125 protein-coding genes, 1 tRNA gene, 1 rRNA gene, 2 pseudogenes and 1 riboswitch (1 of these 130 cut by a window edge) are annotated in these 97,736 nt (G+C 70.6%); of the genes and pseudogenes, 25 read left to right on the forward strand and 104 right to left on the reverse strand.

Features of this window, described 5'->3' with window-relative positions:
• The 25 genes from CD790_RS25740 to CD790_RS25850 form a co-directional block, all read right to left on the reverse strand.
• A protein-coding gene (locus CD790_RS25740; RefSeq protein WP_144385725.1) for a hypothetical protein crosses the window boundary here: on the reverse strand, window positions 1–128 show its start. 373 nt of this gene lie to the left of the window's left edge; the window shows 128 of its 501 coding nt (coding positions 1–128); the start codon lies at window positions 126–128; its stop codon lies beyond the left edge, outside the window.
• A 2-nt stretch (window positions 129–130) separates the two neighbouring features.
• Window positions 131–649, reverse strand: coding sequence for a hypothetical protein (locus tag CD790_RS25745; protein WP_144385726.1), 519 nt, complete (start codon window positions 647–649; stop codon window positions 131–133).
• 35 nt (window positions 650–684) lie between these two features.
• A complete protein-coding gene (locus CD790_RS25750; protein ID WP_144385727.1) occupies window positions 685–1,131 on the reverse strand; it encodes a hypothetical protein in 447 nt (148 codons plus the stop codon).
• A gap of 19 nt (window positions 1,132–1,150) precedes the next feature.
• Window positions 1,151–1,588 (reverse strand): glycoside hydrolase family 16 protein, encoded by a 438-nt coding sequence (locus tag CD790_RS25755; RefSeq protein ID WP_186319232.1) that lies wholly within the window; start codon window positions 1,586–1,588, stop codon window positions 1,151–1,153.
• A 93-nt stretch (window positions 1,589–1,681) separates the two neighbouring features.
• Window positions 1,682–1,954, reverse strand: coding sequence for a hypothetical protein (locus tag CD790_RS25760; RefSeq protein WP_144385729.1), 273 nt, complete (start codon window positions 1,952–1,954; stop codon window positions 1,682–1,684).
• Between the two features lie 221 nt (window positions 1,955–2,175).
• Complete coding sequence (locus CD790_RS25765; protein WP_144385730.1) at window positions 2,176–2,421, reverse strand: hypothetical protein; 246 nt, start codon at window positions 2,419–2,421, stop codon at window positions 2,176–2,178.
• Window positions 2,422–2,545: 124 nt separating this feature from the next.
• Window positions 2,546–3,196, reverse strand: a complete 651-nt coding sequence (locus CD790_RS25770; protein ID WP_144385731.1) for a hypothetical protein — start codon at window positions 3,194–3,196, stop codon at window positions 2,546–2,548.
• Between the two features lie 391 nt (window positions 3,197–3,587).
• On the reverse strand, window positions 3,588–3,761 hold the full coding sequence (locus CD790_RS34835) for a hypothetical protein (RefSeq protein ID WP_186319233.1): 174 nt from the start codon (window positions 3,759–3,761) through the stop codon (window positions 3,588–3,590).
• Between the two features lie 20 nt (window positions 3,762–3,781).
• A complete protein-coding gene (locus CD790_RS25775) occupies window positions 3,782–3,970 on the reverse strand; it encodes a hypothetical protein (protein ID WP_144385732.1) in 189 nt (62 codons plus the stop codon).
• Between the two features lie 35 nt (window positions 3,971–4,005).
• The gene (locus CD790_RS25780) at window positions 4,006–4,311 is read right to left on the reverse strand and encodes a hypothetical protein (RefSeq protein ID WP_144385733.1); all 306 of its coding nucleotides are present in this window, start codon (window positions 4,309–4,311) and stop codon (window positions 4,006–4,008) included.
• A gap of 40 nt (window positions 4,312–4,351) precedes the next feature.
• Window positions 4,352–4,570 (reverse strand): hypothetical protein, encoded by a 219-nt coding sequence (locus CD790_RS25785; RefSeq protein WP_144385734.1) that lies wholly within the window; start codon window positions 4,568–4,570, stop codon window positions 4,352–4,354.
• 13 nt (window positions 4,571–4,583) lie between these two features.
• Window positions 4,584–4,826: a hypothetical protein gene (locus CD790_RS25790; RefSeq protein ID WP_144385735.1), complete on the reverse strand. Its 243-nt coding sequence runs from the start codon at window positions 4,824–4,826 to the stop codon at window positions 4,584–4,586.
• On the reverse strand, window positions 4,823–5,005 hold the full coding sequence (locus CD790_RS25795) for a hypothetical protein (protein ID WP_144385736.1): 183 nt from the start codon (window positions 5,003–5,005) through the stop codon (window positions 4,823–4,825). Before CD790_RS25795 ends, CD790_RS25790 begins: the two co-directional genes overlap by 4 nt.
• 15 nt (window positions 5,006–5,020) lie before the next feature.
• Complete coding sequence (locus CD790_RS25800) at window positions 5,021–5,440, reverse strand: hypothetical protein (protein WP_260867882.1); 420 nt, start codon at window positions 5,438–5,440, stop codon at window positions 5,021–5,023.
• Window positions 5,441–5,649: 209 nt separating this feature from the next.
• A complete protein-coding gene (locus CD790_RS25805) occupies window positions 5,650–5,997 on the reverse strand; it encodes a hypothetical protein (RefSeq protein WP_144385738.1) in 348 nt (115 codons plus the stop codon).
• 206 nt (window positions 5,998–6,203) lie between these two features.
• On the reverse strand, window positions 6,204–8,243 hold the full coding sequence (locus CD790_RS25810) for an FtsK/SpoIIIE domain-containing protein (RefSeq protein ID WP_144385739.1): 2,040 nt from the start codon (window positions 8,241–8,243) through the stop codon (window positions 6,204–6,206).
• A gap of 44 nt (window positions 8,244–8,287) precedes the next feature.
• A complete protein-coding gene (locus CD790_RS25815) occupies window positions 8,288–9,649 on the reverse strand; it encodes a hypothetical protein (RefSeq protein WP_144385740.1) in 1,362 nt (453 codons plus the stop codon).
• A 19-nt stretch (window positions 9,650–9,668) separates the two neighbouring features.
• Window positions 9,669–9,914, reverse strand: coding sequence for a hypothetical protein (locus CD790_RS25820; protein ID WP_144385741.1), 246 nt, complete (start codon window positions 9,912–9,914; stop codon window positions 9,669–9,671).
• A 353-nt stretch (window positions 9,915–10,267) separates the two neighbouring features.
• Window positions 10,268–10,537, reverse strand: coding sequence for a hypothetical protein (locus tag CD790_RS25825; protein ID WP_144385742.1), 270 nt, complete (start codon window positions 10,535–10,537; stop codon window positions 10,268–10,270).
• Between the two features lie 83 nt (window positions 10,538–10,620).
• Window positions 10,621–10,794: a hypothetical protein gene (locus CD790_RS34840; protein ID WP_186319234.1), complete on the reverse strand. Its 174-nt coding sequence runs from the start codon at window positions 10,792–10,794 to the stop codon at window positions 10,621–10,623.
• A 360-nt stretch (window positions 10,795–11,154) separates the two neighbouring features.
• Window positions 11,155–11,349, reverse strand: a complete 195-nt coding sequence (locus CD790_RS25830) for a hypothetical protein (protein ID WP_144385743.1) — start codon at window positions 11,347–11,349, stop codon at window positions 11,155–11,157.
• Entirely contained in the window at window positions 11,346–11,708 is a 363-nt protein-coding gene (locus tag CD790_RS25835; protein ID WP_144385744.1) for a hypothetical protein, read from the reverse strand. Before CD790_RS25835 ends, CD790_RS25830 begins: the two co-directional genes overlap by 4 nt.
• 137 nt (window positions 11,709–11,845) lie before the next feature.
• Window positions 11,846–12,115 (reverse strand): hypothetical protein, encoded by a 270-nt coding sequence (locus CD790_RS25840; protein ID WP_144385745.1) that lies wholly within the window; start codon window positions 12,113–12,115, stop codon window positions 11,846–11,848.
• A 150-nt stretch (window positions 12,116–12,265) separates the two neighbouring features.
• A complete protein-coding gene (locus CD790_RS25845) occupies window positions 12,266–12,496 on the reverse strand; it encodes a helix-turn-helix domain-containing protein (RefSeq protein ID WP_144385746.1) in 231 nt (76 codons plus the stop codon).
• A 145-nt stretch (window positions 12,497–12,641) separates the two neighbouring features.
• The gene (locus CD790_RS25850) at window positions 12,642–13,406 is read right to left on the reverse strand and encodes a GntR family transcriptional regulator (protein ID WP_260867883.1); all 765 of its coding nucleotides are present in this window, start codon (window positions 13,404–13,406) and stop codon (window positions 12,642–12,644) included.
• A gap of 183 nt (window positions 13,407–13,589) precedes the next feature.
• On the opposite strand from CD790_RS25850, the gene CD790_RS25855 reads away from it, so the two are divergent.
• Both CD790_RS25855 and CD790_RS25860 read left to right on the forward strand, forming a co-directional pair.
• A complete protein-coding gene (locus tag CD790_RS25855) occupies window positions 13,590–14,138 on the forward strand; it encodes a GIY-YIG nuclease family protein (RefSeq protein ID WP_186319235.1) in 549 nt (182 codons plus the stop codon).
• A 695-nt stretch (window positions 14,139–14,833) separates the two neighbouring features.
• The gene (locus tag CD790_RS25860) at window positions 14,834–15,106 is read left to right on the forward strand and encodes a hypothetical protein (protein ID WP_144385749.1); all 273 of its coding nucleotides are present in this window, start codon (window positions 14,834–14,836) and stop codon (window positions 15,104–15,106) included.
• A gap of 880 nt (window positions 15,107–15,986) precedes the next feature.
• Here CD790_RS25860 and CD790_RS25870 read toward each other — a convergent pair.
• The 6 genes from CD790_RS25870 to CD790_RS25895 all read right to left on the reverse strand — a co-directional run bounded on the left by CD790_RS25870 (window position 15,987) and on the right by CD790_RS25895 (window position 19,934).
• Window positions 15,987–16,376: a hypothetical protein gene (locus tag CD790_RS25870; protein WP_144385750.1), complete on the reverse strand. Its 390-nt coding sequence runs from the start codon at window positions 16,374–16,376 to the stop codon at window positions 15,987–15,989.
• 112 nt (window positions 16,377–16,488) lie between these two features.
• Complete coding sequence (locus tag CD790_RS25875; protein WP_144385751.1) at window positions 16,489–18,033, reverse strand: serine/threonine-protein kinase; 1,545 nt, start codon at window positions 18,031–18,033, stop codon at window positions 16,489–16,491.
• Window positions 18,034–18,740: 707 nt separating this feature from the next.
• Window positions 18,741–18,983, reverse strand: a complete 243-nt coding sequence (locus CD790_RS25880) for a hypothetical protein (RefSeq protein WP_144385752.1) — start codon at window positions 18,981–18,983, stop codon at window positions 18,741–18,743.
• A gap of 118 nt (window positions 18,984–19,101) precedes the next feature.
• The gene (locus CD790_RS25885; protein WP_144385753.1) at window positions 19,102–19,386 is read right to left on the reverse strand and encodes a hypothetical protein; all 285 of its coding nucleotides are present in this window, start codon (window positions 19,384–19,386) and stop codon (window positions 19,102–19,104) included.
• Between the two features lie 103 nt (window positions 19,387–19,489).
• Window positions 19,490–19,711 (reverse strand): DUF6011 domain-containing protein, encoded by a 222-nt coding sequence (locus CD790_RS35330; protein ID WP_144385754.1) that lies wholly within the window; start codon window positions 19,709–19,711, stop codon window positions 19,490–19,492.
• 28 nt (window positions 19,712–19,739) lie between these two features.
• Window positions 19,740–19,934, reverse strand: coding sequence for a hypothetical protein (locus CD790_RS25895; protein ID WP_144385755.1), 195 nt, complete (start codon window positions 19,932–19,934; stop codon window positions 19,740–19,742).
• A 196-nt stretch (window positions 19,935–20,130) separates the two neighbouring features.
• Here CD790_RS25895 and CD790_RS25900 point away from each other — a divergent pair, with 196 nt between their 5' ends.
• The 6 genes from CD790_RS25900 (at window position 20,131) to CD790_RS25925 (ending at window position 24,349) form a co-directional block, all read left to right on the forward strand.
• On the forward strand, window positions 20,131–20,547 hold the full coding sequence (locus CD790_RS25900) for a DUF732 domain-containing protein (RefSeq protein WP_144385756.1): 417 nt from the start codon (window positions 20,131–20,133) through the stop codon (window positions 20,545–20,547).
• Window positions 20,548–20,738: 191 nt separating this feature from the next.
• The gene (locus CD790_RS25905) at window positions 20,739–21,251 is read left to right on the forward strand and encodes a hypothetical protein (RefSeq protein WP_144385757.1); all 513 of its coding nucleotides are present in this window, start codon (window positions 20,739–20,741) and stop codon (window positions 21,249–21,251) included.
• Between the two features lie 39 nt (window positions 21,252–21,290).
• Entirely contained in the window at window positions 21,291–21,629 is a 339-nt protein-coding gene (locus CD790_RS25910) for a hypothetical protein (RefSeq protein ID WP_144385758.1), read from the forward strand.
• A 65-nt stretch (window positions 21,630–21,694) separates the two neighbouring features.
• On the forward strand, window positions 21,695–22,195 hold the full coding sequence (locus tag CD790_RS25915) for a hypothetical protein (RefSeq protein ID WP_144385759.1): 501 nt from the start codon (window positions 21,695–21,697) through the stop codon (window positions 22,193–22,195).
• A gap of 102 nt (window positions 22,196–22,297) precedes the next feature.
• Window positions 22,298–23,125, forward strand: coding sequence for a hypothetical protein (locus CD790_RS25920; RefSeq protein WP_144385760.1), 828 nt, complete (start codon window positions 22,298–22,300; stop codon window positions 23,123–23,125).
• Between the two features lie 312 nt (window positions 23,126–23,437).
• A complete protein-coding gene (locus tag CD790_RS25925) occupies window positions 23,438–24,349 on the forward strand; it encodes a hypothetical protein (protein ID WP_144385761.1) in 912 nt (303 codons plus the stop codon).
• A gap of 21 nt (window positions 24,350–24,370) precedes the next feature.
• Here the strand turns inward: CD790_RS25925 and CD790_RS25930 are convergent, their stop codons facing one another.
• Window positions 24,371–24,559 carry a hypothetical protein gene (locus CD790_RS25930; protein WP_144385762.1) on the reverse strand — a complete coding sequence of 63 codons (189 nt, stop codon included), beginning with the start codon at window positions 24,557–24,559 and terminating at the stop codon, window positions 24,371–24,373.
• A gap of 127 nt (window positions 24,560–24,686) precedes the next feature.
• On the opposite strand from CD790_RS25930, the gene CD790_RS25935 reads away from it, so the two are divergent.
• A complete protein-coding gene (locus CD790_RS25935; RefSeq protein WP_144385763.1) occupies window positions 24,687–24,977 on the forward strand; it encodes a hypothetical protein in 291 nt (96 codons plus the stop codon).
• Between the two features lie 83 nt (window positions 24,978–25,060).
• On the opposite strand, the gene CD790_RS25940 is transcribed toward CD790_RS25935, so the two are convergent.
• The 29 genes from CD790_RS25940 to CD790_RS26055 form a co-directional block, all read right to left on the reverse strand.
• The gene (locus CD790_RS25940; protein WP_144385764.1) at window positions 25,061–25,240 is read right to left on the reverse strand and encodes a hypothetical protein; all 180 of its coding nucleotides are present in this window, start codon (window positions 25,238–25,240) and stop codon (window positions 25,061–25,063) included.
• Window positions 25,241–25,483: 243 nt separating this feature from the next.
• Window positions 25,484–25,624 (reverse strand): hypothetical protein, encoded by a 141-nt coding sequence (locus CD790_RS34845; RefSeq protein ID WP_186319236.1) that lies wholly within the window; start codon window positions 25,622–25,624, stop codon window positions 25,484–25,486.
• Between the two features lie 39 nt (window positions 25,625–25,663).
• Complete coding sequence (locus CD790_RS25945) at window positions 25,664–26,803, reverse strand: hypothetical protein (RefSeq protein WP_144385765.1); 1,140 nt, start codon at window positions 26,801–26,803, stop codon at window positions 25,664–25,666.
• Complete coding sequence (locus tag CD790_RS25950; RefSeq protein ID WP_144385766.1) at window positions 26,800–27,219, reverse strand: hypothetical protein; 420 nt, start codon at window positions 27,217–27,219, stop codon at window positions 26,800–26,802. Before CD790_RS25950 ends, CD790_RS25945 begins: the two co-directional genes overlap by 4 nt.
• A gap of 57 nt (window positions 27,220–27,276) precedes the next feature.
• Window positions 27,277–27,350 (reverse strand) — tRNA-Leu (locus CD790_RS25955).
• A gap of 9 nt (window positions 27,351–27,359) precedes the next feature.
• Window positions 27,360–27,752 (reverse strand): hypothetical protein, encoded by a 393-nt coding sequence (locus CD790_RS25960; RefSeq protein ID WP_144385767.1) that lies wholly within the window; start codon window positions 27,750–27,752, stop codon window positions 27,360–27,362.
• Entirely contained in the window at window positions 27,752–28,633 is an 882-nt protein-coding gene (locus CD790_RS25965; RefSeq protein ID WP_144385768.1) for a hypothetical protein, read from the reverse strand. Before CD790_RS25965 ends, CD790_RS25960 begins: the two co-directional genes overlap by 1 nt.
• A gap of 61 nt (window positions 28,634–28,694) precedes the next feature.
• On the reverse strand, window positions 28,695–29,183 hold the full coding sequence (locus CD790_RS25970; RefSeq protein ID WP_186319237.1) for a hypothetical protein: 489 nt from the start codon (window positions 29,181–29,183) through the stop codon (window positions 28,695–28,697).
• A gap of 76 nt (window positions 29,184–29,259) precedes the next feature.
• Window positions 29,260–29,511: a hypothetical protein gene (locus CD790_RS25975; protein WP_144385769.1), complete on the reverse strand. Its 252-nt coding sequence runs from the start codon at window positions 29,509–29,511 to the stop codon at window positions 29,260–29,262.
• A 12-nt stretch (window positions 29,512–29,523) separates the two neighbouring features.
• On the reverse strand, window positions 29,524–29,793 hold the full coding sequence (locus CD790_RS25980; protein ID WP_144385770.1) for a hypothetical protein: 270 nt from the start codon (window positions 29,791–29,793) through the stop codon (window positions 29,524–29,526).
• Window positions 29,790–30,809: a site-specific DNA-methyltransferase gene (locus CD790_RS25985; RefSeq protein ID WP_260867884.1), complete on the reverse strand. Its 1,020-nt coding sequence runs from the start codon at window positions 30,807–30,809 to the stop codon at window positions 29,790–29,792. Before CD790_RS25985 ends, CD790_RS25980 begins: the two co-directional genes overlap by 4 nt.
• Window positions 30,806–31,051, reverse strand: a complete 246-nt coding sequence (locus tag CD790_RS36185) for a helix-turn-helix domain-containing protein (protein WP_260867885.1) — start codon at window positions 31,049–31,051, stop codon at window positions 30,806–30,808. The genes CD790_RS25985 and CD790_RS36185 overlap by 4 nt, the downstream gene beginning before the upstream one ends.
• Window positions 31,048–31,308: a hypothetical protein gene (locus CD790_RS34850; protein ID WP_186319238.1), complete on the reverse strand. Its 261-nt coding sequence runs from the start codon at window positions 31,306–31,308 to the stop codon at window positions 31,048–31,050. The genes CD790_RS36185 and CD790_RS34850 overlap by 4 nt, the downstream gene beginning before the upstream one ends.
• Window positions 31,308–31,844: a hypothetical protein gene (locus CD790_RS25990; protein ID WP_144385772.1), complete on the reverse strand. Its 537-nt coding sequence runs from the start codon at window positions 31,842–31,844 to the stop codon at window positions 31,308–31,310. The genes CD790_RS34850 and CD790_RS25990 overlap by 1 nt, the downstream gene beginning before the upstream one ends.
• 77 nt (window positions 31,845–31,921) lie before the next feature.
• Window positions 31,922–32,197 carry a hypothetical protein gene (locus CD790_RS25995; RefSeq protein WP_144385773.1) on the reverse strand — a complete coding sequence of 92 codons (276 nt, stop codon included), beginning with the start codon at window positions 32,195–32,197 and terminating at the stop codon, window positions 31,922–31,924.
• A 771-nt stretch (window positions 32,198–32,968) separates the two neighbouring features.
• Window positions 32,969–34,342 carry a replicative DNA helicase gene (locus CD790_RS26000; protein ID WP_144385774.1) on the reverse strand — a complete coding sequence of 458 codons (1,374 nt, stop codon included), beginning with the start codon at window positions 34,340–34,342 and terminating at the stop codon, window positions 32,969–32,971.
• Window positions 34,339–34,962: a DnaA ATPase domain-containing protein gene (locus CD790_RS26005; RefSeq protein WP_144385775.1), complete on the reverse strand. Its 624-nt coding sequence runs from the start codon at window positions 34,960–34,962 to the stop codon at window positions 34,339–34,341. Before CD790_RS26005 ends, CD790_RS26000 begins: the two co-directional genes overlap by 4 nt.
• Window positions 34,946–35,878 (reverse strand): helix-turn-helix domain-containing protein, encoded by a 933-nt coding sequence (locus CD790_RS26010; RefSeq protein WP_144385776.1) that lies wholly within the window; start codon window positions 35,876–35,878, stop codon window positions 34,946–34,948. The genes CD790_RS26005 and CD790_RS26010 overlap by 17 nt, the downstream gene beginning before the upstream one ends.
• A gap of 119 nt (window positions 35,879–35,997) precedes the next feature.
• Entirely contained in the window at window positions 35,998–36,120 is a 123-nt protein-coding gene (locus CD790_RS36190; RefSeq protein ID WP_260867886.1) for a hypothetical protein, read from the reverse strand.
• Window positions 36,117–36,557: an HNH endonuclease signature motif containing protein gene (locus CD790_RS26015; RefSeq protein WP_144385777.1), complete on the reverse strand. Its 441-nt coding sequence runs from the start codon at window positions 36,555–36,557 to the stop codon at window positions 36,117–36,119. The genes CD790_RS36190 and CD790_RS26015 overlap by 4 nt, the downstream gene beginning before the upstream one ends.
• Window positions 36,554–37,903: a DNA cytosine methyltransferase gene (locus CD790_RS26020; protein WP_144385778.1), complete on the reverse strand. Its 1,350-nt coding sequence runs from the start codon at window positions 37,901–37,903 to the stop codon at window positions 36,554–36,556. The genes CD790_RS26015 and CD790_RS26020 overlap by 4 nt, the downstream gene beginning before the upstream one ends.
• Entirely contained in the window at window positions 37,900–38,160 is a 261-nt protein-coding gene (locus tag CD790_RS26025) for a WhiB family transcriptional regulator (protein ID WP_186319245.1), read from the reverse strand. The genes CD790_RS26020 and CD790_RS26025 overlap by 4 nt, the downstream gene beginning before the upstream one ends.
• Complete coding sequence (locus tag CD790_RS26030; RefSeq protein WP_144385779.1) at window positions 38,157–38,978, reverse strand: hypothetical protein; 822 nt, start codon at window positions 38,976–38,978, stop codon at window positions 38,157–38,159. The genes CD790_RS26025 and CD790_RS26030 overlap by 4 nt, the downstream gene beginning before the upstream one ends.
• Entirely contained in the window at window positions 38,975–39,097 is a 123-nt protein-coding gene (locus tag CD790_RS36195) for a hypothetical protein (protein WP_260867887.1), read from the reverse strand. Before CD790_RS36195 ends, CD790_RS26030 begins: the two co-directional genes overlap by 4 nt.
• Complete coding sequence (locus CD790_RS26035) at window positions 39,097–39,465, reverse strand: hypothetical protein (RefSeq protein WP_144385780.1); 369 nt, start codon at window positions 39,463–39,465, stop codon at window positions 39,097–39,099. Before CD790_RS26035 ends, CD790_RS36195 begins: the two co-directional genes overlap by 1 nt.
• Window positions 39,462–40,181: an HNH endonuclease signature motif containing protein gene (locus CD790_RS37005; RefSeq protein ID WP_144385781.1), complete on the reverse strand. Its 720-nt coding sequence runs from the start codon at window positions 40,179–40,181 to the stop codon at window positions 39,462–39,464. Before CD790_RS37005 ends, CD790_RS26035 begins: the two co-directional genes overlap by 4 nt.
• A complete protein-coding gene (locus CD790_RS26045; RefSeq protein WP_260867888.1) occupies window positions 40,178–40,972 on the reverse strand; it encodes an ATP-binding protein in 795 nt (264 codons plus the stop codon). Before CD790_RS26045 ends, CD790_RS37005 begins: the two co-directional genes overlap by 4 nt.
• 8 nt (window positions 40,973–40,980) lie before the next feature.
• Complete coding sequence (locus CD790_RS26050) at window positions 40,981–41,808, reverse strand: PD-(D/E)XK nuclease-like domain-containing protein (RefSeq protein WP_260867889.1); 828 nt, start codon at window positions 41,806–41,808, stop codon at window positions 40,981–40,983.
• Between the two features lie 109 nt (window positions 41,809–41,917).
• Window positions 41,918–42,559, reverse strand: a complete 642-nt coding sequence (locus CD790_RS26055) for a hypothetical protein (RefSeq protein ID WP_144385783.1) — start codon at window positions 42,557–42,559, stop codon at window positions 41,918–41,920.
• A gap of 141 nt (window positions 42,560–42,700) precedes the next feature.
• Here CD790_RS26055 and CD790_RS26060 point away from each other — a divergent pair, with 141 nt between their 5' ends.
• Window positions 42,701–43,060: a hypothetical protein gene (locus CD790_RS26060; protein WP_144385784.1), complete on the forward strand. Its 360-nt coding sequence runs from the start codon at window positions 42,701–42,703 to the stop codon at window positions 43,058–43,060.
• 26 nt (window positions 43,061–43,086) lie between these two features.
• Here CD790_RS26060 and CD790_RS26065 read toward each other — a convergent pair whose 3' ends face one another.
• From CD790_RS26065 to CD790_RS26110, 11 genes are all read right to left on the reverse strand, one after another.
• Window positions 43,087–43,362, reverse strand: coding sequence for a hypothetical protein (locus tag CD790_RS26065; protein ID WP_144385785.1), 276 nt, complete (start codon window positions 43,360–43,362; stop codon window positions 43,087–43,089).
• On the reverse strand, window positions 43,359–43,832 hold the full coding sequence (locus CD790_RS26070) for a hypothetical protein (protein WP_144385786.1): 474 nt from the start codon (window positions 43,830–43,832) through the stop codon (window positions 43,359–43,361). Before CD790_RS26070 ends, CD790_RS26065 begins: the two co-directional genes overlap by 4 nt.
• A gap of 103 nt (window positions 43,833–43,935) precedes the next feature.
• Window positions 43,936–44,103 carry a hypothetical protein gene (locus CD790_RS34855; protein WP_186319239.1) on the reverse strand — a complete coding sequence of 56 codons (168 nt, stop codon included), beginning with the start codon at window positions 44,101–44,103 and terminating at the stop codon, window positions 43,936–43,938.
• Window positions 44,100–44,312: a hypothetical protein gene (locus CD790_RS26075; RefSeq protein WP_144385787.1), complete on the reverse strand. Its 213-nt coding sequence runs from the start codon at window positions 44,310–44,312 to the stop codon at window positions 44,100–44,102. The genes CD790_RS34855 and CD790_RS26075 overlap by 4 nt, the downstream gene beginning before the upstream one ends.
• On the reverse strand, window positions 44,309–44,548 hold the full coding sequence (locus CD790_RS26080; protein WP_144385788.1) for a hypothetical protein: 240 nt from the start codon (window positions 44,546–44,548) through the stop codon (window positions 44,309–44,311). The genes CD790_RS26075 and CD790_RS26080 overlap by 4 nt, the downstream gene beginning before the upstream one ends.
• Window positions 44,545–44,877 carry a hypothetical protein gene (locus tag CD790_RS26085; protein ID WP_144385789.1) on the reverse strand — a complete coding sequence of 111 codons (333 nt, stop codon included), beginning with the start codon at window positions 44,875–44,877 and terminating at the stop codon, window positions 44,545–44,547. The genes CD790_RS26080 and CD790_RS26085 overlap by 4 nt, the downstream gene beginning before the upstream one ends.
• Entirely contained in the window at window positions 44,874–45,452 is a 579-nt protein-coding gene (locus CD790_RS26090) for a hypothetical protein (protein WP_144385790.1), read from the reverse strand. The genes CD790_RS26085 and CD790_RS26090 overlap by 4 nt, the downstream gene beginning before the upstream one ends.
• A 196-nt stretch (window positions 45,453–45,648) precedes the next feature.
• Window positions 45,649–46,074, reverse strand: a complete 426-nt coding sequence (locus tag CD790_RS26095) for a hypothetical protein (protein ID WP_144385791.1) — start codon at window positions 46,072–46,074, stop codon at window positions 45,649–45,651.
• On the reverse strand, window positions 46,071–46,325 hold the full coding sequence (locus tag CD790_RS26100; protein ID WP_144385792.1) for a hypothetical protein: 255 nt from the start codon (window positions 46,323–46,325) through the stop codon (window positions 46,071–46,073). The genes CD790_RS26095 and CD790_RS26100 overlap by 4 nt, the downstream gene beginning before the upstream one ends.
• Before the next feature lie 97 nt (window positions 46,326–46,422).
• Window positions 46,423–46,716: a DNA-binding protein gene (locus CD790_RS26105; protein WP_260867890.1), complete on the reverse strand. Its 294-nt coding sequence runs from the start codon at window positions 46,714–46,716 to the stop codon at window positions 46,423–46,425.
• 1 nt (window position 46,717) lies between these two features.
• Complete coding sequence (locus CD790_RS26110) at window positions 46,718–46,981, reverse strand: helix-turn-helix transcriptional regulator (RefSeq protein ID WP_144385794.1); 264 nt, start codon at window positions 46,979–46,981, stop codon at window positions 46,718–46,720.
• Window positions 46,982–47,156: 175 nt separating this feature from the next.
• On the opposite strand from CD790_RS26110, the gene CD790_RS26115 reads away from it, so the two are divergent.
• From CD790_RS26115 to CD790_RS26125, 3 genes and pseudogenes are all read left to right on the forward strand, one after another.
• Window positions 47,157–47,570, forward strand: a complete 414-nt coding sequence (locus CD790_RS26115; protein ID WP_144385795.1) for a hypothetical protein — start codon at window positions 47,157–47,159, stop codon at window positions 47,568–47,570.
• A gap of 437 nt (window positions 47,571–48,007) precedes the next feature.
• The gene (locus tag CD790_RS26120) at window positions 48,008–49,405 is read left to right on the forward strand and encodes an integrase (protein WP_144385796.1); all 1,398 of its coding nucleotides are present in this window, start codon (window positions 48,008–48,010) and stop codon (window positions 49,403–49,405) included.
• A pseudogene (locus CD790_RS26125) lies at window positions 49,396–49,527 on the forward strand (undecaprenyl-diphosphatase); the annotation flags it as partial. The gene CD790_RS26120 and the pseudogene CD790_RS26125, both read left to right, overlap by 10 nt.
• A gap of 79 nt (window positions 49,528–49,606) precedes the next feature.
• Here CD790_RS26125 and CD790_RS26130 read toward each other — a convergent pair.
• Both CD790_RS26130 and CD790_RS26135 read right to left on the reverse strand, forming a co-directional pair.
• Entirely contained in the window at window positions 49,607–50,293 is a 687-nt protein-coding gene (locus tag CD790_RS26130) for a glycoside hydrolase family 16 protein (protein ID WP_186319240.1), read from the reverse strand.
• Window positions 50,294–50,735: 442 nt separating this feature from the next.
• Entirely contained in the window at window positions 50,736–51,356 is a 621-nt protein-coding gene (locus CD790_RS26135; RefSeq protein WP_144385799.1) for a flavin reductase family protein, read from the reverse strand.
• Window positions 51,357–51,585: 229 nt separating this feature from the next.
• Between CD790_RS26135 and lnt the strand changes: the two are divergent.
• Window positions 51,586–53,155 (forward strand): annotated as a pseudogene (gene lnt, locus CD790_RS26140) (apolipoprotein N-acyltransferase); the annotation flags it as partial.
• 78 nt (window positions 53,156–53,233) lie between these two features.
• Here lnt and CD790_RS26145 read toward each other — a convergent pair.
• Both CD790_RS26145 and CD790_RS26150 read right to left on the reverse strand, forming a co-directional pair.
• Window positions 53,234–54,139: a Gfo/Idh/MocA family protein gene (locus CD790_RS26145; protein WP_144385801.1), complete on the reverse strand. Its 906-nt coding sequence runs from the start codon at window positions 54,137–54,139 to the stop codon at window positions 53,234–53,236.
• A gap of 54 nt (window positions 54,140–54,193) precedes the next feature.
• Window positions 54,194–55,420, reverse strand: coding sequence for an FAD-dependent monooxygenase (locus CD790_RS26150; protein ID WP_144385802.1), 1,227 nt, complete (start codon window positions 55,418–55,420; stop codon window positions 54,194–54,196).
• 360 nt (window positions 55,421–55,780) lie between these two features.
• On the opposite strand from CD790_RS26150, the gene CD790_RS26155 reads away from it, so the two are divergent.
• Complete coding sequence (locus CD790_RS26155; protein WP_144385849.1) at window positions 55,781–56,335, forward strand: TetR/AcrR family transcriptional regulator; 555 nt, start codon at window positions 55,781–55,783, stop codon at window positions 56,333–56,335.
• Between the two features lie 84 nt (window positions 56,336–56,419).
• A complete protein-coding gene (locus CD790_RS26160) occupies window positions 56,420–56,929 on the forward strand; it encodes a DinB family protein (RefSeq protein ID WP_144385803.1) in 510 nt (169 codons plus the stop codon).
• Between the two features lie 115 nt (window positions 56,930–57,044).
• Here CD790_RS26160 and CD790_RS26165 read toward each other — a convergent pair whose 3' ends face one another.
• The 6 genes from CD790_RS26165 to CD790_RS26190 all read right to left on the reverse strand — a co-directional run bounded on the left by CD790_RS26165 (window position 57,045) and on the right by CD790_RS26190 (window position 61,625).
• A complete protein-coding gene (locus CD790_RS26165) occupies window positions 57,045–57,575 on the reverse strand; it encodes a hypothetical protein (protein WP_144385804.1) in 531 nt (176 codons plus the stop codon).
• Window positions 57,576–57,747: 172 nt separating this feature from the next.
• Window positions 57,748–58,428 (reverse strand): uracil-DNA glycosylase, encoded by a 681-nt coding sequence (locus CD790_RS26170; RefSeq protein WP_144385805.1) that lies wholly within the window; start codon window positions 58,426–58,428, stop codon window positions 57,748–57,750.
• Between the two features lie 79 nt (window positions 58,429–58,507).
• Window positions 58,508–59,284 carry an SDR family oxidoreductase gene (locus CD790_RS26175; protein ID WP_144385806.1) on the reverse strand — a complete coding sequence of 259 codons (777 nt, stop codon included), beginning with the start codon at window positions 59,282–59,284 and terminating at the stop codon, window positions 58,508–58,510.
• Window positions 59,285–59,321: 37 nt separating this feature from the next.
• Entirely contained in the window at window positions 59,322–60,083 is a 762-nt protein-coding gene (fabG, locus tag CD790_RS26180; protein ID WP_144385807.1) for a 3-oxoacyl-ACP reductase FabG, read from the reverse strand.
• Window positions 60,084–60,408: 325 nt separating this feature from the next.
• Window positions 60,409–60,804, reverse strand: coding sequence for a DUF3037 domain-containing protein (locus tag CD790_RS26185; RefSeq protein ID WP_144385808.1), 396 nt, complete (start codon window positions 60,802–60,804; stop codon window positions 60,409–60,411).
• Window positions 60,801–61,625, reverse strand: a complete 825-nt coding sequence (locus CD790_RS26190) for a HipA family kinase (RefSeq protein ID WP_144385809.1) — start codon at window positions 61,623–61,625, stop codon at window positions 60,801–60,803. Before CD790_RS26190 ends, CD790_RS26185 begins: the two co-directional genes overlap by 4 nt.
• Window positions 61,626–61,851: 226 nt before the next feature.
• On the opposite strand from CD790_RS26190, the gene CD790_RS26195 reads away from it, so the two are divergent.
• Window positions 61,852–62,346 (forward strand): Rieske (2Fe-2S) protein, encoded by a 495-nt coding sequence (locus tag CD790_RS26195; protein ID WP_144385810.1) that lies wholly within the window; start codon window positions 61,852–61,854, stop codon window positions 62,344–62,346.
• Window positions 62,347–62,418: 72 nt separating this feature from the next.
• Here the strand turns inward: CD790_RS26195 and CD790_RS26200 are convergent, their stop codons facing one another.
• On the reverse strand, window positions 62,419–63,096 hold the full coding sequence (locus CD790_RS26200; protein WP_144385811.1) for a cysteine hydrolase: 678 nt from the start codon (window positions 63,094–63,096) through the stop codon (window positions 62,419–62,421).
• A 155-nt stretch (window positions 63,097–63,251) separates the two neighbouring features.
• Here CD790_RS26200 and CD790_RS26205 point away from each other — a divergent pair, with 155 nt between their 5' ends.
• Window positions 63,252–63,728, forward strand: coding sequence for a pyridoxamine 5'-phosphate oxidase family protein (locus tag CD790_RS26205; protein ID WP_144385812.1), 477 nt, complete (start codon window positions 63,252–63,254; stop codon window positions 63,726–63,728).
• 157 nt (window positions 63,729–63,885) lie between these two features.
• Here the strand turns inward: CD790_RS26205 and CD790_RS26210 are convergent, their stop codons facing one another.
• Window positions 63,886–64,791, reverse strand: coding sequence for a LysR family transcriptional regulator (locus tag CD790_RS26210; RefSeq protein WP_144385813.1), 906 nt, complete (start codon window positions 64,789–64,791; stop codon window positions 63,886–63,888).
• A 74-nt stretch (window positions 64,792–64,865) separates the two neighbouring features.
• Between CD790_RS26210 and CD790_RS26215 the strand changes: the two genes are divergently transcribed.
• Window positions 64,866–65,921, forward strand: a complete 1,056-nt coding sequence (locus CD790_RS26215; RefSeq protein WP_144385814.1) for a DMT family transporter — start codon at window positions 64,866–64,868, stop codon at window positions 65,919–65,921.
• 99 nt (window positions 65,922–66,020) lie between these two features.
• Here the strand turns inward: CD790_RS26215 and CD790_RS26220 are convergent, their stop codons facing one another.
• A complete protein-coding gene (locus CD790_RS26220; RefSeq protein ID WP_144385815.1) occupies window positions 66,021–67,367 on the reverse strand; it encodes an aminotransferase class I/II-fold pyridoxal phosphate-dependent enzyme in 1,347 nt (448 codons plus the stop codon).
• A 35-nt stretch (window positions 67,368–67,402) separates the two neighbouring features.
• On the opposite strand from CD790_RS26220, the gene CD790_RS26225 reads away from it, so the two are divergent.
• The gene (locus CD790_RS26225; protein ID WP_144385816.1) at window positions 67,403–68,077 is read left to right on the forward strand and encodes a pyridoxamine 5'-phosphate oxidase family protein; all 675 of its coding nucleotides are present in this window, start codon (window positions 67,403–67,405) and stop codon (window positions 68,075–68,077) included.
• On the opposite strand, the gene CD790_RS26230 is transcribed toward CD790_RS26225, so the two are convergent.
• The 5 genes from CD790_RS26230 to CD790_RS26250 form a co-directional block, all read right to left on the reverse strand.
• A complete protein-coding gene (locus CD790_RS26230; RefSeq protein ID WP_399218240.1) occupies window positions 68,002–69,060 on the reverse strand; it encodes a DMT family transporter in 1,059 nt (352 codons plus the stop codon). The genes CD790_RS26225 and CD790_RS26230 overlap by 76 nt on opposite strands.
• A gap of 270 nt (window positions 69,061–69,330) precedes the next feature.
• A complete protein-coding gene (locus CD790_RS26235; RefSeq protein ID WP_144385817.1) occupies window positions 69,331–70,368 on the reverse strand; it encodes a DMT family transporter in 1,038 nt (345 codons plus the stop codon).
• 32 nt (window positions 70,369–70,400) lie between these two features.
• Window positions 70,401–70,946 (reverse strand): Clp protease N-terminal domain-containing protein, encoded by a 546-nt coding sequence (locus CD790_RS26240; protein WP_186319241.1) that lies wholly within the window; start codon window positions 70,944–70,946, stop codon window positions 70,401–70,403.
• Between the two features lie 143 nt (window positions 70,947–71,089).
• A complete protein-coding gene (locus CD790_RS26245; RefSeq protein WP_144385818.1) occupies window positions 71,090–73,438 on the reverse strand; it encodes a glycoside hydrolase family 3 N-terminal domain-containing protein in 2,349 nt (782 codons plus the stop codon).
• Window positions 73,439–73,708: 270 nt separating this feature from the next.
• A complete protein-coding gene (locus CD790_RS26250; protein ID WP_144385819.1) occupies window positions 73,709–74,296 on the reverse strand; it encodes a PadR family transcriptional regulator in 588 nt (195 codons plus the stop codon).
• A gap of 406 nt (window positions 74,297–74,702) precedes the next feature.
• On the opposite strand from CD790_RS26250, the gene CD790_RS26255 reads away from it, so the two are divergent.
• Together CD790_RS26255 and CD790_RS26260 are read left to right on the forward strand one after the other, a co-directional pair.
• The gene (locus tag CD790_RS26255) at window positions 74,703–77,096 is read left to right on the forward strand and encodes an excinuclease ABC subunit UvrA (RefSeq protein ID WP_144385820.1); all 2,394 of its coding nucleotides are present in this window, start codon (window positions 74,703–74,705) and stop codon (window positions 77,094–77,096) included.
• A 375-nt stretch (window positions 77,097–77,471) separates the two neighbouring features.
• Window positions 77,472–78,287, forward strand: coding sequence for a PhzF family phenazine biosynthesis protein (locus tag CD790_RS26260; protein ID WP_144385821.1), 816 nt, complete (start codon window positions 77,472–77,474; stop codon window positions 78,285–78,287).
• Window positions 78,288–78,337: 50 nt separating this feature from the next.
• On the opposite strand, the gene CD790_RS26265 is transcribed toward CD790_RS26260, so the two are convergent.
• The gene (locus tag CD790_RS26265; protein WP_260867892.1) at window positions 78,338–79,078 is read right to left on the reverse strand and encodes a CPBP family intramembrane glutamic endopeptidase; all 741 of its coding nucleotides are present in this window, start codon (window positions 79,076–79,078) and stop codon (window positions 78,338–78,340) included.
• A gap of 257 nt (window positions 79,079–79,335) precedes the next feature.
• Entirely contained in the window at window positions 79,336–80,838 is a 1,503-nt protein-coding gene (locus CD790_RS26270) for a glutamate-cysteine ligase family protein (protein WP_144385823.1), read from the reverse strand.
• A 518-nt stretch (window positions 80,839–81,356) separates the two neighbouring features.
• Here CD790_RS26270 and CD790_RS26275 point away from each other — a divergent pair.
• Both CD790_RS26275 and CD790_RS26280 read left to right on the forward strand, forming a co-directional pair.
• Complete coding sequence (locus CD790_RS26275) at window positions 81,357–81,968, forward strand: hypothetical protein (protein WP_144385824.1); 612 nt, start codon at window positions 81,357–81,359, stop codon at window positions 81,966–81,968.
• A 407-nt stretch (window positions 81,969–82,375) separates the two neighbouring features.
• Window positions 82,376–82,582, forward strand: a complete 207-nt coding sequence (locus CD790_RS26280; RefSeq protein ID WP_222108303.1) for a DUF5999 family protein — start codon at window positions 82,376–82,378, stop codon at window positions 82,580–82,582.
• A gap of 280 nt (window positions 82,583–82,862) precedes the next feature.
• Here the strand turns inward: CD790_RS26280 and gcvP are convergent, their stop codons facing one another.
• Window positions 82,863–85,757 (reverse strand): aminomethyl-transferring glycine dehydrogenase, encoded by a 2,895-nt coding sequence (gene gcvP / locus CD790_RS26285; protein ID WP_144385826.1) that lies wholly within the window; start codon window positions 85,755–85,757, stop codon window positions 82,863–82,865.
• A gap of 193 nt (window positions 85,758–85,950) precedes the next feature.
• Window positions 85,951–86,058, reverse strand: a riboswitch (glycine riboswitch).
• Window positions 86,059–86,197: 139 nt separating this feature from the next.
• Between gcvP and CD790_RS26290 the strand changes: the two genes are divergently transcribed.
• Window positions 86,198–86,557: a PRC-barrel domain-containing protein gene (locus CD790_RS26290; protein WP_144385827.1), complete on the forward strand. Its 360-nt coding sequence runs from the start codon at window positions 86,198–86,200 to the stop codon at window positions 86,555–86,557.
• A gap of 144 nt (window positions 86,558–86,701) precedes the next feature.
• Here CD790_RS26290 and CD790_RS26295 read toward each other — a convergent pair whose 3' ends face one another.
• The 11 genes from CD790_RS26295 to rrf all read right to left on the reverse strand — a co-directional run.
• Window positions 86,702–88,369, reverse strand: a complete 1,668-nt coding sequence (locus CD790_RS26295; protein ID WP_144385828.1) for a DNA polymerase IV — start codon at window positions 88,367–88,369, stop codon at window positions 86,702–86,704.
• Between the two features lie 243 nt (window positions 88,370–88,612).
• A complete protein-coding gene (locus tag CD790_RS26300; protein ID WP_144385829.1) occupies window positions 88,613–89,230 on the reverse strand; it encodes a MerR family transcriptional regulator in 618 nt (205 codons plus the stop codon).
• A 178-nt stretch (window positions 89,231–89,408) separates the two neighbouring features.
• Entirely contained in the window at window positions 89,409–89,882 is a 474-nt protein-coding gene (locus tag CD790_RS26305; protein ID WP_144385830.1) for a bifunctional nuclease family protein, read from the reverse strand.
• Window positions 89,883–89,935: 53 nt separating this feature from the next.
• Complete coding sequence (locus tag CD790_RS26310) at window positions 89,936–90,703, reverse strand: MerR family transcriptional regulator (RefSeq protein ID WP_144385831.1); 768 nt, start codon at window positions 90,701–90,703, stop codon at window positions 89,936–89,938.
• Between the two features lie 28 nt (window positions 90,704–90,731).
• A complete protein-coding gene (locus tag CD790_RS26315; protein ID WP_144385852.1) occupies window positions 90,732–91,622 on the reverse strand; it encodes an FHA domain-containing protein in 891 nt (296 codons plus the stop codon).
• Window positions 91,623–91,683: 61 nt separating this feature from the next.
• A complete protein-coding gene (locus CD790_RS26320) occupies window positions 91,684–92,721 on the reverse strand; it encodes a DUF881 domain-containing protein (protein WP_186319242.1) in 1,038 nt (345 codons plus the stop codon).
• Window positions 92,722–92,726: 5 nt separating this feature from the next.
• On the reverse strand, window positions 92,727–93,059 hold the full coding sequence (locus CD790_RS26325) for a small basic family protein (protein WP_003984969.1): 333 nt from the start codon (window positions 93,057–93,059) through the stop codon (window positions 92,727–92,729).
• Window positions 93,056–93,988: a DUF881 domain-containing protein gene (locus CD790_RS26330; protein WP_144385832.1), complete on the reverse strand. Its 933-nt coding sequence runs from the start codon at window positions 93,986–93,988 to the stop codon at window positions 93,056–93,058. The genes CD790_RS26325 and CD790_RS26330 overlap by 4 nt, the downstream gene beginning before the upstream one ends.
• 234 nt (window positions 93,989–94,222) lie before the next feature.
• Entirely contained in the window at window positions 94,223–96,718 is a 2,496-nt protein-coding gene (locus CD790_RS26335; protein WP_144385833.1) for a mannose-1-phosphate guanyltransferase, read from the reverse strand.
• Window positions 96,719–96,820: 102 nt separating this feature from the next.
• Entirely contained in the window at window positions 96,821–97,441 is a 621-nt protein-coding gene (locus CD790_RS26340; RefSeq protein WP_144385834.1) for a CDP-alcohol phosphatidyltransferase family protein, read from the reverse strand.
• A 208-nt stretch (window positions 97,442–97,649) separates the two neighbouring features.
• A 5S ribosomal RNA gene (gene rrf / locus CD790_RS26345) occupies window positions 97,650–97,736 on the reverse strand; the annotation flags it as partial.

Raw genomic sequence — 97,736 nt, forward strand, 5'->3', positions numbered from 1 at the left:
ATACGCAGAAGCACCGTGCTCGGGGTGGCGAGCTGGATGGCGCACTTGGCGCCGGTCGTGTACTGGGTACCAGCGGTGACGCCAGTGGTTGCGTCGAAGGGGGCGTTGTAGGCGATGTAGAGGGCCACGGTCACCTCCCGGCAGCGCGGTTCATGCCTTGGGGCAGCTGAAGTTGGTGCCGCCACTGGCGCTGGTAGAGGTAGACCTCATCGAGGTAGATCACGTCGCCGGTGGTCGTACCCGATGCGGAGATCAGGGCCGGTCGGGCGAACGCGGCGGTGGCTGGCGAGGAGATGGTGGTGGGCCCGGCGTGGGTCCACGTGTTCTGGACGGCGTTGATGCTGGTGCCTGTGGTGGTGCTGATGTATGCCTGGGCGGCGGTGTACCAGTCGGTGTCGATGCGGAGGACTCCGGCCGCAGCAGTGCAGTAGAGCCAGTAGTCAAGGATGTAGCTGGTCGAGGCTGCGACTGGGTAGTCAGCGTTACCGCAGACGACGAGGTAGCCGGATGCCGTCGCTGATCGTGTGATTCTCAGCGAGTTGACGCCCTCGTGCGCCTGCTCCGTCGACTGAACTGCAGCTGAGGCTTGCGGCCCGGTCGCCCAGTTTCCTGCCGAGATTTCGAAGCCGCTGACGTTGGCGGCCGACACAGAGGTGTTGGTGTACCGAGCACTGGAGGGCATGGTCAGGCGGAGGGGGTGGCGCGGAAGAAGTCCGCAACGGTGATCGTGATATCGCTGCCGTCTGGGGTCAACGAGACATCGTGCTTGGTCAGCGGCACCAAATCGGAGTCGGTGCCGCCGGTGGTGTCGGGGTCGTAGCAGATTACGAGGGCGCTGATCGCGTTGCCGGTGGCGGCGGTCCACGTGATGTCGGCGCAGTCCACGGCCACCCTGTCGTTGGTGTCGTCGACCGTCACGGTGACCGACGCGAGGGTCTTGCGGCCCATGGTGGTCTGCTCGTTGGAGGCGCCGGCGAGGAGGTCGGCGAGGGTGTCGTAGTCGCGCATCGTCGCGTCGGACACGATGCCGCTCGTCTCGATGGGCACGGCGATGAGCGCGTCGTTGGTGGCGGGGAGGGAGGCTAGATGGGCGATCTTTCCCAGGGCTGCGTTGAAGACGATGTTCGCCATTTTGATCTTCCTTCCGGGCTCAGCCCCAGGTCCAGCCCTTGACGTATGCGATGTCCATCTGAGCCCAGGAGTTCGGGGCGGCCCGGTCGCCGTTGAGGGCGGCTTCGTTTTGTAGAACCCAGGTCATGGGCCGGTCTGGGATGCCGCGTGTGGACTGCCCCACGAGCCGGCCGTCGAGGAAGTACCGCACGCACCCAGGTCTCCACTCGATCGTCGACGTGTGCCAGGAGGTCCACCGTCGGCCGGTGTCAAAGGCGTCTTGGCGGCTGCAATCCGATGGGTGCGTGAAGGCCGCGATGGTCTCGGTCCATTCGAGTTCAGGAAAGTCGATCTCGGAGCAGCCGTCGTTGACCACGGGCCAGAGGAGATGCGCGCTCTTGTAACCGACAGCCGGCTTGGAGACCCGGAAGCGCTCTTCGTACTTGCCGTAGCGCTGCCCCATGAGCTTCTTCGGCACGACCGCGGCCGAGTGCACAGGCCCGTAAGGGCCGCGCCACATGCGGATATGCATCTGGCCTCGGGAGATCCACACCGTCGATGCCGGGTCATATCAGCCCCCGACCGCAAAGCCTCGCTGCGTCGCCGTGTCGGGCCATTGCCGCGGGTAGGCCCACCAGTTGGAGCGGGTGCTGCCGGTCAGCCCCCTGCAGTAGGCGCGGGGCGTGTCGACGTTGTGGTTGCAGTCGGAGAACGCGCCGAGCGGGACCGGGGTGCTGAAGTCGTCGGCGAACTGCAGCTTCCACTGCGGCGCCGCCTGGGCCGGGGTGACGGTCGCCGCGACCAGCAGGACCGTGGAGAAGAGAACGACAGCGAGGCGGCGCACGGGCACCTCGCTTCGGGTGGCCCCCGCTCCGGCGGAGGGTGTGGTAACGCCAGAGCGGGGGCGAATGGGGCCGCCCGGCCGACGACAGCCGACCGGGCGGGTGTGGGGCGCCGTGGCATGGGGGCGTGCCGGCTACCCCTGGCCTGCCGGGCTGGCAGGCGTTGATCCTCGCGGGCGGGAGCGTCCACCACCCAGCGCGCTCGACCAGCCCGCGAGGAGCATCAGGCGGCGCGCTTCGGTGCGCGCTGCGGTGTGGGCTTGTAGCTGGCGGCCTGCGCGCGGATCTCAGGGAGGGCGTACATGGTCTTGTACTCGTGACCGTTTCCGGTGAGCCGGCCGTCACCGGGGAAGCGTTGGATCTTCCCTCGCCTGGCCCACTGGCGGATGACGGCCTGCGGCACTCCGGTCTCGGCTTCGGCTTCGTGGGCGAAGACAAGGTCTTCGCTGTAGAGCTCGCTGGGGCGCATGTTCACCCCCGTGCATACAGAAAGCCCCCGGCCGGAAGCTGGGGGCTTGAATGGGCTGCGGACACAGTGGTGTTCCGTTGAGGGCACTGTGACATATTTACACGGCGCCTGCAACCATCGGTTTCTATGCGGCGTTTCGCAGCGCGAGGGGCAGTTCGAGGACTTCGGTCCGGCCGTATTGGGCGCCGCAGGAGCAGCGGGCCCCGGGCGTGGAGATGGTCACCCGAAGCGTCGCCCCGCAGGCACACAGGACGGCGATCCGCCGCTCTGGCGGTTCCCCTGTCACCTGACGCCGACAGGCCCGGGTGAGAGCGGAGACCTCGGCACCGAATTCGGAGAATGCGGGGTGCTCAGTCGCGGCCCATTCGAGATTGTTCCGGAGCGCCTTGACGGCCTGGTCGCATTGCTGCTGGAGGTCGCCTTCCCAGCGAGGATGTCTCCAGCCGAGGGCTTCATGCCAGTCGATCAGCCATGTCTGGAGGATGGTGACGACGCCGCCGCGCGCGGACAGGTTGAGGGGTTCGAGGCGGAGAGGAAGAGGCGCGGTGCGGCTGCCGGAGACACGTCCGTCCATGGTGGCGCGGCCTGGGGCGAGTGCTCCGTGGAGTGCGGCGTACAAGCCGTGCTCGCCGGCGAGTGCGGCGAGGTGTTCGTCGGTGCGGCGTTGGCAGAGCCGACAGGCCATTCGCCCGAGTTCGTCGTAACGGAGGTCTCGACTGCATGCGGTGCAGGTGGGCCAGTCGTACTCGGCGGCGGCGGTGTCGGCCTGGTGCACGGGGGCTCCTCGGTGGCGCGGGGTGGTGCGACGGTGCGAGGGGTGGCGCTGAAGCCATTGTGCATTCGCATCCCGACAAGCCGTGTTCGGATTGATGACGCCGCAGTTCGGGTCGAATTCGACCGGATTCCCTGACGCGCGGAATCCGGTAGGGGCACACTGCGGGTATGGGTGTGGTGTTTACGGTCCAGGCGGACACTGAGATTCAAGTGGAGCGCGAGTTGGCGCGCCTGTGCCGGCTGCTGGGGGCGATGCCTCTGGGCCGGCCAGCGGAGCTACCAGGCCGGTCGCGATGGATGGCCCGCGCCCGAACCCCAGACCAGCTCCCCCTCCGCAACGAGCGCGAGTAGGCCCCGCCCGGATCCCGGGCGGGGCCGAGACGGCGGAGCACCTACCCGTCGTCCCGGAGTGCACCGGACGGCACCTCGAAAATCTGGTCTCCGGTGACGTGGACTCCGGCCCTCTTGGTGATCACGCGCGCTGTGACGCCGTTGTCGGCGAGAACGCGAACGGGGATGAGACTGCCCTTCATGCCCACGAGGTCTTTCTCCTCGACGCTGTACATGACGGTGTCCTTCCTTTCGGCTACGGGCGGATGCGGTCGAGTTCGCGGGCCTCGGCGAGCAGTTGCCCGGCTGTCGGGCGCCGGTGCTGGTTCTCGCATTCGGTGGCCCAGCACTGGTGGGTCCAGCAGGTCTCGCGGTCGTCGGCGTGCATGCCTGCCTCCTCGCGCGCATCGTCGCGGGCGAGGGCCGCAGCGAGCTTCTTGTTCACGGTTGGTCCCTTCGACTCGATGCGAGCAGCCACGGCTATCGCCATTCCCAGGGCTGCCGGCTGGCGGCGGCGCACTGTGCAGCGTTGGCGAGTTCGGCCGCGAGCTTCGCCCAGTCGGGCGGCATGAGCCGGTGACCGGCGGCCTTGCGGAGGCTGCTCGCCATGCGCCCGGCATCGCGGGGGCTGACGTCGAAATAGCAGTCGGTGCGGCGGGCGAAGAGAGGGCTCACGGTCCGCCAATCGCTGCCTTTCAGGACGCGGGCGATCTGCTGGCCGAGATAGTCGATACTGCTGTAGGAGCGGCGGATCTCGGTCGTTCCGTTGGAGATGGTCCAGCTCATGAGTAGATCCCTTCAGTCGAATTGCTCACTGGTGCCCGGTTCACTTGGTCTTGGTGGGGACGTGCCGCTGATTCGCGTCGTGCTCGGCGTGGTAGGAGGCGGCGAGGATGGCTCCTGCGGAGCTGTTGTAGGGGGTCTTCTGCAGTTCGGTGCAGCTGGAGCAGACAACCCGGAACTGGCCTGTGGCGTGGTCTGCCTGCGCGTACACGAAGGCCCCGTCGGGTGCTTCCATGACTTTGCTGATGCGCTCGAAGGTCATAACCGTCTCCTCTTCAGTAGGCGGGGCCGGCGTATCGGACAGCGACGATCTGAGCGTCGGGGTGTTCGCGCTGAGTGTTGGCAATGTCTTCTGCGATGGAGGCGACGCCGGCTGCGTCGGTGAGCACGAAGTCGGTGTGCGGGAGGCGTCCTCCGAGCGGGCCGGTGACGAGCTGTCCGGCACGGTCGGCTATCTCCTGGAGACGGGCTTTCGCCGCTTTCTGGGCGCGGCCCCGGCGGTCGATGGTGATGTTCACCGGCGGATCTCCTCGACGGTGACGTGGAGGTCGCGAGGGTCGTTCTCGGCGGCGGCGAGTCGGCGCTGCAGGTCGGCGTCGTCGTAGACGTTGATGGAGTCGGTCGGCTTGCCGGTAATCAGATTGACCGGCTTCCCGGTGCGGGAGGTGGCGGTGAGGATGTACTTCGGCTTGGGCATTCGAGGTTCCTTCCTTCAGATGCCGCGGGCGTCGGCGGCCCGAGCGGCGCGGTCGAGGACGCGGAGCGGGCGGCGCGGGTCCCGCTGCTGGTCGTTCCAGGACGGGACAGTTTCTGCGTGGGGGAAGGCGGCGCGGATCACGTCGAGGAGGAACGCGCAAGCATCGACCGCCTCCCCGGCGGTGCGGGCCTCCTTGCGGATCGCTTCGACGAGGCACACCGCGCCCTTCTCATCGCGGAGCCCGGCGCACCATCCGCCCGTCGCGAGCCGAGTGTGGGCCCGCTGGAGGCAGCCGGCGATCGGCGTCCGGTACTGGTAAGGCTGGGGCGCAGGGGCCGCGGGCAGCGGCCGGTCGGGGATGAGGGCGGGGCTGGCGGGGATGTGCGCGGTGTTGACCTCGAAGGCCAGCCCCGCCTCCTCGAGACGGACACTCATGGCTGCGCCTGTGATAGCCAGCCGCGCGTCCAAGCCGACGACGGGCTGCCGACTTGCCCTCTGCTTGATCGTTGTGGTCATCTCGTCATGCCTCCTGCCGCATGGCGGTCGGGTGGGTGGATGGGGCGCCCCCGATGGCTGCCAGGCGGGAGGGGGCGCCCCGGACTACTCGGCGCAGCTCGTGCAGCGCAGGCGGGCGTTGACGCAGTTCATCGGGCACCGGCCCGTCGGCGGCCGGCGAGGGCCCGCTGGTGCATCTCGTAGCCGCGGCCGTTGTTGTCGTGGGGGTTGTAGCCGGCGCCGGACCTGTCGTTGACACCGCGCATGCCGACGGGCTGGGTGTCGTAGAGCGGCCCGTAGTTGGCGAGGACGGCCTCGGCGGACATGTGGCCGCACACGCCGACCCACAGCCGGGACTTCTTGAACACCCACGTCTCGTAGGCCGGCTCGTTGCCCCACGGCTGGACGAGCTCGGTGATCGAGTAGTAGGTCTTGCCGGGGACGAGGTCGCGGAGGAAGTTCTTCTTACCTGCCTTGGTGCGCTCGTAGGCGGTCAACGCGGTTCTCCTTCGGGCTCTGGACTGCAATGGACGGCGGGATGGTTTGTTGCGGTTTGTCCGGCGGACGGGCGCACGGACAGGCCCCGGACAGGAGGTGGACGGAGCCCGGGTCACGTCCGGCTACCGTCCGCCCTCTGTCCGGCCTCTGACCAGGGGATATATCGGGATGAACTAGGGCAGTGTCCGGGGGTGTCCGGGCAGCATCAGTCGCCCTGGAGGTACTTCGCGGCGTCAGCGATGTCCTCGCGCCGATAGCCGTTGACGCGACCGCGGCCCTCGATAGTGACCTTGACCGTGCCGCCCGCGCCGGCCGCCCGCAGGAGCTCGCCGAGGCGCTCTGCGGACATACCGTCGATCATCGAAGCCATCTCGTCCAACTGAGCAGCACCACGGCCGAGCTGGTCCATCGCGGCCAGCGCGCCAGTCACGGCGTCGAGCTGTGCTCGGTGCTCAGGAGTCATCTGAAGCAGCTCCCGGCCCGGCTCGCCGTTGCACTTGGGGCCACCCGCGGCCGAGGACAACCCCGTGGCGTTGAGGAGGTACTGCTCGATCGGGTCGTCCCACTGGCCGACCAGTCGCCCCGCGGACTCGCGTAGGTCTGCGGCACGCTGCATCAGCTGCGTGAGCTCCCCGCGCTCGTCCTCGTCCAGGTCGAAGCTGCGGGCCTTGTCGGTGACCCCGGCGAACGGATTGACCAGCCATCCCAGGCCAGGCATCGGCGGGTCGAACTTCGACGCGTCCCGACCGCTGCTGGAGGCGCTGCCGCCGAGGATCGCGTTGGACTGGGTGGCATTGTCGACGCGCATGGCCCAACGAGTGCCGCAGTTCATCGCCAACGCCTGCGGCAGGACGTCGACCTCCGGGTACTGAGTGATCAGGACGAGGAGGATGCCGGCGCCGGCAGCCACTGCGGACAGCTTGATCAGGGCTTCGAGGATCTCGTCGCGTAGTGGCAACCCGGGCCGAGTGTAGGTGGCTACCTCATCGATCACGAGCAGTTCGATCCCGCCGAGCTGGCTGATGGACTCCGGTGTCAGCTTCGACTTGCCCAGCTGGCCGAGCAGCTTGTTACGACGGTCCATGTCGGCAATCAGGGCTTTCAGCAGAGCGAGGAGCCGCTCCGGGTTGGGCTTGAAGTACGTGGCCGCGACGCCCGCCTTGGCGTAGGCATCCCATTCCCCGTTGGTCTTGCCCGCGACGACCCGCACATTGATCCGAGGGTCCATCGCGGCGCCGGCGACGAGGTTGGCAGCGCCAACGCCCTTGCCGGAGCGGGTCATGCCGGCGATGACGAATGAGCTGTTGTTGATGACCATGTTGACGGTGATGCCGCGCTTGTTCCACGCGACGGGCACGCCGTCCTTGAAGGCGTCGAGCCCACCGGACATGGTCAGCAGCGGCGACGGGCGGGGCTTCTCGAACGGGTCGGCGTCGGTCATCCACAGTGACGGGCGGCCGGCGGCGCCCGCCTTGGTGATGTCGATCATCGACGAGTCGAGGCCAAGCGCCGCAGCCAGTGCCTCCTCCTTCCGCTTCAGAGCGGTGACTGTGACGCCGGTGGGCAGATCGAACACGATGGTCGCCGTGCGGTCCGGACCCCAGGGCGTGGCGGACAGGACACGGATCTTGCCCGAGAAGCCGATGCTGTGAATCGCCTCGGCGAGCCGCTCCTCGCTGAGGGCAACCGTGCCCGGCTCGGACGCAATGACCTCCACGTAGCCGGAGACATCCGGGTCCTGATCGCTGTCCTTGCCAGGCCGCCCGTGGCAGGCGCCGACCGCGAGCACACCGAGCCCCATGAGGATCTCAATCCAAGGGCCGCCAACGACGGCACCGGTGGTGCCACCCGCCATGCCCACCGTCCCCCACCCGCTGGTCTTGACCCAGTGCCAGCGCTTGTGAAGTCGGTAGGCGCCACGACGCTCGTCGAGAAGCTTCCTGGCGCGGCTCTCGGCATCGGTGTCACCCTTCGCGGCCTTCAGCTCGGCTCGCGCGGAGTGGATCATCTGCGGGTAGTCGTCATGCCGGGCATCCAGCCACCGCCGGCCGAGGGCACGGTAGCCGGCAGGGATCCGACCGAGGGCGCGGGCGGCGAGGCTGGCACGGGAGAGGGCCCAGTCCGGCCGGGCCACCTCACCCCCGCCGTACTCGACGACTACCCCCTCCACCGGCGCCGCCCGCTCAGGCTCGTCCTTCACCAGGCTCAGCGTCGGACGGTCAACATGGTCGGGTGCGGTCGTCATGGCAGGGCCCTCCCCAGACTCGTGCGGGCGGGCGGCCGGGATAGTCATTTCGCCTCCTTGCGCAGGCCGCTCTTGGCAGCGATGGACATCTGGTTTCGGGCCCCGCTGCTGTACTTCTGGGAATCGTTCGGACGTCGCACTCCGCGCGCCTTCGGGCCCCCTACATGACCGCGTCGCGAGCGAGGGGGCACTTGTTGATTGACCTGCGCGCTCTTGGCCTTGTTGAGGGTGTTGACAGGCTTGTTCTGGCGCGCCGCTTCGACCCTCGCCTCGGCCGCGTTCCGCATGCGGATGACGTCCGCCGACTCGCCAGGCGGCGCACCCTCGACGTCGATCTTGGCCTGCTTCCAGATGGCCTCGGTGACACCCGTCTCGCCATAGTCCGCGGCGAGCTTCACGGCGTGCTCCCACACCTTCGAGAAGAGCTTCTTGCGGTCCTCGGCAAGCTGCTTCGCCGCCTCCGCCGCAGCCTTGTCAGCGGCCGCCTTCTCCGCGGCCTCCTCGGCGGCAATCCGCTTGGCCGCCTTCTCAGCCGCCTTGCGCTCGCGGCGGGTCTGCTTCCCGTCTCGCTTCCGGATCCGTCCGTTCTCGTGGAGGTCCCACACCCCAGGGCCAGCGATGCTTGCGAACGCGGTCCCGATGGCCGTGCCGGGGTCGAACGCGTGGAGTCCGTGGTAGAGGTTGATGCCGGCCGCGATGAAAGCGAGCAGCCACACGATGGCCCGGTAGTGCCAGGTCGGCCGGCTGTTTGCTGCTGCCGCAGCGGCCCCTCGATGGACGACCCACGCGCCGCCTTCAAGCATCAGCGGGGCGGCCAGCATCCACAGGGCGTCCTTGTTGTAGAAGGCGGCCATCTGGACTGGGAGGGCCACGATGCCGCAGACGACCGCGAAGCGGATCGCGTACTGGCGCCACTTCTCGTCAGCTTCGGCAACCGACTCAGCCCTCTGCTCCTCAGCGGCTTGCTCCGCCTCGTGCGCCTTGCGGGCTTCCGCAGCCTTGCGTTCGATTTCCTCACGCTCGGCGTTCTCGGCGGCAAGCTTCGTGAGGTGGGCGGCTTCCTTCTCTTCGAGGGCCATGGCGGCCCGTCGGTTCGCGAGGCGCTGCTTCTCGGCCTCTTCTCGGGCTTTGATCAGGGTGGCTTGGGCTTCAGCCTTGGCCTGGCGGCGGCGGGCCTCCACCTCGGCCTCGGTGCGGGCCCGGATGGCGGCGGCTTCGGCCTCCGCGACCGGGTCGGGCGCGGGGGGCATGGTCTCGCTGGGGGCGGGCTCGGCCGGTGCAGCGGCCTCGACCTTGGGCTTCTCGGCCGGGGAATCGAACTCTATGGGCCGCCAGTCCCCCATGACGGGCAGGCGGCGGGGCGGCGCAGAGCCGTTCACCTGAGTCGGGCTGGCGGTCGCAGTCACGGTGTTCGTCCTTTCGAGATCAGTGGGTGGTTGCGTGGGCGGTCGGTGGTGGGCTGGCTGCGACGGGCGGAGGCTTGGTGTCGAGGACGGCTCGGGTGATCCGCTGGTCGTCGATCGCCCCATCGAAGATCAGGGAGGCGACTACGAGGGCGGCGATCATCAGCCGCAGCCACCACGGCGGATCAAGGCCGACGAACCAGGCCAGGCCCGCGACCATCACGGCGACCCGCGCCCGCCCGAGAGCAATCTGGAACGCAAGACTCACAACAGGCTCCTCAGCGAAGATGAAGATCAAGAAGTGGGGCTGGCCAGCTCTCCTCACCGCCGGTACGAGACCGGCGGATCGGGCAACCGGTCAGTCATCCAGGGCGACGCCCGTCGACCACGGGCAGAGGTCGTGAGCGCGGCGGTCCTTCGCCTTCATGGCCTTCCGACGGTCCTCTTCGCCACGCGCCTTGATCTCACGAAGGCGGCCCTAGAAGGCGGCCTCGTTGGCCGCAAGCTCTGCTGCAGCCTTTTCAGAACGGCGCTTGAACACGTTTCCTCCTGGTGTGGTGGTTGGAAGCACTGGCGCGATTCCCCTCACCGCCGGTACGAGACCGGCGGATCGGGCAACCGTCAGGTGAAGCGCCCCGGGTCGGGCACCCGACCGACAGACAACCTGGTGGCCGCCGAGGTGCCCTGAGGGGCGAGCTGCTCCAGCAGCCACGGCTGATCGAAGGGCGGCGGCGCCATGAAGTCGGCGCCGCACGGGCAGGTGACGCGCGGCTTCTTGCCGAGGTAGCCGTAGAGGGTCAGGCCCTTGTCCCGGCGGCACTTGGGGCAGCGCAAGATGTCCCTGCCGAGGACGACCTGCCCGCGGATGATGTGCTTGTGCAGCACGTTCATACAGATCCCCTTGTTTGGGTCGGCCTGCCGGACTGACAGGCTCCCCGCCCCGCCCGGGCGTCACCGGGCGGGACAGGCAGCCGTCAGTCCCCGAACAGGCGTCGGCGGGCGTCGACGACCTCGGCATCGGTCGTGCCGGTCGCCAGGGCCGCGTTCTCGACAACCCGCAGATCGTTCAGAGCGGCGACGGCCTTCGGGTGACGCGACCCGAACTCCGCAACCGCCTCCTCTACATTGCGGATAGCAGCGGCGACCATCTCAGCAGCGTGCCTCGACACGGCTCCTCCTATCGATCAGTGATGAATGGGCGACTCTCGAACGGCGGCGGGCTACAGAGACCCGCCCGGGTCCCGCCGCGGCAACGGCGGCATCTCATCCGGGTTCTGGTCACGCGCCCAGTCGTGCTGCGGCTCCGGCTCATCCACGACGCGCCCCGCCCTGCTCGTGCCGGGCCTGACCCCGACAGCGCTGCGCATGGGCTCGGGCGCCCTCGTCAGCCAGCTGCTCATCCACGGTGGGCACCCCCACCTCGCCGCAGCTGCACGACCAGTTGTGCTTGCCCCCGCCACACGGCCCGCTGTAGACGACGAACCCGCGACGAGACCTGCCGCCGAAACTCACGACCCGCTCCCCCGCTGCGCGTAAGCCGCAAGAGCACCCGGCTCATACGGCCGCCGGACGATGTCCATCAGGTCCGCAGGCCACCAGCCGAGGAACACCTCATCGGTCGCCGCGACCAGCATCGCCACCGGATCCACACCGCCCAGCGCGGCGCCGATCTCCGCCAGCAGGCCCGGGTCCGTGGCGCTCACGACCCCGCCCCCGCGCCCTCGACAGACGGCACAACCGCCTGCACCCACCAGGCCAACCGAAACCGCTCCGCCAGAACCGTCTGCACCACCTGCCGGCCCCCAGCCTCAACGAACGAGTCCCGCCCACCGAGATTCGAGAACCGCAGCCACAACACGTCGCCCTCACGGCCGGCCGACGACAGATCCAGCGCCAGCCCCATCCACACCTGGCTGCTCCGGCACCGCACCTCCTCCAGCAGATCCCCGAACTCGATCCCCAACTGCGGATCCACCGGGAACCCCCGCGCGGCATTCCTCTCAGCCGTCTCATGCCACTCCGCGAGCATCGCCCGGAGACGCACCAACCGCTCCCCGGACATGATCCGAACCACGCCCCTGCGCGGGTCATGCACAACCTCGGCCTGCTCACCCCGGCGCCGCAGACCCTGCGCGATCTCCTCCAGCCTCGGCCGACTCCGAAGGTCACCCGCAGGCAACTCACGCACCTCGGACGCCATCACGCCACCGCCCCGGCGCCGCCCTGAACGGCACGGATCTCGTCCATCAGACGCGGCTCGTCCGAGTGCTCCTCGTCGTAGGCCATCGCGGCCAGGATCGCGTCCGTCACCCCGGCGTGGTCGCCGGCCGCACGGCACGCCACGTAGGCGGTGATGATCGACGCACGAGCCACGTCGTCCGACACCACATCGACAACCCGCACACGGGAGCGACGCTGGCGAGCCAGCTCGGAGACCGCAGCCTCATCCGCGTCGGCAAGAACATTCATGAACATTTCGAGTCCTTTCGGGTTGAGTCGAACCAGGGACGAAGGTCGAGAAGAGAGCCGTGCCCGCGAGGCGGACGGGGGGCAGACCCCGCGGGCACGGCGGATCGAGGGAGTCAGGCTGGCGGCGCAGCGCGTGCCGTGGCTCTGGCGCTAGGCGGCCGGGGCCTCAGAGGACGACCCGACAGCGCGCTCGGCGAGGAACTTCACAACGGCCGCTTCCGAAACGCGAAAGCTCGGCCGCTTGCCCTTGCTGATGTCGATCGCCTCGAGGCAGCCGCCGTGAATGAGCGTGCGCACGTACTGGGCGCTGGCGCCGATCCGGGCAGCGGCCTGGCCGGTAGTCAGAAAGCCGCTCGCGGGAGCGGCAGAAGCGGACGTCACTGGGTGCTCCCCTGCGGTCGACTGGGGTGGACAATCCAATGACAGCACTGCTTTGAAGTGCCTGCAAGTACTTCAAAGCAATCTGGAGAATTCAAGCCAACGAAAAGCCCCCGCCCGGAATGGGCGGGGGCAAGATACATGCAGGTCAGGCAGGGAAGTCGTACCGGAGCAGGTAGCGGGAAGCGTCCAGAATCATTCGGTTCACCTCGACCACCCTGCCGGCCGAGTCGAAGGCGTACCGCACCATCTCGACCACTGGCGTGGACGGAAGCATCTTCAGATCTTCAACCTCGACGGCAGACGGCATCCGACACTGCAAGTCCTCCCGGAACCGGGCCGGCTTGTGTCCGACCTCGGCTAGCCGCTCATAGATGCCACCCGGACCCGTGTCGCGCTGAGTGATCCGAGTACCGCGCGCAAGGTCTTCGGGAACGAAAGACGTCGACCGGATTACCGGCACGCCCTCCACGAGGTACCGGCGATCCCTCCGGACGACCGGAGAGCCCGGCTCAATCCCGAGCACCTCAGCGATCCCCGCATCCACAGGCAACTGCTCGACCTGAACCCCGTCAACTTCGAGGCGCCGGTCATCGACATCAACCTCCCAGACGGACCTACCCTCGCCCCACTGTTCAGCAGACAGCCGCTCGAGGGCGTTGCGGACGATGCGCCGCCAGCTGCGGACGTAAACGCCGGAGCCGACGCGGGACTCGATGATGCCTTCGTCGCGGAGGACGGCGAGAGCCTGCCGGATGGTGCCCTGCGCCTTCGACGTCTCGGCGTACTGCTCGATCAGCTTCCTCTCAGCAGGAAGCTTGCCACTGGGCAGGAATTCTCCACTGTCGATGCGCCTACGCAGGTCGTCGGCAATCTGCCGGTACTTCGGCGGTGCGCCGCCCTCACGTGACACATGCCCTCCTCCGGGTCTGAATCTCTCTAGAGCAACGCTACCTGCTCCAACGCGCCGCAACGGAGACGACCAGCGCCCAACCCTGGCGCTCGATTGCTTTAAAGCGATACGGTGGCTTCGTAGTCGATGCGTGACAGCACGCATTCGATGGACCGGGCTACGCCTGCCCGAGAGGAGCCACGCATGCCCGAGCGCACCGCGCTGTACCGCCTCTACGACGCCGAGGACCGCCTGCTCTACATCGGGATCACTACCGATCCTGAGGCGCGCTGGGAGAGGCACGCCCTCCTCAAATGGTGGTGGAGCCAAGTGGACCGCAAGGACCTCACCTGGCTGAACGTCTCCTGGCGCGACGCACTAACGGCGGAGGCTGAAGCCATCCTTGAGGGCCGCCCCAAGTTCAACGGGGTCCACAACTACCGCCCCGCCCCGTTCGACGGTGCCGCTTGGCCTCAGATCCAGCCTGGGCGAGGCAAGGCGCGCGCCTTGGCAGCCCTGATCCGCGCAGAAGTCGAGACTGGTCGCTGGCAGCACGGCGACAGGCTCCCGCCCTGGAGAGGCTTGGCCACCGCCACGGGCGTTAGCAGGACCACTGTGGACCTTGCCTACCGCGAGCTTATAAACGAGGGCTTGATCGAGCGGTTGCCGGGCGTCGGGACCTTCGTCTCCGTGGGCGGGCCCGTCAAGCGCCCCAACCGTCAACTAGCCCCAGGCCGCCAGGCAGCCCGCTAGCGAGAAGGGCTCGGACCCCGCCAACGTCAAACCTGTTCAACAGCGACGTCGACGCCGGCCGGCCCAGCACCTGTTTTCGGCCAGTTTCCGGGCCTCGCCCCGCTCTCTGATCCTCGCCGAGGCTCGCTCTGACCGCCTGAAAGCCGTTGAAAGACGTGGCTGTTCACGGAGGGGTCCGCGAGGTCGAATCCCCTGGTCAGTTCAACTCTTATGTGTCACGCACGGTCTGGTGCGGGCCATTCCGGGGCTGTTCGGAGGGCGCCGGATCCGATCTACGTCGCCCCGGGTCGCGGTCTGTTCGTCTTACGATTCCGGACAGCGCAACGGCCGGGGAGTGGAGCCCCCGGTCGGGGCAGTGATCAGCGGGGTGGAGTCCGTCGATCCGCAGGTTCCAGCCATGTCGATTTCGGGCCACGTTGGCTTGCCTGGCTGGTCTGCAGGGATGTGTGAGAGGTGTTTGAGATGTGCGTCAGACGTTGATCGCTGATAGCCGGTGGCCTGCGTCTTCGCTGGTCAGCCCCACCCTAACGCGTCTATGGATGCGTTGCCTGATCCAGTTAGTGTCCGCATCAGCCTGCGGCAGACTGGCTTGGAAGCGCGAGCGGCCGGGCGGTCATCACCCGCCCGGCCGGTTCGATCAGCGAGTCATCACCTCGCTGATCGTGAAGCCCCAACTCTCACGAAAGGACTGCACGATGAGTGTAGCGATGTCCCCTGCCCGTTTACTGTCGGCACCTCTGCCGGATTTGCTGGCGGACCTGGAGGTGCAGCTCGTCGAGTCGGGGATCGCGGACGAGTCGTTCTTCGGCGCGGTGTTCCGGCTCGAGGAGCGGCTGGTCCTGGTGGCGCCGTCGGGGTGCCCTACGGACGAGTGGGACGTGCTGGCTCGCGGCTTGCTGGGTCAGGCGCTCGGGGTGAGCTTGCCGGCGTTGCCGTCGTCGGTGGCAGCGGTCGAGGTGGTGTCGTGAAGCTGTGGCGTCGGAGGTCTCCTGCGGAGCGCCTGGAGAGGCTGTTGTGGCCGGGGATGTTGGCGGCTCGGGAGCTGTTGCCGTGGGGATGCGCGGACTGCGGTGTGGATACGCGGGACGAGTATTACTCGGTGTTGGATGAGGTGTGGTCGGCGGCGGGGATGGGGCCGGAGGGGCTGTTGTGTATCGGCTGCCTGGAGCGGCGGTTGGGTCGTCGGCTTTGGGCGGCGGATTTCAAGGCGGCTCCGGTGAATGATCCGGCGTGGCGGAATCCTCCTCGGCCGAAGTCGGCTCGCCTGCTTGATCGCTTGAAGGGTTGATCGAGTTGGAGGTTGGCGGCCGGGTGGCTTTGCTGCCCGGTTGTCGGCTTGTCTGGTTGTGCCCTGGTGCGCCTCTAGCCCGTAAGGGCACTCTGTTGGCTTGTCTGCCTGGAGGGGGTCGTTGGTGGCTGTTGTGTGTCCGGGGTGTAGTCAGTCGAGTCAGGTGGTGGATTTGCCCGCGTTTTGGGATTCGTTGCCACCGGGCGCCGGTTTGAAGGGGAAGTTGGCGCAGCCGGCGGCGTATGAGGCGCGTTACGGGGTGTCGGCGCTCCTGGCTGCCGTGGCGGTGCTGTTGTTGTTGACGCGTGAGCCGTTGGGGGTGGCGGTCGGGGTGGTGCTGTTGGCTGCTGCTGTGGGCTCGGTGGTGCTGTTTCGGCAGCGGTCGGCGTCACGGGAGACTGAGCGGTCGGATTGGCTGCGGTCGAAGTACTGTCGTCACTGTCCGCGGACGATAGGCCCGTCGGAGGCGGTGGAGGCGTAGCTGCGCGCTGCGACTCCCCCCGACGCTGCGTAGCCGACGCACTCACACGGCCCCGCCTGGGTTTCGGGCGGGGACTGCGTCACGTCGTGGCCAGCTCGGCTGCTTCTGTGAGGACTTGAAGGGTGCACTCGAGGAGTTGGTCGGCTGCTTGTTCGCCGGCGATGGTGCGGATGGTGCGGTAGATGTTGTAGGCCGCGTTGCGGTCGGGGTCGTTCTCGGTTCCGTACTCTCGCATGAGGCTGCGAGAGAGGCTGTGTTCGTAGTATTGGTGACGGCCGTGTTCGCGGTGGTGGGCGTTGGCTTCTTGGCAGCAGCGGAGGAATCGGGCGAGCTCGTCGGGCCATGCCAGGGGCATGGCAACGAGGAGGTCGCGGGCGATGTTGAGGCCGTGGGGCCATTCGCTCTTACGGCCGTAGTGGTCGGTCAGGGCGACTCTGAGCTCGAAACTCAGGTCGAAGTCTCTGTGCATGCCTGATAGCTATCGATGGGCTGGCAGGCTCTGGGGAGGCTCGCCGTTGGGCTCGTGCGGATTAGCCCGTCCTGGTGCTCGGCGAGCCGGAAACTCGTTTGGGATCGGTGGTTCAGTTGCCCGTAGGGGCGCCACCAGGAGCCACGTTTTTACAATCGGGGATGTCAGTGCCATCTTCCGCCTCGGCTCGGTCATTCCCGTTGATGTAGTAGGCAGACACCCAGCCTTTCTTGCCACCTTCGTTCAATTCTATCCACAGCCACCACGAGTTGTAGACACCATTTTCGGTGACCGTCGCCCCCTGAGTTCGGCAAAAGACGTAGTGACGGCCGGCATTGAGGGTTCCGATTCGCTCGGAGTTCCGGGAGGGGCTTCTGCGGATGGGACCGTCTTTAAATGTGCTTATCCATACCTTGGTCATCTCGGCATCGGGCGATGCCTCGGGTGAGGCCGTTTCTATTAGGGAGGTGTTCGGTCTGGTAGTCGGCGGGAAGGTCGACGGTTCGCTGTCGTTCTTGGAGGCGAGAGCCCAGGCCAGCCCGGCGATTATGGCCAGCACCACCGCGAGTGCCGCTCCCGCGATCAGCGGTGTGTTGTGTCGCCTCCGCCTACCGTCGTCCGCGTCGCCTTGACGGTCATCGTGGTCGACGGAAGGCCCACGTGCAGTCGGCGGAGTGGCACGAGGCTCGTCGTGTGCTCCCCGGGCGGGCTCGGCTCGGTCGTCCAACCCATGTGATAGTGCCGGTGTGGGCGGTGTCGTCTGGGTTGGTTCCCAGGTGAGACGCTCCTTGTCGGTGCCATCCGGCGGTGGCGCGACCTGCGTGGGTGGTTGCTGCGCTGGCCCGGACGCCACATCGCTCAGCATCCGCTGGGCAAGCTCAGCACTGGGCCGCTGGTTCGGATCCTTGCGAAGCAGCGCTTCGATGACAGGGGCGAGCGGGCCCGCGTGCCGAGGCTCTGGAAGCTCGTCGGCGACTACGGCATGCAAGGTACTCATCGTTGTGGTGCGGCGGAATGGAGATTGCCCCTCTACCGCTGCGTACAACGTCACGCCGAGCGACCACAGGTCGGATTCCGGGCCTGGTCGATGGCCCATGGCACGCTCTGGTGCGAGATAGTCCGGCGAACCAATAACGTCACCGGTGCGGGTTAGGCCGCTGGAGCCCCCCATGACGGCGATGCCGAAATCGGTGAGTACCACTCGGCCGCCGCGCTCAAGTAGTACGTTGGCGGGCTTGATGTCTCGGTGGAGAACCCCCAGTTGATGTGCCCGGTCCAGCGCCGACAGCAATTGCGCTCCGAGTCGGGCCGCGTCTCGCGGCAGGAGTGTCCCCTCTGTGGCAATAACGTCGGCGAGCGATTGTCCGTCGATCAGCTCCATCACGATCCACGGTCGACCGTCTTCTTCCAGTACGTCAAATACGGTGACGACCCCGGGGTGCTTGACCCGCGCTGCGGCCCGTGCCTCGCGCTCCATGCGGGTGTGCAGCACTGCTAGCTCTTCGGGCGGGAGGCCACTGACCGTCAGCTCCTTCACCGCCACCTCTCGACCGAGCACCTGGTCCTGCGCCCGCCACACGGTGCCCATCCCGCCATGGCCGAGCTGCTCGACGAGGAGATACCGGCCAGCCAGCAGCCGTTCTTCATCGCCACTCATGGTGCTCCCGAGCCTTGATCAGAGACGCGGGCTCCGTGCAGAAGGTGTGCGTAGCTTCGTGGTTCCTCACTCCCGCGTCGGGGGCCGAAGTATCCACCTCTTTCCATATTGCGCCGATTGTTCGGCGTTGTCGTGCCGAGCCGGCGCCACACAGGGCGGGGTGAATGCGCCCTGCCCGGCATCGGTGTCGTCGAGGTCTTAGCGTTGCCCACACGTCTAGCGCCCTCTGTGGCTAGGCCGCGCACTCACGCCTCGCCCGGGTCACTCAGGTGGGGCAATTACGGCGTAGCCTCTGCCTGCGCGCTGTTGGGCGTGGAGATGATCTGCCCATGGAGGAAGCGTTCACCTTTGTCGTTCCCGTGCCTCGGCCATCGGTGGATGTGCTGTTGCCGGACAAGAGCGGCAGAGTGCGCGGGCGTCTGACGACTGTGGAGGGTAGACCGGATGGTGCGGTGTGGGTGGAGGTAGAGGTCGCGACTTGGAGTCGCTGGTCGACCCAGCTGGCTGTTGGTGAACCATCCACCGAGGGGATCGGCCCGGCCCAGATTCGAATCTGGGCCCCTTCAGAGGCCGTTCTCGGCAACGAGGAGGACGTCAGGCAGCTGAAGGCTCTGTTTCAGGCGAGCCGCTGTGCGCCTCCTGTCAGCGCGACCGCTTAGGTCGGGGACGGCGGTGGTGGTGGAGGCTGGCGGTGGCCGCGGTTGGCTTCAGCCGAGGTAGGTCACCTGTAGCACGGTGATGGTTTGGAGTACGTGGCCTATGAGGAGGACGGCGAACGCGTCGTCGCAGACGGCCATGCGCATGATCTTGTCGTCTTCGCCGTAGGGTACGGTCGCGCCGATTGGATCGTGGCATGCGGCGTGGAGTGCGAGGGTGAGTTGCTCGCTGATGTGGGCCGGCAGCGCGTCGTGGACGGCTTCTGCGGCGGGGTCGTACTTCAGACGGAACACACGCGTCCCCAGGCGTATAGGCGCATGCGGGAGCACGCGCGTTTTCAAGTCGGCGTCCCACCCCCGCCTTGGACGGCAGCGTAGTCGATCGAGAGCAGACTGTGATCTGTTTGGAGGATTACGCTGCTCCGTAGGCCCGGATGTGCTCTGCGTCCTGCTGTACGCGTTCTGTGGCGTCGATCCAGTCGCCTGGCGGGTCCTCGCCTCTGGCGTCGTACTCGGCGAGGGCCCTGCCGCGTTGGACGGCTGCGGACGTGTCTTTGGCGATGCGTTCCCACTTGGCGAACACGGTTAGCAGTTCGTGCGCCGGCGCTTTGTTGATCTCGCTGAGGAAGCGCTGGGCTAGCGCTGGGTTCCCGAGTGCGTCGCGGATTCGTTCGATCGTCCACTGGTCGCCGCTCATCGCCTCAGCCCCAAGATCGCGTAGCCCTACTGGATATCAGTGATATCACGCCCTTCTGAGGGTAGCCGCCCGGCCAGGCGGCCGGGTGGTGGCTCGTGAAAGTTCACACGCCCGGCAGTGTGTCCTGCTGTATCTCGTGGCTTGGTGGGCGGGGTGCACTGCGTGTGTGGAGCTTGTGTCTGCAGCCGGGGCCGAGGCCCCAGAGTCGGGCGTCGCGGTCGCGGAGTGGCCGGCCGCACATGCGGCAGGTGACGGGCAGGCGCCCCTTTGCCGGTGTCGGCGGGTCTTTGAAGCCGGGGAGGGGCTCGGGGTCGTGGGCGGTCATGCTGCCGGTGTATCACTCAGGCAGCGGGTCAGTGGCGGCGGCGGCTGCTCTCGACGCCGGTGGAAACGGCGCGGACTGATTCGGAGGGGGCGTCGGGCGGGACTGTGCTGGGGCCGTAGACGGCTTTGCGTCGGGCTGCTTCTCGTTTGGCTGCCATGGCCAGCGTGTTTCTGGCGATGCGCTCTCGCACCCACCACTGGTTGGGGCGCTTCTTCTTCGGCATGTCTCTCCCCCTTCGGCCGGGCCAGGCGTTTGATGGTGCTACGAACTGACGCCTGTGTGTAGCCCCTTGCGCTTTCGTGGCGTCGCGTCACCGCGGCCGGGGCGTTCGCTCGTCTGGTCACTGTTCCGTCGCAGACGCCCCGCGCCATGCCGCGCCACCCGCATGCTGCTCTCCACCACAACCACCTGGGGGACACATGCGCACCCGCACCACCGTTGCCGCGGCCACCCTCGCGGCTCTGCTGCTCACCGGCTGCTCTGACTCCAACACCCACGACAAGCCCAAGACCGAGCCGAAGCCGACCCACACCGTCAGCAAGCAGGACCGGTTCCTCAGTGCCGTTCATGACGCAGATTTCGCCAGCTGGGCCGACAAGGGTCCGACCGACGACGAGCTGCTGGACTACCCAGCCCAGTGGTGCGAGGCCCTGCACTCCGGGCACAGCGTCGATTACATCTTTAGCGGCGGCGGGGCTGGGCTCTATCCCATCGGTATGGAGTGGGGCACGAAGAGGGAAGACGCCAATGAGGTGCTGCTCTTGGCAGTCACGGCCTACTGCCCGAAGTACCGAAGCCAGGTGGCGCAGGACCTTCGCGCCAGCGGGGCGTACTGACCGTCTCACCAGACGTCCAGGCCTCCACCGCGCCAGTCCCGGCTGGTCGGGGATGGGCGCGTCGTGGGGTGCTGTGACCCTCTCCCCGAATACTATGCCCCACCCCCTAGACATTCCCTAGGGGGTGGGGCATAGTTATGGATGTGAGGCCGAGGGATTCACCCCAAAGCCACCGCACCCAGGGGGACTTGATGGACACGACCACCGCCGCCACCGAAGCCCAGGTCACCGCCTCCACCATCCGCACCTGGTGCCGCCGCGGCGCCGTCGCCGCCACCAAGATCTCCGGCCGGTGGGTCGTCGACGCCGCCTCCCTGGCCCACCGCATCGCCATCGGCGCCCGCCGCATCGCGCTGAAGGCCAAGAAGGTCGTCCTCACCATCGAGAACATGGTCGCCATCGGCGGCCGGCGCTGGCAGAAGAACGGCAAGGACCGCGTGTACTTCAACGCCATCAGCCAGTACCTCGGTCTTGAGATCGAAAGCTACAAGAGCGGCAACATCCGCTGGGCCGCTCTCGACGGCGAGCAGATCTCGAACGCGGAAGCTGTTCGTTTGCTGGGCTCCATCTACAAGGTCTACTTCGACGCCGCGGATGGCGAGCTGTACATCCAGTGGGACATCCGCACCGCCCGGTCCCTGCCCCGCGACGAGATCGCCTCCCGCATCCGCAACGGCATCCGCACCGCGGTTGCCGCCCTGTGACCTGACACGCCACTTCCTGAACCGTCTGGAGGATTCGACATGACCATGACGCACTTCACCGCCTGGCTGACCACCGACCGCACCTGCCTGGAAGACGACCAGTGCGACGTCACCGTGCTCGCCGACAAGATCGCCGGATACGAGTTCGACAGCAACGGCTTCGAGACCAACACCCCCGTGTGGACCTCCGTCGGCGACCCGCTGTGGTACGCGAAGACCAGCCACACCGCCGACGAGGACGACGACCAGAGCGCGCTGGAGGAGGCCGAGGAACTGCTGGAGAAGGCCGGCTGGCGCCTGGTCGGCGGCTGGGAGGCTGTGACCACCGGCTGCACCGCCACCGTGGAGCGCGTCGCCGACGAGCTCGCCATCGCCTGACCCGGCCCCCCGCCTTTGGCCCGGCTCACAGGGCCGGGCCTTAACTCACGACAGGAGCAGCATTGATGAGTACGTCCCGCCCCGGATGGGTGAAGGCCGTCCAGGGGTACGACCGGCGCGCGGATAACCTGCGCCACCAGCAGTCGCTGATCGCTGACGAGCGTGCCGTGACGATCGCCACCGTCGTGGCCGGCTACGGCCGCGGGGGGCGTAACCGGGCGGCCGCCGAACTGGCAGTGTCCGTCGGGCAGGTCGACGAGGCCATCAAGCGGGCCCGCTCCGTCTACGCCCGGGAGCTGGCCGAGACACCGCCGCTGACGGCCGGCTTGTGGCAGGCGTTGGTGGGCATCATGCACGGCACCCTGGTGGACGTCACCTGGCTGGATCAGCCCGGCCAGCTTCTGGCCGGTGAGGTCGAGGACGCGATCGGCGAGGACGTGGACGAGGACGAGGACGAGGCCGCGATCTTGGCGGCCGCCGCGCGGTCCTGGTCCCGGATCCAGGCCCTGGCGGTGCTGGACGCGATCGGGCGTCGGGACCTCGACGCGCTTCCTACCAAGGAGTGAGGGCCACGGGCCCGCGGGCGCGGGCCCGGCTTCTTGCTGTATGGCCCATGGGCGACGCCGAGTGTTGGGCCGCTGCAAGCCGTTTGCCAGGGGAGGGATTTCATGAGCTGGGAACTGTGTGAGGCGTCGGCGTCCACATGCGGCACCGCGTCCGGGTGGCGCATGGGTGGCCGGTGCCCGCGGTGTCGCGCGGCGCACAACGCGGAGACCAGGCAGTACAGCGGGATGAGCGCGCGGCAGCGGGAGACCGTGCTGAACCTGCTACGGGAGGGCGGGGCCGAGGAAGAGGCGGCCAAGGAGGTTGGCCGGTCGGTCAAGTCGCTGCGAGCGACGGCCCGCGCGGATGGAGAGTTGTTCGCTGCGTTGGAGGGCCGGACCGTGGCCGAGCAGGTCGTGGCGCGCCAGGGGGACTACCTGGCGATGCTGACCCGGGTGGATGGGGACCTGTCGATGGCAGCCCAGGCCCTGGGGCTGGCCGCAGACATCAGCGATGTATGGCGGGCACAGTCCCCGCAGTACGCGGCGGCGGAGGAGGCGGTGTTGAGGCTGGTTGTCTCGGGCCGACCGCCGCAATTTAAGCGCAAGATGAAGACCGACGCGGAGTTGGACGAGGCGGCCGGCCTCCTGGAGCAGGGCAAGGGGGTGACTGAGGCCGCGCGGGCGATTGGCATCAGCGCCACCGGGTTGCGGGCTGCCGGCGAACGCCACGCACGTCTCGCGCAGGCGCTGCCTCCCAAGGTTGAGCGGGATCGCGCAGGGGCGGTCTCCGGGCTGACTGAGGAGGTGGCGCAGGAACTACGGCGCCTGTGGGCCGACAAGCGGATGTCCAGGCGCTCGATTTGCGTGCGGCTGGGGGTGTCGCAGTCAACGGTGACCGCGTGGGTGAAGTCGCTGGGTCTGCCGGCACGCAAAAACCAGAGGTGGCAGTAGCCGGGCGGTCGGTAAGAGCACGCAAGGTCATGGCTGCGGGGCCGGTCGTCACGCGCTGGCTTCCGCACAGCAAGCAGCAAGCAGCAAGCAAGGGAGGGTGATCGTGAAGGTGGAGGCTCGCGGTGGCGCTGCGAGGGCCGGGGGTGGTCCGATGAGCCCGGCGGAAGGTGCGCCGGTGCGCGCCCAGAGGGGGCTGCGGTTGGGCGCGCGTGGCGGCCGCCGCGCAGTCCTGGCCCTGCACCCAGGCCCTGGCGGTGCCGGAAGCGATCGGGCGCCGGAACCTGGACGTCCTCCCGGTCAAGGAGTAGCCCGGTGACCAGCTACAGCGGCATGAGTGCCCGAGACGTCCCAGAAGCCCGGCAGGACCTGATCGAGTGGGCCGCAGGCCGGGGCGGAGACCTGGTCGCGCAGCGTGGCCGCCCCGGGCTCGGAGCCGCCCTCGCCGCCTCCGTGCGGCAGGCCGAGCTGTACTTCGTCACCGCCGACATGACCCAGCTGGCCCACACCATCGGCCAGGGCCTGGACGTGTACGCACTGGCTGCTGACGACCTTCCGGCCGAGCACGGCCTGCTGGTGTGGGACGCCCCTGCCACCGGCGAAAGGCCCGGCGCGGCGCCCACCGCGGTGGCCTGGGGAACCTCCCGCAGCCGGCTGATGGTCTCTCTGCTCGGTCCGACGGGGGCGTACCGCGAGTGGTGCGCGACCGACTCCCCGGAGGCAGTCCGCTCCGCTCCGCTGGTGACTGCCGGGCGCCTGGTGTACCGCGGCCACGGCCCCGTGCTCCCGCTGGACGGCCCCGACCTTCCTTGGGACCGGCTGGGCTTCGGCGACTACGAAGAGGGCATGCGGACGCTGCTGGCGACGCTGATCCTGATCAACCAGCCTGTCGAGGCCCGTCGGTCGCTGCACGAAACCGAGGACATGACGCCGTCCCGGGCTTCCCAAAAGCGCATCCGGCGCGCGGGCGGCGATCCGACGCGGACAGTGCGTGCGGTCACCCTTCGCCAGACCCTGCGCCCCCAGGAGAACGCCGACGGCACCGGGGACCACGCCCGCCGGATCTACCGGCACCGCTGGTTCGTCAAGGCTCACCGCGTCCAGCAGTACTATCCTTCCCGCGGCGAGCATCAGACGATCTGGCGCGGCCCCTACCTCGTGGCCCCGGCAGGTTGCGAGGACGCCCCGATTCTCGGTGGGGAACGCGTCAACGTCCTGCGGCGGTGAGCTTCACCCCGGTCGGCGAACTCACGTCTCCGCCGGTCCGCCCATCGGCTGACCGGCGTCGCCCGCAGCCTGGCAGCGGGTGCAGTTGCCGGCGGCGATGCGGCTGGCCATGATGTGGCGGGCGCACCGGTCGGTGGTGAGACTGGTCCAGGCGACGGCGGCGAGCGCGGCGTACACGGCCACAACGAGCACGATCTGGAGTGCGTACATGGGCTGCTCCTTCGACGGTCCCGGCCGCCGGGCAACCCGGCGGAACCACTGCTTCCATAGCGCCACGAGCCGGCGAGGCATTCCCGCAAGAGGCCGCCGGGCGGCCGCCGCGCGGCATAGTGCGGGGGTGACCACAACCCCGCACCGCCTGGACGCCGGCCTCATCGCCGACGCCGCCACCCCCATCGCCGCCGCGCTTGCCGCAGTCGGAGACCTGGGCGTCGCGCCCACCGCAGACGTGCTGATCTCGTATACCGCCCGCGGCTGCATCGTGCGCGTCGCCGACCGCCGGGCCGAACACCAGACCGCGGTGGAGCACGCATTCCAGGACGCGTTCACCGCTGCTGGATGGGGCGTGACCTACCGCCAGGCCGGCGGTCTCGGCCTACAGCATCCGTCGGGCCTGACCCGCATCTGACAAGCCAGACGCGATGAAGCCCCCGCCTCATGAGACGGGGGCTTCGCGCGTGCGGCTACGGCCGCCGGACGGTGCTCGGCAGGTCAGTCCTCCCAATCCATCTCGGGCACTGCGGGCAGACCCGCCGCCTCTCGGCGTTCCATCTCACGCCGGACCGCGTCAGCTGACCCGCCGTCGAGCCCTGGGGCGTGCTGGCCGAGCAGGGTGTCGCGGTGCGCATCCGGTGCTTCGCCCTCAAACGGGTCGTGGTGCAGGTTGCTCATGAGCGGTCCCTTCCGGTCTTGGGTACGTGCTGGTCTACACGGGCGGGCAATTGGTGGCAGCGGATGGGCGAAAGTGGGACTGCTGTGCCGCGGGAGGCTACAGATGAGGAGTTCTCCGAAGTCTGGGAGGCGGCGAGCCCGTGAGACAACAGCGCCGCGGCGGGCGACTGATCTGTCAGCCGAGGCCGAGAAGGACCTTGTCTGGCTGCCGGATCCAGATCTTCTGGCCGTCGGGGGTGACGGTCATGCCCTAGTCGGTGACGCAGGCTCGCCGGCCGCGGCCCATGCGTCCCAAGCCTGCTCGATTTCGTCGGCGAGGCGTCGGGGGCCGTCTTGGTAGGCGGTGGTGGTGCCGTCGTCGTGGGCGGGATCGGCGGCGGTCATGCGGTCCACGGTCTCAGGCCTGGAGCGCGCCCGCACGGGTCATGCGGTTTCCCACTCGTGGCGGCCTTCGTGCCATCGGGGGCTGCTGCACGGCGGTCCCTCGCCGTCGTCGCCGATCATCTCGGTGGCCGCGCAGGGTGGGTGCTGCCAGTCGGGAGCAGCCCAGCGCAGGCTCCAAGCGGCGGTGCGGCCCGGCTTGATGAGGATGTGGTCGGGCCAGATCATCATGTGGGTTTTGCGGGGGAACAGCGCATCGTCGATGCCGGCGTGCTGGCCGGCCTGCGCGAGTAGTCCCTCAGCGTGCCAGTCGGCCTTTACTCGTACTGGTGGCCTGTACTTCGCCGCTGTGATGAGCCGGGCCAGCTCCGCCTCGAATCGCGCCAGTTGATCAGCACTGGCTCGGTTTCGGCGGATCAACTTGTCATGGAATACGACCTCCAGCCCGTGATCCCCGACATACGGATGAGACTCGCGGAGGCGTTCCGCCCACCAGGCGGCGGCGGGGCCGGCGGCGATCGAATAGTCGGAACCGGTCTTCTCCTCGTCGGAGTCGGGCGGGTTGATGACACCTCGGCGGGGGGCTTCACTGTTGCTGCCCGCGGCTGGCGCCGTGGTGAGCTGCTGCCGCATGTGCTCGGTGGCTGCCTCGGGGCTCTCGAAGGTGCTGAGTGTGAGCATGGCGGCGATCTGGAAGCCAGCAGCCATCCCTTCGTTGATGCGCCTCACGTCTTCGTTTCGGCTGAGGGTCGCGTTGCGGAGGGCTTTGGTGCGCTCGTCGTCCAGGCGGTCCACGAGGATGCGGTGGGCAGGTTGGTCGGTCGTGATCTGCCCGGTGGGCTCTGAGGCGGTTCGGGTGTCAATGGCGGCACGGATGCGGGCGACCACCAGACGCACCTCCTCGTCGGCCTCACTGTCGCCGTCGAATTCGGCTTTGACGCCGTCCAGGAGGCAGTGCCCACGGGCGAGTGCCGCCTCTGCTCGCAACGCGCGTTGGCGTTCGGCGTGCCACTGGTCGGCGGTGGGCGAGCAGTCGCCGCGGCCACACGCGGGGCAGTAGCCGCGGTTCGTCCGGCTGTCCGGCTGTCCGCCACCGCTGACCTGCGCTGTCTGGCCTGTCTGGGTGCTGGTGGACACGCTGTCCTGGCTCGTGTCCGGGTTGTCCTGGGTGGTGTTGGTCATCGTTCGGCCTCCTCTCCGAGGATCTGACGGGCCACGGCGAGTGCGTGGCGGCCGTACTCCTCCTGGCGGCCCAGGTGGATCGATAGCTCCAGCCGGGTGGCCTCCGCGTCGAGCCACTCGGCGAGCGCGAGGCCGACCGTAGGGTCCACGGCGGCGATGTAGTCGGCATGGCGGACGTGCATGTAAGCCGGGCGTTGGGGTGAGCCGCCACGGACGAGACGCGGCCAGGGCACTCGGCGGCCGTCATCGAGGGTGAGGTAGTCGCCGCAGAGGACGGGCTCTCTGCTGTCTGCGAAGGCTGCGGTGGTCCAGTGGGCGGTGGGGGTGCCGTCGGTGTCGGTGCTGGCGGCGGTGGCGAGGGTGCGCAGCAGCTGTGCGGCGGCGCGGATCTGGTCGGCGGGGCCGGGATCGGTCATGGGGTCTCCGGTGGTTGGGGTGCCCGGCCGCGCGTCGGCGGCCGGGGTGGTGTTGGGTGCCCGAGGTGGGATTTGAACCCACACTTGATCCGCTTTTAAGGCGGCTGCGTCTGCCCTTGCGCGACTCGGGCCGGTCGTGGTCAGGCGGCTTGGTCTGGCTCGGGTAGGTGCAGGTCGACGACCGTCCGCGGCTTGGGGACGGACCGCCGCGGCGCCCGCTCTGGGTGGGGCTGAGGGTGGTCGGCGTTCGCATCGGCGCACCCCGGTATGGCGCACCAATGCAGTCCGTCGAACGTGACGCCGCCCCACGCGGTGAGCGCCGCGGCAGCAAGGCCGCGTGCCAGGGCGTTGAACGCTTCGGCGCAGTGCTTGCCGCCGAACTGCAAGGCGTCGCCGTGAGAGCCAACGATCGCCGCGCACGCCTTGGCTATCTCACACCGCTGCTCCGGTGTGAAGCCGCGGAGATCATCCATGTGCTCGGGTACCGCCAGCCGAAGCGTCTCCAGCAGTACGAACCGCTGCATCTCGTCCATCACGCGGCCACCCCCGCCCGGCGCCGCTTACGAACGTGCGCAGAGATCGAATGCAGTTGAGTCGGCTCCGTCGTGGCCCGCCGGTCCCGCCACCCGCGGCGGGGCGTCTCGCCCTCCCACCACAGAGCCAGGAACGCGTTCCGGGCATGGCGCACCTGGGCGTAGAAGGTGCAGTGCTTCAGGCCCAGCGCGTCAGCGGCAGCGTAATAGTTCTCGTGTACGGCCAAGGCGTGGAGCGCCGCCTGGTACCGCGGGTGCAGCCGCGGCCAGATCTGCGTCAGCGCCAGCCGCTCGACGACCGGCTCCTCCGGACCGGCCGTATGACGGGTGACGGTCTCCCAGTAGGCGTGCCACTTGGGCAGGTCCATGCGGCCGGTGTAGGTGTCGCCGCGGGATCGAGCGACGCCGCGCTCTTCGGCGGTGCGGGTGGTGAGGTAGTCGGCTGCCCGCCAGGCCGCGCAGTACAGATCCCGCTCGCTAGGTGGATCGAGTGCGGTGTACAGCAGCTCGACGGCGGCGTGCCATCCGGTGGCGTAGCGCTCGTCTGCGTCGCATGCCCGGTATTGGTGGGTGCGGGTGACAGCACGGCGCACGACGTCGTCGAGTTCGGCGAGGGTCCAGCCCCAGCGGATGCCGTCGTCCCGACCGGGCCCAGGAGTGCCGGCCGTCTCCTTGATGGGGTCGAGGGTGAACTCGCCGACGCACGCGGTGCCGCGGTGCACGGTGCCGGCCAGGCCATCGAGGTGCACATCGACTTGGGCGCCGAGGAGTCCGCGGGCGTGGTGGTGGACGGCCTGGGCGAGGTCGACCGGGGTGGTGCCCGTGACGGTGCGGTGGACGGGGGGCTGGCCGGGGACGGTGAGGGTGAGCTGGTAGGTCATCACGCTGCTCCTGTCCGTGTGGTGGGGCCCGGCCGTCGTGCGGGCGGCCGGGCCAGGTGGGTCAGGCATCGGCGGCGGCGCGGCACTCCGGCCGGTCGAGGTGGTAGCGGGGCGCGGTCGCCGGGTTCGTGCCGGGGGCCGGGAGCGGGCCGACCCATGTGTGGCCAGTGCCGGTGATGGGGTCACCGCAGTGCGCGCAGGTGTTGGCGGTGCGCCGGTCGATGGCGGCGATCCACGCGAAGGCGACGGCGGCGACCTGCACCAGCTCGGTGCGCAGCGCGGCCGGGTCGTCCTCGGTCAGTGCCTCGCAGACCTCTTCGGTGAGGATGTCGCGCCAAGTGACGGTGCCTGCAGCGGCGTTACGCTGGCAGATCTCGCGGGCGTCGTGAGCGGCGAGGCTGGTGGACACGAGCTCAAGCAGCTCGTGCCTGGGGCCGGTGCCGTTGGGGTGGTTCTGCTCGCCCCACTTGCGGTCTTGGGCGGCGCGTTCGGTGTCGATCTCGGCGGCGATGGGGCCGAAACCGGGGGTGGTGAACAGGCGCGGGTACATCAGAGGGGCTCCTCAGGTGGTGGTGTGGGAGGGTTGGCGGGCCCGCCCCCATAGCCGCGGGGGCGGGTGTTCGACGTCACGCGGGGGTCAGGTTGGCGGGGCAGTCGGCCCACGGGATGGGGGCGGCGTGGTCGTCCGAGCAGGCGGGGCAGTGGTCGCCCATCGGCGCGTCGAGGCAGATGAACACGCCCTGTGGGGAGCTCGTGTGCCGGTCGGCCCAGGTGTCCCAGGTGCTGCTCTGCCGGTCCGGCTCGGGCCCGTGGGGGTCGTGCTCGGAGCCTGCCTCCCAGTACCAGGGTTCGGGGCGGTGACGGCTGCGGTGGGTCATGAGCGGGTCTCCTCAGGCTCGGTAGTTGGCGATGTCGGGTAGGTCGCGGGTCGGTTGGTCGAGGCGGCGGGCCCACCGTGGCCGGGGTCGGGGCAGTGCGGGTTGGATGGGGATGGCGAGTTGGCCGGCGTCGGCGAGTGCGGCGTGGTCCAGCGGCTCACGGCCGGCCGGGCCGGGCACCGTGGTGGTGGCCGGGCGGAGTCGGCGCCGGCAGACCGGGCCCAGGCCGTCCGGGGAGGGGCGGCTCAGCGGCCGGCGGCACGCCCGGCACTCGGCGGTCACGCGGCGCCCCCGAAGTCGAGCATGCCCTGCGCGAACCGCTTCTTGGCGAGCTCGTGATAGGCGGGGTTGAGGTCGATGCCTACGTACTTCCGTCCGAGCTGCCTTGCTGCGGCGCCCGTTGTGCCGCTGCCGGAGAACGGGTCGAGGACGGTCCCACCCGGTCGGCAGCCGGCCTTGATGCAGCGCAGCGGCAGATCGATCGGCATGACCGCGAAGTGCGCGGACGGATACGGCTTGGTCGCGATCGACCACACATCGCCCGGGTTGCGGGTTTCCTTGAGCGCGCCGAGCGTCTTGCTGGGCGCACCACTCACGCCGAGGTTCTCCGTGCGAGTCTTTTCGATCCATCGAGCGTTGGCCGCTGTGCTGCGCGCGTGCGCTCCGCCGGTAGTGGGCTCACGGATGGCGTCGAGGTCGAAGTAGTACCGCGGCTGCTTGGCGAACAGGAACAAGTGCTCGTGGCGGGCGGTGAGCCGGTCACGTACCGACTCGGGCATGGCGTTCGGCTTGTGCCACACGATCTTGTTGCGGAGAGTCCAGCCGTCGTCCTGGAGCGCCATCGCCACGCGCTCGGGAACCATGAGCAGGTTCTTTGCCGGAAGGCCCGTAACAGCCCTACGAGCGGCCGCCGCCTCGGCTCCGTCGCGGCGACGGGATGGACGGCCCTTCTCCTGCTTCCGCTGGCCGCTGTTGCCCTCGCCGTGCCACCGATCGTTGAAGCCGGTGTTCAGTGCGCCCTGGCCGCTGCTGTAGGAATCGCCGAGGTTGAGCCACAGTGTGCCGTCGTCGGCCAGCACCCGGCGCGCTTCCGCGAACACGGCGCGCATCGTCTCGACGTACTCCGCGGGCGACGCTTCGAGCCCGTACTGGCCGGGCGTCCCGTAGTCGCGGAGTCCAAAGTAGGGCGGGGAGGTGACGATGCAGTCGACCGCACCATCCGGCAGGGTGCGCAGCTGCTCCAGGGCGTCGCCGAGCAGCAAGGTGACCTGCTCGTCACGGTAGTAGGGCTCCGTCACCGGTCGCTCCCCTCGGCCTTCGGCGTGGCCGGTACGGTCACGTAGGCCACGTCCAGATCCAGCCAGGCCAGCAGGGACACCAGGGTGTGCGCGTCCGGGGCGTGTCCCTTGGTGAGGCGGTGGACGGCGTTGGAGCCGACGCCGGCATCCCGGGCGACGGCGCGCCACGACAGGCCGCGTTGGCTGCGGGCGGCGTTGAGGCGGCGGTGCAGCTCGGCGACGTTGAGGCGGTAGGCGGTCACCGCCCGCTCCCCTCGGCCGCGCGGGCGTCGTGCTCGGTGGTGAAGCTGATAACGATCTCGTCGTCGTGGGCGCGGAAGCGCAGCGCGTCGTCGGCCAGCGGCGCATCGTCGGGCAAGCCGTGGGCCACCCGGTACGCGACACCTGCGGCGGCGAGAGCGCTGCGGAGGTCGCCGAGGCAGGCGCCCCGCGGGTCCGGGGCAGGGACTATCCATTCGTGGAGGGTGCTGACCACGGTGCGGCTGGTGTAGGTGGCCATCAGCGGTCGCCCCCCTCGGCCGCGCGGGCGGCAGTCAGGTCGATGAGGCGGGCGTACTTCTCCTCGGTGGTGTGACCGTCCCAGCCCGTCAAACCCTCGCTGGTCGGCCGGACGTGGCCGAACAACTCCAGGTCGCGCTCGGCGATGTGCCAGCTCATCTGTCCGGCGGGTGTCTCGACGATGACGACGGGCCAGTCCGGGGCGTCCGGGTCGGTGTGGCCGATGTGGGAGAGGTAGCGGGAGGCCAGGTAGGCCACGAGGTGGGCGCGCTCGCGGTATGCGGCATCTCGTTCGGCCTCGGCGCGCTGGAGCCGGTCCTGGAGGTCGTCGAGCTGGTCGCTGGTGATCGAGTCGACCGTGTGTCGGCCGGTCGTCTCCGGCTCCTGCCTGGCGGCGGCCGTGCCGTGCTCCTCAGCTTCGTGGGCGGCGATGTGCCGGGTGCGGGCCTCGGTGTACTTGTCGGGGATGCCGTGCACGGACCAGTAGCAATCGGGGTGGGGGCAACGGACGGGAGTGATGGGACTGAGATCGGTCATCGCGGGGTCCTTCCGGGTGTGGTGTGATCGGTGGGTGCCGCCCCGCTTGCCCCGGGGCGGCATGCCCGTGTGCGGGGTCAGAGGGTGGTGAGGCGTGCGCCGCAGAAGCGGGCGCCCCGGCCGGCCGCGAGGTCGAGCCACAGGAACTGGCCCGCCGTCCGCTTGCGGTTCATCTGGAAGATGCAGTCGGCCATCTCGGGCCGGCCCATCTCGGTGAGCACGGGCCGCAGGTACGGGATCGCGTGCTCGGTGACCGCGCGGGCGAAGGCGGTCGGGTCGTCGCAGGTGAGGGTCAGGTCGGGCACCGGGCGGGTGTCGCCGAGGTGGCCGAACTCGATGCGGTAGGTAGTCACGGGGTTCTCCTCGTTGTGGCGGTTGGCCGTTGTACGGCGCTGTGCGGGCGCGTGGCGGCTTGTCAGGCGGCGGGGCGGACTGGGCGACAGGTAGGGCCTGCGGGGCGCTCAGCGGCCCTTCTGGCGCCTCTGACGGGTCATTGCGCGGCGGGTGGCCCGGTTTGGTCCCGGCGGATCCGGTTCGTCGTCCCCCACGACCCGCTCTAGGCGGACCAGTTCGGTGACCCAGGTGACGCCGGGGCGGGGTGTGTGCTCGCCGCTCGGCGCGGACGAGGGTCCGGTCATGCCGCCCTCCCGGCCTCACGCGAGGCGACGTAGACGGCGGTGAGGCGCGCGGTGGCCCACGTGTGCCCGCAGCCGGGGCATCGGTAGCCGTGGACGATCGAACGCGGGCGGGTGCGAGTCGCGATGGGGCGTATGCCGCGGCGCAGGCAGGCCGGGCAGGTATCGGTGAGGTTCACGGCTGGCCTTTCGCTCGTCGGCACGGCAGGCATGGGCAGGTCGAGTCGCAAGGTGGCCGTCCGGCGAGGTACCAAGCCCGGTAGTCCTCCACAGCACGCTGGGCCTCGTCGTCGGGAATCTGCGGCCATGGCCCAGGTGGGCCGGTCCCGTCCGGCCATGCGCCAAGCCGCGGCCGCGGGAGAGGAGCGTCCGCCTCAGGCCGGCGCTGCTTCGGGGCCGCAGGAGTGACCCCTGCTACCTCCAGCAGGAAATCCTTGAGGTCTCCCTGCTTGCGGGCTATAGCGAAGTCCTCGGGCGTCACGTCGGTCATCACGGCACCGCCATGTCCACGAAGCGAGCAAAGTGCCCCTGGAAGGCGCATGTGATGATCGCCGTGGGCCCGCCGCGGTGCTTGCCGACGATCAGGTCGGCCTCGCCAGCCCGCGGGGATTCCTTCTCGTAGGCGTCCTCCCGGTGCAACAGGATCACGATGTCGGCGTCCTGTTCGATCGCCCCTGACTCGCGGAGGTCGGACACGACCGGCTTTTTCTCCTGTCGCTGCTCGGGCCCGCGGTTCAGCTGGGCAAGCACGACCACGGTGATGCCGAACTCCTTCGCCAGCAGCTTCAACTGGCGAGACAGCTCCGAGACGGCTACCTGCCGGGACTCGGCCTTGGGCGCCTGCATCAGCTGCAGGTAGTCGACGACGACGAGGCGGAGGCCGGCGGTGCGCGTCAGATTGCGGACGCGGCTGCGAAGGCCGGGCATCGTGAGGGTGGCGTTGTCGTTGATGTGCAGTGGCGCGGGCTTGATCTTCGCGGCGGCTTGGGCCATGCGCTGCACGGCGCGGTCGTCCTCGCAGACGATGCCCTGCTTGATGTGGTGGAGGGCGACCTGGGCCTCTGCGGCGACGATGCTGTTGCCGAGCTCAGCGTTGCCCATCTCCAGCGACTCGAACAGGGTCGGGATGCCGTTGCCAATCGCGGCGGCCCGGGCGAAGCCGAGACCGATGGTCGTCTTGCCCATGGCGGGGCGAGCTCCCACGACGACGAGCTGCCCGGGCGCGAACCCGCCGCAGAGCAGGCTGTCGAGGTCGATGAACCCTGTCGGGATGCGGTCCTCGTTCGTGGGCGGGGTGATCGCCCGCTCGAGGACATCGCCCAGCAGCTCACCCACCAGGATCGTCTCGCCTTGCTGCTCGGCACGGACGACACCGTCGAGTTCAAACTGTGCGGCGGCCACATCCTGGTCGGGGTCGAAGGCGGCGGATCGGGCGCGCAGGATGCTGGAGTGGCCGTGAGCGGCGAGGCGGGCCGCGATCGCCTTCTTCGCAATCCGCTCGGCGTACCAGTCGGCGGAGCCGAGCTGGGCATGCCCATAGAGCTCAGCAAGCTGGTCCTGGGTCAGCGGGACGCTGCCCATGCGGCCATCGGCCCGCCACGCCTGCAGCTGCCGGTCGACGGCGATGTACCGGATCTCCCCGTCGCGGAAGCTGGCGCGGAGTTCTTCGACGGCGTGCCAGACCCACCGGTAGCGGTCCTCGGTGAAGTCGGCAGGGTCGAAGCCGGCGACGGCGAGCTCGTCGACGATGTCGGGCCGGGCCATGGCGGTGGCGGCGAGGATGCGCTCCGCGTCGGGGTCCGCGGGGGTCGCAGGCATGGCGGGCTGGTCATCGAGCGGGCCGTCCCACAGGTCGCTGCTCATGCGGCGGCCCGCTTACGGCGATCGTCGCCTTCGAGGAGCAGGACGCCGCCGCGGAACATTTCCCGGAGCCTCGACTGGACCCGGTCGCCGACGATGCCGCCGGTCTCGCCGGGCAGTACGTCGCAGGTGATCAGCACCGGCCGGCGGTTGATGTACCGCTCGTCGAATAGCTCGTACAGCCGTTCCTGGGTCCAGCCGGTCGGGGAAACCCGGGCGGCGGCGAGGTCGTCGATGTACAGCAGGTCGGCGCGCTGAAGCTGGGCGGTGAGGACGCGAGCGTCATAGTCGCGGCTGTCCGGCCGGAGCGCATCGAACAGGCTGGTGGAACGCCAGGCTTCGATGGACGGTTGGCGGCCGGTCAGGGCGATACGGCAGTCGAGCCAGCGACGGGATGCCTGCCAGGCGGTGTGCGTCTTGCCGACTCCGATGGCTCCGGTCAGGAACAAGTTGCGCGGCGCGCTCGCGTCCTGCCCGGCCCACTGGGCGGCGTGTGGGTGGATGTCGATGTCGTGCCGGTAGATGGCGGGGGTGCGGTTGAGGAATGCGGTGACGGCGTCTTCGCGCCGTTCGCGGTAGACCGACTCACGTGGGTCGGGCTGGTCGTCAGAAGTTGAGGGCACGCTGCTTCTCCTCGTCTGTCATGTGGTTGAGGTCCCGCGGGGCGGTCCGGGGGCCGACGGCGCGCAGCCGGGGCGGGCCGGGTTGCGGGTCGGGCTCGTCGTCGTAGCAGCCCTTGTTGAGCCAGGTGGCGGGGAACTTCGTGTACTTGGGGTCCTGGCTGAAGCGCTCGCGGGCGTAGGCCTGCGCGGCGTTGACGATGTGCTTCGGCTCGGCGCCGCGTTTGATGGCGGCGATCCACGCCTTCTTCGCTTCCTCGCGGGCGCGCTTCTTCGGGTAGACCGTCCAGAAGGCCCCGAAGGCTTCGAGGTGCAGCTCCCCCTTGGGCTCGTCTGTCTGAGCCGCAGGCGAAGAAGAGTCTTTATGTAGTTGGTTGTCTGACGGTTGTTGGTGGTTAGGGCGGCGTTCCGTGCGTGACGGACGGACTTTAAGTGCGTGACGGCTAGGCGTTGCGTCCGTGACATCGGCGGTCACGGACTCTGTGTGCGTGACAGTCACAGCGTTTCCGTGCGTGACAGTCACGGACTCTGCGTGCGTGACGCCCTTCGAGCGGGACCGACGCTTCCTCTCGGCTGCCGCAGCCCGGAAATCGTCCTCCTCGCGCTCAAGGTCGCTCCAGTCCGTCGCCGGCCGCCGCAGTTCCATCGCCAGCTTGTAGCGAATGCGACTCTCGACCATGCCGTCCTTCGCAATCAGGCCAGCCCTCTCAAGGCGGCGCAGCGCGCGCTGAACCGTGGTCCGGTCGTAGCCGGTGCGGTATTGGATGCGGAGCACCGAGGGGTGCGCGTCCGTGCCGGACGGACTGGCGTGCTCGGCCAGCGCCTGAAGGACGTGACGGGCAGTGGTGTCCGCCTTGCCCTTCTCAGTGCGAGGCATAGGCGCCTGGTCCATGGCCCAGGCGACGGCTTCGGTGCTCACAACGTCTTCTTCCTGGCGTCTCGGGTGGGGTGACTCGAAGCCAGCTAGCGACTGGCTTCGCGGTCCAGCCGCGGCTTGTGCTGCTGGTCAGGGCCGGTTGCGCGGCCGACAGCCCGCTGTCACGCGGCAGCGGCGAAGTCGGGGCCGCGGTCTTGGTGGGTGTGGACGACGGCTCGGAGCCGGTCCCCGATCCAGGCACCGACCTGGGGAGCGAGCAGGCGGCGCGGTCGACGGTTCGTCATTTGTGCCTCCTGTTTGCACACGCCTTCGAGCAGAAGCGGGCCTTGCCGACCTGACCGCGATGTATCTGCTTCTCCTGGCCGCACTTCTCGCAGTTGATGAAGTACGGGCCGCCGTTGCGGGCTGCGGCGCGAGCCGAGATCAGCTCGTTGCGGCACTCCCACGAGCACGTCTGCTGGCGCTGCCGTTTGGTCGGGTGCGGCGTGTACTCGGTCTCGCAGATGACGCAGGTATTGACCCGAGCGTGCTTGTCGTTGTGGTGGCGGGAGTGCTCTTCGTGCGTCATCAGCTGGAGGTTCTCCAGCCGGTTGTCGTGCTTGTCGTGGTTGATGTGGTGCACGACGTACCCGACGGGCACAGGCCCGTTGGCCTGCTCCCACACCCACTTGTGCTCGCTGTGAGTGGCGCCTTGGCGCTTGACGGTCTTGTAGCGCTTCACGCGGCCACCCCCGCCCGGTCAGCGAGGAGCCGGATCGCGGCGACGGCCTGCTGGGGGACGACGCCGTTGCCGAGGGCCTTGAGCTGCTGAGTGCGGGTGAGGCCCGGGACGTCGGTGACGTGGCCGGCGGGCAGGCCCATCATCCACTCGACAAATGCGGGGCTCAGTCGGCGTCGATCGTCAGTTGCCCGGGGGGCACATCGGCCGGTGACCCCTTCCCACCGCGCGACCGCCGGGGCGTACTGCCCCCACTCCATGACGGAGGCGCCTCGTCCAGGCTCGTCAGTTCCCTCGGTACCTCGCCGTTCGCCAACTCGACTGCTTGTTCCAGGCTCGGCGACGAGCTGGAGTTCAGGACCGCCGACCGGCCCGTCCGGGCGGCTGCGACCCTGGGCGTCGGGAGTAGCTGCACGACGGCGGAAGGCAGCGCCAGGTCGCCCTTGCTGCCGCGCTGGTTCGGGCCGCCCTTCTCCCCGTCCGATGCTCTCGGCGTGGGCAGCAGGGATACGGCCGTCCTCAGGTCCGGGCCTCCCTCCCCGTGTGCTCCCGCCCCGTTCGTGTCCGAGGTCCGAGGCGTCGGCAACAGCTTCACGGCGATCGCGAGCGGAGTTCCCTGCCCGTTGCCATTGATGCCCTTGGCCAGGTTGCGCTGTCGCCGCGCTTCCCAGGACTCCAGACTCTCCCCGTCGTTCGGGTTGCTGGCCGCTGGCGTCGGCAATGTCTGCACTACGTTCGGTAGTCCGTCCTCGTACCCACGCCCCCGAGAGTCCCGGGCCCGGGGTGTCGGGAGCTGTTGCGAGGACGATGAGCCGGCGCCGCTGGTGGGGAGCGCCGACCTCGTCCGCGCGTACAACATCCCACTCAACATCGAACCCGAGGTCGGCAAGGTCGCAGAGGACAGTGTCGAAGCCGAGTCGAAGGTGATTCGCGACGTTCTCAAAGACCGCGATTCGGGGTCGAAGAACCCCAAGGGCACGGGCAATGAAGGGCCAGAGGTGCCGGTCATCATCGGTACCTTTCAGGTCGCCGGCGAGGGAGAAGGGCTGGCACGGGTAGCCGCCGATGAAGATGTCGACAGGTTCGACCTGCCGCCAGTCGAGGGTCGTGATGTCGCCGAGGTTGGGCACGCCGGGCATCCGGTGGGCGATGATCCGGCAGGCGCCTGGGTCAACGTCGGCCGCCCAGGCGAGTTGTCCGCCGAACACCTGCTGCACGGCCTCATCGAGGCCGCCGTAGCCAGTGCACACGGAGCCGATGACCAGGTCGTCGTGGCGGAATCGACGGCGCCTGGTGGCCGGCCGGTGTGTGGCGGCCCGGCTCTTGTTCTTGGACGCACGGTTGGTCATGCCGCCTCCCTCCTCTGCTTGGACATCGCCCAGCGTTCGCGGGCTGTCTTGCCGCCGCGGACGCCGTTCCTGTGCGACGACACTTTGTTGCCTTCCTCGGCGAGGGCAGCGGCGAGGCATTGGCGGCGCACCGGGCAGCCGCCGCAGATCGCCTTGGCTTCCCTGACAGCCGACCCGTGGTTGGCTTCTGTGGTGAACAGATCGGGGTCGATCTCGCGGCAGCGGGCGCTGATCTCCCAGCCAGGGACGGGGATCACGCTGCCTCCCCGTACTTGCGCCAGCCGGGGCCGCGGTCTCCTGCGAGCTGGCCGCGGACGTAGGACTCGGACCGGCCAACCCGACGGGCGATCTCGCCACTGCTCACGCCGAACGCGGCAAGGTGGTGAATCTCGGCGCTGGCTGCGGCTGCAGCCTCAGCACGTCCCCCTTCCCGAGCGGCGGGCCCCGGTTCGGGCAGGGCTGCGGGATCGTCGATGGTGTCGGTGTCCCAGGCGAGGGGGCCGTGCCAGCCCTGCCGGGCTGCATGATTGCGGGACCGTACCGAGGAGCCGGGTACCAGCACCCACTGCCGGTAGACGCGAGCGACCGACTCAGCGGTGGTCACGCAGACCCGCGGGTACGCGCCGTGAGCGAGGTGACTCAGTGCGTTCGGATGGAAGCCGATCCTCACGGCGATGCTGGCCATGGAGTGGCCCATGACGACGAGGGCGCGGAGACGGCGGACGGTTCCAGTTGCGTCGGTGTACCGGGGCGGCGGGGGCGGCCCGACGGGGAGCCCGAGGACGCGGCGCTCAGTGGCGGGGCTTACCTCGGTGACCTTGCCGCTTGCGATGCCGCTGATGCCGCGAGCGGAGCATCCAGTTGCGTCTGCGATCTGCGACCGAAGCCAGCCGGCCTCAAGGAGACCGCGGATGCGGTCCAGGGTGGGCCCAGCGGGCACGCGGCGCTTCTGTCCGCGTTCGCGGTCGAGCCGGTAGCGGCTCATGTAGCGGTAGTGAGCGTCAAGGCATTCGGGGCGGCGGCAGCCGCGGAGGTAGCAACGGCGTTCGCCGTGCTGGGGCGGTGTGCGGGTCACCTTTCTTTTTCCTTCCTGGCGTTCTCGATGACGGTGAGGTGCTGGCGGGCCCAGTCGGGGTGGGGCTGGGGTTGGAGGAAGTCGTGCTCGGGGAGGCGCTCAGCCGGGGCGGCGTCCATCAGGCGGCCCGCTCCCTGGTCTGGGGCCGGCGTGCGGCGGCGATGGCGCGGCCCTTGTCGGTGATCTGCCAGACCGCTATTCGATGGCCGTGGGTGGGGCCGCTGGTGGAGGGCACCATCTGGCCGGTGTGGCGGATGATCCCGCCGGTGCGGAGGCTGTTGATAGCGGCGCCGAGGAAGCCGTGGCCCATCTCGGGAAGGACGTCGCGCAGGCAGTTGGCGCTGAAGGTGTCATTTACGAGGCCGTAGGCGAACACAGCCTGCTCGACCAGGAAGCGGTCCCAGGTGGACTGCTTGACGATGTCGTCGAGGAGAACGTCCTTCTCTGCTGTTGCGAGGCGCTCGGCTGGGGTGAGGCTTCGGGTCATTGGGGGATCTCCTTGGACTGGGTGCGGCAGCAGCGGAAAGCAGCGGTCTTCGTGATGCCAAGTCGGTCGGCTACCTGTTGGAGACTCAGGCCCTGGTCGCGCAGCCTGCGGGCCCTGGCGACGACGTCCGGGTTGTTCCGCGCAAAGTGGTTCCTGTGCGGGTGGCCCTTCCGTGCGCCAGGAACAGGTGGCTCGCTCACGTGGGGCCAGCCCGCACCTCTGATGGCTCGGTGGGCAGTGCTGCGGGCTATCCCGAGCTCGGCTGCGAGCGATCGGATAGACCGGCCACCCCGAGCCGCCCGGCGCATTTCTGCGACGGTTTCGTCGTCGAGCACGGCGTTCGGTCGCTCTGTTCCGGTGGGCCAGGTCTTTGAGCCGCGACGGTTGCGCTCGTAGGTGTCACGGACGTTCTGCGACACGGAGCCGAGCTCCAGGTGATCCGGGCGTACACAGGGAGGCGTGTCGCAGCGGTGGCGAATCACCATCCCCTTAGGGCACGGCTCCTCGTTGGCGAGATGCCAGGAGAATCGGTGAGCTAGGAGGCGCCGCCTCTGGTGCATGAACTGTCCGTACTCTCCTGACTTGCCCCCGGTCCAAATCCAGCAGCCGGGCCCCCGCTGGACCCTCGCCCAGAAGCGGGTCACAGTGCCTGGGTCTTCGATTCCGTGGAGTAGCGCGGCATCGGTCCCGGAGGAGTCGACGGGATGGCGTGTCATTGGGCACCGCCCTCGAATTGCTGGGTGGCGCGTGCGCTGCCCTCTCCGCTGTTGAGCCAGTCCAGGAGGGGCTGGGCGATGTCGCGGGCCCCGTTGGGCCGGTCGATGGCCTTGCGGTGGAGCGCCGGGCAGCGGGACTTGAGGACTTCCAGCCGGTTGTCGAGGTCCATCGCGACGGCAACGTCGAACTCGTACTCGATGCTCTTGCGCTGCTCCGGCCTCATGCCGACTCGATGCGGCTTGCCGTTCTCCAGCACCCACTCCGTGTAGGAGCGCATCGAGCAGACGACGTGACCGGGGTAGTCGAGGATCGCGGCGACCATGTCGTTCTGCAGCGGGGTGCCGTCCTTCCAGCCGGCGAACTTGTTCCCGCCGTACCGGCTGCTGGCCCTCTCGACCTGGTCGAGGGTGCCGTCGGTGCCCTTCCAGAAGTGGGAGAGGCTGTCGACGAACACAGTCGGGTAGCTGGCCTGCGCGGCGGCGTCGAGGACGCGGATCAGGTCGCGGGGGTCGTAGCGGTCCATGGGGCAGATGTCGAACTGGATGCCGCGGTGCCCGGCGTAGAGGCTGGCGGCGCCCCGCTCGGTGTCGATGACGGCGAACTTGCTGCCCTTGGACAGGCCGTGGGCGATGCTGAGCCCGGTCCAGGTCTTGCCGGAGCCCGACATGCCCTGGATGGACAGGCGAGCTTTCCGACCGCTCTTGCTGGCGGGCCGGAAGGCGAAGGTGCCGACGGTGGCCGCCTCGGGCTGCTGCTGGCGGGTGCGGACGGGCGGGGGGAGCTGGGTCACGGGTTCTCCTAGGCGTACTGGCGCTCGACGTAGGCGGGGAGCGGAATGAGAGCGGTGCCTTCGACGTAGGCGGGCCAGTGGCCGGTGGCGCGGCAGGTGGCGTACAGGTGGAGGGCGCCGGCGTTCATCTGCCGGCCGACCTCGCGGGCGAAGGCGTCGATCTCGGCGACGGTCACCAGGTAGGGCGGGTTCTTCTCCTGGAAGATGAACTTGAAGGCCGCGCCCGGCGGCAGCAGGCCGAGTTCGACGGCGCCGTCCCGGTAGAACTCGGCCTGCTGGTGGTAGCCGTACTCGTGGACGGCCTTCTCCAGGTGCTGGGGGTCCACCGACCGGGAGGTCTTGTAGTCGACGATGGCGTCCGGTCGGAGCCAGTCGATACGGACCCGGCGCCACACGTCGCCGTCGGGCCAGAACAGGGACTGTTCGGCGAGCCCGCTGCCGGGAGCCAGGAGGTCGGAGGCCTCGGGGTTGGCGGCGAGGGCCTCGGCCATGTCGTTGATGCGCTGGTAGTCGGCGGGCTTGAGCGGCACCCCGCCGGCCTCCCTTATGGCTGCGACCTTGGCCTTGGTTTCGTTGGTGTCCCAGCGGTCGGCGTCGACGACGACGAGTTCGGGTCCGTTGCCGAGGACGACGGTGTGGGCTGCGGTGCCGAATTCCAGGGCCGCGGTGTGCGGCTCGGGGTTGTCGAGCCAGTGCTTGAACCTGGCGGGGCATTCGGTGGCGAGTTTGCGGGCGCCGGTGGAGGAGAGGCTGCCGCCAGGGATGGGGTCGGAGTGGTAGAGCTCGGCGGGGATGTCGTACATGCCGGGCTCGACGCCGGTGGCCTCGGTGGTCACTGTCCACCGCCCGCGGTCTCTCGCCCGATGCAGCCTTCGCATCGGTAGGTGCCGTCGTCCAGCTGCTCGAAGGGCCCGTCGGTGTCGCCACAGCGGCAGGTGATGACAGTCACTGGTCACCGCCGGCGATGCGCTGGAGGTTCGCGATGCCGTCCGGGTCGTATTCCGCAGCGATGACGGCGGCGGCGTAGTCGGGGTAGACCTCGGCGAGCTTCGCCTTGTTGACCATGTCGGCGGTGGCGAACGCGGAGATGAGGTGCTGGGTGAAGGTCCCTGCCTGGTAGCCGCCGTGGCCGTAGTGCCACAGGACGTGGTTCGCTGTCTCGGCGGGGATGGCGGGTGTGGGCTGTGGGTCCTCTGCCCCGATGGCCTTCGCGAGGAGGCTGACGGCGTGGACCCGCGCCACCTGGCTGGTGTCCGGGGTGAACGCGAGATGCAGTCGGCCTCGCTCTCCGATGGTCAGGGACTCGGAGATCGGCTCCAGTCCGTCGGCTCCGAGGCTGATGGCCCACTCGGACACGTCGGCGGCGTCGCGGATGAAGTCGTCGATCTGCTGCCGGGCTGCGAGGAACTCGATGTTGAGGAGTTGTTCCCAGGTGCGTCCACTTCCGTCGCCAGGGTTGGTGGACTGGATGTAGTCGCGGTCCATCCGGTCGGCGATCTCGCTGGGCGTGATGCCTCGGACGGCGGAGGCGACGATGCTGGATGCCGTGACGCGGAGGTCCTCGTCGGTGTACGGGCGGTCGGTCATGTGTGGGTGCTCCAGGTGGTTTGGGGCCCGCGCCGCCGGCCGGTGGCATCCGGTGGCGCGGGCGGTCTATGCGGCGTCGCCGTCCGGCTGGGCCCAGGACGGGATGTGCCTGGGGTCTGTGCTGCCGGGACTGCGGGAGAGGTGTATGACGGGGCCGGCTGCGAATCGCTGCTGGAGGCTGCGGCAGTCGAGGCCATGGGGCCACGTGGCGTCGTCGATGCCGGGCTCGACATCGCGGACCATCGGGGGCACGTCGACCGCGGTAAGTCGCGCGAGCTGGGCGCGGAGCTGACCGTTCTCGGCGCGGAGCTGATGCAGCTCTGCGGTGTCGATCGCTTCCGTGTCGAGCCGCTCCGCCAGACCATTCCGCTCGGCCTGCAGGGCTACGATCGCCGCCTTGGCCGTGTTCAGCGCACAAGCGAGGTCATCACTGGCCCGCCTCAAGCGCCGGTTCTCATCGCGAAGATCGGCCAGCGCGTCGGCTGCCCGGCGCTTCCCTGAGCCTCGCAGCCGAGACAGACTCACGGTCACGACGCTGCCTCCCTCGGCAGCGGCACCTTTCCGAGGAGCTGGCCCAGGGGGCGGTGCTTGCAGGCGCCCATGAAGCAGGGCTTCGCACGCTGCTTCCACTCGGCGAGGTCCACAACCTCGACGCGCCAGCCCTCGGCTGCCTCACGGCGCCGGTCCTTAACGCAAGGCGTGAAACGCTTGTGGGCGTCCTCGGCGAGAGGGCCCACGGCCGACACGTACACGGAGCCGTACACGCAGCCGTTGGGGCCTACGTGGATCCAGAAGCCCGTCACCAGGTCCTCCCGATTTCGCGGAGGCTGCCGGTGCGGGTGCGGATGTCGGCGGCGGGGATTGGCTGGCTGGTGGCCCCTTCGACTGCCCGGATATTCCCGTCGCCGCAGCTGATCCAGGCGCGGCTGTTGCCGTCGAGGTAGATCGGGCGCCGGTTGTCGTCCTGAGCTTCGATCGGGTCCGCGGCGAGTTGCTTGAGGATCTCGGCTGCTTCCCCGGGTTCGCCGGCCATGAGGAGGTCCAGGGCCCTTCCCGCCTCTGTGACGAGGCGGTCGTTCTCCTGCTCGAGGATGGCGGCGATCTGGCGGGCATGCTCTTGGCCGGCGGCGAGCTCGACGATGTGCTCCTGCTGGTAGCGGCCGGTGGCGGCGGCGCCGTCGGCGAAAGCCAGCAGCCACGCCAGGTCGCTCTCCCGGGCACTTTCCTTACCGGTGCGCTGCCGGATCTCGGCGAGGCGATTCGTGGTGGTCAATGTCCCCCCTTGGGGTGTTGGAGTCGTCGGCCGGCTGCGATGAGGAGCAGGCCGACGATGGTGGAGAGCGCTGCGGCGGCAGCGGCGCGGAGAATCGGGTCGCTCACTGGGCGGGCCGGCGGCGGGGCGGGTTGGCGAGCCGATACGCCTGGTGGGCGTCCTGCTCGGCGTCAACCGCCGCCCGGGCCGCCTCAACCTGGTCGGTGAGGACGGCGATCCGCACGACGAGGAGCATCAGCAGCACCGGATCGATGGCGATCGGCGGGATCACGGCCCAGCCGCCCGGTGATCACGCGGGGCAGCGTGTGCCGCCCACACGGCGTCCATCGCGGCGTTGTAAGCGGCCACCTGCTGCGGAAGCCACCCAGCCTCGTCCGTGCCGTACACACGGTGGAACTGCTGATCGGCCTCGACCAACTCGAGCTGCAGCAGGTCCGCGTCAGTCAGTACGGCCGTCTCGTAGCCAAGGAGGAGCGTCATGCCGTCACCGCCTTGCGCGTCACGGCTTTGGCATTCGCGGCCACCTTGCGGCGGGCTGCCAGCCCTTCCAGGTATCCAGCCGCTGCGGCAGTGTCGCCCTGGGCTATCAGCGACCGCACGTAGCCCTCGGTGTCCTCCCCAGGACTCGCCTTCCAGCCGGCGTGGAACGCGAGCATGAACAGGTGCGGGTCACTCGACACCTCCGCGCGCGCCTTGGCGTAGTCGATGGTGCTCATGCGGCCACCGTCTCGGTGGCGATAGCCGACAGCAGCGGCCCATAGGCGACCAGCTCCACCGTCGAACCGAGCAGGGACCCCTCAGCCTGCAGCGCGAGCGTCTGATCGAATGTCCGCGTCTCCACTGCACCGGACGGGATGCGCAGGGCCTCGCGCCACGCCTCGAAGTCGGCGAACGTGCTGTTGATGCTGTGCAGAGTCAGCTCGATCCGGTTCGTGTAGATCGCGCATAGGCTGATCGCGGCCAAAGGCAGGCCCTCGAATTCGGTGAGCAGGGCCACCAGCGCCTCGCGGACTTCCGCCTGCGCGGCCATCGTCCGAGTCGTCACGACGCCACCTCCGCAGGCTTCCGGGCAGCGGCGAGCATCGGCGTCTTCTGGAAGTCTCGAAGCGCGCCGACCAGCGTTTCGCGCCACGCGATCGGCCCATGACACTTCCGGTAGGGGTTGTGGAACCACGCGCGCTGGAATGCCTCCGCGCCGCAGTCCTGACACTGCACGAGCGGACCGATCTTCGACTGCCGACGTTCTGCGCGGAACGCCTCGACTCGCTGGTAGCTGTCCGGCCGCTCGAACTCCAGCGATCCTTCGATGACCTCGGTGTCCTTGAGCGGAATGTCCGTCCAGTCGTCGACCCAGTAGGCCAGTGCACTGTCCTCGGTCTCGGCGTCCACCCACAGGACTCGCGTGATGGTCTCGGTGACGATGATTGGGAAGCTGCGTTCTTGCAGGTCCCACGCGTCGCGGGGGGCTGTCTTCTCGAGGAGTTCCTGCATGCCCCAGTCGGGCTTGGCCGGCTTGGGGCGGGCCCACTGCGTCCCCAGGTACTCGTGCGGGCCGGAGTGCTCGAGTTCGCGGTCACATGTCCGGTAGCTGCTGTCGGGCTTCGGCTCGCCACACTTCACGCGGCACCTCCGGGAGTCCAGTTCGGGTAGTCCACTTCGGTGGACACGGGCACCTCGGGGTGCGTCACGAGGTAGAGGGAGACAGTCAGGGCCGATACCTGGCCGTCCGAGTGGAGTGCGGCCTCGCGGGCAATCGCATCGACCAGCACCTGCGGGTCAGCCGCGGGAATGGGTCGAGGAGTCGTCGGAGTCGACATCACCAACCACCGCCGATCGCGGCCTCGGCAGCCCGCAGAGCAACTGTCAAGCCGGCCAACGCTTCGTTCGTCTCGTGTCGCTCCATCTCCAGCGCCGCGACCTGCTTCTTCAGCTCGTCGCGCTCGGCCTCGGCCTTCTCCGCCCGGTTGCGCCAGCGCTGCTTGCCTGCCTTGTGGCGCTCGATGTCGCGGCGCAGTTCCGGCAGCGTGGCCCTCTCCAGGAAGGCAATGGCCTCATTATCGGCGTCGCGATCGGCACGGACCCGGTCCAGCTCCGCCAGCAGCGCGCGGATCTCGTCCTCTCGCTCCGACGACAGCGGGGCGGGGGCGTCGTCGCGCTCGGGGATGTACGGCGGGTTGGTGGCGTGCTCGCCCAGGAACTGGAGCAGCTCCGGAGTAGATAGGCGCCCGTTCGAGGTCGTCATCGCGCACCCCCGAGCCGGACGATCAGGCCCGGGTTATGAGCGGCCACGATCTTGTTGTTCTTGGCCCAGACATGCAGGTTGTGGGCCAGCGCCTCACGGTTCTTCGGCGACCGGCACAGGCCGATGTTGTACGCAGCCTCGAACGCGGCGATCTCAGCATCGAGCACGTGCTCGGGAATCCCCCGCGCGATCAGCAGTTCAACTGCCTCAGGGATAGGTTCAGGGACGGGAGTTGTGGATGATGTAGGCATGGGACTGCCCTTCCTTCAGTGGATGGTGTGGGTGGATCCCTAGGCCCCGGCTGCCGGTGACTCGCCAGAAACCGGCGGTTGGGGCCGCAAAGCCGCGTCAGGCGGCGGACTTGGCCGAGCGCCTGGTGGCCGGCTTACGCTGGGCCGAGCGGCGGGCGCGGCCCTGCGGCGTACCGCGCGTCAGCTCGTGAATGCGAGCGCGGTTCTCGCGGCTGGTAACGATGCCCCTGCCAGGACGGCTGTGGAGTTCCCCGTCAGGGTCGTTCCTGAAGATTCGGCGCAGCGTCGAGACGCCGACCTTCATGATGTAGGCGGTCTCCTGGATGGTCATGTAGTCCGCGTTGGGGTCCGCCGGCTTAACCGGCCGGTGGTAGCTCATCTGGTCGGACATGTCACCTCTGCTCATCGGGTTGGTCCTCGTCGTGTGGGGGTGTTGCGAGGAGCTGCTCGTCATCGGGCGCCAGGCCCAGTGCCGTGCGGAGCGCGGCGTAGCTTTTCGGCCGCATGCGGGTGCGGTAGCCGTTCTCGAGGTGGTTGAGGTAGCGCTCGCTTATGCCTGCGAGCCCTGCCGCCTCGCCCGTGCCGAGTCCTGCCTGCATACGGCGTGCGCGTATTGCCGCCCCGTTCACCGGGAAGGTGGGGTCGGGTCTGTGCATACACAGAAGTTAGCCCTAGTTGGCCCCAAAAGCTAGCCCTGGTTGGCCCTAATTGGCTTTTGTTGGTACTCGTTGGTACGCGTTCGAAGCTGTGAAAAGCCAGCTAGGGCCGACTTTCGGCCCTACTTAGCCCCCGTCCTGGCCGGTCCTGGCCGGTCCTGAGAGGATGGTCGCCATGACCACCCCCAAGGACCTGGCCCGCCTGGCGGCAGCAGTAAAGAGTCGCCGGCACGAGCTCGGGATTACTCGCCTCGCAGCCGCGACCGCCGCCGGCATGGCCAAGGGCACCTGGCAGCGCGTCGAAGAGGGCGCACCAGTGCGCGAAATGAACTACGCGAAGATCGAAAAGGTGCTGCGGTGGGCGAGCGGCAGCTGCATCGCCACAAGGGGCGGCGGTGAGCCCCTCCCCGTGGAACCGGGCGCAACCGAAGGCGTGCTCATCGCATCCGCCTCCCCCGAACTAGAGGCGGCGGTGTCGCAGGCCGTGCAAACCGCCAGCATCGCCGTATCCGACCACCTCACGGCCCCGGAGATCCGTGAGCTCAGCGCGCGCGTCGTGCAGGAGCTCAAGGACCGCGGTGTCCTCTAGAGTTCAAGAATTTCACTCGAAAGACGTACAACCTTTTGCGCTTCACACTTCTACGCGGTTGAAACTGCGACCACTTCGGCCCGGGGTGGTTCGTACTCGTCCGTAACGTGGCAGAGTCATAGCACACCTTGGGGGGTTCTCCCACACCCATAAAGGGGGAGCTCATGGTGCGCGGCGAACTCATCACCGTCGATTTCGGTCCAGGCTTCATAGGCTGGGCCGGCATCGGCCCTGAGAAGATCGTGTGCGTGGCGCCGACCAACATCAAGGACAACGCCCCCAGCAGGGCTAACATCCGGGAAATGGTCACGCGCCAAGGAGGAGACTGCGGAGCCTGCCGCCGCTGCCTCATAGGCAGAGGCGAGTAGGAGGCAGTCACGCGGGGGGACGACAGACGCCGGCCTGTCGGACCGCCGCGGCACACGAAGGGGGCTGGCATGCCGTATATCGAATGGCGAGGACGCAGCTGCCGAGTCCGCTGGGATACGGGACGGGTCGACCCCAAGACCGGTAACAAGATCTACGAGTCGAAGTCCAGCACCAAGTGGACCGAGGACGACGCCTACAACTATGGCCTCGACCACGAGTCAGACATCCGCAACGACCGCTACATCAGCCGACGCGACGGATCCGTCCTGATGAAGGACTACTGCCGCACCTGGCCCGACACTCTCGACGTCGGCCACCTGCGAGACAAGGCCATCCGCTCCATGATCCGGCTCTACATCGTGCCGCGGTGGGGCGAGGTTGCCGTCGGCGACATCAAGCCGTCTGCCTACCGGGCGTGGAAGAAGCAACTCAAGGCCCTGCCGAACGTGGGCGAGAAGTACGGTGAGGAGATCCTCACCGTCTTCTCCATGCTGATGGACGACGCCGTCGATGACGAGCTGCGAACGTCATCCCCCGTGCCAAAGGGCAAGCAACGGCGCCGTGGCAAGTACAAGAAGAAGCCGCGCGAGCGCAAGCGCGAGATGCGCATCGAGGACGTACATAAGCTGGCCCTCAACGCGGCGACCTTCTGGGGCCTGTCCGGGTACGTTTTCATGTGGACGATGGCCACCACTGGCATGCGGCCGGCCGAGATGTACGCGCTCCGACGCGAGTTCTGTCACCCGCACTGGCCGGCTTCCGACCCGGACCCGGACCGGCGCGAGGAAGCCATGGAGCGCTACGCGGGTGCCGACCCGATGCCGGCGCTGCGGGTGCAGTGGCAGCACCAGCGCGAGGAGGGCCAGCTGAAGCTGTTCCCTCCGAAATACGAGAGCGACCGGAACCTGGTCATCCCGCCCTTCCTCGCCGAGCTCCTCGAGATGCTGCTCGCTGGTCGCGACGGCGACGAGTGGGTCTTCCGCAGCCTCAGCGGGTCGCTCCTAGCGAACGCCAATTTCTCCTATTACTACTGGCGGCCGATAGCTGACGGCCGGGAGGCCTCGGCGGAGTTCGAGCGGACGCGGCTGGGGCAGCGGCAGACAGTCACGTCCCGCCGGCCCCTGCCGACGATGCCGGCGACTCCCTACGCGGGCAAGCGTCTGTACCTACTGCGGCACGGACATAAGGAGTGGATCGACGAAGCTGGTGGGGTGCACAGCCGGATCGCCGTGGAGTCCCGGATGGGGCACGAGGTGGCGGGCGTGGAGGGCTTGTACGCGAACGTGACGACCACGATGGAGAGGCGCATCATGGACTCGTTGCAGGTCAGGTGGCTCCGATTCGCCGCCGCGAGCAAGGAGCGTTTGTGGGAATCGTCTCCCACTCCTCTCCCACTGGACCTGGTGGACTGGATGAAGCAGCAGGTCAAAGCCGGGAAGAGCCTTGATCCAGAACCTGGTTCATGAAGTTCATCACCACCAAGAGCTTCATGCCGTTCGTCATCTACCGCGTGGCGCTCGGCCTGCTGATCTTCGCCCTGGTCGGCTTCGGTGTGCTGAGCCCGCACGCCGGCGAGTCCGGGGGCTGACCCCGGTCGAAGCCCCCAAGGCCGCTCAGCGAGCGCCTCGCCGGACCGCGCACGGTTCCGGCGGGGCGCTCCTCGCGTCTCAGGCCCGGGTCCAGCCGCGGACGTAGGCGATGTCCAACTGCGCGCGGCTGCCGGGCGCCGCGCGGTCGCCGTTGAGAGCGGCCTCGTTCTGGATGATCCAGTTCATGGGCCGGTCGGGGACGCCGGTGGTGGCGCTGCCGACGAGCTCGCCGTCGAGGAGGAAACGGACCTCGCCGGGCTTCCACTCGATGACGCTGGTGTGCCAGTCGGTCCAACGGCGGCCGGTGTCGAAGCCGACGTGAGGCCCGCAGTCGGCAGGGTGGGCGAAGGCGTGGATGGTCCCGGTCCACTCCAACTCGGGAAAGTCGATCTCACTGCACCCGTCGTTGACCGCCGGCCACAGCAGGTGGGCGCTCTTGTAGCCGGGCGCGACCCTGGAGACGCGGAAGCGTTCCTCGTAGCGGCCGTAGGTCATGCCCATGAGCTTCTTGGGCACGACCGTCGCGGAGTGGACGGGGCCGAGGATCCCGCGCCACATGCGGATGTGCATCTGCCCACCGGAGATCCACACCGTGCTGGCCGGGTCGTACCGCCCGCCGACGGGGTAGCCGCGCTGGGTGGCGGTGTCCGGCCAGCCGGCCGGGTAGGCCCACCAGTCGGCACGGGTGGCCCCGGTGAGGCCGCCGCAGTAGGCGCGCGGGGTGTCGACGTAGTGGTCACAGTCGCTGAAGGAACCGATCGGCACCGGCGTGGTGAAGTCGTCGCTGAACAGCAGCCGCCAGTCGTCCGACGTTCCGTGGGTCGGGGTGGCGGTGACGGCGGGCAGCGTCAGGGTGAGCAGGAGCAGAAGAAGACCGCGTCGGCGCGTGCGACACCTCCCTCCGGGGCGCCCGCCGCGGGGTGGTTCGGCGGAGGGGGAGGCCGATGGGAGGGAAGGGGAGGAAGCACAAGGGGAAGGGGAAAAGGGTGAGGGGGAAGACATGCTGGTCTTGTACTCGCGCCTCATTCCCGTGAGGCGCCTGTGACCGGTGAAGCGCTGGACCTTCCCTCGGTCGGCCCAAGGACGGATCCTCGTCGGAGCACGACACGGCCCGGCGGGCCGTACGGACGGTCCACCGGGCCTTCGCGGGCATCGGGGCGGGGGCCTTCGTCTCCAGGGGCGCCGCGGTCCCGCTTCCGCCGGGGTCCTACTCGCCGGCGCCCTGGGCGGTCTGCCAGTCGGCGTACCGGACCCGGGCGATCTCGCTCACCTCGCCCACCGTCCCCCACTCGTCCTTGCCGAGCCGGCTGAGCGGGCGCATGCGGCCCACCTCGGGGTGACCGTCGTTCATGACCTCCTCGGAGACCACGGCGTGCACGACCCGGCCGAAGACCACGATGCCGTCGCCCAGCCGCACGGTGCTGTGCAGCTCGCACTCCAGCGCCACCGGCGAGGCCGCCACGCGCGGGGCCTTGACCCGCAGGCTGGGCTCGCGCGCCACCCCGACCGCGTCGAACTCGCTGACGCCCCGCGGGAAGTCGGTCCCGGTCAGGTTGATCTGCTCGAAGAGGTGCTCCGGCGCCAGGTTGACGACGAACTCCCCGGTCTCCTCGATGTTGCGCAGCGAGTCCTTGCGCCCCACGGAGGTGAACTGCACCACGGGCGGAGCCACGGAGGAGATGGTGAAGAAGGAGTGGGGTGCCAGGTTGTCGGTGCCGTCCGCAGAAGTGCTGGAGACCCAGGCGATGGGACGGGGCACCACGGTCGCCGTGAGCAGCCGGTAGAAGCTGTGGCGGTCGGTGCGGGCGGGATCGAAGTCGATACGCATGCTGCACAGTATCCACAGCGGTCGCGATCGCCCCAGGGCGGACCAGGGTCGGACCAGCGGGGTCGGACCAGGTCGGACCAGGTCGACCACCGGGATCGGTCGGGCCGCGGTCGGACCGGCCGAGCTCGCTCGGTCCGGGGGCGGCGCGCGCCGGTCTCGCCCGCACCCTGGGCGTGATCGCCCTGTTGATCCACACTGGTGCTCAGGGGCAGCACGAGGGAGGCGCGGCGTGCGGGAGTCGGTCGGCCGAGGGGATCGCCGGAGGCGCTGGCTCGCCGACCGGTGGCTGCGCGGTGGGGCCGCGCTCCTGGCGGGGGCGCTGCCCGCGCTGGCGTTCCCCGAACCGTCGCTGTGGTGGCCGGCCTACGGCGCGCTGGTGCCGTGGCTGCTCCTGGTGCGCGTGGCCGAGACGGGGCGGCGGGCGGCGCTGGACGGCTGGCTGGGCGGCGCCGGCTTCATGCTCGCCATGCACCACTGGCTGCTGCCGAGCCTCCATGTCTTCCTCTTCGTCCTGGCCGCGCTGCTGGGGTTGCTGTGGGCGCCCTGGGGCTGGCTGGTGCGCCGGCTGCTGGGCGGCGTACCGGGGCCGGGCCGGGTGGCGGCGGCGCTGGTGCTGGTGCCGTCCGGCTGGCTGCTGGTGGAGCTCGTGCGGTCCTGGGAGTACCTGGGCGGGCCCTGGGGGCTGCTCGGCGCCAGCCAGTGGCAGGTGGCCCCCGCGCTGCGGGTGGCCTCCGTCGGCGGGGTGTGGCTGCTGAGCCTGCTGATCGTGGCGGTGAACACGGCGCTCGCCGCGCTGATCGCCGTCCCCGCGCCGCGCACCGCCGCCGTGGCCGTCACCGGTGTCGCGGTGTGCGGGGCGACGGTGGGCTCGGTGTGGCTCTGGGCGCCGGTGCCCGAGCGCGCCGGGACGATGCGGGTGGCGGTGGTGCAGCCGGGGGTGATCCCGCCGTACCAGCAGCGCTTCGACCGCGGCGCCGAGCTGACCCGGGGGCTTGCCGGGCGTGATCTGGACCTGGTCGTCTGGGGCGAGAGCAGCGTCGGCCACGATCTGGTGACCCGGCCCGACCTCCAGCGGCGGCTGGCCGGTCTCTCCCGTGAGGTGGGGGCGGAGCTGCTGGTGAACGTGGACGCGCGCCGTTCCGACCGGCCCGGGATCTTCAAGAGCTCGGTGCTGGTGGGGCCGGCCGGGGCGACCGGCCAGCGCTACGACAAGATGCGCCTGGTGCCGTTCGGCGAGTACGTCCCGTTCCGCTCGCTCCTCGGCTGGGCCACCTCGGTGGGCAAGGCGGCGAACGAGGACCGCCGGCGCGGCGAGGCGCCGACGGTGATGACGCTCCCCGGCGGGCTGCGGCTGGGGCCGCTGGTCTGCTTCGAGTCGGCGTTCCCCGACATGAGCCGGCGACTGGCGCGGGACGGCGCCCAACTGCTCATCGCGCAGTCGGCGACCTCCACCTTCCAGGACAGCTGGGCGCCCGAGCAGCACGCCTCACTCGCCGCGCTGCGCTCCGCCGAGACCTGGCGGCCGATGGTGCACGCCACGCTCACCGGCCAGAGCGCGGTGTTCGGGCCGCGCGGCGAACCGGTCGGCGAGCGGTTGGGCACCGACCGCAGCGCGGCCGCCGTCTACACCGTCCCGCTCGCCCGTGGCTCCAGCCCCTATCTCCGGTTCGGCGACTGGCCGGTGCACGGGGCGCTCATCGCCGTGGGCGTGTTCTGCGCGGCGGAGGGGGCACGGGCCCTCCGGCGGCGCCCCCGCCCCTAGCCCGCGCCCCGTACGCGCACCTCTGCCGCGCCGTCCCTCCGCCCGGTGCGCGTACCTCTGCCGCGCCGTCCCTCGACCGCGTCCCGTACGCGTCAGCCGTGCCGGGCTGCCGTTCCTAGACCGCGCGGTCCAGGGCGTCGCGGATGATCCGCTCGCACAGCTCGTGGGTGAGCAGCGCGTCGCCGGCGTCCAGGACCTTGCCCGCGCGGACGGCGTCGAGGAAGCTCAGGACGATCTGCTCGACGCCGCGCTGACGGGCGACCGACACCCAGTCGCCGCGGCGGCGCACGGTCGGCTGCCCCTTGTGGTCGATGACCTCGGCGAGGTTGAGGACCTGCCGCTTGGTGTCCTTCCCGGCGACCTCCAGGATCTCCTCGTTGGAACCGCTCATCCGGTTCATCGTGCCCAGCGCGGTGAAGCCGTCGCCGGACAGCTGGAGCACGACGTGGTGCATCAGCCCGTCGCGGACGCGGGCGCGCACGTCGATGTGGTCGACGGGGCCGGGGACGAGGAAGCGCAGCGTGTCGACGACGTGGATGAAGTCGTCGAGGACCAGGGTGCGCGGGTCCTCGGGCAGGCCGACCCGGTTCTTCTGCATGAGGATCAGATCGCGCGGGTGCTCCTGGCACTGGGCGTAGCCGGGGGCGAAGCGCCGGTTGAAGCCGACCATGAGGCTCACCCCGCGCTCGCGCGCCGAGCGCACCAGCCGCTCGCTCTCCGCGAGCTCGTAGGCGAGCGGCTTGTCGACGTACGTCGCCACCCCGGCCTCGATCAGCCGGGACACGATCTGGGCGTGGGCGGCGGTCGGGGCGTGGACGAAGGCCGCGCCGAGGCCGGCCGCGATCAGCGTGTCGAGGTCGGTGTGGCGGTGGGCCTCGGGGATGCGGTAGGTGTCGCCGACCCGGTGCAGGGTCTGTGGGCTACGGGTCGTCAGGTGCGGCTCCAGCCCGGGCCGGGCAGCCAGCACCGGCAGGTACGCCTTCTGCGCGATGTCGCCCAGTCCGATGATGCCGACCTTCACGACGGTCTCCTCCGGTGTTGCGTGTCCGCGCGGATCGACCGGCGCGGGTGGGTGTCAGCGGGATGTGCCGGTGCGGCGCGCCACTCGCGTCGCCGGCGTCCCCGCAGGATACGTGGGGCCGGGCGGACTCCAGTCGGGGATCCCGTCCAGACCGCGCAGCGCCACGGCCGGGCCCAGCCGCCCGGCCAGGGCGACGGCGGCGGCGCGCAGGGCGACCGCGGGTGCGGCCGTGAGCATCGCCAGCCGGCCGACCCGGGCGGAGCGGCGCACCACGTCCATGGTGCGCGGGAGCCGATCGCGGGTGTAGGCGGGCAGCGCCGCGGACGGCGGCGCCGCTCCGTCGCCGAGGTGGTGGGCGAGGACGACGGCGTCTTCGACGGCCTGGTTGCCGCCTTGGCCGAGGTTGGGCGTCATGGGGTGGGCGGCGTCGCCGAGCAGCGCGGTGCGGCCCCGATGGTAGGCGGGCAGCGGGGTGGTCATGGACCGTACGTCGTGCCGGAGCACCGCCTGGGGTTCGACCGCGGCGAGGATGTCGGGGATGGGCTGGTGCCAGCCGCCGAACAGCCGCAGCAGTTCGGCCCGCTCGTCGTCGTGGGCGCGGGCCCGGGGCGGGGCGACGGCCGCGGCGTAGGCGTAGACGCGGCCGTCCTTCAGCGGCTGGCTGCCCCACAGTCGGCCGCGGCCCCAGGTCTCGTGCGGCGCGAAGGGCCGGGCGGGGGCGGGGACCACCATCCGCCAGGTGGTGAATCCGGCGTAGACGGGGCCGGGGTGGTCGGGGAAGAGGGCCCGGCGCACCGCGGAGTTGATGCCGTCCGCGCCCACCACCAGCTCGGCCTCCAGCTCGCCGTCGGCAGTGGTCACGCGGGCCGGTCGGTCCGCGGCACCCGGGTCGGCCAGCTGAGCGGCGATCCCGGTGCGGACGGCCCCGTCGGGCAGTCGGGCGGCGAGCAGGCCGGCGAGCGTGGCGCGGTGCAGCAGCACCAGGTCCCCGCCGAACCGGGCGGTGGCCGCCGCGCTGTCGGTGCGGGAGAGCCAGCGACCGCCGGGGGTGCGCACCCCTCCGGTGCCCTGCCAGGCGGCCAGCGCACGGACCTCGTCGCCGACGCCGATGGTGTCCAGGGCGCGCTGGGCGTTGGCGGCGAGCGAGATGCCGGCGCCGACCGGCTCCAGGGTGGCGGCGCGCTCCAGGACCGTGACCTGCCAGCCCTGGTGGTGTAGCGCGGCGGCCGCGGTGAGCCCTCCGATTCCGGCGCCGATGACGACGGCACGGGGCGTACCCATGATCCCTCCCGAGGAAAGAAAACTACAGGTGTAGTGACCGCGACGTTACTACAGCTGTAGTGCGGGCGATAGGTTGGGGCCATGAGCGCTGAACGAGAGGCCGGTCCGCACGGCGAAGCCACCGGGGCGGGAGCCCGTACGGACGGCAAGGCCCCCGGAGCGGAGCCCCGCACGCACGGCGAAGCCGCCGGGCCGGATGCCCGTACACACGCCGAAACCGGGGCGGAGGCCCGCCCCCACGACCGCCCCGCCGCGCCCCCGCCCGGCCGGGCGCGGACCGCATCCACCGCCCGCGAGGACGGCGCGCGGGCCGGATCCGCCGGCGGCCGGGCACGGGCGCAGGGCGGCTCCCGGGCCGACCTGATCGCCGACACCGCCATCGACCTGCTCGCCGCGACGGGGCTGCGCGGGCTGACCCACCGCGCGGTGGACGAGGCGGCCGGCCTGCCGCAGGGCTCCACCTCCAACCACGCACGCACCCGGGCCGCGCTGTTGGCCGCGGCGGTACGACGGCTGGCCGAGCGGGAGGCGCGCGTGCTGACCCCCGCGGAGCTGCCGGCACCGGACGGCGGCCTGCCCGCGGTCGTCGACGCGCTGGCACTGGCGCTCCACCGCTATCTGACGGACCATCGGCACTTGCTGGTCGCCCGGTACGAGCTGGCGCTGGAGGCCACCCGCAGACCTGAACTGAGGGAGATCTACGACGCCTCCGGGCGCGCCTTCCGGGAGCCGCTTCTGGAGCTGATGGCGGCGGCCGGCTCCAGCGCCCCGGAGCGCCATGTGCTGTCCCTGGTCGCCTGGTGCGACGGCATCATGTTCTCCTGCTCGGCGGGCGCCTACCACGCCGAGACGCCCACCCTGCGAGAACTCAGGGACGGCTTCGAGGAGTTGCTGCGCGGGATGCTGGGGCGCTGACGGGCGGTCCGCCCTTGGCCAACTGCCGTGCGCGGCGCGATATTTCCTGGCGTCGAGGGCGCGTGCCCGAGCAAGATGACCGCCATGACGACTACCGAACGACAGGTGCCGCCGCTCCTGGCCGACGAGCGCACCATGTTGGAGAGTTGGCTCGACTTCCACCGGCTGACCCTGGCCGCCAAGTGCGAGGGCCTCGACGACGCTCAGCTACGCGAGACCTCCGCGCCGCCCTCCGAGCTGTCGTTGCTCGGCCTCGTCCGCCATATGACGGACGTGGAGCGGCACTGGTTCCGCCGGGTGCTCGACGGGCAGGACGCCAAGCCGCTCTACTGGAGCGACGCGGACCAGGACGGCGACTTCCATCTGACCGAGGCGGACACCGTCGAGGCGGGATTCGCCGCCTGGCAGGCCGAGATCGCCGCCGCCCGCACGGTGGCCGACGGGCGCAGCCTCAACGACGTCGGGCACGGGCGATGGCGTGACCAGGAGTGCAGCCTGCGCTGGATCTACGTCCACATGATCGAGGAGTACGCGCGCCACAACGGCCACGCGGACCTGCTGCGCGAGCGCATCGACGGCTCCACCGGAGCCTGACCACACCCCAGACCCAGGCGATGACCCCGCCGAGGGCCGTCGTCACGGGGCCGTCGTCTCGGGCCGACCCGCAGCGGCCCCCGGGACGGACCCCGCGACGGCGGGCCCCTCACACTCAGCCCTGCGGCGGGGCGGCCTCTCCCCCGGCCTGGCGCCGGGAGGCGCCGCCGGCCGCCTCGCCCAGCCGCAGCGCCAGCCGCTCGATGGCCGACCGGACCCCCTCGCTGTACGGGTCTTCACCCAGTGCGTCGGAGGCTTGGCGGGCCATCGCCAACTGGCTGCCGGCCGCCTCCTCCTGGCCGAGCTTCACATAGTCCGCGGCGAGGTTGAGGTGGAGCGAGGGGTAGAAGGCGCGCACGGCCGGGGCCCCGGGGTGGCGCAGCGTCCGCTCGTCGGTGAGCGCGTCGGCGGCCGCCAGCGCCAGCAGGTCCCACATCAGCTCATCGGCGGGGTCGTCCTGGGTGTCGGCCATGTAGTGGGCGAGCGTGCAGCGGTGGAGCGGGTCGCCGTCCTCCCCGATCTCCTCCCACAGCAGGGCGAACCGGTTGCGCGCCTCCTCCCGGTCGCCGCCCCGGTGCAGCATGATCACCTGCCCGATCCGGGTCATCATGGCGTCGTCCGCCGCCTGGCCCCGCGCTTCGTCCATCACCGATCTCCCACCTGATCTCTCCCAGTCCGCCGGCCGGCGGTCGCACCGGCGCCGCCCGTGGTGCCGACACAGCCAGTCAGAGCGTCCCGGCCCCGTCCCGGGCGGCGCAGCGCCGCGCGGGGCCGGCGATGTCCCCCGGACGGCGGTCGGGGGACATCGCCGGGGTGGCTCAGGCGCCGATGTTCGGAATCCGCCAGTCGATGGGCTCGTGGCCCTGGGTCGCGATCGCGGCGTTGATCTGGGTGAAGGGGCGCGAGCCGAAGAACTTCTTGGCCGACAGCGGCGAGGGGTGCGCGCCCTTGACCACCACATGCCGCTCCTCGTCGATCAACGGCAGCTTCTTCTGGGCGTAGTTGCCCCACAGCACGAAGACCGCCGGGTCGGGGCGGGAGGCCACCGCGCGGATCACCGCGTCGGTGAACTTCTCCCAACCCTTGCCCTTGTGGGAGTTGGCCTCGCCGCCCCGCACCGTCAGCACCGCGTTGAGCAGCAGCACGCCCTGCACCGCCCACGGCATGAGGTAGCCGTTGTCGGGGACGGGGTGGCCGAGCTCCTCGTGCATCTCCTTGTAGATGTTGCGCAGCGAGGGCGGAGTCTTGACGCCCGGCCGCACCGAGAAGCACAGCCCGTGCCCCTGCCCCTCGCCGTGGTACGGGTCCTGCCCGAGGATGAGCACCTTGACCTGGTCGTACGGGGTGGCCTCCAGCGCGGCGAAGACCTGGTCCCGCGGCGGGTAGACCGGGCCCTTGGCACGCTCCTCCTCGACGAAGTCGGTCAGCTCCTTGAAGTAGGGCTTGTCCAGCTCCTCGCCGAGGACGGCCTGCCAGGACTCGGGCAGCGTGTAGGTCACTTGGGTGTTCCTCCGGTACGTACGGCTGTGATGGCTATGAACGTACCGGGGACCACTGACAACGCCTCCGCGAGGGGGCTCAGCCGGTGCCGGCGTTGAGGAAGATGCCCCCGTCGACCACCAGCGTCTGACCGGTGATCCAGGCGGCCTGGTCGGAGGTGAGGAACGCGGCGGCGCCGCCGATGTCCTCCGGCACCCCGAGCCGCCCCAGGGGGTAGGCCGCGGCCGCCTCCTCCTCCCGGCCCTCGTAGAGCGCCTGGGCGAATTTCGTCTTCACCACGGCCGGGGCGATGGCGTTGACCCGCACGCCGGGCGCGAACTCGTGCGCGAGCTGCACCGTCAGGTTGATCATCGCGGCCTTGCTGACCCCGTAGGCGCCGATGAAGGGTGAGGGGGAGAGTCCGGCCACGGAGGCTATGTTGACGATCGCCCCGCCGTGCTCGTGCTGCCACGCCCGCCAGGTCCGCTGGGCGAAGCCGAGCGCGGAGACCACGTTGGTCTCGAAGACCTTGCGGGCGACCGCCAGGTCGAGCTCCGCCAGCGGCCCGAAGACCGGATTGGTGCCGGCGTTGTTGACCAGGAAGTCGACCCGCCCGAACGCCTCCATGGCGCGCTCCACGGCGACCGCCTGGTGGGCCTCGTCGTGCGCCTTGCCGGCCACGCCGATCACGCGGTCCGCGCCGAGCCGCTCCACCGCCTCCTTCAGCGCCTCCTCGTTGCGGCCGGTGATGCACACCCGGTCGCCACGGGCCACCAGGGCCTCGGCGACCCCGTATCCGATGCCGCGGCTGGCGCCCGTGACGAGCGCGACCTTCCCGCTGTCCGCGCGGGCCGTCCCGCCGTCCTGCTGTGCCATCTGGGTTCCCCTCTTCGCTGCTGCCGGGTGGAGCGGGTCAGTCGAGCGGGCCGCCGGCCACGTACAGCACCTGGCCGGAGACGAAGCCGGCCGCGTCCCCGGTGAAGAAGGCGATGGCGTTGGCGATGTCCTCCGGCCGGCCGACGCGCTGCACCGGGATCTGGCTGGCGGCCGCGGCCTGGAAGTCCTCGAAGCCCATGCCGACCCGGGCCGCGGTGGCGGCGGTCATGTCGGTGGCGATGAAGCCCGGGGCGACCGCGTTGGCCGTGATGCCGAACTTGCCCAGCTCGATGGCGAGGGTCTTGGTGAAGCCCTGGAGGCCGGCCTTGGCGGCGGAGTAGTTGGCCTGCCCCCGGTTGCCCAGCGCCGAGCTGCTGGAGAGGTTGACGATGCGGCCGAAGCCCGCGTCCACCATGTGCTTCTGGCAGGCCCGGGCCATCAGGAAGGCGCCGCGCAGATGGACGTTGATCACGGTGTCCCAGTCGCTGTCGGCCATCTTGAACAGCAGGTTGTCGCGCAGCACGCCCGCGTTGTTGACCAGCACGGTGGGCGCGCCGAGCGTCTCGGCCACCCGCCCGACCGCGGCCTCCACCTGGGCCGCGTCGGAGACGTCCGCGCCGACCGCGATGGCCTTGCCGCCCACCGCGGTCACCTTCTCGACGGTCTCGGCGCAGGCCGCCGGGTCGAGGTCGAGGACGGCGACGGGGCGACCCTCCTGGGCCAGTCGTACGGCGGTGGCCGCGCCGATGCCACGGGCCCCGCCCGTCACGATGGCGACGCGCTGCTCGGTGGTGGACATGCGGGTTCTCCTCGCCTAGGTGTGTCGATCGCCTCGATGGCGGCTCACCGCCCGCGCCGTCCGGTGTGGGTGACCGGCCGGCGCGCAGGGGTGAGCAACCGCTTAGTCGCTTCAGCAGACGAGACGCTAGGACCCGCACCACGGCATGTCAACGCCCCACCGCATGACACTCCCGACAGACCGGCAGGTCAGCGCAGCGGCAGGGGTGTCGCCCCGGCCGCCGGGGCACCGGCCGGAGGCCCTCGGGTCACGGGGGGCGGCCGATCACGGGGAGGCCGCCCGGGCCACCGGAGGGAGCGGCCCGGGTCACCGGGAGGCGCCCGGGTCAGCGCACCAGCAGGTCCAGCAGCCGCTCGACCTCCGCCTCCGCGTCCGTGGTCAGCCCGGTGTGCACCGGCCCGGGCTGGACGATGGTGCTCCGCGGGGCCACCAGCCAGCGGAACCGCCGCCCGGCGTCGTCACCGGCCGCCTGCCCGGCGTGGACACCGCCACGGCACACGCCCTCGACGGCGTGCAGCGCGGCCCGGACCCCGGCCACGTCCACCGTGGGGTCCAGCGCCAGCAGCCTGGCCTCGTCCAGATGGGTCCGGGCGGCGACGAAGCCCGTCGCCCGGCAGTAGACGACGACGCCGGCGTTGATCTGTTCGCCGCGCTCGACCCGCGGGATCACGCGCAGCAACGCGTACTCGAAGACGTCTCGTCCGTTGTGCAGGCCGCTCACTTCACTGCCTTCCGGTGGGGCCAGGCGGTGAGCCACTCAGGCGCGCGCGAGGGGGTCTCCTGGGTCGGGGCGCCGACGGTGATGCGGTCGCCGATGGTCGCGGCGCGCTCCAGCAGCACCTCGACGTACGCGCGGCGCACGGCGTCCGGGCTGTCGAAGCCCGGCTCGTCGGCCAGCCACTCGTCGGGGACGTCGGCGGCGACCTCGGTGAGCAGTTCCTCGGTGATCCGCGGGGCCAGCTCCGCGGCCGCCGCCGCGACATCGGGGGCGAACGGCGCCAGCGCGTGGTCGGAGGCGTCGTACGGCTTGGCGGCGGCCGCCCGCGCGCCGCGCCAGCTGTGGTGCCAGATCATGGTCGCGCCGTGGTCGATGAGCCACAGCTGACCGTGCCAGACCAGCAGGTTCGGGTTGCGCCAGGAGCGGTCGACGTTGTTGATGAGCGCGTCGAACCACACCACGCGCCCGGCCTCCCCCGACCCCACCTCGAAGGCCAGCGGGTCGAAACCGAGCGAACCGGGCAGGTAGTCCATGCCGAGGTTCAGCCCGCCGCTCGCCTTCAGCAGCTCCTGCACCTCCTGGTCCGGCTCGGCGAGACCGATCACCGGGTCCAGCCGCATCCCGACCAGCTCCGGCACGCGCAGCCCCAGCCGGCGCGCGAGCTGCCCGCAGACGACCTCGGCGACCAGGGTCTTGCGCCCCTGCCCGGCGCCGATGAACTTCATAACGTAGGTCCCGAGATCGTCCGCCTCGACGATGCCAGGGAGCGAGCCACCCTCACGCAGGGGCGTGACATAGCGGGTTGCGGTGACTTCAGTCAACATTTTCCCCAGGCTATACGACTGGTCGACCTTGCAATCCACGCAACCCACGCACGGAGCACGAGAGCACGGCCGGAACACGAAGGCACGGCCGGAACACGGGATCGCGCGGGATCGCACAAACGGCGGCGACGGCTGAACACCCCTCCACCGGTGTGCGTATGGCTGGCTGAAAACGTCCCGGGAAACCCGGATCACCCGGGCATCTCAGCCAGGAAGGCAGCAGACCATGACTGACTCCCCCAGGATCGGACGGATCGCCACCCGCCGCGCCGTGGTCACCGCGGTGGGCGCGGCCGGGCTGGCCGCCGCGCTCACCGCCTGCGGCGACGACGGCGGGTCGGACGGCGGCGACTCCTACGGCGGCGGCACGGACACGACCCGGGAGACCGGCGGCGAACAGCCCGCGGCGAGCGGCGGCTCGACCGGCGGCGGGGGCGCCGAGCTGGCCAGGACGGGCGACATCCCCGAGGGCGGCGGGATGATCTTCAAAGACGAGAAGGTCGTGGTCACCCAGCCCACGGCGGGCGAGTTCAAGGCGTTCTCCGCGGTCTGCACCCACCAGGGGTGCGCCGTCGGCGATGTCTCCGGCGGGACGATCAACTGCCCCTGCCACAAGAGCAGTTTCGACATCGCGGACGGCAGTGTGAAGGGCGGCCCGGCGCCGCGACCGCTGCCGGAGGCGCGGATCACCGTGAAGGGCGAGAGCATCACCCTGGCCTGACCCATCACCTCGGCCTGCCCTATCGCCTTGACCTGACCCATCGCCTTGGCCTGACCCATCGCCTTGGCGTGATCATCGCCTTGGCCTGATCCGCGCGGTCTCATGGGCGTCCGGCCGGCGCCGCCAACAGGCGCTGATCCGCGCCGCCGTGGTGACGGTGGCCACCAGCGCCAGCGTGTGTCGGACCATCGCCGGGGTGTAGTCGACCGGCACCCCGGCGATGGCGTCCCGCGGGACGACGGCGGTGTAGCCGAGGTTGACCGCGTCGAAGACGGTGTTGGGGATCGCGACGTTGGCCGACACCCCGGCGACGACCAGGGTGCGACAGCCGAGATTGCGCAGCAGCGCGTCCACCTCGGTGCCGGCCAGCGGCGACAGGCCGTGCAGCCGGCGCACCACGAGGTCGGCGTCGGCGACCCGCAGCGGCGGGGCGACCTCGACCGCCGCCGTGTCGATGAGCTGCTGAACCGGCAATCGGGCGGCGGCGCGGAACAGCCGGGCGTTGCGACTGGCGCCGCGGCCGTCGGGGCGCCGTTCGGCCACCGCGTGCACGACCTGGACCCCCGCCCGGTGCGCCGCCGCGACCAGTTGGGCGACCCGGTCCAGCGCCCCGGAGTCGCGGGCCGCGGCGGCGAGTTCGGGCAGCGCGCCGTCCGGGCCGACGACGCCGCGCTGGCACTCCACGGTGAGCAGCGCGCAGCTCTCCGGGGCGAGCAACGCGGCGAGCGATTCCGGTGCGGCGGGATCCATCCGGCCTCCCCTGCGACGTCCCGGCGCGGAGGCTAGCCGCCGTTGCGCCCACCCGGAAGAGCGGAGACGATAGATAACTGACAGGTCGTCAGATGTCAGCCGCGCCCCGCCCGGGGTGGGCGTCCGGCGGCCGGCGAGCGGGAGGTGTCGGGACCGTGACCACGACCCAGCGGCGGGGTCGCCGCGCCATGATGACGCCCCAGGAGATCGACGCCTTCCTCGGCGGACAGCGCACCTGTCGGGTGGCGACCTCGGGCCCCGACGGGCGGCCGCACCTCTCGCCCCTGTGGTTCGTCTGGGACGGCACCGCGCTGTGGCTCTACTCCCTCGTGCGCAGCCGCCGCTGGGCCGACCTGCGTCGCGACCCGCGCGTCGCCGTGCTCGTCGACGACGGCGAGGAGTACGGGGAGCTGCGCGGCGCCGAGCTCAGCGGCCTCGCGCGACGGGTGGGAGAGGCCCCACGGGTCGGCGCGCCCTGCCTGGAGCTCGACACCCCCGAGCGGCTGTTCGCCCGTAAGTACTTCGGCGGCGACACGATGCCGCACGACGGCCGCCACGCCTGGCTGCGGCTGACCCCCGACGCCATCGCCTCCTGGGACTTCCGCAAGCTCCCGCGCCGCCTACGGCCGTGACCCGCCGCCGGGCCCGATCCACTCTCCCCGCACCGATCCGACGACCTCGCACCGATCCGCCGGTCCCGAGCCGATCCGCCGACCTCGCACCGATCGGCCCGGGCCCCCAGCCGGTCCGCCGACCCGATACCGATCCGCCGACTCCGAGCCGGCCCCCTTATCCCGCGATCCGCTCCCCCGTCGCCCGCAGCACGTCCACCGCGGCCCGGATCGAGGGGCGGCGGTCGGCGTCCGCCCGCCAGATCGCGTAGATGTGGCGGCGCATGGTCTGGTGGCGCACCGGCACCACCCGCACGCCCTCGGGGACCGGGCCGCGGCCCAGCCGGGGCGCGACGGCGACGCCGAGTCCGGCGGCGATCAGCGCCATCTGCGTGGGGTGTTCCTCGGCGGTGTGGCTGATGCGCGGCTCGATGCCCTTGCCGCGCAGGGTGAACATCAGCCAGTCGTAACAGAACCCGTTCGGCCAGGAGATCCAGTCGTCCTGGGCGAACTCCTCCAGGTCGACCTCGGGCCGGTCGGCCAGCGGATGGTCCGCGGGCATGGCCACGTCCGCGGGGTCGTCCAGCAGTGCCGCCTTGACCAGGCCGCCGGGCATCGGCAGCGGCTTGTTGTACCAGTCCAGGACGACCGCGACGTCGATGTCGCCGCGCACCACGGCGGTCACGGCGGCGTCGGGCTCCATCTCCTGCAGCCGGACCCGCAGCTGGGGGTGGTCGGCGCGCACCGTCTTCAGCGTCTCCGGCAGCAGGCCGCGGGCCGCGGTGGGGAAGGCGCCGAGTATCAGCTCGCCGACCGCCTGGCCGCGCTGCGCCTCCAGATCCGACTGAGCGAGCTCGACCTGGGAGAGAATGCGCGCGGCATGGTCGGCGAGCAGCCGCCCTGCGTCGGTGAGCCGCACCCCTCTGCCGTTCTTGGCGAGAAGCTGCTGGCCGGTCTCCCGCTCCAGCTTGGACAACTGCTGGGATACGGCGGAGGTGGTCACATGGAGCCCCTCGGCCGCACCGCTCACGGAGCCGTGGCGGGCCACGGCGTGGAGGGTCCGTAGGCGATCCAGGTTCATCATGTAAGAAATGCTACGCGATAACTGGTATCGATTCTCGCTTGTTCTAAGACATTCCCACCGCAAGGATGGATGTCATGAGCACCGCGACCGCCCCAGGGACCACAGCAGCCCCCACCTCCACCTCTGCCCCCTCTGCCCCCTCTGCCCCCTATTCCACGGGTTCCGACTCCTCCGTCTCCCTCGCGGCTCCGGCCCCTCCGGTCGCTCCCACTCCCGGGCGCCGCCCCCGCCTCGACTGGCGGATCCGCTTCGGGGTGCTCGCCCTGATCTGGGGATTCAGCTTTCTGTTCATCAAGGTGGGCACCGAGGCGTTCGCGCCGCTGTACGTGACGCTGGGGCGGATGGTGTTCGGCACCGCCGTGCTCGCCGTGGTGCTGGTGGCGAAGCGGGAGCGGCTGCCGCGCGGGGCGCGCACCTGGGCGCACCTGGCCGTCGCCGCCTTCTTCCTGAACGCACTGCCCTTCTCGCTCTTCGCCTACGCCGAGCTGACGATCTCCTCGACGCTCGCGGGCATCTGCAACGCCACCTCGCCGCTGTGGGGCATGGTGCTGGCCGTGATCGCGGTCTCCGAGGACCGCCCGACCCGACGCCGGGTGGCCGGTCTCGGGCTCGGCTTCGTCGGGGTACTGATCGTGCTCGGCGCCTGGCAGGGCTTCTCCGGGCAGGACCCGGCGGGCACCGTCATGGCGCTGATCGCCTCGCTCAGCTACGCGGTGGGCTGGCTGTACGTGCGCCGCACGCTGACCGGCACCGGCGGCTCGAACCTGGCGATGTCCGGCGCCCAGCTGATGCTCGGCACCGCGCAGCTCGCCGTCGTCGCCCCGCTGTTCGCCGCGGAGCCGGACTCCTTCCCGCTGCTGCCGCTGCTGTCCGTGGTCGCCCTCGGCGCGCTCGGCACCGGCCTCGCCTTCCTCCTCCAGTACGGGCTGGTCGCGGAGGTCGGCCCGACCACCGCGATGATGGTCACCTACTTCATCCCGGTCATCGCCACCACCGCCGGCGTGGCCCTCCTCGGCGAGCACCTCAGCTGGAACACCCCGGTCGGCGCGCTGATCGTGTTGGCGGGCGCCGCGCTGACCCAGACCCGCCCCCGGGCCAAGGCCCTGCGGGTGGCCGACGAGACCGCCTGAGTCCGCCCGGCGCCCCGCCTCATCGGCCGGGGCGCCGGGCCCCGCGCGCCTCGACCGAAGAGCCCGTCGGGCGACACCGACCGATCACCGTCGCCGAGTTCAGCCGAAGCGCCCCACCGACGCCCGTCCGCGCGGGCCCGCCACCGCCTCCGCCAGCGCGTCCGCCATCGCCTCGATGTCGTCGCCGAGGCCCAGCGGGGAGACGGTCACCCGGACACCCGGCGGCGAGTCCAGGCGGAAGCGCGCGCCGGGCGCGACCGCCCAGCCCGACTGGAGCAGCCGCGCGACGGCGCCGGTCTCGTCGGGGACCGGCACCCACACGTTCATCCCGCTGCGCCCGTGCGCGGCGATCCGTCGCGCCCGCAACGCGGTGACCAGGGCGTCCCGCCGGGCCCCGTAGGAGGCGGCGACCACCGCGGTGTCCACGGCGCCGGCGCGCCACAGCCGCACCACCGCCTCCTGGAGCAGATGGCTGACCCAGCCCGGACCAAGCCGCTGCCGGCCGGACACCCGGTCGACGGTGATCTCGTCACCGGTCAGCACCGCGAGCCGCAGATCCGGCCCGTACGCCTTGGCGACGGAGCGGACGAACGCCCAGTGCTCGGTGCCGCCCGCCAGGGGGTGGAGTGGCAGGTCCACGATGCCGTGGCCGTGGTCGTCCTCGACCAGCAGGGTGCCGGGGTGGGCGGCCAGGACGGCGCGCAGCTCGCGGGCGCGCGCCGCGCCGATCGACGCCCCGGTCGGGTTCTGCGCGCGGGAGGTGACCAGCAGCGCCCGCGCGCCCCGCTCGAGCGCGCGCTCGACCGCCTCCGGCAGCGGCCCGTCGTCGTCCACCGCGACCGGGATCGGCCGCAGCCCGAGCGCCGGGATCAGGTCGAGCAGGCTGCCCCAGCCGGGATCCTCCACCGCGACGGCGTCCCCGGGCCGCAGATGGGCGGCGAGCACCCGCTCGATCGCGTCGAGCGCGCCGGAGGTGACGGCGAGCGGACCCGCCGGCACGCCGTCGGCGTCCAGCCCGGCCCGGGCCAGCCGGTCCAGCTCCGGCACCACCGGCGCCGCCCCGTACAGCACCGGGTCCGCGGCGGCGCGCGCCGCGGACCCCGCGAACGCCTCGGCGAGCGACGGCAGCAGCGCCGGGTCGGGGTTGCCGCCGGCGACGTCCCGCACCCCCTCGGGGGGCTCCACCCGGATCTCCTCGCGCCAGGTGCTCGCCGGGCGCGAGCGCACCCGACTCCCCCGACGCCCGGCGGTCTCGATCACCCCGCGCTCGCGGAGGGTGCGATAGGCGGCCGCGACGGTATTGGGATTGACCCCCAGCTCCGTGGCCAACTCCCGCATGGGTGGCAGCGGTTGACCGGGGAGCAGCCCACCCGAGCCCACCCCGCGCTCCACGCTCGCCGCGATCTCGGCTGCGCGACGCCCTTCGATCCGATACTCTCCTAGCACAAAAGATATTATGCACTAGTGCAATAAGGAGCGCAATGAGCGACACCAGCACCGCCGCCGGCTACGCACCGACCGAGCGGACCGTGCCCACCCGCGCCCGTGAGCGCGCGTCGTACGATCGCGAGCTGGTGCATGCGATTCTCGACGCGGAGTACGTCTGCCACCTCGGCTTCGTGCGCGACGGGGCGCCGGTCGTGCTGCCGACCCTCTACGGCCGCGTCGGCGAGCGACTCTATGTGCACGGCTCGACCGGATCCCGCCCGCTGCGGACGGCCGGGCGGAGCGAGCAGGGCATGCCGGTGTGTCTGACCGTCACCCATGTCGACGGCCTGGTTCTGGCGCGCTCCGCCTTCCACCACTCCATCAACTACCGCTGCGTGGTCGTGCACGGCCTCGCCCACCCGGTGACCGACGAGGCCGAGCAGCGCGCCGCCCTGGACGCGCTGGTCGACCACGTGCTGCCGGGTCGGGCGGACGACTCCCGCCCGGCCAGCGCCAAGGAGCTCGCCGCCACCGCGGTGCTCCGCGTCGACCTCGACGAGGTCTCCGCCAAGGTCCGCGCCGGCGGCCCCAACGACGAACCGGAGGACCTCGCGCTGCCGCACTGGAGCGGCGTGGTGCCGGTCGCCCGGACCTACGGCACCCCGCTGCCCGCCGACGACCTAGCCCCCGGGATCCCGGTGCCCGGATACGTCACCGACCGGCACTGACGCCCCCGCCGGGCCGGGGTGGACGTCCGGGCCTCGGTCACCGCCAGGCCCGCGACCGCCGCCAGCAGCACGGCGGTGCCGAGCACGGTCGCGGCGGTCAGGTGCTCGCCCAACAGCGTCACCGCGATCACGGCGGCCGTGACCGGCTCGATCAGCGTGATGACGGTGGCGGTGGTGCCGCGTATCGCGGTCAGGCCCGCGAAGTACAGCCCGTAGGCGAGCGCGGTGGGGATCGCGGCGATGTAGACCATCAGCGCGATCGTGCCGCCGAGATCCTGTTCCCGCGGCAGCAGCCCCTCGCCGAGGGCGAACGGAAGCACGGTCACCGTGCACACGGCGAACGAGGTCAACGCCGTGTCGTAGGGGTCGGTGGCCCGGCCCGCCCGGCCCAGGCAGCGGTTGTAGACGGTCATGGTGGAGTAGCCGGCCGCCGACAGCAGGGCGAGGGCGACGCCGACGGGCCGTACCGCCCCCGTCCCCTCGCTGCCGAAGACCAGCACCGCCAGCCCGGTGAGCGCGCCGGCGACCGCCAGCAGCCCGCCGGCGCCGAGTCGCTCGCCCAGGAGCAGTCGGCCGCACAGCGCCACCAGCACCGGCGCCGCGCCGAGAGTGACGACGGTGGCGACCGCCAGCCCGGTCGCCTCGACGGCCCAGAAGTACGCCGCCTGGAAGACGGTCAGGCCGAGGCCGGTGACCAGGATCCGGTTGACGCGGCGCAGGGGCGACTCGACCGGACGCGACCCGACCGGACGTGGGGCGGCGGCCGGGGATCCGGCGGCGAGCCGGGCGCGCAGCGCCCGCGCGGCGAGGAGCAGCAGCAGGCCGCCCAGGGTGCGCCAGAAGGTCAGCGCGAGCGGCCCGAGCCCGCTGCTGCCGTACAGCAGCGCGGCGGCGGCGCCGGCGGTGCCCCAGGTGGTGGCGGCGACGGTGACGTAGAGCATCCCCCTGCCCACGGACAGGGCAGGGGTGGGGGATGTGCGCACGAGGAGTTCTCCCGCGGAAGACGTGAGGGATGGTCGTCATTCCGTGTGCGGGCGGTGCCCCAGCCGACGCCGTTCCGGCTCCGGCCGCTCATGGACCGTCGAGGTCCCGGCGGCTCATGGGCCGTCGATCGGACACCGTACGGACACCTCGACCGGCGGCTCCGGGGAGCGAGCCCCGGACCCGGTGGGTGTGCTGCGCACGGTGGCGCCTGCCCGCGTTACGCGGCGGGAGGCGGAAGAACGGTCTGCTGCTGCGGCATGTGGATCACTCTAGCCCATGTCCCTTTCGCCGGCCCGGTCCGAGGGATCGCCGTGGCCGGCGCCGGCCTCCGCGGGGACCGCCGCGGGCGCGGGCTCCGCCGGAGTCGGCCAGGACCCGGCCACCGGCTCGGGGGACGGCTTCTTGGGTGTGGAGGTCTGCGCGATGAAGGCGCCGGCGAGCACCACGACCCCGCCGGTGATCTGCGCGACGCCCAGCTTCTCGCCGAGCAGCACCCAGGCCAGGACACAGGCGACGACCGCCTCCAGGTACGCCACCACGCCGGCGATCTGCGGCGACAGCTGCCGGACGGCCTTCACCCCGGTGAGGTAGGCGACGACGGTCGCCACCAGCACGATCCAGGCGAGCAGCAGCACCGCGGGCACCCGGACGCCGCCCATGTCGGCGCGGCCGACCAGCGTGGACCAGTCGAGGTTCCAGGGGCGGGCCACCGCGGTGAGCGCGACGGCGCCGATGAGCATTCCGTAGGCGAGGACGCCGAGCGGGTCCGCCGCGTCCTCGCCCTCCCCGCCCTGGTCGGCGAGGACGAAGTAGCTGGCCTGGCAGCAGGCCGCGGCCAGGCCGAGCACCAGCCCGAGGGTGTCGAAGCGCAGTCCGGACCACACCTCGACCACGCAGGCGAGGCCGCCGACCGCGAGGACGACGCCGACGGCGGCGGCGCGGCTGACCGGGCGGCGCTGGACGAACCGCACCCAGCCGAGCAGGAGCGCCGGGCCCAGGTACTCCACCAGCAGCGCGACGCCGACGGGGATGCGTGAGATGGCCGCGAAGTAGCAGGCCTGGACGCCGGCGACGGCCAGCAGTCCGAAGCCGGCGAGCAGTGCGGGGCGACGGCGCGGCAGATCGCGGTGGCGCCAGGCGACGGGGAGCAGCACCAGTGCGGCACCGACCACCCGTAGCCAGGTGACATGGAGCGGTTCCAGGCCAGCCTCGATCAGCGGCTTGGCCGCGACACCCGATCCACCGAACGCGAGTGCCGAGACCAGGGCGAGACCCAGGCCGGCACTTCTCCCCTGAGACGCTTGCATCGCGCCATCATGTCAGTTTCGCGTCAGTAGCGTCACCCCGTTGACTGCTGGCAGGTCGGCCCGTCCAACGCCTCCACCAGCACATCCGGGTCCACGCCCGCCCGCCGCAGCACCTCCGCGGCGCGGCACTCGCCGTCCCGGGCGAGCAGCGCCAGCAGGTCCAGCCCCTCGGCGCGCCCGGCGCCGCGCCCCCGGGCGCGGGCCCACGCGCCGTCCATGGCCGAGGCCGCGGCCGGCGACCATCCGGGGCAGCCGGCCTCCCGGTCCCCGAGCCGAACGACCGGCACCGCGCGGGAGTCCTCCACGGTGCCGCTCCAGCGCAGGCCGTAGCCGATGGTCCGCTGGACGAGGTAGCCGAGCAGTCGGGCCACCTGCGGCGGCCCTCCGTCGAAGGCGTCCCGCACCTCCGGGTCGGCCTCCAGCAGTCCGTGCAGCAGATGCGCCGTGTCGATGTGTCGGTCGCCGTCGCGGAAGGCCCGTCGTCGGGCGCTCGCGACCACCGCCGCCAACTCGACGCTGAGCTGGGGCTCCTGGGCGCGCCTGGCAGGCGCGACGGAGAAGGTGGGGCGACTTTGCACCCTCCTACCCCATCAGTCCCATCAGCCCGAGGCATCCCCGCCAGGACGCATTTGCTCCTCCGACCGTGGTTGCGCAACCGTGAGCGTCGCCTCCTCCTTGAGGAGGAGACGACCCTCCACGGCCTCATCGACGCCGGGGCGCCTCAGCGCACCGCGACCTCCGCGGTGCGCTGCCCCGCGGTGAAGACGTAACGGCCGCGCTCGACCCGCGGGGCGTCGGCCCCGTCGAGGTCGCCCGGGGTGACCGCGAGGGCGCGGGCGGGGACGGTGAGGGTGACCGTGCGGGACTGGCCCGGGGTGAGGTGGACCCTGGTGAAGGCGGCGAGCTTCCGGGGCGGGGCCAGCACCTCGCTGACGGGACGGGAGACATGGACCGGGACCACGAGGTCGCCCGCCCGGGAGCCGTCGTTGGAGACGGTGACCCTCAACCGGACCGGGGCGCCGGGGCGTACGGAGGCGCGCTCGGCGGTCACGGCGTCGACGGCGTAGTCGGTGTAGGAGAGCCCGGCCCCGAAGGCGTACGCCGCGTCATAGGCGGACTCGGCGCCGCCGTTGGTGCCGGGGAGCTGCTGGTAGTACATCGGCTCGTTGCCCACCCGCCTGGGCCAGGAGACCGGCAGCCGACCGCTCGGGTTGACCTTGCCGAACAGCACGTCGGCCACCGCGTGCCCGCCCTCCGTGCCCGGCAGCCAGGACATCAGCAGCCCGTCGGTGCCCGCCGCGTCGCCGAGCGCCAGCGGGCGGCCCGCCAGGACGACGACCACGACCGGCCGTCCGGCGTCGGCGACCCGCTTGACCAGCGCCTGCTGCGCGGTGGAGAGCTCCGGGCGCGGAGTGTCCGCCCCGCCCTCGGCGCCCGGGCGTTCGCCGACGACCACCACCGTGACGTCGGCGTCGGTCGCCTCGCGCGCGGCGTCCTCGGCGGACTCGGCGTGCACCACCCGCGCGGTCGCGGGCGCCGCCGCCCTGATGCCCTCCAGGACCGTGGTGCCGGGCAGTTCGACGCCCTTCGGCACCCCCTGCCAGCCGATGGTCCAGCCGCCCACCTGGCCGTTGATGTCGTCCGCGTACGGCCCGGCCACCACGATCTTCTTCGCGGAGTCGGCGATCGGCAGCGTGGCCCTGCCCTGGTGCGCCGCGTTGCGCAGCAGCACCTGGGAGTCGGCCGCGGCGCGCCGGGCCAGGTCCTTGTCGGCGCCGAGCACCGCCGCGTCGGCCTCCGCGGGGTCGACGTAGGGGTCCTCGAAGAGGCCGAGTTCGAACTTCAGCCGCAGCACCCGGCCGGCGGCCTCGTCGATGCGCCGCGGGGAGACCAGCCCGCGGTCCACCGCGGTCCGCAGACCCTCGCTGAAACCCTTGGCGTCGAAGGGCTCCATGGCCATGTCGACCCCGGCGTTGACGGCCAGCGCGATGGCCTCCGGATAGTCGGCCGCGATCTTGTACTTGGTCTGGAGGGCCCGTACGTCCTCCCAGTCGGAGACCGTGACGCCGGTGAAGCCCCACTGCTCGCGCAGCACCGTGGTGAGAAGGTGGCGGGAGGAGGTGGCCGGGACGCCGTTGAGCGCCCCCGAGTTGACCATCACCGTCCTGGCCCCCGCCTCGACGGCCCTGCGGTAGGGCGGCAGCAGGGTGTCCTGGAGGTAGCGCGGGGACACGTCGGCGGGCACTCGGTCATGGCCGTTGGAGGGCTCGGAGTAACCGGCGAAGTGCTTAACGGTGGCGGCGACCCGCTTGGCCCCGCGGGCGGTCTCGATGCCCTCGACGCCGGCCGCGGCGAGCTCGCCGGCCAACAGCGGGTCCTCGCCGTAGGTCTCGTAGTAGCGGCCCCAGCGCTGGTCGCGGGCGAGGTCGGCGACGGGCGAGAAGTTCCAGTCGATGCCGGTGGCGGCGACGGCGCGGGCGGTGGACGCGCTCGTCTCCCGCACGGTCCTCGGGTCCCAGGTGGCGCCGAGGCCGATCTGGTGGGGGAAGACGGTGGCGCCCAGCACATTGTTGTGGCCGTGGACCGCGTCCACGCCGTAGAGCACCGGGATGTGCAGCCGGGAGTTCCGCACGGCGTAGCGCTGCACCGCGTTGACCATCGTCGCCCACTCGGCGGGCGTGTTGCGCGCCGGCCCCATCCCGCCGCCCGAGAGCACGGAGCCGACGGCGTGGTCGTCCAGCACGGTCTTCATACAGGTTTCGTCGAGCTCGCCGCCGCTCCACTCGCAGTCGCCCTGCATACGGATCACGGCGATCTGGTCCATCTGGCCGATCTTCTCGTCCAGCGTCATCCGGCCGAGCAGGTCCCGCACCCGCTCGGCGACGGGGGCGCCGGCGTCGAGATAGCGGGGCGCGCCGGCCCGGGCGGGGCCGGCGGGGGCGATGGCGACCCCGGCCGCGCAGGCGGTGACCAGCGCGAAGACGAGGGCGGGGTGGCGACGTCCGGCCGCGGTGGCGCGGCGGGCGGTCACGGTTCTCCAGCGGGCGGGCAGGGACACACGTACAGACATGAGAGCGCTCTCCGATCTGCTGTGAGACCCCGGAGTCTGGCCGTGACCTGATGGGCGGTCAAGAAGGCGGTGCCCCACGGGGCGCCCGTGGACCACCGCCTCCGGTGCGCCGGGCGAGCCTCCGGCGCGGTCCCGCCACGCCGTCGGCGCGACGCCGTGGCCGCGCCGCCGACCCGCCGGGACCGGGGCCGCCGAGCGGCCCGGGGAAGCGCCCGGTCGGCTGCGGCCCTCAGCGCTTCCCCCTCCTCGACGCTCAGTCCTCCTCGGCGCTCAGTCCTCCTCGGCGAGGATCAGATAGAGCCGCTTGCGGGCGTCGTTGATGGCCGCGATCGCCTGCTGCCGCTGCTCCGGGGTGCCGGTCTTCCAGACCTGCGTGAACGCCTCCATCAGCCCGAACCCGGCCTGGCGGATCTCCTGCATCGCCTCCCAGTCGACACCCCGACCGGCCTCCTGCCACGGGGCCTCGGGCCCCGCCTCGGCCTCGGAGCGACCCGCCTCGGTGAGCGCGAACAGCTTCTTGCCGCCCTCGCTCTCGCTGCTGATCAGCCCCTCGTCCTCCAGGAGCTGCAGGGTGGGGTAGACCGAGCCGGGGCTCGGCTTCCACGCGCCGCCGCTGCGCTCGGCGATCTCCTGGATCATCTCGTAGCCGTGCATCGGCCGGTCCCGCAGCAGCGCCAGGATCGAGGCCCGCACATCCCCGCGCCGGGCGCGGCCGCGCGGACCACCCCAGCCGCGGCCACCGAACGGAGGACCGCCGAAGGGCGGCCCGAACGGACCGAAGGCGGCCCGCTCTCCCTGGAAGTCGCCCCAGCCGGGCCCGCAGTGCTCGTGCCCGTGGTGCCTCCCACGTGAACGCATCCTTACGCTCCTTCCATCGTTGATCTATCTTGATAACTCAACGATATATCGGATAGCCGACACCGACAAGCCTTCCGAACGCCGTCCGCCGTCCGCCCTCCGCCCTCCGCCGTCGAGGCGACCTGACCGATCAGGAATCGAGAAGCGCAGGCGACCGGGCCACGCCTAGCCTCGCCGTCATGGACCTCACCGGTCCGTACGGCGATCACGACCGGGCGCTCCGCGACCGCGCGATCCGCGATCCCGCGTTCCGCGATCCGCGGGCGAACCGATCCGCTTCGACGGGCTCCGCTGAGCCGTCCGACGCCGCCGCGTCGGACGTACGCTCGAAGCTGATCAGATCGAGCCAGGCGAGGCCTTTTGGAGCCCCCGCGGGCGGCCCCGCCCGACAGAGAGGGAGACACAGATGAGCACGGCCACGAGGACGGACCCGCAGTCGCCCGCGTCGCACCTCGCCGACAGCCACGATCTGATCCGCGTGCACGGCGCGCGCGAGAACAACCTCAAGGACGTCAGCATCGAGATCCCGAAGCGCCGACTGACGGTGTTCACCGGCGTGTCCGGCTCGGGCAAGAGCTCGCTGGTCTTCGACACGATCGCCGCGGAGTCCCAGCGGCTGATCAACGAGACCTACAGCGCCTTCGTACAGGGCTTCATGCCGACGCAGGCGCGGCCGGAGGTCGACGTGCTCGACGGGCTGACCACCGCGATCATCGTCGACCAGCAGCGCATGGGCGCCGATCCCCGCTCCACGGTCGGCACCGCCACCGACGCCAACGCGATGCTGCGCATCCTCTTCAGCCGGCTCGGCACGCCGCACATCGGCCCGCCCAGCGCGTACGCCTTCAACGTCGCCTCGGTCCGGGCGAGCGGCGCGATCACCGTCGAGCGCGGCGCCAAGACCAAGGCCCAGAAGGCCACCTTCCAGCGCACCGGCGGCATGTGTACCCGCTGCGAGGGCCGGGGCGCGGTCTCCGACATCGACCTCACCCAGCTCTACGACGACTCCAAGTCGATCGCCGAGGGGGCCTTCACCATCCCCGGCTGGAAGTCGGACAACGTGTGGACCGTGGGAATCTACGCCGAGTCGGGATTCCTCGACCCGCGCAAGCCGATCCGCGAGTTCACCCGGAGGGAGATGCAGGACTTCCTCTACCGTGAGCCGACCAAGGTGAAGGTCAACGGGGTCAACCTCACCTATGAAGGGCTGATCCCCAAGATCCAGAAGTCGTTCCTGTCCAAGGACAAGGAGGCGATGCAGCCGCACATCCGGGCCTTCGTGGAGCGGGCGGTCACCTTCACCACCTGCCCCGAGTGCGACGGCACCCGGCTCAACGAGGGGGCCCGGTCCTCGAAGATCAAGCGGAAGAGCATCGCCGACGCCTGCGCGATGGAGATCAGAGACCTGGCCGAGTGGGTCCGCGGCATCACGGATCCCTCGGTGGCGCCGCTGCTCACCGCGCTCCAGCGGACCCTCGACTCGTTCGTGGAGATCGGCCTCGGCTATCTCTCGCTCGACCGCTCCTCGGGGACGCTCTCGGGCGGCGAGGCGCAGCGCGTCAAGATGATCCGCCATCTCGGCTCCTCGCTCACCGACGTCACCTACGTCTTCGACGAGCCCACCATCGGCCTGCACCCCCATGACATCCAGCGGATGAACGACCTGCTGCTGCGGCTGCGCGACAAGGGCAACACGGTGCTCGTCGTGGAACACAAGCCGGAGGTGATCGCGATCGCCGACCATGTCGTCGACCTCGGCCCCGGTGCCGGCACGGCGGGCGGCACCGTCTGCTTCGAGGGCACCGTCGAGGGACTGCGGGCCGGTGGCACCATCACCGGTCGCCACCTCGACGACCGGGCGGCTCTCAAGGCGACGGTGCGGAAGCCCACCGGCACCCTGCCGATCCGCGGGGCGACGACGCACAACCTGCGCGGCGTCGACGTCGACATCCCACTCGGCGTGCTGACCGTCGTCACCGGGGTCGCCGGCTCCGGCAAGAGCTCGCTGGTGCACGGCTCGATCCCCACCGGCGAGGGCGTGGTCTCCGTCGACCAGGGCCCCATCCGCGGCTCCCGGCGGAGCAACCCGGCGACGTACACCGGACTCCTCGACCCGATCCGCAAGGCGTTCGCGAAGGCCAACGGCGTGAAGCCGGCGCTGTTCAGCGCCAACTCCGAGGGCGCCTGCCCCACCTGCAACGGCGCCGGCGTCGTCTACACCGACCTGGCGATGATGGCCGGCGTCGCCAGCACCTGCGAGGACTGCGAGGGAAAGCGGTTCGAGGCGTCGGTGCTCGACCACCACCTCGGCGGCCGCGACATCAGCGAGGTGCTCGCGATGTCGGTGACCGAGGCCGAGGAGTTCTTCGGCGCCGGAGAGGCGCGCACCCCGGCCGCGCACCGCATCCTGGAGCGGCTCGCCGACGTCGGGCTCGGCTACCTCAGCCTGGGTCAGCCGCTCACCACGCTGTCCGGCGGCGAGCGGCAACGGCTCAAGCTGGCCACCCACATGGCCGAGAAGGGCGGCGTCTACGTCCTCGACGAGCCGACCACCGGCCTGCACCTCGCCGACGTCGAGCATCTGCTCGCCCTGCTCGACCGGCTCGTCGACTCCGGCAAGTCGGTCATCGTCATCGAGCACCACCAGGCGGTCATGGCGCACGCCGACTGGATCGTCGACCTCGGCCCCGGCGCCGGCCACGACGGTGGCCGGATCGTCTTCGAGGGCACGCCCGCCGACCTCGTCGCCGCCCGCTCCACCCTCACCGGCGAGCATCTCGCGGCCTACGTCGGCGGCTGACCGCGGTCTGGCGAACACCGCCGGCTCTCGCGGCCGTCGGGCGTCTGTCGGGGGGCCGTCGGGAGCGTCGGCCGGCGCTCCCGACGGCCCGCCGCCCGCGCCCGCGCGGCGCCCGGCGATGCCCGCCGGCGCGCACCGCGGTCGACGACGCACCATTGACGCGCGGCGACACGGTCGGGAGCCAGGAGGCCGCGGCTCCTGTTGACGGGTGCTGCGCCGCTGACGCGTCCTGCTGACGCCTCCTGCCCTGCTGACGTCCTGCGCCGCTGACGCGTCCTGCTCCGCTGGCGCGGCGGGGACGTGGCCCGCCGAGTGCGGGCCACGGCCGGGCGATTGGCCGTGGCCGCGCCCTCACCGGCCCGCTACCGTCACGCCATGCGCTTGCGAATCGTCGACGCCTTCACCGACCGTCCCTTCTCCGGCAACCCCGCCGGCGTGCTCCTGCTCGACCGGGACTCCTTCCCCGACGACTCCTGGATGCGGCAGGTGGCGGCGGAGGTCAATCTCTCCGAGACCGCCTTCGCGCATCCGCTCCCGGCCGGCGGGGAGGCCGACTGGGCGCTTCGCTGGTTCACCCCGACCACCGAGGTGGACATGTGCGGACACGCCACGCTCGCCACCGCGCACGTCCTGCGCGCCACCGGCGCGGCCGACGGCACCGTGCGCTTCGCCACCCGCGGCGGGGTGCTGTCCGCGGCACCGGCCGCCGACGGAGCGATCACCCTGGACTTCCCGACCTCCGCGCTGACGCCGGTCGACGCGCCCGAAGGGCTGGCGGAGGCACTGGGCGCCAAGCCCCTCGGCGTCCACGACACCAGCGAGCACATCGGCGATCTGCTGGTCGAGCTGGCCGACGAGCGGAGCGTGCGCGAGCTGGCCCCGGACATCCGGGCCATCGGCCGGGCCTCCCGACGGGGCGTCATCGCCACCGCCCCGGCCGCCGACCCGGCACGCGGCTACGACTACGTCTCGCGCTGCTTCTTCCCGAACGTCGGGATCGACGAGGACCCCGTCACCGGCAGCGCCCACACCGCGCTGGCCCCCTTCTGGTCCGCCCGGCTCGGCCGCGAGGAGCTGACCGGCCTCCAGGCGTCCGCGCGCGGCGGCCTGGTGCGGACCGCGCTGCGCGGCGATCGCACGCTGCTCAGCGGCCTCGCGACGACCGTCATCGACGGCGAACTGCTCGCCTAGCACGGCGGCCCGCCCCTCAACGGCCCCCGTGGGGTACGCGGGGCGCCGGCTCAGGCCGTGGGCAGCCAGCCGACCTTGCCGGCCAGCAGCGCGTAGCCGACGAACGCGACGATGTCGATCAGCGCGTGCGCGGCGACGAGCGGCCCGACCCGCCCCCAGCGGCGGTAGAGCAGCACGAAGATCATGCCCATCGCCATGTTGCCGAAGAATCCGCCGATGCCCTGGTAGAGGTGGTACGAGCCGCGCAGCACCGAGCTGGCCAGCAGCGCGGCCATCGGCGTCCAGCCGAGCTGGCCGAGCCGGCGCAGCAGGTAGCCGACGACGATCACCTCTTCCAGCACGGCGTTCTGCACCGCGGAGGCGATCAGCACCGGGATCTTCCACCACACGTCCGGCAGCGCTTCGGGCACCACGGTCAGATTGCCCCCGGCCGCCCGCGCCCCGAGGTACAGCAGCAGCCCGGTGCCGCCGATGCCGGCCGCGATCACGGCGCCCCAGCCCAGGTCGAAGCCCGGCCGCCGCCGGTCGAAGCCGATCGCCCGCAGCCCGGAGCCCTCGCGGAGCAGCAGATGGGCGACGAGGACGACCGGCACCAGCGCGGTACTGATACCGAAGAGCTGCCAGGCCAGGTCGAGCCAGGGGCGGCCCGGCGCAGCCGAGCCGTTGAGTGTGGCCGCCTTGTCCTTCAGCCCGCCCGGCGCGGTCACCGAGCCGATGAAGCTGATCAGCGCGGAGATCCCGCTCGCGCCGAGCGACAGGGCCAACACGAGCGACAGCTCGGTGCGCCACATCCGCCGCGTCGACCGCTCCGTCGTGGCCCCGCCGGGCGGGGAAGCCGCCGCCGCGCGCGTTCTCGCCTGCACTGTCCGCCCTCGCCTTTCCGTGTCCCGCCCCGCGCCCTAGCTTGCCCGACGCCCACCCTCCGCACGACACGGGGGCGACCCCGGAGCGGACGAGGCCACCCCCCGCACCGGCGAGAAACTCCCGGACCGGCGGAAGCGCCCCGCCACGCCGGCGAGCGGCCCGACGTCACGGCCCGGCGGTGCCGTCAGTCGGAGAAGCCGACCGGCCAGGTGTGTACCGGCTCCTCGGTCCGGGCCAGCGCGCAGTAGCGGCGCGTCATCGCCGCGAGGGCGGCCTCCCGGTCCATGCCGGCGTCCCGCGCCTGATGGTAGGTGGCCGCCTGCCAGGAGGCACCGTTGGCGCGCAGTCGGCAGCGCTCCTCGATCACTCCGAGGTAGCGGTCGCGGTCGGCGGGCTCGACGCCCCAGGCGTCGAGCCCGGCCGCGGCCAGCGGCAGCAGTTCGTCCCGTACCAGCCGTACGGCCGGGATCCGGGGCAGGGACGGGAAGCGTCCGGAGCGGGGCCAGCGCAGCACGGCGTCGATGCCGTCCCGGCAGGCCGCGTCGAAGTTCTCGGCCGCGGCCTCGAAGGGCATGCGGCTCCAGACCGGGCGGGGCTCCTCGACCAGGGCCCGCACCAGGCCGTAGTAGAAGGCGACGTTGGCGATCACGTCGGTGACGGTGGGCCCCGCGGGCAGCACCCGGTTCTCGACCCGCAGGTGGGGCACGCCGTCCGCGACCCCGTAGACGGGGCGGTTCCAGCGGTAGACGGTGCCGTTGTGCAGCGTCAGCTCGTACAGCTGGGGCACTCCGCCCTCGTCCAGGACGCGCAGCGGCTCCTCTTCCTGGTCGGTGCGCAGCAGTGGTGGGAAGTAGCGCAGGTTCTCTTCGAAGAGCTCGGCGGGACGGCTGATCCAGCGCTCGCCGAACCAGGTGCGCGGACGCATCCCCTGCGACGCGAACTCCGGCTGGCGGAAGTCGGTGGACTGTAAGAACAGCGGGGGGCGGGACTCCCGCCAGACCTCGTGGCCGAAGATGAAGGGCGAGTTGGCGCCCACCGCTATCTGCACCGCGGCGACCGCCTGGGCTGCGTTCCACACGGCCGCGAACCGCGCCGGTGTCACCTGGAGGTGCAGTTGCACGGAGGTGCAGGCGGCCTCGGGCGCGATCGAGCCGGAGGAGTAGACGAACCGCTCCACGCCCTCGACGTCGATGATGAAGTCCTCGCCCCGGGCCGCCAGCATCTGCTCGTTGAGCATTTTGTAGCGCTCGTCGCAGGACAGATTGGAGGATCCCAGATCCTCGGCGACGAGAGTGGGCAGAATACCGATCATCACGATCTGGGAGGACACCTCTCTGGCTTTGCGGTCGGCATATGCAAGGCCGGTCCGCAGCTCCTCGGCGAGCTGGTCGAGCACTCGGCCGGACAGCCGGTGCGGGACGATGTTCACTTCAAGATTGCACTGCCCGAGTTCGGTCTGGAAATCCTGGCTCGCGATGCGTTCGAGAACCTGCGCGTTCATCATCCTCGGCATCCCGTCGGAACCCGCGAGATTCAGCTCGATCTCCAACCCCATGAGATTCTGCGGGCGGTCGAATCGCTTCTCGTCCAGGAGCCTGTGCAACGCTCTCATACAGTCCCGGAGTTTCGCGCGCTGCCACTGTCGGTCGGACAGGTCGAACCCACCGGACACGACCTTCTCGCCCATCGAAGCGTCCTCCTCGAAGTAGGGCTTCGGCGGCGCCGGCCGCCGGTACCACGGTCGATGATGCCCAGGCAATGTGATCGATAGCGCCCCGCGGCACGGCTGCGACCGGTAGGCTCTTGCAGGACGCCACGGGGGCGCACCGGGGCGTGCCGAGGGAAGCGAAGCGGCGCGGCGTAAATGCCCCGAAAAGGCCGTGATGTACCGGCAGGAATACGCGGAATACACCGCACGGAACCGGCCTACCGCTTAACGGGCAAAATACGAGGTCGCACCCGCACATAAGGAACAGATTTAGCTAAACACCCTCGCCGCGCGGTCCGGAAAACCCCTTGTTCGTAGTGCTCGGGAGCGCTAGGCGAAACATCGCGGGAACACGTGTCGTATAAACTTGCCATTGGAGGCGGAGAGTTGACGCCCGGCCATCGGCCCCGGCCCACCTCTGACCCCACACGCCCACGCGCCGTCCCTGTGCGACACGCCCAGCACCACCGTTTCTCCGAAGTGAGAGGCAACCCATCATGCCGCTGCATGTTCCCCCGGCTCCCACGCCCGCACTGCGCAGCGTCCTCACGGCCCTCGGTTCCCCCACCGCCGTCCGCGAGGCGCGCACCCCCGCACTCCGTTCGTTAACCGCTCCCTTCACCGCCGAAAGCCCGCTCCCCGTCCACGTCCTGGACACCATCACCGCGCCCGGCGTCCCCTCCCGCACCCGGCTGACCGGCTGGCGCTTCCTCATCCGCGGCGGCGGCCGGGCGGTCGCCGCGGCCGAAGTGGTCCCCACCGCCGACGGCTGGGCCTTCTCGCACTTCTGCGAGGGCCCGTATGTGACCTCGACCGAACAGGTCCTGAGCCAGGCCGAGTCGCTGCCCGCCCTGCACCAGCCCCGACTGCTCTTCCTGCCCGAGCTCTACATGCTCACGCTGTGGCTGCACGCCGACCCCGCCACCGAACCGACCGTCGAACCCGAGCAGGGGCGGCCGGCCCCCGCCGATCTCCTGGTGCCGCTCGCCCCCGCCCCGCCCGGTATCGCCGCCCACCGGGCGCTGCGCGTGGCCGAGTTGCTGCCCCGGCTCACCCTTCGACTCACCCGCACCACTCCCACCACCCCGCTGCTCGGCTCGCCCGCCTGAGCCGGTCCGGCGCGGCACCGCGATCCGAAGACCATGAGGAGGCGTCGGCGACCCGGCGCCCCACCGACGCAGGGAGCGCCCCGCGGCAGCGCCGTCGCGGGGCGCTCCGCCGTCGCGGCGCACGCCCCCCCATACCCCCTATGCGCCAGCCGGCCGATATGCGCCCCATCCGCTCGGGCTAGTCATCCAGGGCCATGGGGAACCATCCAAAGTGACGGTGGGGGGTCATTGAACCGCCCGCCCGAGTGACGCGTCCTTATCGGGTGAGTACCTCTGCCGCGAAATCCCTGCGGAGTCACGTCCGTAGGGCAACACTGGGAGCACGACGACCGATCTGACTACGGGGGGCGGCCATGAACGCCGCATCGAGCCGCGGGAAACTTACACACCAGCGAAAGAACGCATCCATGTGTCAGCACCAGCCAGCGTGCCCGTCAGCCGACTCCGCCGACCGGGAGGCCGCCCATCGGGTGGCGCACTTCCCGGAACAGGGCTGGAGCCTGCTGTGCAACGGCGTCCTGCAGTTCGAGGACACCGGTGAGCTGCTGCCGGACGGGCAGATCATCGCCCCGCACCGGCCACTGGGCACGGAGCACATCGCGACCGCCGCGTAGGGTCACCACCGGCGAGCGAGCCGCCACGCGCGGGCGGACCACCCGACGCGTGAGCCGTAGGGCGCGCGGCTGCCGAAAGAAAGAGCGCGGCGACCGTGGGGAACGGGCGGTCGAGGACGGTCGACCGTCGGCAGCCGCTCACAGCGCCCGGAGAGACGAACCGAGCCCCTGACAACGGGGGCCCGGAGGAGAACCAAGCCCGAGAACCCAAGGGGCCGGCCCGGCGGAGTCCGCCGAACCGGCCCCGACGCATGCGCGCCGAGAGGCGGGAGTGCCTCGATCAGCCCTCGTACTCGTCCAGCGGCGGGCAGGAGCAGACCAGGTTACGGTCGCCGAAGGCCCCGTCGATGCGGCGCACCGGCGGCCAGTACTTGTCCGCGGCCGAGACGCCGGCCGGGAAGACCGCCTCCTCGCGGCTGTAGGCGTGGTTCCAGTCGCCGCCGAGGGCGGCCGCGGTGTGCGGCGCGTTCCGCAGCGGGTTGTCGTCCTTCGACCACTCCCCAGAGCCGACCTTCTCGATCTCCTCACGGATGGCGATCATCGTCTCGCAGAACCGGTCCAGTTCGGCGAGGTCCTCGCTCTCCGTGGGCTCGATCATCAGCGTGCCGGCGACCGGGAACGACATGGTCGGCGCGTGGAAGCCGTAGTCGATCAGGCGCTTGGCCACGTCGTCGACGGTGACGCCGGTGGCCTTGGTGAGCGGGCGCAGGTCGATGATGCACTCGTGCGCGACCAGCCCGCCGGGGCCGGTGTACAGCACCGGGTAGTGCGGCTCCAGCCGCTTGGCGATGTAGTTGGCGCTCAGCACCGCGACCTGGGTGGCGCGCCGCAGCCCCTCGCCGCCCATCAGTCGGACGTACGCCCACGAGATCGGCAGGATGCCGGCCGAGCCCCACGGTGCGGCCGAGATCGGTCCGACGCCGGTCTCCGGGCCCGCGGTGGGCTGCAGCGGGTGGTTGGGCAGGTACGGCGCCAGGTGCGCGCGGACCGCGACCGGGCCGACGCCGGGGCCGCCGCCGCCGTGCGGGATGCAGAAGGTCTTGTGCAGGTTCAGGTGTGAGACGTCGCCGCCGAACGAGCCCGGGCCGGCGAGGCCGACCAGCGCGTTGAGGTTGGCCCCGTCCACGTACACCTGACCGCCCGCCTCGTGCACGGCGTCGCAGATCTCGGTGATGTGCTCCTCGAACACGCCGTGCGTGGAGGGGTAGGTGACCATCAGCACCGCCAGCTCCTCGCGGTGCTTCTCGATCTTGGCGCGCAGGTCCTCGGTGTCGACCTCGCCGTCCTCGCCGGTCTTGACGACGACGACCTTCATCCCCGCCATCACGGCGCTGGCCGCGTTGGTGCCGTGCGCCGACGACGGGATGAGGCAGATGGTGCGCTGCGTGTCGCCGTTGGCCCGGTGGTAGGCCCGCACGGCCAGCAGGCCCGCGAGCTCGCCCTGCGAGCCGGCGTTCGGCTGGATCGAGACCTTGTCGTAGCCGGTGATCTCGGCGAGCCGCTCCTCCAGCTCACGGATCAGCGTCACATAGCCCGCCGCCTGCTCGATCGGCGCGAAGGGGTGCAGGCCGCCGAACTCCGGCCAGGTGACCGGCTCCATCTCGGTGGTCGCGTTCAGCTTCATGGTGCAGGAGCCGAGCGGGATCATGCCGCGGTCCAGCGCGTAGTCGCGGTCGGCGAGGCGGCGCAGGTAGCGCAGCATCGCGGTCTCGGAACGGTGCTGGTGGAAGACCGGGTGGGTCAGGTACGCGTCGGTGCGCAGCAGGTCCGCCGGCAGGCTCTCTTCGGTGGCCGCGTCCAGCTCGTCGATGACGGGGAGCGCGTCGCCCAGGCCGAAGGCCGTCCAGACCGCCGCCAGTTCGGTGCGGCCGGTGGTCTCGTCGCAGGAGAGGCCGACGTGGTCGGCGTCGGTGAGCCGCAGGTTGACCCCGAGGTCGCGGGCCGCGGCGACGACCTCGGCGGCCCGGCCCGGCACCCGCACGGTGACGGTGTCGAAGAACGCGCCGTGCACGACCTCGACGCCGGCCGCGCGCAGCCCGGCGGCGAGCACCGCGGCGTAGCGGTGGGTGCGCCGGGCGATGGCCGCGAGGCCGTCCGGGCCGTGGTACACGGCGTACATACCGGCCATCACGGCCAGGAGTACCTGCGCGGTGCAGATGTTGCTGGTGGCCTTCTCGCGGCGGATGTGCTGCTCGCGGGTCTGCAGGGCCAGGCGGTACGCCTTGTCGCCGTCCGCGTCGACGGAGACGCCGACCAGGCGGCCGGGCAGGCTGCGGGCGTAGGCGTCGCGCACGGCCATGAAGCCGGCGTGCGGGCCGCCGAAGCCCATCGGGACGCCGAAGCGCTGGCTGGAGCCGACCGCGATGTCCGCGCCCAGCTCGCCCGGGGACGTCAGCAGCGTGAGGGCGAGCAGGTCCGCGGCGACGGTGACGACGGCGCCGAGCTCGTGGGCCCGCTCGATCACGGCGCGCGGGTCCCGGACCACGCCGGAGGCACCCGGGTACTGGAGCAGCACGCCGAACACACCGCGCTCGGCGACCTCGGCGGGGATGCCCTCGGAGAGGTCGGCGACGACCACCTCGACCCCGGTGGGTTCCGCGCGGGTCTGGATGACGGCGATGGTCTGCGGCAGACAGTCGGCGTCGACGAGGAAGACCCCGTCCTTGACCTTGCCGACGCGCCGGGACAGCGCCATGGCCTCGGCGGCCGCGGTGCCCTCGTCCAGCAGCGAGGCGCCGGAGGTGGGCAGGCCGGTCAGGTCGGCGACGACGGTCTGGAAGTTGAGCAGCGCCTCCAGGCGGCCCTGGGAGATCTCCGGCTGGTACGGGGTGTACGCGGTGTACCAGGAGGGGTTCTCCATGACGTTGCGCAGGATCACCGGCGGCGTGAAGGTGCCGTGGTAGCCCAGGCCGATCATGGAGGAGAGCACCTGGTTGCGGTCGGCGAGGGTGCGCAGCTCGGCGAGGACGTCGGCCTCGCTGCGGGCGGCCGGCAGACCCAGCGCCTCGGCGTTCTTGATCACGTCCGGCACGGCGGTGTCGGTGAGCTCGTCGAGGGAGCCGAAGCCCACCTGCGCGAGCATCTTGGCCTGCGCCTCGCCATCGGGTCCGATGTGACGCCGGGCGAAGGGCGTGCCCTGCTCCAGCGCGGCGAGGGAGATGCGGTTGGCAGTCATCTGCGGGGGCCTCCTGGTCGATGCGACCTGCGAGGGGCACCACGGCGCGGGTACCCGGATGGCCTCCCCCTCTGTCATCTCAACCTGAGAGCTTCACCGGCCCGTGCTGCCGCACACGAACCGGCTTTCACCGTCGGTGAGGAGGGGTCCCGAAGCCATGCGCTTCGTGGCCCACCCTGCTTTCCAGAGTGACCTCACCCGCGCGGTACATGTGCCTGAGAGATTCCGGGGAGGATTTGCTCCTTCGGCGCCTCCGACGATCTCCAACGAGCTCGGCAGAGGGCTCTCCCGCACGGGGTCTGCAGCCGTTAGCCAGCCTACCAGCGCATCTGCCCGTCGAACCGGTGTGCAATCGGCCTCACACCGCGCTCAAGTGGCCATGTCCGGCGTTGTGGCTTTTCGTAGGTGCCGGGGGCATTCTTCCGTCAGTTGGAGGGACCGTGCAGACCGACATCGACCCCCGGCAGCTGATCGGGCGCAAGGCATTCGACCGCGACGGCGCGAAGATCGGGACCGTGGACGAGGTCTACCTCGACGACGCGACCGGCGAACCGCAGTGGGCGGCGGTTCGCACCGGCATCTTCAGTCGGGACGTCTTCGTACCGCTGGAACCGAGCGAGGTCGCCTCGGACGGCCTCCGCGTCCCCTTCGAGCGGCACATGATCAAGGACGCCCCGGACTTCGGCGTGGGGCGCCACCTCTCCCCGGAACAGGAGCTGCAGCTCTACCACCACTACGGACTGGACGCGGCCTCCGGCCCGGCCATCGAGGACGAACCGGGCGGCCCTGCCGAGGGCTGACCCGGCCCGTCCAGCCATCCAGCGGATTCAGCGGGTCCCCGTACAGGTTCAGCGGATCCGGCGGGTCCGGCCGGCCCTGTCGGGTCGGGTTCAGCCAGCGGGTCGGGTCGAACGCGCGGGTCAGGTCTAACCCGCGGCTCAGGTCTAACCCGCGGGTCGGGTCTGCGCGGCGCCGAGCGGCCGCGGTGCCGCGCCGTCCGCGGCCGAACGCCGTCGCTCCGGCGCCCCGCCGGGGCGGCCCGGCCGCGCCGGTACGGGGGTGTCCGCGTGCTCCGTCGCGGCGAGGTCCGCGGCGGAGGGGACCAGCGGGAGCGGCTCGCCCGGCTCCAGGTCCGGGTCGTCGACAGCGAAGGTGCGCACCCGGCCGGGCGCCGACCAGGGCTTTTCAAAGCGGACGGTGACCCGACCGACGCCGCTTCCCTGCACCCAGCCCGGCCCGTACTCCGCGTGCCGCACGTCCAGACCGGGCAGCCAGCGCCGGGGCGGGGTCTCCTCAGCGCCTTGGAGGCGCTCCCCCGCCGCGCCGTGGCCCGCCGCGGGGCCGACCGGTGTCCCGGTCCCGCCGGCGTCGCGCGGGGCGCTCACGGAGGCGCCAGGGACGCCGGAGGCGCCGGCAGCGTGCGCCGCCCCCGGGCCGGTCCCGGCGAGAGCCGGCTGATCCCCCTGCCCCGCCGCGGCCGCCGCGACGGCCCCGGCGGACGCGATGGCCCCGGCGGCCTCGGCGGCCTGCGCGGCGTGGGCGGCCTGGGCGAAGAGGTCCTCCTGTGTGTAGTCGGCGAGGCCGCTGACGCCGACCCCCAGCAGCCGCACCCCCGCGGTGGTGTCGACCTGCTCGATCAGCCGCGCCGCCGCCTCCCGCACCACCGCCGGGTCGTCCGTGGGCCCGCGCAGCGTCTCGGAGCGGGTGAGCGTGGAGAAGTCATAGCGTCGCACCTTGATCACGACGGTCCGGCCGGAGCGGCCGGCCCCGCGCAGCCGCTCCACACACCGGCCGGCCAGCCGGGCCAGCTCCAGCTCGATCCGCACCCGGTCGGTGACGTCGACGTCGAAGGTGTCCTCCACCGAGACGGACTTGGTGTCCCGCTCAGCGACGACCGGACGGTCGTCCCGGCCGTTCGCCATCGCGTACAGCGACGCGCCGTGGGCCTTGCCCAGCAGTCGCACCAGCTCCGCCTCGCCCGCCTCGCGCGTCTCGGCGACGGTGTGGATCCCCAGGCGGCGCAGGGCCTCCGCGGTCGCCGGGCCCACCCCGGGCAGGGTGCGCACCGTCATCGGCCCGAGCAGCTCCCACTCGGTCCCCGGCTCGATCACCACCAGGCCGTCCGGCTTGGCCTGCTCCGAGGCGATCTTGGCCAGCATCTTCGAGCCCGCGAGCCCCACCGAGCCGGTCAGGCCGGTGGCGGCGTGGATGTCGGCGCGCAGCCGCTCGCCCACCGCCCGGGCGGACGCCGTGTCGGCCACGGCCGCGTCCCCCGCCTCCAGGTCCACGAACGCCTCGTCCAGGCTGAGCGGCTCCACCAGCGGGGAGAGCCGGCCGAGCAACCCCATGACGATGTCGCTCACCTGGCGGTAGACCGTGAAGCGCGGGGTGAGGTAGGCGGCGTTGGGGCAGAGCCGGCGGGCCTGGGCCATGGCCATCGCCGAGTGCACCCCGAAGACCCGCGCCTCGTACGAGGCGGTGGCCACCACACCGCGCGGCCCCAGCCCTCCGACGATCACCGGCTTTCCGCGCAGGCTCGGCTTGGCCGCCTGCTCCGCCGAAGCGTAGAAGGCGTCCATGTCCAGATGCAGGATCGTCGGCGCGTCCCTCACACCTCAGATGCTGCCGCATGCCACTGACATTCGAACGTAGGCGTCCTCGGGGCGCGTGCGCCGACGGCGCGCCGAGTGGCCGGAGTGACCCGGGAGCGAGAGCTCGGAGCGGGGCAGTCCGGGGCGCCGCCGGCTTGTCGCGCGGTCCCCGCGCGGGGCGTGTCAGCCCGCGCGGGCGGCGGGGGCGTGTCAGCCCGCGCGGGCGGCGGGGGCGTGTCAGCCCGCGCGGGCGGCGGGGGCGTGTCAGCCCGCGCGGTTGCGGCGCCGCGCGAGTTCGTCGGCGGGATTGGGACGCACCAGCGTCTCGCCCGTGTCCGCCCGCTCGCCATGCAGCTGGGAGAGGGCCGCCTCCACATCGCGCCAGACGACGCCGACCGCGATCCCGAAGACGCCCTGGCCACCCTGGAGCAGCTCGACGACCTCGTCCGGGGAGGTGCATTCGTAGACGGTGGCGCCATCGCTCATCAGCGTCATGCGCGCCAGGTCGTCCAGCCCGCGGGTGCGCAGGTGCTGGACGGCGGTGCGGATGTTCTGCAGCGAGACCCCGGTGTCCAGCAACCTCTTGACGATCTTGAGGACGACGACATCCCGGAAGCTGTAGAGCCGCTGGGTCCCCGACCCGTACGCGGGGCGCACGCTCGGCTCCACGAGCCCGGTGCGCGCCCAGTAGTCCAACTGGCGGTAGGTGATACCCGCCGCCGCACAGGCGGTCGGTCCGCGGTATCCGATCAGATCGGCGGAGCCCTCCGGGTCCGCGGCGCGCTGTGCCGCGACCCGATGCCGGGGCGTCGATTCCGCCGCCGCGCCCCTGCCGAGCGGATACGGACCGCCGGCCGCCGTGCCGTCGCCGGTGCTTCTCACGCCGACCTCCGTCCTTGACCTGCCCTGTCGACGGTAGGCAGTCGCCCGGGGTGCGTCAACGATCGCCACACTCGGCACGCCGAGTGATAATCACCCTGAGAGTGGTTTCCCGTGACCGGTGCGCGGGAAGGGCTGACCGAATGCGCTGACGCCTACCGAGCGACGACCGCCGTCGGGCTCACTGGCTGCTGGTTCCGAAGTCCTCCGGCGAGATCTGGTCGAGGAACTCGCGGAACTTCTCCACCTCGTCCTCCTGCTCGTCCGGAATGGCGATGCCCGCGTCGTCGAGCACCCCGTCGCTGCCGTAGATCGGCGTCCCGGTGCGCAGCGCCAGCGCTATGGCGTCGGACGGCCGGGCACTGACCTCGACTCCGCTGGCGAACACCAGCTCCGCGTAGAAGACGCCCTCGCGCAGGTCGGTGATCCTGACCTCGGTGAGCCGCTGACCCACCGCCTCGAGCACGTCCTTGAACAGATCATGGGTCAGCGGGCGCGCGGGCGCCATCCCCTGCTGGGCGAAGGCGATCGCGGTCGCCTCGCCTGGACCGATCCAGATAGGGAGGTAACGATCGCCTCCCACTTCACGCAGAAGCACGATCGGCTGGTTTGAGGGCATTTCCACCCGGACACCCACGACGTCGAGCTCGTTCACACAGCAACCCTAGGACGTGCCCGGCCGGTTTGGATAGTCGGGCCCGCATTCGGTCAGCTCGGTCGGGCCCGCAGGGCGCACTGGACCAGGGCCGCGTGCAGCCGGACTGACAGCGCGGCGATTTCCCTGGCGGTGGCCTCCGCATGGGCCCTGGTCTGCGGATTCCGGTGCAGTCGCAGCGGCGCGACCACCTGTTCGACCAGTCCGGCCTCGCGTTCGGCCGCCGCCTTCACCGCGCGCAGATGGCGCGGCTCCAGGCCGAAACGGCCGAGATCCGCCACCAGCTTGGCGACCGTCACCGCGTCGGCGTCATACGCCCCGTCCACGGCGGGGCCGATCAGGCCGTACGACTCCCACTCGGCCAGCTCGCCCTCGCCCACCTCGGCGGCGGCCAGCAGCTCGGCGCGGCCCACCCGGGCCGCGGTGCGGCCGTCGGCCGTGGCCCCGGCGTCCCCGCTCAGCCCGTCGATCACGTCGAGCAGCTCGCCCGACGGGGCCGGGGAGACCACCGGGTAGGGCACCCCCTCGCCCCGCGCCAGGGCGTCGAGATGCTCCCGGATGACCTTCAGCGGCAGATAGTGGTCACGCTGCATGCGCAGGATGTAACCGAGCCGCTCCACGTCCTCCGGGCTGAACTTGCGGTATCCGGACGGCGTCCGCTGCGGCTCCACCAGCCCCTCCGCCTCCAGGAAGCGGATCTTGGAGATGGTGACTTCGGGAAACTCGTCCCGCAGCTGATTGAGCACCGTGCCGATGCTCATCAGCCGACGGGCCGAGGCGGCGGTGCCCGATCCGGCACCGCCCGGTGATGAGTGCAGCATGGACGCCTTACCTCGGATGCCGTTGACCTCAGATGCCGACGCCCCGCTGGCTCGCGAAGAAGACCAGCCGGTACTTACCGATCTGCACCTCGTCGCCGTTGTGCAGCTGGACCGCGTCGATCGCCTCCCGGTTGACGTACGTCCCGTTGAGGCTGCCGACGTCGGCGACGGTGAACAGACCGTCCGCGCCACGACGGAACTCCACATGACGCCGCGAGACGGTCACGTCGTCCAGGAAGATGTCGCTCTGCGGGTGACGACCTGCCGTGGTCAGGTCGCCGTCCAGCAGGAAGCGGCTTCCCGAGTTCGGACCCCGGCGCACCACCAGCAGGGCGGAGCCCGACGGCAGCGCCTCCACCGCGGCCTGCGCCTCCGGGGAGAGCGACGGCAGCGGCGTCTGGCCGGTGACCTCGGAGTCGTACGCCTCCAGGCCGGAGATCGAAATGGTGGAGGTGGTCTCCGACGCGCGCTCGGGGCTGACCCCTCCGCGCAGCGGCGCGCCGCAGTTGGAGCAGAAGCGGCTCGTCTCCGCGTTCCGATTGCCGCAGCGGGTGCAGACGGCCACGCCGTATCCGGCGCCGGGCGCGGCCGGACCTCCGGAGCCTATGGGAGCGGCCCCGGCGGCACCGCCGGCCTGGCCCCCGATCTGATCGCGGAACAGCGGTCGCTGCTCCTCATGGGCGCCGCCCTCCGCGGAGCCCGCGGCACGGTGACGGGCGGTGCCGCCGGCACCGTCCTGGCGTGCGCTCTTGCCGAACAATTTCCCGAACAACTTCACGGGCGATTCCCCTTGACCGAAACAGACCCGCCCGTGGGGCAGGACAAACCCTCGATGTAACCCTCGATGCACACACCGGCCGACCCGGACACCTTCACAACGTCCGTGACCGTCAGACAGTTTCCACCACGCACCACCGATCCGGTGCGCCGACCCCCCACTACCGTGCGCCCGGGACCCATGATCGCCATCCTCTCCTGCCTCACTCCGATGACGACCGAGCGTAGTCAGGGCGATTCGCCGGCCGCAAGGCATCCACGACGATCTTCTGAGACCGTTCCACATCCACGCTGGCCTGCTCCTTTTCCAGAGTCTGCACCACGCCGCCCGGGATGTTCAGCGCGGGCTCCAGGTCCTCGGGCTTGCCGATGACCTTGAACACGTACGGTTGCGTCACTTTCCGTCCATCGATCTCCACGCCGCCGTCGGCGTCCGCGAAGTAGCTGTCCGCGACCACTCGTACGTCGTTGACCTGGATCGCCTCGGCTCCTGCGGCGCGCAGCTCCTGGATGGCGTCCAGCAACATGTCGGCCTCCACCGCCCCGGAGCGGTCGTTGATGGTGACCTCGATGCCCGGCCCCTGGGCGCCCACGGTGCCCGCGAGGATGCCGAGCTGCTGCTCCTTCTGGCGCGTCTGCTTACGGGCCTCCTCCGCCTGGTCGGTGCTGGTCTCCAGCTCGCGCTTCTGGTCCTCCAGCCGCGTCTTCTCCGCCTCCAGCCGCTGGGTGCGGTTGTCCAGCTCGTCGAGGATGCGTACCAGGTCCTCCTGGCGCGCACCACGCAGCACACTGCTCTCGCTGGTGGACCGTACCTGAATGGCGAGCCCCAGACCGAGCACGAACAGCAGTGCGGCGGCGATGAGTTGGGCACGGGTGAGCCGCGGCGGCCACAACCCCCTGACAAGCCGCTGGCGGCCGGTCATGGGGGGCGTCGGCGTCGGGCGGGGTCCGCCGGGAGCGGCGCCCGGTGGCGAGCCCTCCGGCTCCTCCGGGGGCTCGCTCGGCGACCCGATGTCCTCACCGGACCCATCGTCCCCACGCGTCCCGTTTCCCGGGGTCTTGTCCTTCGAGGCGCTCGGCTCCTCGGGCGCGCTCTCGGCCGCGCGCTCCGGCCCCTCCCGCTCCCCGTCGCCGCCATCGGCGGTGGGTGCTTCGGGGCGCTCGTCCGCACGCCCGTCGGGACGCGCGTCGGAAGGCCGTTCGGGGCGCTCGTTCTTCTCCGGGGTGTCGTCTCCGCTCATCGGCCTCACGCCCGGAAGACGTGCCGGCGGATCGCGGCAGCGTTGGAGAAGATGCGGATGCCGAGGACCACCACGACGCCGGTGGACAACTGGGCGCCGACGCCGAGTTTGTCGCCGAGGAAGACGATCAGCGCCGCCACCACCACGTTCGACAGGAACGACACCACGAAGACCTTGTCGTCGAAGATCCCGTCCAGCATCGCCCTGAGGCCGCCGAACACCGCGTCCAGTGCCGCGACGACGGCGATCGGCAGATAGGGCTCGACCACCGTCGGCACCACCGGGCGGACCACCAGCCCGACGACGACTCCCACGATGAGGCCCAAAACGGCGATCACGATGTGCCTGTGCCCTTCCCTGTGTCGGAGCCGCCCTTCCCGGCGGCACCGCCGATCGGCTCTGCGGTACGTACGATCAGACTCGGCGCGACCGGCAGCCGGACCTCGTCCTGGGCGGAAATGCTCGCGCGGATCCCGTAGTTCTCCCGCAACACGTGCAGGTACTGCCCGTCGGCACTGTCCTGGAAAGCGGTGCTCAGCCGCTCACCGTCCCCCACCGCGAGCACCGTATACGGTGGCACCAGTGGTTTGTTGTCGACCAGTATGGCGTCACCGGCGGCCCTGATCGCCGACAGCGAGGTCAGCCGCTGTCCGTTGATCGCGATGGCCTCCGCCCCCGACTCCCACAAACCGTTGACGACCCGTTGCATATCGCGGTCGCGCACCCGGCCGGTGTCGGAGAAACCGGTACTCTCGCGCGGTCCCCCACCGCCCTGATCGGCCTGTTTCGCGTCGTTGATGACCAGTTTGACCCCGCGGCCGGTCACCTCGGTGGCACCGGCCAGCAGCGCCACCACCTCGCTCTTCTCCCGGCTGGGCTCGTCCAGCGCCTTGCGCTGCATCTCCCCGACCTCGTCGCGGAGCGCGTCGACGCTCTCCTCGAGCGCGTCGACGTCGGAGGTCTCCGTCTCGATCCGGTTCACCAGTTCCTGACGCTCCTTGGCGAGCGTCGGAGCCGATATCCGCGCCTGCACCGCGCCGATGGTGACGATGCCCGCCGCCAGCACCAGCCCCGCGGCCAGCGCGAGCTTGGCCTGCAGGGTACGGGGCAGACCCCGCTCACCCGCGGCCGAGCGCCGCGCCGCCGCCTCGGCGTAGCCGTCGTCGAGACTGTGGTCCATCACATTGGTCAGCAGCGACATGGAGGCGTCGGGGCGCGGGCGCGCGTATGGCGAGGCGGTGCTCCGATCGGGGGGCTGCTGCGACATGCCGCACATCGTCGCACGTCGGGGCCGCCGTCTCCCAATGGCCCCACCGGCGCGCCGGATCCGCCCGCCGGAAGACGCCGCCCGGGCGCCCGGGCCCGGCCCGTGGCCGCCCCCTCGGCCGCGCCCGCCCTCAGACCCCCTCGCGGCCTCCGCGCACGGCTGCCACGGCGCCTCGCCGCCGAGGCGGGAGGGGCGCACGGGGCCGGCGATACGCCGCCGGCCCCGATGCCCGGATCAACGGCCGGCGCCCTCCACCACCCGCGCCCATTCGTCCAGCAGTGCCTTCGCCGAAGCGTCGTCCGGGCCCTCGGCCCACAGGTGCGTGACCGCCTCGGAGGGGTCGGGCAGCACCATCACCCAGCGGCCGTCGGCCTCGACCACCCGCACCCCGTCAGTGGTGTCCACCGACCGGTCCCCCGCCGCCTCCACGACGTGCCGCATCACCAGGCCCTTGACCGCCCAGGGCGTCGCCAGGCTGCGCCGCAGCACGTGCGCCCGCGGAATGCGGTCGTCGATCTGGCTCAGCGTCAGCTGCGTCCGGGCCACCAGGCCGACCAGCCGGGCGAAGGCGGCGGCTCCGTCGAAGACGCTGCTGAACTCCGGAACGATGAAGCCACCGCGCCCGTCCCCGCCGAAGATGGTGTTCTCCGACCGCGCCACCCGGGTCAGATCGTCGGCCGCCGTCGTCGTCCACTCCACCTGCGTGCCGTGGTACGCGGCCACCTGCTCGGCGATGCGGGTCGTGGTGACGGGAAGCGCCACCCGGCCGCTGCGCCGCTCGGCGGCGACCAGATCGAGCATGACCAGCAGGGCCCGGTCGTCCTCCACGATCCGGCCCCGCTCGTCGACCAGGGAGATCCGCTCGCCCACGGGGTCGAAGCGCACCCCGAAGGCCGCGCGGGCGGAGGCGACGATCTCGCCCAGCCGCACCAGCCCGGAGCGTCGGGCCTCGGCGGTCTCCGTGGGTCGCGATTCGTCCAGGCCCGGGTTGATGGTGAGGACGTCGACGCCGAGCCGGCCGAGCAGGCTGGGCAACACCAGCCCGGCGCTGCCGTTCGAGGCGTCCACCACGACCTTGAGCCCCGACTCCGCGATGCCGGTGGTGTCCATGGCCCGCAGCAGGGTGCCGGTGTAGGAGTCGAAGACGCTCGCCGGGAAGCTCAGGTCGCCGATCTCCCCTGGGAAGGCCCGGCGATACTCCTGACGTGCGAAGACCCGGTCCAGCTTGCGCTGGCCACCGGCCGACAGATCCGCGCCCCGCTCGTCGAAGAACATGATGTCGACGGAGTCGGGGATGCCGGGAGAGGTACGGATCATGATGCCGCCGGCGCTGCCGCGCGCGGTCTGCTGGCGGGCCACGGGCAGCGGCACGTTCTCCAGGTCGCGCACATCGATGGCGCTGGTCTGGAGCGCGGAGATCACCGCGCGCTTGAGCGCTCGCGCGCCCCGCGAGTGGTCACGCGCCGTGGTGACGGTGGCGCCCTTCTTCAGCGTGGTCGCGTACGCCCCGGCCAGCCGCACCGCCAGCTCCGGGGTGATCTCCACATTGAGGATCCCGGAGACGCCACGCGCGCCGAACAGCTGCGCCTGGCTGCGGGACTCCCAGATGACGGAGGTGTTGACGAACGCGCCCGCCTCGATGGTCTTGAACGGATAGACCCGGACGTTGCCCTGGACGATCGATTCTTCACCGACGAGGCACTCATCGCCGATGACGGCGCCGTCCTCGATCCGCGCGGCCCGCATGATGTCGGTGTTCTTCCCGATCACGCAGCCGCGGAGATTGCAGTGCTGCCCGATGTAGACGTTGTCGTGAACGACGGCCTTGTGCAGAAACGCGCCGCTCTTCACGACGACGTTGGAGCCCACCACCGTGTGCTCACGGATCTCGACGTCCCCTTCGACCTTGGCGTAGTCACCGATGTAGAGCGGGCCGCGCAGCACGGCCTCCGGGTGCACCTCGGCCCCTTCGGCGACCCAGACACCCGGAGAGATCTCGAAGCCGTCGATTTCGACGTCGACTTTCCCCTCTAGCACATCGGCCTGGGCCTTCACATAGCTCTCGTGGGTGCCCACGTCTTCCCAGTAGCCCTCGGCGACATAGCCGTAGACCGGCTTGCCCTCCTTCATCAGCTGGGGGAAGACATCGCCGGACCAGTCCACCGGAACGTCGGCCTCGACATAGTTGAAGACCTCGGGCTCCATGACATAGATGCCCGTGTTGACGGTGTCCGAGAAGACCTGGCCCCAGGTGGGCTTCTCCAGGAAACGCTCGACCCGGCCCTGCTCGTCGACGATGGTGATGCCGAACTCCAGCGGATTGGGCACACGCGTCAGACAGACGGTGACCAGCGCGCCCTTCTCCTTGTGGAAATTGATCAGCTGGGTGAGATCGAAGTCGGTGAGAGCATCCCCGGAGATAACGAGAAAGGCGTCGTCCTTCAACGCCTCTTCCGCGTTCTTCACACTGCCTGCGGTACCGAGCGGCTTCTCCTCGTTGGCATAGGTGAGCTCCATGCCGAGCTCTTCGCCGTCCCCGAAATAGTTCTTCACGAGGGAGGCGAGAAACTGGACGGTCACCACGGTCTCCGTCAGACCGTGCCGCTTGAGCAGCCTCAGGACATGCTCCATGATCGGCCGGTTCGCGACCGGCAGCAGTGGTTTGGGCATGCTCGAGGTCATGGGGCGAAGGCGGGTGCCCTCTCCCCCTGCCATCACGACGGCCTTCATGTCGGAAGCGTCCTCCTCGCAGAGACGACGGTCATGCCGACTTCCCCCGCCCAGACAAGGCCCGTGATGACCGTGAGGGGAATCAGGGCCTCTACCGCGCCACTACGGTGCGCTCAGTCGGCCGGTGGTGTCCGCCTTCACCAGACGACGGACCTGAACCACATACAGGATTCCTGCCCACCAATAGAGGGTTGTACCCCATCCGGCGAACGCCCATCCGAAAATCGCCGCGAGAGAGTGAAACCAGCCGTCTCCATCGCTCAACAGGAGCAATGGGAACGCGTACATCAGGTTGAAGGTGGCGGCCTTGCCGAGGAAGTTCACCTGCGGCGGCGGATAGCCGTGCCGGCGGAGGACGCCCACCATGACCAGCAACACCAGGTCGCGAACGAGCAGGATGGCGGTCAGCCAGAGCGGCAGGATGCCCCGCCAGGTCAGCCCCACCAGCGTCGACAGAATGTAAAGCCGGTCGGCGGCGGGGTCGAGAATGCGGCCGAGACTGCTGATCTGGTTCCACCGGCGGGCGAGCTTACCGTCGAGATAGTCAGTGACACCGCTGAACGCGAGGAGGAGCAGCGCCCAGGCATCGCAGTTCGGGCCGCCGAACTCGGGCCAGAGGATCAGCCACAGGAAAAGCGGCACGCCGACCAGGCGCGCCATGCTGAGGATGTTCGGGATGGTGAGGACGCGGTCGGTATGGACGCGCGTCTCCTGGACCTCCACCCGGGGGCCTCCTGTGGAATGGTGCCAACGATGCCCCATGACTTTACCTGTGCGGTCCACCGGACCGCACCGGGCCCCCGGTGAGGCCGGGACCGTGGCTCCGGGACCGTGGCTATGGAGCAAAAGCCGGGGCACGGGGGGCGTTACATCGGGCGGACAACAAAAAGACCCTGGCGGGAACGGAGTTCCCGCCAGGGTCTGAATAATTGTTCGGCGGCGTCCTACTCTCCCACAGGGTCCCCCCTGCAGTACCATCGGCGCTGAAAGGCTTAGCTTCCGGGTTCGGTATGTAACC

The organism is Streptomyces sp. SAJ15 (assembly GCF_007595705.1).
Lineage (GTDB): Bacteria > Actinomycetota > Actinomycetes > Streptomycetales > Streptomycetaceae > Streptomyces.

What these genes read in the sequence shown, in the direction of transcription:
- CD790_RS25750 (WP_144385727.1), bottom strand. Translation starts at nt 1,131, where the DNA reads ATGGCGAACATCGTCTTCAACGCAGCCCTGGGAAAGATCGCCCATCTA.
- CD790_RS25765 (WP_144385730.1), bottom strand. Translation starts at nt 2,421, where the DNA reads ATGCGCCCCAGCGAGCTCTACAGCGAAGACCTTGTCTTCGCCCACGAA.
- CD790_RS34835 (WP_186319233.1), bottom strand. Translation starts at nt 3,761, where the DNA reads ATGTACAGCGTCGAGGAGAAAGACCTCGTGGGCATGAAGGGCAGTCTC.
- CD790_RS25780 (WP_144385733.1), bottom strand. Translation starts at nt 4,311, where the DNA reads ATGAGCTGGACCATCTCCAACGGAACGACCGAGATCCGCCGCTCCTAC.
- CD790_RS25785 (WP_144385734.1), bottom strand. Translation starts at nt 4,570, where the DNA reads ATGACCTTCGAGCGCATCAGCAAAGTCATGGAAGCACCCGACGGGGCC.
- CD790_RS25795 (WP_144385736.1), bottom strand. Translation starts at nt 5,005, where the DNA reads ATGCCCAAGCCGAAGTACATCCTCACCGCCACCTCCCGCACCGGGAAG.
- CD790_RS25800 (WP_260867882.1), bottom strand. Translation starts at nt 5,440, where the DNA reads ATGAGTGTCCGTCTCGAGGAGGCGGGGCTGGCCTTCGAGGTCAACACC.
- CD790_RS25810 (WP_144385739.1), bottom strand. Translation starts at nt 8,243, where the DNA reads ATGACGACCGCACCCGACCATGTTGACCGTCCGACGCTGAGCCTGGTG.
- CD790_RS25825 (WP_144385742.1), bottom strand. Translation starts at nt 10,537, where the DNA reads ATGAACGTGCTGCACAAGCACATCATCCGCGGGCAGGTCGTCCTCGGC.
- CD790_RS34840 (WP_186319234.1), bottom strand. Translation starts at nt 10,794, where the DNA reads ATGGTCGCCGCTGCTATCCGCAATGTAGAGGAGGCGGTTGCGGAGTTC.
- CD790_RS25835 (WP_144385744.1), bottom strand. Translation starts at nt 11,708, where the DNA reads ATGTCCGGGGAGCGGTTGGTGCGTCTCCGGGCGATGCTCGCGGAGTGG.
- CD790_RS25840 (WP_144385745.1), bottom strand. Translation starts at nt 12,115, where the DNA reads ATGAATGTTCTTGCCGACGCGGATGAGGCTGCGGTCTCCGAGCTGGCT.
- CD790_RS25855 (WP_186319235.1), top strand. Translation starts at nt 13,590, where the DNA reads ATGCCCGAGCGCACCGCGCTGTACCGCCTCTACGACGCCGAGGACCGC.
- CD790_RS25860 (WP_144385749.1), top strand. Translation starts at nt 14,834, where the DNA reads ATGAGTGTAGCGATGTCCCCTGCCCGTTTACTGTCGGCACCTCTGCCG.
- CD790_RS25870 (WP_144385750.1), bottom strand. Translation starts at nt 16,376, where the DNA reads ATGCACAGAGACTTCGACCTGAGTTTCGAGCTCAGAGTCGCCCTGACC.
- CD790_RS25875 (WP_144385751.1), bottom strand. Translation starts at nt 18,033, where the DNA reads ATGAGTGGCGATGAAGAACGGCTGCTGGCTGGCCGGTATCTCCTCGTC.
- CD790_RS25885 (WP_144385753.1), bottom strand. Translation starts at nt 19,386, where the DNA reads ATGAGCGGCGACCAGTGGACGATCGAACGAATCCGCGACGCACTCGGG.
- CD790_RS35330 (WP_144385754.1), bottom strand. Translation starts at nt 19,711, where the DNA reads ATGACCGCCCACGACCCCGAGCCCCTCCCCGGCTTCAAAGACCCGCCG.
- CD790_RS25895 (WP_144385755.1), bottom strand. Translation starts at nt 19,934, where the DNA reads ATGCCGAAGAAGAAGCGCCCCAACCAGTGGTGGGTGCGAGAGCGCATC.
- CD790_RS25900 (WP_144385756.1), top strand. Translation starts at nt 20,131, where the DNA reads ATGCGCACCCGCACCACCGTTGCCGCGGCCACCCTCGCGGCTCTGCTG.
- CD790_RS25905 (WP_144385757.1), top strand. Translation starts at nt 20,739, where the DNA reads ATGGACACGACCACCGCCGCCACCGAAGCCCAGGTCACCGCCTCCACC.
- CD790_RS25910 (WP_144385758.1), top strand. Translation starts at nt 21,291, where the DNA reads ATGACCATGACGCACTTCACCGCCTGGCTGACCACCGACCGCACCTGC.
- CD790_RS25915 (WP_144385759.1), top strand. Translation starts at nt 21,695, where the DNA reads ATGAGTACGTCCCGCCCCGGATGGGTGAAGGCCGTCCAGGGGTACGAC.
- CD790_RS25920 (WP_144385760.1), top strand. Translation starts at nt 22,298, where the DNA reads ATGAGCTGGGAACTGTGTGAGGCGTCGGCGTCCACATGCGGCACCGCG.
- CD790_RS25930 (WP_144385762.1), bottom strand. Translation starts at nt 24,559, where the DNA reads ATGTACGCACTCCAGATCGTGCTCGTTGTGGCCGTGTACGCCGCGCTC.
- CD790_RS25940 (WP_144385764.1), bottom strand. Translation starts at nt 25,240, where the DNA reads ATGAGCAACCTGCACCACGACCCGTTTGAGGGCGAAGCACCGGATGCG.
- CD790_RS34845 (WP_186319236.1), bottom strand. Translation starts at nt 25,624, where the DNA reads ATGACCGCCGCCGATCCCGCCCACGACGACGGCACCACCACCGCCTAC.
- CD790_RS25945 (WP_144385765.1), bottom strand. Translation starts at nt 26,803, where the DNA reads ATGACCAACACCACCCAGGACAACCCGGACACGAGCCAGGACAGCGTG.
- CD790_RS25950 (WP_144385766.1), bottom strand. Translation starts at nt 27,219, where the DNA reads ATGACCGATCCCGGCCCCGCCGACCAGATCCGCGCCGCCGCACAGCTG.
- CD790_RS25960 (WP_144385767.1), bottom strand. Translation starts at nt 27,752, where the DNA reads ATGGACGAGATGCAGCGGTTCGTACTGCTGGAGACGCTTCGGCTGGCG.
- CD790_RS25965 (WP_144385768.1), bottom strand. Translation starts at nt 28,633, where the DNA reads ATGACCTACCAGCTCACCCTCACCGTCCCCGGCCAGCCCCCCGTCCAC.
- CD790_RS25970 (WP_186319237.1), bottom strand. Translation starts at nt 29,183, where the DNA reads ATGTACCCGCGCCTGTTCACCACCCCCGGTTTCGGCCCCATCGCCGCC.
- CD790_RS25975 (WP_144385769.1), bottom strand. Translation starts at nt 29,511, where the DNA reads ATGACCCACCGCAGCCGTCACCGCCCCGAACCCTGGTACTGGGAGGCA.
- CD790_RS34850 (WP_186319238.1), bottom strand. Translation starts at nt 31,308, where the DNA reads ATGGCCACCTACACCAGCCGCACCGTGGTCAGCACCCTCCACGAATGG.
- CD790_RS25990 (WP_144385772.1), bottom strand. Translation starts at nt 31,844, where the DNA reads ATGACCGATCTCAGTCCCATCACTCCCGTCCGTTGCCCCCACCCCGAT.
- CD790_RS26000 (WP_144385774.1), bottom strand. Translation starts at nt 34,342, where the DNA reads ATGAGCAGCGACCTGTGGGACGGCCCGCTCGATGACCAGCCCGCCATG.
- CD790_RS36190 (WP_260867886.1), bottom strand. Translation starts at nt 36,120, where the DNA reads ATGACGAACCGTCGACCGCGCCGCCTGCTCGCTCCCCAGGTCGGTGCC.
- CD790_RS26020 (WP_144385778.1), bottom strand. Translation starts at nt 37,903, where the DNA reads ATGACCAACCGTGCGTCCAAGAACAAGAGCCGGGCCGCCACACACCGG.
- CD790_RS36195 (WP_260867887.1), bottom strand. Translation starts at nt 39,097, where the DNA reads ATGGACGCCGCCCCGGCTGAGCGCCTCCCCGAGCACGACTTCCTCCAA.
- CD790_RS26035 (WP_144385780.1), bottom strand. Translation starts at nt 39,465, where the DNA reads ATGACCCGAAGCCTCACCCCAGCCGAGCGCCTCGCAACAGCAGAGAAG.
- CD790_RS37005 (WP_144385781.1), bottom strand. Translation starts at nt 40,181, where the DNA reads ATGACACGCCATCCCGTCGACTCCTCCGGGACCGATGCCGCGCTACTC.
- CD790_RS26055 (WP_144385783.1), bottom strand. Translation starts at nt 42,559, where the DNA reads ATGACCGACCGCCCGTACACCGACGAGGACCTCCGCGTCACGGCATCC.
- CD790_RS26075 (WP_144385787.1), bottom strand. Translation starts at nt 44,312, where the DNA reads ATGACGCTCCTCCTTGGCTACGAGACGGCCGTACTGACTGACGCGGAC.
- CD790_RS26080 (WP_144385788.1), bottom strand. Translation starts at nt 44,548, where the DNA reads ATGAGCACCATCGACTACGCCAAGGCGCGCGCGGAGGTGTCGAGTGAC.
- CD790_RS26095 (WP_144385791.1), bottom strand. Translation starts at nt 46,074, where the DNA reads ATGACGACCTCGAACGGGCGCCTATCTACTCCGGAGCTGCTCCAGTTC.
- CD790_RS26100 (WP_144385792.1), bottom strand. Translation starts at nt 46,325, where the DNA reads ATGCCTACATCATCCACAACTCCCGTCCCTGAACCTATCCCTGAGGCA.
- CD790_RS26105 (WP_260867890.1), bottom strand. Translation starts at nt 46,716, where the DNA reads ATGTCCGACCAGATGAGCTACCACCGGCCGGTTAAGCCGGCGGACCCC.
- CD790_RS26110 (WP_144385794.1), bottom strand. Translation starts at nt 46,981, where the DNA reads ATGCACAGACCCGACCCCACCTTCCCGGTGAACGGGGCGGCAATACGC.
- CD790_RS26115 (WP_144385795.1), top strand. Translation starts at nt 47,157, where the DNA reads ATGACCACCCCCAAGGACCTGGCCCGCCTGGCGGCAGCAGTAAAGAGT.
- CD790_RS26120 (WP_144385796.1), top strand. Translation starts at nt 48,008, where the DNA reads ATGCCGTATATCGAATGGCGAGGACGCAGCTGCCGAGTCCGCTGGGAT.
- CD790_RS26135 (WP_144385799.1), bottom strand. Translation starts at nt 51,356, where the DNA reads ATGCGTATCGACTTCGATCCCGCCCGCACCGACCGCCACAGCTTCTAC.
- CD790_RS26150 (WP_144385802.1), bottom strand. Translation starts at nt 55,420, where the DNA reads ATGGGTACGCCCCGTGCCGTCGTCATCGGCGCCGGAATCGGAGGGCTC.
- CD790_RS26160 (WP_144385803.1), top strand. Translation starts at nt 56,420, where the DNA reads ATGACGACTACCGAACGACAGGTGCCGCCGCTCCTGGCCGACGAGCGC.
- CD790_RS26165 (WP_144385804.1), bottom strand. Translation starts at nt 57,575, where the DNA reads ATGGACGAAGCGCGGGGCCAGGCGGCGGACGACGCCATGATGACCCGG.
- CD790_RS26175 (WP_144385806.1), bottom strand. Translation starts at nt 59,284, where the DNA reads ATGGCACAGCAGGACGGCGGGACGGCCCGCGCGGACAGCGGGAAGGTC.
- fabG (WP_144385807.1), bottom strand. Translation starts at nt 60,083, where the DNA reads ATGTCCACCACCGAGCAGCGCGTCGCCATCGTGACGGGCGGGGCCCGT.
- CD790_RS26190 (WP_144385809.1), bottom strand. Translation starts at nt 61,625, where the DNA reads ATGTTGACTGAAGTCACCGCAACCCGCTATGTCACGCCCCTGCGTGAG.
- CD790_RS26195 (WP_144385810.1), top strand. Translation starts at nt 61,852, where the DNA reads ATGACTGACTCCCCCAGGATCGGACGGATCGCCACCCGCCGCGCCGTG.
- CD790_RS26200 (WP_144385811.1), bottom strand. Translation starts at nt 63,096, where the DNA reads ATGGATCCCGCCGCACCGGAATCGCTCGCCGCGTTGCTCGCCCCGGAG.
- CD790_RS26210 (WP_144385813.1), bottom strand. Translation starts at nt 64,791, where the DNA reads ATGATGAACCTGGATCGCCTACGGACCCTCCACGCCGTGGCCCGCCAC.
- CD790_RS26215 (WP_144385814.1), top strand. Translation starts at nt 64,866, where the DNA reads ATGAGCACCGCGACCGCCCCAGGGACCACAGCAGCCCCCACCTCCACC.
- CD790_RS26225 (WP_144385816.1), top strand. Translation starts at nt 67,403, where the DNA reads ATGAGCGACACCAGCACCGCCGCCGGCTACGCACCGACCGAGCGGACC.
- CD790_RS26235 (WP_144385817.1), bottom strand. Translation starts at nt 70,368, where the DNA reads ATGCAAGCGTCTCAGGGGAGAAGTGCCGGCCTGGGTCTCGCCCTGGTC.
- CD790_RS26245 (WP_144385818.1), bottom strand. Translation starts at nt 73,438, where the DNA reads ATGTCTGTACGTGTGTCCCTGCCCGCCCGCTGGAGAACCGTGACCGCC.
- CD790_RS26250 (WP_144385819.1), bottom strand. Translation starts at nt 74,296, where the DNA reads ATGCGTTCACGTGGGAGGCACCACGGGCACGAGCACTGCGGGCCCGGC.
- CD790_RS26255 (WP_144385820.1), top strand. Translation starts at nt 74,703, where the DNA reads ATGAGCACGGCCACGAGGACGGACCCGCAGTCGCCCGCGTCGCACCTC.
- CD790_RS26260 (WP_144385821.1), top strand. Translation starts at nt 77,472, where the DNA reads ATGCGCTTGCGAATCGTCGACGCCTTCACCGACCGTCCCTTCTCCGGC.
- CD790_RS26265 (WP_260867892.1), bottom strand. Translation starts at nt 79,078, where the DNA reads ATGTGGCGCACCGAGCTGTCGCTCGTGTTGGCCCTGTCGCTCGGCGCG.
- CD790_RS26270 (WP_144385823.1), bottom strand. Translation starts at nt 80,838, where the DNA reads ATGGGCGAGAAGGTCGTGTCCGGTGGGTTCGACCTGTCCGACCGACAG.
- CD790_RS26275 (WP_144385824.1), top strand. Translation starts at nt 81,357, where the DNA reads ATGCCGCTGCATGTTCCCCCGGCTCCCACGCCCGCACTGCGCAGCGTC.
- CD790_RS26280 (WP_222108303.1), top strand. Translation starts at nt 82,376, where the DNA reads ATGTGTCAGCACCAGCCAGCGTGCCCGTCAGCCGACTCCGCCGACCGG.
- gcvP (WP_144385826.1), bottom strand. Translation starts at nt 85,757, where the DNA reads ATGACTGCCAACCGCATCTCCCTCGCCGCGCTGGAGCAGGGCACGCCC.
- CD790_RS26310 (WP_144385831.1), bottom strand. Translation starts at nt 90,703, where the DNA reads ATGCTGCACTCATCACCGGGCGGTGCCGGATCGGGCACCGCCGCCTCG.
- CD790_RS26320 (WP_186319242.1), bottom strand. Translation starts at nt 92,721, where the DNA reads ATGAGCGGAGACGACACCCCGGAGAAGAACGAGCGCCCCGAACGGCCT.
- CD790_RS26330 (WP_144385832.1), bottom strand. Translation starts at nt 93,988, where the DNA reads ATGTCGCAGCAGCCCCCCGATCGGAGCACCGCCTCGCCATACGCGCGC.
- CD790_RS26335 (WP_144385833.1), bottom strand. Translation starts at nt 96,718, where the DNA reads ATGAAGGCCGTCGTGATGGCAGGGGGAGAGGGCACCCGCCTTCGCCCC.